The organism is Halostella litorea (assembly GCF_004785955.1).
In the GTDB taxonomy this organism is placed as follows: Archaea; Halobacteriota; Halobacteria; order Halobacteriales; family Natronoarchaeaceae; genus Halostella; species Halostella litorea.
In genome coordinates this window covers 104,375-212,657 of sequence record NZ_SJER01000005.1, presented here as the reverse complement: position 1 = coordinate 212,657, position 108,283 = coordinate 104,375, and the positions used below count along the sequence as shown (strand labels likewise).

The following is a 108,283-nucleotide window of genomic DNA, read 5'->3' as shown; positions in this document are numbered from 1 at the left end:
TCGTTGCGCGTGACGACGCCGTACATGGGCGTCGCTACGGGGTGGCGTCGGTAAGAAGTTCCGTTACGCCGTTCGTTACGGCTCGTCGTACTCGATCTCCTCGGGGGCGTCGCCGCCGGCGAAGAGCTTCACGGCGACCGCGATCAGGACCAGGACGAGCAGGAACTTGACTTTCCTTGACATGCCCTAATGTAGGCGGCGCTGGTATATAGAATTTCTGGGACGAGCTACGCCGCGTCGATGAGGTCCGGGATGCTATCCCGGACGATCGTCTCGCAGTACTCGCACCGAACGCCGTCGGGGAGGACGGCGAACCGGGAGTCGATCGGCTCGTCGTCCGTGCTGATGCAGTTGCGGTTCGGACACGTCAGGACGCCGGTGACCTCCTCGGGGCGTTCGAGGCGGTGCTTGTCGACGACGTCGTAGTCGCGGACGATGTTGATCGTCGCGTCGGGCGCGATGAGCGAGAGGACATCTACCTCGTCCTGGCTCAGTTCGCGGCCCTCGACCTTCACGATGTCCTTGCGGCCGAGGCGGTCGCTGGGGACGTTCATGCCGATGCTGACCTCCTCGCCGCCGCTGCCGTCGATGGCGAGGATGGCGAGGACGTTCAGCGCCTGCCCGCCGGGGATGTGGTCGATGACGGTGCCGTCGCGGATCTTGCTGACGCGGAGTTCGTGCTCGCTCATTCGGAATCACCCAGGAGGAGGTCGAGCAGGGCCATGCGGACCGGCACGCCGTTGTGGGCCTGCTCGAAGTACGTCGCGTGGTCGGTGTCGTCGACGTCGGCGGCGATCTCGTCGACACGCGGGAGCGGGTGCATCACGGTGAGGTCGTCCCTGGCGGCCGCGAGCGTGTCGGCGTCGACCTGGTACTCGCCGGCGATGGCGTGATACTCGTTCTCGTCGGGGAACCGCTCGCGCTGGATCCGGGTGACGTACAGCACGTCGAGGTCCGGCAGGACCGCCTCCAGGTCGGTGTGCTCCCGGACGGTCGCACCGGCCTCGTGGAGGTCGTACCGGACGCTCCGGGGGAGCTGGAGGCTCTCCGGGCTGATGAAATGTTGGTGGGCGTCGAAGTTCGTCAGCGCGTGGGCAAGCGAGTGGACCGTCCGGCCGTACTTCAGGTCGCCCATGATGCCGATGGTGAGGTCGTCGAGCCCGGCGTTCTCGCGGATCGTGTACAGGTCGAGCAGGGTCTGGGTCGGGTGGTGGCCCGCGCCGTCGCCCGCGTTCAGCAGGGGCACGTCGACGTACTCGCCGGTCATCTTCGCCGCGCCCTGGCGCGGGTGGCGGAGCACGAGGGCGTCGGCGTACCCCTCGATGACCCGCACGGTGTCGGCGAGGCTCTCGCCCTTCTTGACGCTGGACGACTCGACCGACCCCATGTCGACGACGTCGCCGCCGAGGCGCTTTATCGCCGCCTCGAAGCTCATCTTCGTCCGGGTGCTCGGCTCGAAAAAGAGGAGGCCCAGCAGTGCCCCGGCGTGTCGGTCCCGAAACGCCCCAGGGTCGGCGTCGATCTCCGCCGCCCGGTCGAGGACGGTCTCGACGTCGGCCCGCGTTAACTGCTTCGCCGTGACGAGATGGTCGTGCCGCATCGCCTAGTGACGCTCGCCGGGACCCCTTGAATCCCTCCATCCGTTCCCCGGGCGACAGGTCGGGGCGAACGTTGATACCGGAAGCCGCGGCGACGGGGGGACGTGATCGCTATCGCCGGCGGGAAGGGCGGCTGTGGGAAGACGACGACCGCGCTCGGCCTCGCCAGGGCGCTCGCCGACGCCGGGCGGCGCGTCCTCGCGGTCGACGCGGACCGGGACATGCCGAACCTGCACGCGCTCGCCGGGGTCCCGGCGGAGCCGACGCTCGCGGACGCGGTCGAGGGGCCGGACGCCACCGCCGCCGCTCACCCGGACCCGACGACGGGGGGCGTCCGGATCTTTCCGGCGTCGCCCGGAGCCGACCTCGATCTCCCGGCCGCACTCTCCGAGTTGCGGGGAGCGGACCGTCACGTGTTGCTCGACTGTCCGGCGGGCGCGGGACCGGACGCCGCCGCGCCGCTCCGGGCGGCCGACGCGACGCTGCTCGTCTCGCTGCCCACGCCGGAGAGCCTGCGCGACGCCGCCAAGACCGCGGCGATGGCGCGCGAACTCGACGCGCCGCCGGCCGGCGCGGTCGTGGTCCGGACGGACGACGTGCCCGACGGCGTCGGAGGGCTGCTCGGCGTCGACCGACCCGTCGCGGTCCCGGACGGCGGCGAGGCACCGCTCCGGTCACGGGCGACGGTCGCCGCGTTCCGCCGGGCGGTTCGGGTCGTCGACCTCGACGGATGAGCGCGGCCCCGGCGGGGTCCTTTTCGCCCTTTTCGGAGAGGCAAAAGGTTATGGGGTCGGCCCCGTATTTTGAGTCGTAGCATGGGGAGCCGGTTGAAGACGGGCATCGACGTCCTCGACAGGAAGCTAAACGGTGGGGTTCCCGAGGGCAACATCGTCGCGCTCACCGCGTCGCCGGCGAGTCAGTCGGAACTGTTGCTGTACGAACTGACCGCCGCGCGGGGGACGCTGTACCTCACCACCCACCGGTCCGACCAGGCGGTCAAGGACGCCATCGACGCGACGAACACGTCGACCGGCAACCCGACCGTCCGCGACGTCGGGGGGAGCGAGCCCCTCGACGAGGCCAACCGCCTCATCCGCGCGCTCCCCGAGGGCGCGAACCTGATCATCGACCCGGTCGACCCGCTCGAACGGCGCGACCGGCCCCGGTTCCGGACGTTTCTCAACGAACTCCAGACACAGATGGTCAACACCGGCTCCATCGCCATCCTTCACTGCCTCGACGGGCACGACGTGCCCCGAAACCGCGACGCGACCGAGCACATGGCCGACGTGGTGTTCGACCTCGACACGCGCGTCGAGGGCACCGACATGGTGAACCGCCTCGCCGTCCCCAAGTTCCGGGGCGGCCAGGCGCTGGGCGAGACGATCAAGCTTGAACTCACCGAGGAAGTGGCGATAGACACCAGCCGCGACATCGCGTAGGGCGGCGGAGTCCCCCCGGTCGGCCTCCCGCTGGCCGGTCGGTGACCGCCGATTCGGTGCCGACACCCGCCGCTCTTCGATGAGTTCCGTCGGTACCGCGAAAATACGTCGCGACCGCGTCGGCGATTACTCCTCGACGTCCTCGAGCTCCTCGACGATCTCGTCGGCGTCGACGTCGGCGTCCTCGAGCGCGTCCTCGATGTCGCCGCCGCCCATGCCGCCGCCCATCATGCCGGGCATCCCGCCCATCATGCCGGGGCCCTCGCCGAGGGTCTCCTGCACGATGATGCGGTCGATGTCGAGCCGGTCGACGACGTCCTGTGCGACCTGCTGTTTCGACATCATCCACTGCTGGTTCATCGCCAGCTGGGGCGTGGACTCGATGTACAGCGTCTCCTTCTCGACGGTCTCGGTCTCGAACTCGGGTTCGGCGTCCTCGTCGGATTCGACCTCGACCTCCTCCTCGACCTCGTCGGTCTCGATCCACATCTCGAGGTCGGCGTCGACGTACATGCCGATCAGGCCCTGGGCCTTCTCGACGCGGTCCTCGACCTCCTCGAGCACCTCGTACTCGTACTCGACGTCCTCGCCGGCGAGCGGGTGGTTGAAGTCGACGCGGGCGCGGCCGCCGATGATCGTCTCGACGTGGCCGTGCTGGCCGTCGACGTCGACGTGCGCGCCGGGGTAGCGGTCGTCCTCGGGGATCTTGTCGGCGCTGACGGTGCGGACCTCCTCCTCGTCGTGCTCGCCGAACGCGTCCTCGGCGGGGACGGTCACGGAGCCGGACGCGCCGACGTCCTCGCCGTAGATGTCCTCCTCGACGTCCTCGAAGATGTGACCCTCGCCGAGCACGACGACGCGGGGCTCGAACGTGGTCTGCTGGTCGTCGACGCCCTCCTCCTCGGCGACCTCGGGGTCGGTCGTGTCGACGAGCTGGCCGCCGTCGGCGGTGCGTGCGGTGTAGTCGAGGCGGACGAAGTCACCCTGCTGGAGTCCTTCCTCCTGCTCGACGTCTTCCTCGCCCTCGGTGGCGTCCGCTTCATCGGCCGTGTCGGCCTCTGGTTCCTCGCTCATACCTTCTACCACTGTCGGTCGCCATTTAAGGACCACGTTTTCCCGCGCGGAGGCCGCTCCCGGCTGAAACGGTCACGCTTATCCGGCGGGTCGGCGTCCGCCCGTGCATGTACGAGGTGGAGGTGAAGGTCCGGGCCGACCACGACGCCGTCCGGGACCGGCTCGGCGATATCGGGGGCGAACGCGTCGGCAGGGTCGTGCAGGAAGACACCTACTACGACGCGCCCCACCGGGACTTCGCGGCGACCGACGAGGCGCTGCGGATCCGCCGGGAGCGGCCGGCCGACGCCGACGACTGCGAGGCGCGGGTCACGTACAAGGGGCCGCTCGTCGACGACGCGTCGAAGACTCGCGAGGAGTTCGAGACGGGCGTCGCTGACGGCGAGACGATGGCCGCCGTCCTCGACGGACTGGGTTTCGACCCGGCGGCGACCGTCCGCAAGGAGCGGGAGCGCTACGCGGTCGGCGACTACGTCGTCACGCTCGACGCGGTCGATGGGCTCGGCGAGTTCGTCGAGGTCGAGACCGAGACCGACGAGGCGGGCGTCGACGCCGCCCGCGAGGGGGCGTTCGACCTGCTCGACCGCCTCGGACTGGACCCGGACGAGGGGATCCGGACGTCCTACCTCGGACTCCTCCTCGGCTGATCTCCCGTCGTTCGCATTACTCAACGGCATTTTCCCGCCGACGGGGGTTTCCGCAAGTTATAGAACCTCCAAACAAGTACGTCCGGCAATGAGCGAGCGGAACATCGCGGTCGAGTCCATCGACCGGCGGGCAGTCGAGGACCAGGAAGTGGAGATCGTCGAGCGGAAGGGCCTCGGGCATCCCGACTCCATCTGCGACGGCATCGCCGAGAGCGTCTCGGGCGCGCTGGCCCGCGAGTACATCGACCGCGTCGGCAAGGTGTTGCACTACAACACCGACGAGACCCAACTGGTCGCCGGCACCGCGGCCCCAGAGTTCGGCGGCGGCGAGGTCATCGACCCGATCTACCTCCTCATCGTCGGCCGCGCGACCAAGGAGTACGAGGGCACGCGCATCCCCGCCGAGACCATCGCGCTCCGGGCCGCCCGCGAGTACCTCTCCGAGAACTTCCCCGAACTCGACGTGGGCACCGACATCATCCTCGACGTGAAACTCGGCGAGGGCAGCGGCGACCTCCAGGAGGTGTTCGGCGAGGAGGGGCGGACCGTGCCGATGGCCAACGACACCTCCTTCGGCGTCGGCCACGCGCCCCTGACCGAGACCGAGCGGATCGTCCTCAACGCCGAGCGGAGCCTCACCGGCGACTACGCCGAGGCCAACCCCGCGGTCGGCCCGGACGTGAAGATCATGGGCAAGCGCCAGGGCGACCACATCGACGTCACCGTCGCCGCGGCCATCGTCGACAGCCACGTCGCGGACCTGGAGGAGTACGACGCGGCGGTCGAGGGGATCCGCGACCACGTCGAGGCGCTCGCGGCCGACTACACCGACCGCGACGTCTCGGTCCACGTCAACACCGCCGACGACTACGAGGACGGCTCCATCTACCTCACGACGACCGGCACCAGCGCCGAGCAGGGCGACGACGGCTCCGTGGGGCGGGGCAACCGCGCCAACGGCCTCATCACGCCGAACCGCTCGATGAGCATGGAGGCGACCAGCGGCAAGAACCCCGTCAACCACATCGGGAAGATCTACAACCTGCTGTCGACCCGGATCGCCGAGAGCGTCGTCGCCGAGGTCGACGGCATCCGCGACCTGCGAGTGCGCCTGCTCAGCCAGATCGGCCGCCCCATCGACCAGCCACACGTCGCCGACGTGGACGTCGTGCCGGAGGACGGCGTCACGGTCGCCGACATCGAGGACGACGTGGCCGCCATCGTCGACGAGGAACTGGCCGCCGTCACGGACGTGACCGAGCGCGTCATCGAGGGCGAACTGTCGACGTTCTGAACGGCGACTCCTCCCTCGGGCCGGTGTGTCCGAACGCGACGGATCGGCCGAGCGGCTACCCGCAAGAGCCGCCAAAGCAGTTATTGTCTCTCCGACAGTTTACCGGGCATGAAGAACTCGGCCCTCGGTACGCGAAGCGATTTTCGGTCCCTGGTGGACCACCTCGGTGACGTCGCGGTCTGGACCGTCTCCGAACCGGGGGAGTTCGACTACATCAGCGCCGGGTTCGAGGACATCTGGGGGATCCCGGCAGCGGAGATCGAGACCGACGTCGACCGCCTGATCGAGACCATCCACCCCGCCGACCGCGACCGGGTCAGGGCGGCCATCCGACAGCCGCCGGAGGACGTCTCCAGGTCGTCGTACGTCGCCCGCATCCTCGACGCCGACGGGGCGATCCGCTGGGTCCAGACGCAGCACGTCCCGATCCGCGACGGCGGGGAACTCGCCGAGATCATCGGCATCTCGACGGACATCACCGACCAGAAGCGACGCGAGCGCGAACTCGAAGCGCTGAACCAGGTCGTCCGCCACGACATCCGGAACGACATGAACATCATCCTCGGGTGGGCGGACGTCCTCGGGGACCACGTCGACGAGGCCGGCGAAGAGCCCCTGTCGAAGATCGTCCGGACCGGCGAACACGTCGTCGAACTCACCGAGGTCGCCCGGGAGTACGGAGAGTCGATCACCGACGACGAGGGGGTCCGCGTCGGGCCGCAGGACCTCCGTGCGACGCTGCGCCACGAACTGGAGCGCCGCCGCGAGATGTACCCCGAGGCGGAGTTCGTGATCACCGGCGAGATCCCCGCGGTCGACGTGATGGCCGACGAGATGCTGTCGTCGGTGTTCAGGAACGTCCTGAACAACGCCGTGTTGCACAACGACCGCGACGAGCCGACCGTCGAGATATCGTTCGAGGACCGGGCGGGGAGCGTGGCCGTCCACGTCGCCGACGACGGCCCCGGAATCCCCGACGCGCGGAAGGACGCGATCTTCGGCAAGTGCGAGAGGGGCCCCGAGAGCCACGGCAGCGGCATCGGGCTCCACCTCGTCGAGTCGCTGCTCACCGAGTACGGCGGGAGCGTTCGCGTCGCCGACAACGAGCCGACCGGGGCGGTCTTCACCGTCGAACTCCGGAAGGCGGACTGACCTCGACTGTCGGCCCGCGCCCGAAGCCTGTTTATCCCCCCACCGTCAACCCGCGGTCATGAAGCCGCCGGGAGCGGACACCGTGGTCGTGCGCCACGGCGACGTCAACCAGAAGAGCGGGAGCGTCCAGCGCGACATGGAGCGACGCCTCGTGGCGAACATCGAGGCGCTCCTGGCCGACCGCGGCGTCGACGCCGACGTGGAGCACCGCTGGACGCGGCCGCTGGTCCACGCCACCCCGGAGACCGTCGAGGCGGCGGCCGACGCCGCGACGGACGCGTTCGGCGTCGTCTCCGCGAGCCCCGCGCTCGTCGTTCCGGCCGAGCGCGACGCCATCACGGATGCGCTCGCCCGGACGGCCCGCGAGCGGTACGACGGCGGGACGTTCGCGGTCGCCGCCCGCCGGGCCGGCGACTCGCTGCCGTTCACGAGCGAGGACGTCGAGGAATTCGGCGGCCGCGCGGTGTGGGAGGCCGTCGCCGACGAGTTCGACCCCGAGGTTGACCTCGACGACCCCGACCTGACGTTCTTCGTGGAGTGTCGCGAGGACGGCGACGCCTTCGTCTTCCTCGAAAAGCGCCCCGGCCCCGGCGGCCTGCCGCTCGGGAGCCAGGCACCGCTCGTGGCGCTGGTGAGCGGCGGCATCGACTCGCCGGTGGCCGCCTACGAGGCGATGAAACGCGGCGCGCCGGTGGTCCCGGTGTACGTCGACCTGGGCGACTACGGCGGCCCCGACCACGAGGCCCGCGCGATGGAGACGGTCCGCACGCTCGCCGACCTCGCGCCGAACTTCGACCTGCGGCCCTACCGGGTGGACGGCGGCGACACCGTTTCCCTGCTCGCCGGGACGATGGAACAGGGCCGGATGCTCGCCTTCCGCCGGTTCCTCTACCGCGTCGGCGAGCGGATCGCCGAGATGGAGGGGGCACACGGGCTCGTCACGGGCGAGGCGATCGGCCAGAAGTCGAGCCAGACCGCGCGGAACTTCGGCGTCACCAGCCGCGCGGCCGACCTCCCCGTCCACCGGCCGCTGCTGACGCTCGACAAGCAGGACATCGTCGAGCGCGCCCGCGAGATCGGCACGTTCCGCGATTCGACCATCCCCGCGGGCTGCAACCGCTTCGCCCCGGACCAGGCCGAGACGAACGCGCGGATCGACCCGCTGCGCCGGGCGGAGCCCGACGACCTGTTCGAGCGGGCCGAGCGGGCGGCAGAACGGGCGGAGCGGGTCGAGCACTGACACCTGCCCGCTCACGCGGTCACGTTCGCCTCCCGATCGTGTACGGGTGGTCGATCCGGAGGTCCCGGTAGGCCAGCACGAGGTGGACCGCCACCGCCACCGACAGGAGGCCGACGTTCCACCACGGCGAGTTGTACCAGATCAGGTCGATCGAGTACGGCCTGTCGAAGAACGGCCAGAACGGGTTCAGCGGGGCGGCGATGTCGGGCGTGGACAGCGTGTCGGCGAAGAGGTGGCTCACCCCGCCGACCAGCAGGCCGGCCGTGGCGAACAGAAACAGGCCGCCGCGGGCCGCCTCGTACCCGCGCGGCCCGAGCAGCGACCGGTCGAGGCGGTCCCGCAGGCCGTACTCCACCGCGATGCCCGTGAGGACTGACGCGGTCACCACGAACACCAGCGTGTGCGTGATGCCGTGGTGGGTCACCGGGGTGAACGACCGCAACACGAGGTCGACGTCGGGGAGCATCGCCGTCACGAGCGCGAAGCCGACGAACGCCAGGCTGACGCGACCGTCCCAAAGTATCCAGGCCGGGGCCGCCCACAGCAGCGCCATCCCGAAGTGTCCCATCACGTCTACCATACCGGACCCGACGACGGTGATCGGGATAACCGACGGGGGTGGCGAGTCGAAATTCACATTACCGGCGGCGGCGGAACTGGGGGTAGTGACCCGCGTCTGTCTCGTCGGCGCCGACGACGTCGACCTGCGCTTCGAACTCCTCTCCCGGGAGACGGCCCGCGAGGCGCTCTCGACGTACGACCTGACGCAGCCGTACGAGAACACGCTCGCGCTCTCGACCGTCTCCGTCGGGGCGGCCGTGTCGCTGCTGAACGACCTGAACTGGTATCTGGTCCGCTACGCCGACGCCGCCCTCGTCCGGGACCCGAGCGTCAGCGAGACGGAGTGGCTCTCCCGCGACCTGGCGGAGGCGGTGCGCAACGACGAGGTGACCCCCGAGGAGACCGACGAGTTCCTCCGGCTGTACGGCGTCGACGGCGGCCGCCTCGTCGAGCCGCTGTTCGTCCGGCGGACCGACGGCGAGGTGCCCGAGTACGACCTCCGGGACGTCGAGGAGACGGTCGCCGTCCGCGTCACCGAGGGGGAGTTCGGCCGATGATCCGAAGCGAGGCGGTCCCCGCCGCCGACTCGCTGTACGCCACCGTCGACGGCCGGCGGATCCGCTTCCTCCGGGCGGGCGACGAGGGGCCGCCGCTCGTCTTCCTCCACGGCGGCGGCGTCGACGACGCCGCGGTGTCGTGGAAGCACGCGGTGCCGTATTTCGCGGAGCGCTACCGGGTGTACGCGCTCGACTGGCCGGGCTACGGCGAGAGCGACCCCTCGGGCACGACGCCGTCGACCGAGCTGTACGCCGAGACGCTGGCGGGGTTCCTCGACGCGGTCGGCCTCGACGCGGCGACGCTCGTCGGCATCTCGATGGGCGGCGCGGCGGCGCTCTCCGTCGCCGTCGACGACCCGGCCCGCGTCGACCGGCTCGTGCTCGTCGACAGCTACGGCCTCGCCGACGCCATCCCGGGCGGGGTCGGATCGTACCTCCTCGCCAATACGCCCTTCGCCAACGCCTTCGGACGGCTGGCGTTCGGCAGCAGCGCGGCCGGCGCACGGACGGCGCTCAGAAACATCGTGTACGACGCCGACGCGGTCGACGACGAGTTCGTCGCGGACGTGCGTGAGCGCCTTCGACGGTCGGACGCCGGCGACGAGTTCCTCGCCTATCTCCGCCACGAGTTCTCGCCGGGCGGCGTCCGCACGAGCTTCGAGTCGGCGCTCCCGGGGCTGAAGCCGCCGACGCTGTTCGTCCACGGCCGCGACGACCCGCTGGTCCCCGTCTCGTGGTCCGAGCGCGCCGCCGACCGGGTGCCCGACGGCGAACTCGCGACGCTGGAGGACTGCGGCCACTGGCCGCCGCGGGAGCGGCCGGAGCGCTTCAACGAGACGCTCGCGTCGTTTCTCGACCGGACCGACGCGGCGTGAGCGGGGGACGGACGGTTATTCGATGTCGAGCGTGTACAGGCGCTTTCGCGCGTCGGAGAAGGAAAAGCGGGACGCGACCACGTCGACCTCTTCGAGGCGGTTCAGCGCGTACCGGACGGTCCGCGGCGGCAGCAGCGTCTCCTCGGCGAGTTGGCTCTGGGTGAGGGTGTCGTTGTACTCCAGGACTTTGGCGACGAGTTTGGCGCTGGGCGGCAGGTCGCGGACGTCGTCCCACGACGCCGCGGCGTCGGCCTCCTCGGCTCGTGCTGGCTCTGATGCGCTCATCGTACAACGCCATAGTGAATACAGGGTAATAATATTTCCTCTTTCAAAATATTACTATTATGAATTAGACGAGCGCGCCGACGTCCTCACCTCGCCGCCCGCAGAGCCGTCGTCTCCGGCGGTTTAAGCCCTCGGATCGCCCCCACCCGCAGGCTTTTATGAGACAACCCCTTATCCCGGGGTGATGACCGACACCGTGGAAGACGTCGACCTCCCCTACGACGAGGAGGACACGTCCCAACAGGAGAAGATCGAGGCGTTACGCGAGCGCCTGGAGGTTCTCGAGACCCAAAACGAGGAGATGCGCGACAAGCTCCTCGACGCGAACGCCGAGAACAACAAGTACCAGCAGAAGCTAGAGCGGCTCACCCACGAGAACAAGAAGCTGAAGCAGTCCCCGCTGTTCGTCGCGACGGTGCAGGAGGTCACCGACGAGGGCGTCATCATCAAACAGCACGGGAACAACCAGGAGGCCCTCACCGAGGTCACCGACGAGATGCGGACCGACATCGAGCCCGACAGCCGGGTCGCGGTCAACAACTCGCTTTCGGTCGTCAAGACGCTCGACGACGAGACCGACGTCCGCGCCCGTGTGATGGAGGTCAGCGAGAGCCCCGACGTCACGTACGCCGACATCGGCGGCCTCGAGGAACAGATGCAGGAGGTCCGCGAGACCGTCGAGATGCCGCTAAACAAGCCCGGTGCATTCGACGAGGTCGGCATCGAGCCGCCCAGCGGCGTCCTGCTGTACGGCCCGCCCGGGACGGGGAAGACGATGCTCGCGAAGGCCGTCGCCAACGAGACCGACGCGACGTTCATCAAGATGGCCGGCTCCGAACTCGTCCACAAGTTCATCGGCGAGGGCGCGAAGCTGGTCCGTGACCTGTTCCAGGTCGCCCGCGACCACGAACCCGCCGTCATCTTCATCGACGAGATAGACGCCATCGCGGCAAAGCGCACGGAGTCGAAGACCTCCGGCGACGCCGAGGTCCAGCGCACGATGATGCAGTTGCTCTCGGAGATGGACGGCTTCGAGGATCGCGGCGAGATCCGCATCATCGCCGCCACCAACCGCTTCGACATGCTCGACCGCGCGATCCTCCGCCCCGGCCGCTTCGACCGCCTCATCGAGGTGCCCAAGCCGGACCACGAGGGCCGCGAGATCATCTTCGAGATCCACACCCGCGACATGAACACGGCCGACGACGTCGACTTCGCCGCGCTCGCCGAGATGGCCGAGGATGCAAGCGGCGCGGACGTGAAGGCGATCTGCACGGAGGCCGGCATGTTCGCCATCCGCGACGACCGTACCGAGATCCGCCAGTCCGACTTCGAGGACGCCTACGAGAAGATCCAGGCGGAGTCCGAGGAGGAGGACGTCTCGAAGACGTTCGCCTGACGCCGGGACTGTCCGATTTTCGGTCCGCCGGATCCCCCGTCGCTCGCGTGGCGGGCGGGAGCCGGCAATCGCGGCTTGGGGCGGTACTGTTTTGCCGTATAAACCCTTGGTAAGATGAGATGACGCTGTCGGAGATCGTTCACGACACCGGGACCAGCGACAAGACGCTACGGATCTGTAACTTCACCGGGGAGCGGGCCGACCTGAACGAGGTCGCGAGCTACTTCTCCTCCCAGGAGGTGGACCTGACGATAGACCGGACCGAGAGCGGCCTGCCGCGGGACGTCGTCGTTCTCGAATCCGACGGCCGGTTCCTGGCCGCCGACCCCCTGCGCGACCTCCGGCAGTACGTCGAGGGGTGGCAGGGCGGCGAGACCCCGAACGTCCGGACGGCGCCGCCGTCGGTCGTCGAGTCGATGACCGAGACGCGCTTCGAGTCCTACGACAAGCGGCGGATGATCCACGCCTCGCGGATCGTGGAATTCCGAGGGTGGAACGTCGGCGAGGGGGAACTCCACGCCGGCTTTCAGGACCTCTCGAAGATCGACTTCCAGCGGAACGTCTACCGGAACCTCGGCCGGAAGGGGCTCGACGTCCACGTGTACGGCGCGGGCGACGGCGACACCGTCGCGTCGGCGAAGGACCTGGGGCTCCGGGTGCACGCCAGCGACGCCGACGAGATAGTCGACCACTGGTGGGTGGCGTACGACGGCGACGGGGACGACGCCGACAAGAGCCTCCTGCTGGCACAGGAGCGGGGCCCGAACGAGTTCTACGGCTTCTGGTCCGACGACCCGGCGGTCGTCGACGACACGATAGCCCGCCTCGAAACGCTCCAGACGTCCGCCGCGACCGTCTGACTCGGCCGTTCAGCCCAGCGCGGTAAACAGGAGGTACGGCAGGCCGAACAGCAGCAGCGTCATGCCGACGAGGATGACGCCGTAGCCGACGCCGGTGCCGAGCGCGGTCCGCCACGCGGGGTGGTCGAAGCCGTCGAGGGGGTTCGTCATACCTCGGCCCTCGTGCTCGCGTGCCATAGTTGTACCGAGAGCGGGCGGCCGACCGTCGAAGGCGCTCTCGCCGCCGTGCGGAGCCGGCACACTCCGGACCGCTTTTACCGTCCGGGCGGCTATCGGGACGTAATGACGCGGATCGTCGTGGTTGACAACCACGGACAGTTCACGCACCTCGAACAGCGCGCGCTGCGGGACATGGGGGTCGACACCGACATGGTCGACAACGACACGCCCGCCGACGAGGTCGACGCCGACGGCGTCGTCCTCTCGGGCGGTCCCGACATGGACGACGTCGGGCGCTGCGCGGAGTACCTGGAACTCGACGTGCCCGTGCTCGGCATCTGTCTCGGCATGCAGTTCATTGCCGAGGAGCTGGGCGGCAGCGTCGGGAGCGGCGAGTACGGCGGCTACGCCGACGTCACCGTCGAGGTGCTCGACGAGGACGACCCGCTCACGGGGTCGCTGGCCCCGGAGACGCGGGTGTGGGCGAGCCACGCCGACGAGGTCACCGAACTCCCCGACGGGTTCGATCTCACCGGCCGGAGCGACGTCTGTGACGTCGAGGCGATGAGCGACACGGACCGGGACCTCTACGGCGTCCAGTGGCACCCCGAGGTCGCCCACACCGAGGAGGGCGAGGAGCTGCTCGAGAACTTCCGGCGGATCTGCGAGGCCTAACTTTACCTTACCGGGCTGCGAACCCGGACTCAATGACAGCGACCCAGGGCGACCTGGCAAGCCTCTCGCGCTTCGTCTTCCGAGCGCCGCGGTGGCCGACGTCGGCGGCGTTCGCGCTGCTGGTCGCGGCGGTCACGGGGCTGGGCGTCTTCGACACCACCTACGTACTGGAGGACGCCTGGCAGGGCCTGTTCTACATCGGTATCCCGACCCTCGCTGCGGGGCTGCTGACCAGCAGCATCGACCGCCGGCTGGGCGGGCAGCTCACGCCGAACCGGTCGTCGCTGCTGGCCCTCGTCTGCGAGGTGTTCGTCGTGGTCACTCTCGTCGGCGCGGGCCTCCTCGCGGCGCTGACGCCGCTCGGGCAGAACTTCGTGTTCGACGCCTTCCTCGCGGCGCTGGCCGGCATCTTCGCGTTCCGCCTGCTCGTCGTGATGGCGGTGTCCCGCCACGGCGTCCTCGTCGCGGCCGTACCCGCGAGCGTGCAGACGGTGGCGGCGGCCGTGCTGCTTTTCGTCTACAGCGGGACGATGCGCTACATCGTCGTCGAGGGCGCGGTGATCGACGCCTTCCTCTCGCGGCAGGAGCAGGCCCCGGCGGCGCTGAACGTCGTGGTGCCCGCCGACTTCGGCGTGTTGGCCGCGGTCTGTGTCGTGTACGGCACCGCGGTGTACGCGTTCGTCCGCATCATCGACCGGCCGTGGCAGCGGAGCCTCGGCGTGAGCGTGCTCGACTTCCTCGGCGGGTTCATCGGCCACATCGCGGATGGCACCCGCGAACTGGAGGACTTCTTCGAGGAGATCGGCGAGGAGGCCGTCGTCCCGGTGACGGTCTGCTCGCTCCGCCGGCCGGACGGCGAGGAGAAGGCCCGCTTCGTCCTGCCGATGATCCACCCCGGGCCGATGGGGGAGATCGGCGGCGGCAACCTCCCCGTCCGCGTCGCCGAGGAGGCCGACGGCCTCGCGTTCCCGCCCCACGCCACCGCCGGCCACGACTTCAACCTCGTCACCGAGCGGGAGGTCGACACCGTGCTGGACGCCGCGGAGCGCGCGGCCGCGGGGCTGGAGTACACCGACCGCGCGACCCGCAGCGTGCGGGTCTCGGAGGGCGACGCCTCGGTGCTGGCCCAGGCGGTCGGCGACGACATGCTCTCGGCGGTGACCTACGCCCCGGGGTACGCCGACGACGTCGCCTACGCGGTCGGCCTCGCCGCCGCCGCGGAGGCTCGCTCCGGCGGCATCGACGACGTGTTGCTCGCCGACGCGCACAACAGCAACAACGGCCTCCAGGGCGAGGACCTGGGCCACGTCACGCCGGGGAGCGAGCGCGCGTTCGACACCCAGACCGCGGCCGGGCGGGCGGGCGACGCGCTCGCGGACGCCGAGCGCCACCCCCTCCGGGTCGGCGTCGCCTGGGACCCGACGGAGTGGGAGCCGACCGACGGGGTCGGTCCGCTGGGCGTCCGGGTCGCCGTCTTCGAGGTCGACGACCAGCGGACGGCGTACGTGCTGGTCGACGGGAACAACATGGAACCCGGCCTCCGTGACCGCCTCGTCGACGGGGTCGAGGGCGTCGACCGGGTCGAGGTGCTGACGACCGACACCCACGTCGTCAATCAGGTCGAGGCGACCAACCAGGTCGGCGAGGCGATAGACGGGGACGCGCTGCTCGCCGTGATAAACGACCTGGTGGAGGAAGCGGTCGCGGACGTCGAACCGGTCGAGGCGGGCGTGGCGAGCGAACGGGCAGCCGTCACCGTGTTCGGCAACGACCGCACGGAGACGCTCGCCAGCACCGCGAACGCGATGGTGTCGATGGGCGGCGGCCTCGCGGCCGCCACGACGCTCACCGCGATGGTCGTCAGCGCCATCGTCTTCCTCCTTTCCTGAGCTACTCGTCGAACAGGTCGTCGACCGCGCCGCGGGCGGCCAGCGCCGCGTCGTCGGCGACGCGTTTCTCGTCGGCCTCGGCGTCCGGCGCGTGGACGTACACGTCCACTTCGAGGACGCCGTCCTCGAACGTCACCGTCACGTCCAGGTCGTCGACCTCGCCGTTGTCGAGCCGCGAAAAAACGACCTCTTCGGCCGCGTCGGCTGCGGTCCGAACGACCTCGTCGTCGGTCGGCATCTACGCGCCGCCGGGGCCGCCCATCGGACCGCCGCCGCCCGCGCCGCCGAGCATCTGCTGGAGCTCGCCCTGCAGCTCCTCGAACTGCTCCTGGACGCGCTCCTCCTGCTTTTCGAGGGTCTCGACGCGGATCTCCAGGCTGTCGACCTTCTCGTCTAAGTCTTCCTGGGCCTCGTCGTAGTCGGTGGCGACGAGCAGTTCGCCGACCTCGCGGTACATCTGCGTGTCCGCGTCGATGTCGTCGAGCTCGTTGAGCGCGTTCTGTGCCTCCGTCAGCTGGCTCTCGGCCTCGTTTTTCTGAACGGCGACCTGCTGGGCCGTCTCCTGCAGGTCCTGTAGCTCCTCGAGTTTCTCCTGGGCTTCCGGCGGTAGATTACCCTGCATACGCGTTGGGTCGTGCCCCGCATTGAAAAACCCCCGCTTTACGGTCGGTCGGCGACGCCGGTCCGATCCGACCGGCAGTCTTAAATCGGATATTTGTCAAAGGGAGCGTACATGTCTGGTGACTTTCTCTCGGGAGGTCCGGCCGGCGACGGTCCACGCGGGTCGTTCCTGCGGGGCGATGGGTCGGATCCCCTCACGGCCACCACTATCTTCGAACTCCTGGCGGACCGACGCCGCAGGGCCGCCCTCTACCGCCTCGCTGACGCCGACGGCCCCGTCCGGTTCGACGCGCTCGTCGAGGCGGTCGTCGACTGGGAGTCGGCCGGGCTCGCGCCGCCACGCGGCCACGAGGAGCGGGTCGCGACCGCGTTACACCACTCACATCTCCCGCAGTTGGCGGACGCGGGGGTCGTCGACTACGACGAGTCCGACGGCGTCGTTCGCTATCGCGGTTCGGAGACGCTGGAGCGCTACCTCGACGCGGCCCGGGACGACGACGCCTGACCCGCGGCGACGCGCTCGGCCACGTCGACCAGCGAGAGCCAGGTGTTTATCCCCGCCCTGAGCGCGACCGGGTCGGCCGCCTCGACGGTGACGGTCACGGTCGCCCCGTCCCGCGACACCGCGGCGGCCGACCGGTCGCCGTCTATCTCCCCCACCTCCTGACGGACGCTGCGCTCGACGGTTCGTGCGCGTGCCGCAGAATCGTAGTCGAACGTGAACGTCGCGTCGTGGACGAACGCGGGCACGCTCAGCGGACGTCGACTTCCTTGACGTCGCGGCTCCGCTCCTTCAGCAGCACCCGGTGCCCGCAGTACGGACACCGGACCCCGCCGTACTCGTCGAGTTCGACGTCGCGCTTACAGCGGGAACACTTGTAGCTCATTCGTCCTCTTCGCCCAGCGCCGCGCGGATCGACCGGGTGACGGTGCGGCCGCCCGGCGTCTGCGGGCGGTAGGTACCGCCGGCGAACTTGTAGCCGCACTTGCCGCACTGCCAGATCCCGGTTCCCTGCCGGTCGACGGCCTCCGCGCCGCAGTCGGGGCAGGCGTGGTCGTCGTTCATGTCCGCCTCGATCTCGGAGACGCGGCGTCGGGAGACGCGACCGTAGCGCGCCCCGAACCGCCCGGCACTGCCGGTGTTTCGTGGTCCGTCTTCGGCCATAGTAACGACACGTAGCCCGAGCGGGCAGATAAACCCTACGAGTCAGGCTCGCGCGACGCTCGCGCGCCCCCGCCCGGCGGTCGTAGCGGGTGCTCTCACTCCTCGACCGGGAACGTTACCATCTCGTGGGCGATGAGCGCGAGCGCGGCGAGGAACCCGCCGATCCACAGCGGGTACTGCGCGGGCGACCCCGTCAGTCCGACCGTCGAATCGAGCGCTCGAACGCCGGCGTGAAGCACCACGCCGGTCACGGCGACGGCCGGGATGGCGGCCAGCACGGCGTCGTAGCGGGTGACCATCGCCTAATTATATCTCATTACCGGTGAAAAGCGTCGGGGGTTCGCCTCGTGTCGCCGTCAAGTCGGCGGGGCCACGACCCGCGGCGCGGTCACTGCAGGTCGGCGTCGCCGAGCGCGTCGTTCAGGTCCTCGCGGACGCGCTCGCCGGTGTCGCGGTCGCCGGCCGTCGTCACGACGCGGTTCTCCTGCACGCTGGATCCGTTGCGGATCAGCAGGCGAACGTTGCCGTTGCCGTCCGCGCGGGTCGCCTTCGCCCGCACGCCCGACTGCGATCCGGTGCCGCCCGCGTCGATGGGGCCGGGGACGATTTTCTTGACGTGGGGGTGCCCGGCGACCGTCTGGACGGCCTTCCGCCCCCCGCGGCCGCCGATGAGCGTCGAGTGGGTGCCGCCGATCTTCTCGGCCGGCGCGGCGTCGACGACCTCCAGCGCCGTCTCGCCCCGGCGGGTGCGGACCGCCTCCACGGGGTCGTCGCCGTCGACGCGGTAGAACTCGTGGTGGAGTTGCTCCCGGGTCGCGCGCAGCACCTCCCGGTGGCCGGCCGCGAACACCTCGTCGGGCCGCTTGCGCCGCACCTCGTCGGCGATCCGGCCGGCGAAGTTCCGCAGTTCGACGACGCCCGTCTCCTCGCCGTCCTCCGGGGTGGTGGTGACCGTCGTCGAGGCGACCACGTCCTCGTCGTCCAGCATCGTCACCGTCGCGCGGTCCCGGGCGATGTCCAGCACGACGGCGTCGGCGTTGGGGGTCCGACAGACCAGGCAGTAGTCGCCCGGTCGCTCCAGCGGGGACCCGCAGTGCCGACAGTCCATGTATCGCCCTAACCGCGCGGTAAATAAAACAGGCGCGCTTCCGCCCCGCCCGCCGGCGGCGACTCCGGCCGGCTCCCCGGCCTCAGGCGGCGACCTCCGTGCCGCAGTTGCGGCAGTACCGCGCGTCCGCCCCGAGGACGACGCCGCAGTCCGGGCAGTTGCGGGGGCTGTCGGCGTCGGTCGGGAGGTCCTCGCCGCAGTTGCTGCAGTACTCGGCGTCCGCGGCGGCGCGGGTGCCGCAGTTCGGACAGGACCGGTCGGACTCCCACAGCACTCGCCGGCTGGAGTCGTTGAGGTACATGTAGCCGGCGTACACGGCGTTGACGACGCCGAACGACCACCACGCGGTCAGCACGGCGATGACGGCGTGGACCCCGAGGCTTCCGTAGCTCCGCTTGACGAGGACGACCCGCTCCGACGACTCGTCCTCGATGGTCCAGCCGGCCCGGAGCGCCTCGTCTACCTCCCGCCGGATCCGTTCGGTTCGCATGGCCGCCCTACCACGTGAGGGGCTAAATGTGTCCGCGTCGGCGCGGGGCGCTGGAACCGCCAGCGGCCGCCGTCAGTCGAACATCCCCGTCGAGAGGTAGCGCTCCCCGCTGTCCCAGAAGACGGTGACGACCAGCGGGCAGTCGTCGTAGCCGGCCGCGTCCCCGCCGTCCGGCTCGACGCCCCCCGCCCCGGCCGGCGCGGGCGGGCAGTCGAGTTCGGGGGCGGCGAGCCGCTCGGCGACGCGCTTCGCGGCGAGGCTGGTCGCGCCGCTGGACTGGCCCACGAGGATGCCCTCCTCGCGGGCGAGGCGGCGACACTCGGCCTCGGCGTCCTCGACGCGGACGGTCTCCACGTCGTCGATCAGGCTCGTGTCGAGGTTTTCGCTGACGAAGCCCGGCCCCATCCCCTGGAAGTCGTCGTCGCCCGACTCCCCGGTCGAGAGGACGGCGTTGCGCGCGGGCTCGACGGCGACGACGTCCATTCCGGGGAACTCCTCGCGGAGCCTGCGGGCGGTGCCCGACAGCGTGCCGCCCGTGCCGACGCCGGCGACCAGCGCGTCCACCTCGCGGTCGCCGACCTGCTCGACTATCTCCTCGCCGGTCGTCCGGTAGTGGGCCTCCGGGTTCGCGGGGTTCTCGAACTGGCCGAGCTGGACCGCGCCGGTCTCGGCGACTAGCTCGTCGGCCCGCTCGCGGGCCCGCTCCATCTCGCCGTCGACGAGTTCCAGGTCCGCCCCGTAGGCCTTCATCAGCCGCCGGCGCTCCTCGGACTTCGAGGCCGGCATCACGATGGTCAGGTCGTACCCCCGCGCGGCGGCGACGAGCGCCAGCCCGATCCCGGTGTTCCCGCTCGTCGGCTCGACCAGCCGGTCGCCCGGCGCTATCGCCCCCTCGCGCTCCGCGGCCCGGATCATCGCCAGCGCCGGCCGGTCCTTGGCCGACCCGCCCGGGTTGAACGACTCGACCTTCGCGGCGACGGTCGCCCCCTCGGGCGACGCCACCTGCACGAGGGGCGAGCCGATCGTGTCCAGAATGCTCCCTTTCATTGCCCCGTCCTAGGCATCTGGGACGTAAACCGTTCCCGGACACCGGCAGGACGTGCCGCCGGCGCGGCCGCCGCCCGGCTGGGGGTGTCGCCCGATTCTGCGGGGAGCGGGGGCGTTAAGCCCCTCGACCCCGTACGACCGCGCATGACTCTCGACACGATGGAGCCCACCCCGACCTGGGACGGGACCGCCTACGAGGACACCGTCGACGTACTGGCCGCCCACGACGACCTGACGTACAAGGTGTGGGGCGGCGACTGGTGCAAGGACTGCCGCGCCGTCCTCCCGGACTTCGCCGCCGCGCTCTCCGCCGCGGGCGTCCCCGAGGACCGGATCGAACACTACCCCGTCGAGCGCGAGGACGGGGAGAAGGTCGGTCCGAAGGTCGAGGAGTACGGCATCGAACTCATCCCGACCATCATCGTCGAGCGCGACGGCGAGGAGGTCGCCCGCTTCGTCGAGGAGGCCGACCGCCCCGCCGCCGTGCTCATCGCCGAACAGCTAGAGGACCTCGAAGCGACGGCCTGAGACGGCCGTCGCCGTTTCTCCGCGGCGTCACTCCGTTTCGCTCGACGGGTCGAGCCGTTCCGCCCACTCCAGCGCCGCGTCCACGTCGGTCTGGGGCGGCGAGCACGTGAACGCACGACAGACGTACAGCGTCGGCTCGTCCCCGTCGCGCGCCCGGTTGGCCCAGATCGGCGGGGCTTCCGCCAGCCCCAGGTCGTCCAGCCACGCCGCCAGCCCGTCGTCGGTCGGCGGCCGCCGCGAGAGCACGCGGTTCGGCACGAACTCCCCGCCGATCCGGTCGCGCCACGCCGCGGGCGTTTCGTCGGCGACGACGGTGAGTTCGAGGCCGCCCGCCTCCAGCCGGTCGGCCGCCATCGCCAGCGAGACGTACTCGACGGGGCTGGCCCGGACCTCGTCGCCGTGGGTGCCGACGACCGCCTCCGCGATGTCCGCGAACGACTCCTCCGGGACGAAGTGGTCCAGCGCCAGCAGCGCGTCGACGGCGACGCCGACGCTCGACGGCGTCGACTGGTCCCGCAGCTCCTGGGGGCGGGTCACCAGCCCCTCGCCGCTCTCGGGCGTGAAGTAAAGCGTCCCGGCCTCGGGGTCCCAGAACTCCTCGCGGATCACCCGGGTCAGGTCCAGCGCGAACCCGAGATGGTCGGGGTCCCCGGTCGCCTCGTACAGCACGAACGCGCCGCGGGCGAGGAAGGCGTAGTCCTCCAGGTAGCCGTCGCCCTTCACGTCGCCCGATTTGTACCGTCGGGCCAGCCGCCCCGCGTCCTCGTCCCAGAGGTGTTCCCGGACGAACGAGAGCGCGTCCGCGGCCCGCGTCGCGTACGCCTCGTCGAGCACGAGACCGGCCTCGGCGAGCGCGCCGATCATCAGGCCGTTCCAGCCCGCGAGCACCTTCTCGTCGCGGCGCGGGCGCGGCCGGTCGGCGCGGGCGTCGAACAGTTCCTCGTCGGCGGCGTCGAGGCGCTCCTCGACGGCGTCGGGCTCCAGGCCGTGCGTCTCGGCCAGTTCCCCGACGCTCGCGTCGGCGGTCAGGACGGTCGTGCCGCCCTCGAAGTTGCCCGCGTCGGTGATCCCGTAGCGGTCACAGACGAGGTCAGCCGTCTCCGCGTCCAGCGCGTCTCGGACCTCCGCGGGGGTCCAGACGTAGAACGCGCCCTCCTCCTGCTCGTCGTCCTTGGCGGCGTGTTCGCGGCCCTCGGGCACTGCGCTCTGGGCGTCGAGCGTGCTGTAGAAGCCGCCCTCGGGGTGGGTCAGTTCGCGCTCGACGAAGGCGAACGTCTCGCGGGCCACGTCGGCGTAGCGCTCGTCGCCGGTCACCTGGTAGCCGGCGAGGTAGACGCGGGGCAGTTCCGCGTTGTCGTACAGCATCTTCTCGAAGTGGGGTACCGTCCACTCGCGGTCGGTCGCGTAGCGGTGGAACCCGCCGCCGACGTGGTCGTACATCCCGCCCTCGGCCATCGCGTCCAGCGTCTCCCGGGCGACTTCCAGATACGTCTCCCGGCCGGTGCGGTCGTACGCCCGGAGCAGCAGGTCGATCCGGCCCGGCTGCGGGAACTTCGGGCCGCCCGAGCCGAAGCCGCCGTGGTCGCGGTCCGACCCCCGGAGGACGGCGTCGGCCGCGTCCGTCAGCAGTTCGCTCCCCGGCGCGTCGCCGCCCGCGCCCGGCGTGGCCTCCAGCCGGTCGGTGGCGGCGTCGGTCCACTGGTCGGCGCGGTTCTCCATCTCCGGGCGGTCCGTCCCGTCCGCCCAGGAGTCGGCGATGTTGCGGAGCAGGTTCCTGAAGCCGGGCGTCCCGCGTTTCTCCTCGGGCGGGAAGTACGTCCCGACGTAGAACGGCTTCCCCTCCGGCGTGAGCCACGCCGACAGCGGCCAGCCACCCCGCCCGCTGACGAGCTGGCACACCGTCTGGTAGATCCGGTCTATGTCCGGGCGCTCCTCGCGGTCGACCTTGATCGGGACGAAGTGCTCGTTGAGCAGTTCCGCGACGCCCTCGTCCTGGAAGCTCTCCTCCTCCATCACGTGACACCAGTGGCAGGCCGAGTAGCCCACGGAGAGGAAGATGGGGACGTCGCGCTCCCGCGCGGCCGCCAGCGCGTCCTCGTCCCAGGGCTGCCAGTTCACCGGGTTGTCGGCGTGCTGGCGCAGATAGGGACTTTCCTCCTCGTCCAGTCGGTTGCGGTCCGTCGGTGCGGTCATGGGCGGTCGTTGTGGCTTCGGCCACCTAAGTGCCGGTATCGCGGCACGGAGGGGTCCGGGCGGGGACCGGCGTCCGCCCGGACGGATCGCATTGATGCCGGTGCCCGTCGTAGCCGGCTCACATGGGGGACCTGATCACCGACGACTTCGCGGAGGAACTGACCGGCGCGTGCCGGGCGGCGGTGGGGGACTCGCTCCGCGCGGTTGTCTACTTCACGCCCGACGACCACGAGGTGGCGTACGTCCGGAGCGACCTGTACGGCGATGACGAGGAACTGCTCCACCGCGTCCAGTCGGAGTTCGTCGAGAGCGAGCGGCTGGGGTTCGACTCGCAGGAGACGTACCGCTCGCTCGCCACGCAGGCGGGGACGGAGCCAGAACTCGGCCAGTACGGCTTCACCATGCGCGTGTTCGACCGGGGGTATCTGAGCCGCGTCATCGTCGACGACCGCGGCGTGTTCATGACGACCGACGGGCTCGACATCGACGGGTTCCGCGAACTGGCGGTGACCCTGCGGAAGCTGTTGGCCGAGCCGGAGTAGCGCACGTTCGTGGATCGTATCGTGCGGTGGAAGAGCAACCTTTACACTTCCGTGCCCACCACCTCCGCGCATGACCGAGACCGTCCTGCTGGTCGGCGGCGGCGGCCGCGAGCACGCCATCGCCCGCGCGCTGGCCGAGTCGGACTGTGACCTGTACGCCTGCGCCGGCAACCGGAACCCGGGGATCGCGCGGATCGCCGCCGGGTTCGAGGCCCTGGAGACGACCGACGCGGACGCCGTCGTCGACTACGCCGATCGCGTCGACGCGACGCTCGCGGTGGTCGGCCCGGAGACGCCGCTGGCCGCCGGCGTCGTCGACGCACTGGAGGACGCCGGTGTGTACGCATTCGGCCCGAAGCGGGCCGAGGCCCGCATCGAGACGGACAAGCGGTTCCAGCGGGAGTTCATGGCGGACAACGACATCCCCGGCTGCCCGGACTTCGCGACGTTTTCCGACCCCGAGGAAGCGGCCGCGTACATCGACGACTACGACGGCGACCTCGCGGTGAAGCCGACGGGGCTGACCGGCGGCAAGGGCGTCCGCGTCACGGGCGACCAGATCACGAAGGACGAGGCCAAGGAGTACGTCCGCGGGAGCGACTACGACGAGTTCGTGCTGGAGGAACGCCTCGTCGGCGAGGAGTTCACCGTGCAGGCGTTCGTCGCCAACGGCGACGTGCGCGTCACGCCGGCCGTGCAGGACCACAAGCGCGCCTATGAGGACGACGAGGGGCCGAACACCGGCGGCATGGGCAGTTACAGCGACGCAATCCCGCAGTTGCCGTTCATGAACGAGACCGACTACCGCGAGGCGGTCCGGATCATCGAGGCCGTGGTCGACGCGCTCGACGGCTACCGCGGCGTCCTCTACGGCCAGTTCATGCTCGGCGCGGACGGGCCGAAGGTCGTCGAGTTCAACGCCCGCTTCGGCGACCCCGAGGCGATGAACACGCTCCCCGTCCTCGAAACCGACTTCCTCGACGTGCTGACCGCGGCCCGCGACGGCGACCCCCTGCCCGAACTCGACTTCGCCGAGCGGGCGACCGTCTGCAAGTACGCCGTCCCCGCGGGCTACCCGACCGACCCCGAGGCGGGCGCGCCGGTGACCGTCGACGAGGCGAGCGTCGCCGACGTGGACGCCCCCGGCGAGGCGCTGCTGTTCTACGCCTCGGTCGACGCCCGCGACGACGGCGTGTACACCACGACCTCACGGTCCTTTGCGGTCGTGGGGCTGGGCGACGACATCGCCGCGGCCGAGGAGACCGCGGAGGCGGCGCTCGCGCTCGCCGGCGAGGAGGGCCTGCGCGTCCGCCACGACATCGGCAAGCCCGACCTCGTCCAGTCGCGGATCGACCACGTGGACGAACTGCGCGGGAACTGAGCGCGCCCCGCGCCGGGAGCGTTTATTAGCTCCCGCCCCGAACGCCGTGCCGTGACAGACGACGACCCGCCGGCCGACGGCTCCCGCCACGACCGCGTCGCCGCCCACCCCACGCCGGGCGCGGCCAACTCCCTCCGGCACTGGCCCGACGCCAAACACCCCCTGCGGGTCGCGCTGAACTACGTCGTCATCGTCCTCGCCCGCGTCTCCCCGAGCCTCCGCCTGAAGTGCTGGCTCCTGCGGCGGATCGGCGTCACGCTGGGCGCGGGCGTCTCGTGGGGGCTGGAGTCGACGCCGGACGTGTTCTGGCCGGAACTGATCACCGTCGAGGACCACGCCATCGTCGGCTACGACGCGACGCTCCTGTGCCACGAGTTCCTGCAGGACGAGTACCGCACCGGCGAGGTGGTCGTCGGCGAGCGGGCGATGATCGGCGCGGGCGCGGTCGTCCTGCCCGGCGTCCGGATCGGCGAGGGCGCGAGCGTCGCCGCGAACTCGCTGGTCACGGAGGACGTGCCGCCGGGCGAGACGGTCGCCGGCGTCCCAGCGCGTCCGATGTCGGCCGACTCGTAGCACTGCGGCCACGGTCCGGCGTCCCCCGTTCTCCGGCGCGACACCCCCGGAGCGACGGCCGAACTCCCACGTCGGGCCGGCACGCGGGGGACGTATCTACCAAACCATTAATGTCGGTCTGCGATCAGCCACACGCCATGGAAACCGGCCGCGAGCGCATGCACACCGGGTCCGAGGTTCTGTACGGCCGGGCGGTCCGGATCCCGCTGCCGGACGCCGAGGCCGAACGGTCCCTCCACGAGAACATGATGCGGATCGCGGCCGCCGGCGAGCGAAAGAGCGAATTGCTCGACGACCCGAACGTCCCGCTGACGGAGGTGTACGAGGACGAACTGGACGACATGCGCCGGAGCTTCGAACACCGCCTGCGACAGGTCGCCGGCGAGGACTACTACGACGTCGCGACCGCCTACATCGACGGCGACCGGGACGACTGGGTCGGGGCGCTCGCGGCGTACTATCTGGAGTGTTACTACCGCTTGCAGGAGCGCTACACCGTCGGGGAGGACGTCTTCTGTCTGGTGATCCTGCGCTATCCCGACTGTTTCACCGTGAACCTGACCTTCCTCGACGGCGACGTCGGCCCGGAGGGGGTTCGATACGAGTCCTCGAAGCACGGCGGGGCGGAACTCGACGACGCCGCTCGGGAACAGTACTACGCGGACTGCCAGTACTCCCAGCACGAGGCCGCGGCGTACGTCCGCGGGAACGTCGACCACATCAGGGAGGCGTTCCCGGACCCGGATACGACGCCGTTCGAGCGGCGTCGATACGGGGGGTTCGTCCACATCACCGGGCGGTCGGGACCGACGTTCGCCGAGGTACTCGACTCCGTCGACCCGGACCCGGACCGGTTCGACGACGACGCCGCGACGCCCGGCCTCGTCCCGGCGGGCCCCGAGTTCGAGCGCGTGAAGCGGGACCTCGTCGCCGACGGCGAGGTCGTGGTCTGACCGGGCCCGTTGCCGGGCGTACGGCCGCTCCGGTCACTTCGCGGCAAGCGAACTCGCGCCGGCGCTCGCGCTACTCCCGCATCCGGACGATCCCGTTTTCCAGCACGCGGCTGTTCGGGACGATGAACTCCTCCTCGTCGTTCTCGATGTGGGTGACGAACACGTCGACCTCCTGGACGATCCCCTCGTGGTCGCCGATCCGCACGTCGTCGCCGATGCTGTACGGCTGGTTGAGGAGGAGGTAGACCCCGGCCGCGCCCGAGGCGAGGAAGTCCTTGAACGCGAGGCCGCCGAGAAAGACCAGGGCGAAGGCGTACACCGCGAGCAGAACGATGAGCGCGTCGGTGTTGACGCCGATCTGGTCCAGCGCGACCAGCGACGCGATGTAGAGGACGCTGTACTTGATCACCCGCGGCAGGATCCCCACCTCGGGGAGCTTGACCCCGCGGAGCCGCTCGCTGGCCATCAGTTCGGCCTTGTCGGCGACGACGAAGCCGACGACGAGCACGAGCGCGGCGACGAACAGTCGGGGGACGAACTCGGTGACCCGGAGCCAGAACCGCTCGGCGCTGAACAGCTGGGCGATGTGGACGGCCGTCAGCAGGGCGACGCCGTACACGAACCACGAGGAGAGCCGCGCGACGATGGTGACCGTCGACGTGCCGAGGCTCCGGGCGGTCCGCTCGAACGGCGTCCCCTCGACCGCGTCCGGGACGCCGGCGGCCGTCAGCAGCCGCTTGTTGAGCTTCCCGACGACGTAGCCGAGCAGGATCCCCACCGCGAGCACCGCCGCGGCCAGCGCCGCCGGCTGCCCGGTGACGAGGCTCCACTCGACCATCAGTAATCCTCCGGGTCCAGTTCGAGCACCAGTTCGCCCGCCTTGAACGCCCGCACGAGCCCGTCGCTCTCGCTCAACACGATGGCCGTGGCGTTCGTGTCCCGGGTGACCGCGCCCGCCGCCATGTGTCGGGTGCCCAGCCCCTTCGGGATGTCGACGCCCTCGGCGGACGGTTCGAGGTAGCGGTACGCCGACACGATCTTCCCGGAGTCGCTGATGACGAACGCGCCGTCGAGCCGGGAGAACTCCTTCAGCATCACGTTGACGATGGGGTCGCCGACGTGGACGTGGGACTTCTCGAAGGGGTTGTACGAGAGCGGCCGGGACTTGTTCATCACCTTCCCGGCGTCGCCGACGACGAACAGCGCGCCGACGGGCTTGCCCTTCTGGCCCTTCTTCCCCAGTTCGATCACCAGTTCGAGCACCGCCCGGATGACGTCGGGGTCGGCCCGGGAGTCCGAGAACAGGCCGTAGATCCCCGACTCCATGGACTCGTCGACGCGGACCCGGCTGACGGTGTCTATCCCGTCGCCGAACATCTCGACGGCGCAGGCGAGGACGTCCCCGTCCCCGATGTACCCCTCGTCGACCGCCCCCTCGATCCCGAAGCGTATCCGGTCGGCGACGTCGTCGAACTTCAGCGGGAGTTCGACGAACTCGTCGGCCCCGACGTCGTTCTCCCCGGCGACGACGATTATCGGGTCCTCGGCGTCGGCGGCCACGCCCTCGTAGTAGGAGCCGCTGGGCGAGAACAACAGGATCGCGTCGACGTCGGGCACCAGCTCCGCGAACAACTCGCTTGCCTCCGCCATTGATAAACGCAACTCATCCCCTACGAAAAAGGTTTGCGTCGCCCCCTGGCGGCGTGAGCGGCGGACGGTCGGCTCAGCCCAGGTCGGCGGTGACGGTCGTGTCGACGAGTCGGCCGAGCGGCGCTTCGACCTCGTAGCCGGGCGTCTCGACGCGGATCGGCGAGTCGCGGTCGACGTCGACGAAGCGCAGCGTCATGCTGTACCCGCCGTCGTCGCCGATGGTCGTTGCCTCCCGCTGGCCCGAGGGCTCGTGGCGCGCCCACGCCGTCTCGCCCGCGAAGCCCGGGTCGGCCCGCCCGCGGACGACGTGTCCGTACGGCGAGACCGACAGGTCGGTGCCGGCCATGGGGTAGTCCTGTGCGTGCCACTCCCAGAACCCCTCGTCGATGACGTACACGTTCTCGTAGCCGGCGTCGATGAGCGACGCCGCGCGGATCGACGAGAGGTGGTGCGGGCACCCACAGTAGCAGACGATCCGGTCGTCCTGGGGCCACTCGACGACGGGGTCGCCGTCGCTGCCGCCCCGCCCCGCCGGGCTGAGCACCGCGCCGAACACGTGGGAGGTGTCGTACTGCTCCCGGCCGCGGGCGTCGGCTATGCGGGCCTCGCCGCGGCGGTACCAGTAGTGGACCGCGTCCGCGGGCGCGAGCGGCACCTCGACGCCGTCCTGGGTCACCGTCTCGAACGCGGACGTGTCGATCTCCCGCTGGTCGGGGACCTCGTCGAACTCAGGGGGGTAGCCGTCGGCCGAATCTCCGTCCGGCGGGAACTCGCCGTTGGTCTCGTACTCGGCCGACGCCGTGGTTTCGAGGTCGGTCGACGACCCGTCGCCGTCGGTCGCCCCGTCGGATCCGTCGCCGCCCCCGTTCCCGAGGCACCCGGCCAGCGCGCCCGCCGCCGCGACGCCCGCGAGGTACGTTCGTCGTTTCATCGTGTCGAGTGTTGTGGCGTGTCGGTTATCACGTTTCGCCTTCCGGCCGCGGCGTCGGGAGCGCGCGGTGTCGCCGCGGCGGCACGAGGAAGTTGCCCCGGTGCTTGACGAAGATGTACTCCAGGATGCCGTTGTTCACCCGCTGTTTCACGGCGGGGCTGTCGATGTCGCTCCCGTTCATCGCCTCGCGCACCCGCTCGAACTGCGCGAGGTCGCGCTGGAGCGACGGGAAGTGGAGGCTCGCCACGTCGTCGTCGGTCGACTCGAAGTGGCGGCGCAACAGGAGGACGTTCCCGTCCTCGTCGCGGTTCGCCCGGGCGGCCTTCTGCGCGTGGCCCACCCGGCCGTGCTCCCGCGCGTCGTCCGCCACCCGGTCCATGATCTCGTCGGTGACCCCGCTGTGGTCGCCGAGGTTGTGGCCGGCCCCCTCGACCATCCCCTCCTCGGCGTGGGTGGGGCTGAACATCTCCATCACGCGCTCCTCGAAGTCCTGCTCGACGTACCAGTCCTCCAGCCGCTGGCGGATGTTCGCGACGTGTTTGGTCGTCCCGCCGGCGAACGGCCCCTCGCCTATGGTCACGTAGTCCTCGCTGGCCTGGTTGCCGGCGAAGCCGGCGACGAAGCCCATGAACAGCGGCGACTCCTCGGGCACCGGGTCGCCGTCGGGGACGCCGTTGACGTCCTGGCGCTCGGCGGGCATGCCGTCGCCGATGAAGCCCGTCCGGCGGTCGTCGACCGTCATCGCGTCGGTCAGGGGCGTCTCCACCGCGATCCCGTTGGCCTCGACGTTGCCCCGGAGCGCCTCGTCGGCCTCCAGCACCACGTCGGCGCGGTCGCTCGCCAGGTGGATGAGCGCGTCCTGCTCGTCCAGGTCGGGGTCCTCGAACGAGGAGAGCGAGCGGGGGGCCGGGAGGTTCACGCTCGGCGGAAGCGACTCGTCGAACCGGTCGAAGTACGCCGGCGAGTAGCCGATCGAGTGGATCAGCCCCTCGTTGGAGCGTTCGTACGCGCGGTCGAGCGTCGCCAGGGCCGACTCGACGGTCTCCCGGGCGCTCCCGTCCGGCGGCCCGGACCCGTCGAGGGTCAGGTACAGCAGGACCTGGTGGCGGGGGAGGACGGTGTTGCCGTAGTCGTCGGTCGGCACGAGGTCGTTCCAGCCGTGCTGGCGGTCGGGCAGCGACGCCGGGTCGTCGACGCCGTCCGGAACCGGGCCGCCGGTCGTCGGCGTCGAACTGCCGTCCGCCGGGTCGCCGTCGCCGCCGAGGTCGAGGCAGGCGCTCAGCGCGCTCACCCCGCCGGCGGCGACGGCCGCCTTCAGGAACTCGCGCCGCGACTCGTCTGGGAGGGGCGTCATCGATCCCCCGTTGGGACCCCCCCGAAATGGGGGTTCTGGTGTGGCTCTCGAACGCTCATCGCTCCGCCCGTCGGCGCGCCGCCAGCAGCGCGCCGGCGGCGACCGCCGCCAGCGTCCCGACGACGCCGACCGCGGGCATGCTCGTGTCCCCGTCGCCCGATCCGTCCGCGGTCGTCCCGCCGGTCGTGGACCCGGCGGCGTCGGTCGTGCCGGGGTCCGGCGTCGCCGTGTTCACCCCCACGTCGAGGCCGCCGCCGTCGCCGGCCTCGCCCAGCGTCGCGGACACCCGCGATTGGACCGGCGACCCGCCGACGCGAACCGGGTCGTCGCTCGCCAGGTCGAACGCGCCGTCGCCGTCGTCGCGGTGGACGGTCACCCACAGCGACACGCGGGTGTCGTTGCCGGGGAGCGCTTCCCGGTCGACCGGGACGCTCACGTTGTTGTGGCTGCCGGCCGCCAGCGGCGCGCTCCCGACGACTTCGGCGGGGTCGCCCGTCTCGTCGTCGGCCCGCCTGACGACGAGGTGGCCGTCATCGGCGAGCCGCGCCGTCGGCACCGTCAGCGAGTCGTCGACCGTGCGGCCCGTCAGCGACATCGCGACGACGTTGACCGACCCGTCGCCGGCCCGGACCGGGAACTCGTCGGCCGCGAGGGTGCCGAGGCTGTACAGCGGCCCGTCGGTCTCGGGGTCGAACTCGTCGCCCGCCTCCGCGTCGTCGTGGAGCACGGCCACGAGCGACTCGTTGTCCGACGCCGACTCCCACCAGGCGTCGGCCACTTCGACCGGCACGTCGCGGTGATACCCCGACTCCAGGGCGACGTGTCCGACGACCGCGCCGGGGTCGCCGCCGTCGCTCTCGTGGATCACGAGGTAGCCCCGCTCCAGCAGGAACAGCTGCTCGACGACGACGCTGCCGTCCCCGGACACCTGCGCCCTGGCCGTGAGGTGGTTGCCGTGGCCGCCCGCCGGGACGGCCGCGACCCCGACCAGCGGGAGCACCAGGGCGACCGCGAGCAGCGCCGCCGCGGCGCGACGCCCCCGGCTCATAGCTCCAGTTCGACGGTCGGCGTGCCGAGAAACGCCGTCTCGTACCCCTGGTGGCGGGCGACCTGCGGCGGCACCTCGACGGCCAGTTCCAGCGTGTCGCCGGACTCGACGCCGTCGACCAGCGCGCCGTAGTGGTAGTCGAGTTCGGGGTCGAGGGTGCGTTCGAACGCGCCGTCGTACGTCGCCTCGCCGTCGCGCCGTATCGTCCCGGTGAGCGACATCTCGGGCACCAGCAGGCCGTTGTACCGCGTCCGGGCCGAGGCGGCGACGTACGTCCCGTCGCCGAACCGGTCGTCGGACAGCGTCGTGACGACGTACCGGACCCCGTCGGCGGTCGCCTCCCCGCGGACCGTCCCCGGCAGGGACTCCGGCGACGCGGCCCGCCCGAGCGGCACCCCGTCCATCTCCATCGGCTCGACCGCGCCGGCCTCGCCCGCGGCGTCTATCTCCTGTGTGGTCAACTGCTCGCGCGTCGCGTCGTCCAGTTCGAACGAAACCGTCGCCGTCGCCGGGTCCGCGAACCGGCCCTCGAACGACCCGGTGCGCCGGGTCGACAGCCCGCCGACGCTGACGCCGACGTCGTACGTCCCGTTCCCCTCGAGCGTGAAGTTCGCGCCGTAGTGAAACCCCATCCGCTGGGAGAACATCGGGTAGATGACCTCCTCGGAGACGAGTTCGCCGTCACGCGTTATCTCGACGGAGAGGCCCGTGTCGGGGAGGACCGTCCCCGTCTCGGGGTCCCATACTGTCGCCATCAGGTGGGCCGTGTGGTCGTCGCGTCGCGGCTGCGCCGACCGCTCGGTCCCCGTCACCGTCCAGAACTGGTGGGGGAACGTGTAGAAGACGCCGAACCGGTAGTCGCCGGCCGACGCCGTCCCGGCCATGATCATGTTCTCGACGAACGGCTGGACGTAGATACCGTCCGCGTCGCCCGAACCGTCGGCGGTCGTCGTCGCCGTCGACCCGTCGGTCGCGTCGGTCGTGTCGTCGTCCGATCCGTCGGCACCGTCGAGGCAACCGGCGAGGAGGGTGGTCGATGCGCCCGCAGCGAGGAACCTTCGGCGGTTCATTCACCCCCTCTTTGGCTCGGACCGACAAAAGTTCACAGGCCGTCCCGGCGGCCGCCCCGTGCCCGGATCCGCCGTGATCGCAGGCCTCCGTGACGACCCGATACCATCTTTCAGCACGTTTATAGTTAATGCGTCCCGGAGATCGCGGCGCTCTCGACGCGGGCCGCCGTCGTGCGCTACTGTTATGAATCGTGGCTGAAATATATTGTATATGGATACGAGACGTCTCACCGCGGCGGTCGTCCTCAGTGCGACGGGCGTGGGGCTGGGAGCGATAGCCGCCCGACAGCTGCTTCAGGGGGTCTCCGGGCTCCCCGGCATCGTCGTCACCGGCGCGACGCTGCTGCTGGGCGTCGCGTTCACGGTGGCCGGCCCCGCGGCGTACCGAACCGGCGTCAGCTCGCGCCACCTGCTCCGTATCGCCGGCTGGAACACGCTCGGGGTCGTCGTCACGACCGCGGTGTTGCTCCTGGTGTACCTGTTTCAGGTGGCGACCGGCGCTACGCCGTCCGCGCCGCTGCTGTCCGGGGCGCTCATCGTGGGCGTGAGCGCGTTCGCGCACGTCCTCATCGGCTTCAACGACGTCCGGCGGATCCGGGCGCGAACCGTCGCCAGACAGCGCAAGAAGGCGGGCGTGATACACCGGTTCGTCCGCCACAACCTGAAACACGTCGCCCAGATGCTGCTGGGCTACGGGGAGCAACTCACCGCCACCGACGGGGGTGGGGCGAACCACACCATCGGCGAGCAACTGCTCGATATCGGCACCGACCTCGGCGAGACCCAGGAACAGATCCAGCTCTTCGAGGAGATGATCGGGACCGACGGCGACCGGACGGCGGTCGAACTGACCGAGGTCATCGACAAGCACCGGGCGGCGCTGGAAGAGCAGTACCCCGAGGCGTCCGTCGAGACCGCGCTCCCCGAGTCGCTGCCCGCGCTGGCCGGCGAGCGTATCGACCCGGCGTTCGGGGAACTGCTCGAGAACGCGTTCGAACACGGCGGCGACCCGCCGACGGTCCGGATCACGGGGGAACGCGACGGCGACCGGATCGACGTCGAGATCCTGGACGCCGGCGACGGCTTCCCGGACCACGAACTGGCGCTCATCAACGGGGACAAGTCCGAGACGCAGCTCCGACACAGCAGCGGCCTCGGGCTCTGGCTCGCGACCTGGATAACGGAGACGTACGGCGGCTCCCTCAGGCTGGCCAACAGGGAGAACGGCGGCGGCCGGGTCTCGATCCAGCTCCCGGCGGCCCCGTAGGGGCGTCCCGGAACGCCCGCGTCAGCAACTCCGGCCGCCGTGACGCGCCGGCTACGGTAAGATCCGAGACTGGTTTCCTTCCGTACATTTATATCGTTCGGTCGCCAAATGGGGTGTATGACTCATTCGAGACGCACGTTTCTACAGGCGAGTGGAGCGGCCGCGCTCCTCGGCCTGTCGGGCTGTACGGGGATGCTCGACGGCGACGACGGGCTCGGCAGCGACGGCCCGCCGGGCTACACCTCCTGGATGTATGACCCGCGGGACCTGCTGGGCGTCGAGACGCGGGGGTACGCCACGTTCGACATCGAGAGCGTCCTCGCACAGCGCGACTCGCTGCCGTCGGACCCCTTCGAGGGGCTGGAACAGGCGAACGAGGAGATCGACGAGGTCGACCTGGAGGAGTTCTCCCGGATGACGGCCGTCGGCGGGAGCACGCTCGACGCCGACAACCCGGAGGCCGGCGGCTCGGTCGTCCTCGAAGGCTCGTTCGACGTCGAGACGATCACCGACGAGATCGCCTCGTCGGGCGACAGCAGCCAGTATCAGACCGGCTCCTACGAGGGGTACGAACTGTACTACGGCGAGCAGGAAAACGAGTTCCAGGGGACGACGAACTCCTTCGCGTTCGCCATCAACGAGGAGCAGGTCGTCGTCGGCGGGTCCAACTCCGACGCCATGAGCGGCCGGGACGCCGTCGAGACGATGATCGACACCAACAACGGCAACCAGACCCGCTACTACAACGGGAGCGACTACGCCGAACGCCTCGTCAACGAGTTCAGCGGCACGACGATGTCGATGGGCGTCGAGTTCGACCTCGGCACGCTCATCCGCGACCAGATCCAGAACGACAGCGTCCGCCTCGTGTTGAGCGGCCTCGGCGCGGCCGGCATGGCCGCCACGATCAACGGCGAGACCGCGACCAACGAGATCCTGCTCGTGTACGAGGAGGACGCCGAGGTGCCCGAGGACACCGCCCGTGACCTGCTCGACCAGGCCCGCAACTCGCAGCCAGAGGCGTTCGAGCAGTTCGAGGACGTCAGCATCTCCAGCGGCGACCGCACGCTCCGGCTCACCACGGAGGTCGATACCCAGCGGCTCTGGGAGGAGAGCGGCCTCGGCCCGACCGGCGTCGCCGACGCCGCCACCGCGAGCGGCTCGGCCTCCACCCCGCCCCAGGCTTCGTTCGGGACCGAGTGGGAGGACTACGACGAGGACCGCAAGGAGGTGACGATCACCCACCGGGGCGGCGCGTCGATCCCCGCCGAACGCCTCTCGCTGGAAGGCGACGTCCTGGGCCAGTCCTCGTGGACCAACACCAGTAACGGGGACGTCGTCGCCGGAAGCACCATCCAAGCGCTCGTCGAGGCCGGCGGCTACGTCGCCGTCGTCTGGACGAGCCCGGACGGCTCCACGTCGGCACAGCTCGGCGGGTCGTCGGCTCCGAACTGACGCGGCTCTCCTTCTCGTCGGCGGGTCTTTTGTACGTATTCCTCTCACGGAGTTGTCCGAGACGAGAGTGTGTGGGACCGGATTCGAACCGGAGCAAGACGGTCGCCCACTTCGTTCGCGCTGCGTCTTGCGGGGTTCAAATCGGCCGACGGTTCTCACGGCTCACGGAGTCGTTCGCCGTGAGAATGCGCGGGACCGGATTTGAACCGGCGGACCCCTACGGGACAGCGTCCTAAGCGCGCGAGTGCCTGTGGCACTCGCACCGCCTCGTTCCCGGCAAAAACTACTCCGTTTTCGCCTGTCTACCGGCACAAATGGCCGCCTTGTATATAAAACCCCGACCGGGACAGCGTTAAGCGCGAGTCACGCTACCCGACTAATTCTCAGTCTTTGGGGCCGGTCATGTCCTCACCGATAAGGCCGGGTAAGTGGGCTGTCTTTGCACACCCGCGCCAGCAAGGGAAAACAGAATTGGGTTTATTTTGCGTCAGTGGCCTTCCGCATAGGAACCTCGAAGCCGTCACGATAACAGGGCCAACAGGGAAGTTCAACTCCGTCATTCCAGTTGGCACAGTCACAGTCGTCCGGTCGCTCCCGACCCTTATCGCTGTCCTCAGTGTCTCGCAAAACCTCGCAGTCTTCGCCAGCTTCGATAACGCCGCCATCCGTCGCGGCTATCCGCGGTGTTCCAGTGACTTGGTCCCCGAGTTGAGGGTCAATAGCATCGGGGTCAGTCCAAGCAGGGACCGCCCACTGTCCTGTAGCAAAACGAACGCGGCGTTCGTGTTTGCACATCTCGCCATCTTCGAGGTTATACTGTTTATCGGGACAGGTACAGCGTCCCTCTATGCCGTCCACAGAATAGCTGTTACCGCTTTCAGATACTACCTCGTAGATGTCTCCTCCCTGTGGAAGAACCGTCATATACTCTGTCAAGGCGCGCACGTCTCGTTTCTCAAGTTCGGTACGTTCGTCCGTGACGGAAGATTCACCTTCCGCCGTGTTGTAGTCGGTCATGGCCTTTCGGACTCCAATTGAAGGCCACCGTCCGGCGCTCCAACGCCGGGCGTTTTCTGAACCGCAACGCCCCCAGGGACACTGACCTTCGTATTTCTACCTTAGACGGTATCATAATAAAACCACCGGAAAGACACTAACACGCACACAAACAACAGTTAGTAACTTCTAAGGTAAAGAGTTAAAGTACCGGAGTTACATCACCAGGGCATGGGAAAGGACACAACACCCGGACGAAAGCCGCGAGTGACCGATGATGAGATTCTGCAACTGTTTCGGGAGACAGACGACCCCGTCCTCTCGACTGCTGAAGTGACCGAACAACTGCCCATCAAACGGAGTGCTACCTATAAGCGGTTATCTGCTCTCCGTGATGATGGACAGTTGACCGACAAGGACATAGGTGGTCGGAATACAATCTGGTGGATACCGGGCAACTAAGTTACTTTACGGCCTTTCTGTGATATTACCGCCTAAGATTCGAAAACGGGGGCCATGAACGGCTCTCTACCCGTGAAATAATAGCGTCCAGAAACGGGGGAGGTTGTTACACCAGGACACCTCCCTCCATGTATCTTTAGTAGCCATCCGCGCACAACACAGGGTGGATTTCGCCAGATTTTCGCGGGAATCAGCCCGGAACAGTATCAGGTAGGAATGAAAGCGATAAGGGCCAGTGTGTTGCTGTTGTCGGTACTAAAATTCCGCAATCAGCAATGATAGTCTGCGGGCCAGAGACGGGTTTTCCTCCCGCTTTAATTACTCTTCTACTCTCTACCGGCCTTATCGACTCTGTCCCTGACGAGTTCTTCAGCATCGCTGAGAACAGTCCGACCTACGAGGATACGGGAACGGTGTTGCACAATACCAGGGGAGCGCAGTATCTCGCTTCGCAACTGGCACACCTACCAGTTGGTGACTTCTACGCGAAGGGACAGCCCGACCCACCGCAGGCATTGTTTGAAGGTGCGGCGCTTGCGTGGGCCAGCGCGCGCGACTGGTTCCGGGCCGGTCGGGGTGTGCCCGCGTAGCGGAGCGGGGGGAGATGACTATGTGCTACGAAGCAGAAAACCACCACTTTACCGACCCACCGGCTTGCCTGTTCCCCGGCCTACCAGCAGGTTGGTAACTGGGATGTACATATCACGGAGTAGAGAGACGGCTGATAGCCGGGAGGTTGGTTTCTGTGGTGTAGCGCATAGTCATCTCGGCATTGCTCTACCGTTAATCTTCGTCGGGCCACTCACCCTCGGTAATGTACTCTACCTCTTCATCGGACAGTACGTCTTTGTCCTGAAGGATACCGACAAGCTACCCGAACGATTCACTTAGATATTCTGTACCAGATTCCTGGTCATCGCTCATTGCGGTAGGTTCGTTCCAAGTAAGAACACATGAACGTTGGGAGGTGTGCAAACACAAATAAGGGTGGGTCGCGGGCCGTCAGTTTCGAAATTCGGTGTAAGGTAACGGTTGGTTGGGAAATCAATAGTTTGCAGGTCAAGATGTACGTCGCGCTCGGAAATTTCGCTCTGCAACAGCAATCGGGACTGTTTTACGTTGGGTGTTGCGCCAGTCGGAGTATTACTGTATCCTGACCGGGTTCTTCTCCAGTTGACGTTATGGACTACCACCATTTATGAGGCCTAAGAGTAAGATTCTCTAATATGTCGGCTACCGAAGACAGTATAACTGACCTTATGGCGGAATATCTACGGGACAATGGGATTGATGCCCGTACCCAGATTTCCATCTCTGGACCATCAACCCGCTCTCAACCGGATTTACAAATATCCAATGGAGGGACGTTCGTTGGAGAGAGTAAGTGGGAAGACAACAAGTGGAAAGGCTTTGGCGAAGCCCGTGATTACAGCCAACTAGCGGGAATTGAGGGGTCATTTTTAATCTCTTACCCCAATGAATTAAAGGACGAAGGTGCTCAGTCGCGGCTGGGAGAAAACAAAACTGAATCCATCCTTGGCGGTCATAAATATGAAGTTGCGTTCCTACGCCGTGGGGAAGAGACAGATATGGATACCCTGTCTCTGGAGGAAATCCCTGTCTGGATTAACTCTAATATAGGCCAGCATAAGACACCCGAGGCAGACCCTGAGCAGGTTGTGGACGTTCTTCGACAGGCCGCCTATACGCTTAATAAAGAACTCGAGACTGCCCCGGAAGAGAATCTGTTTCGAAACGTACTGGGGGCCGAACCTGACGAGAAAGAGGAACAAGAAGCGGCTCGGGAAGCGGCGGGGTTTCTGCTGGTTAATCAGATTACGTTCTATAGAGTTCTGAGTGCCAACAAGCCATACCCAGATATTGACATCGACAACCTGACTTCGCCGTCTGATTTGGTTGATTACTTCGATAGGGTACTCGAAGATGACTACACCCCAGTTTACAGTTTTCGAATAGCCGAGGAACTTCCTCCTGACTCGCTCACCATCCTCAAAGATGCAATCAAATCAATCTATGCGCTAAGTCCTGAGAGAATCAATCACGACGTGCTTGGCAAGGTCTTCCACGAACTTATTCCAGTCTCGGCTCGAAAGAAGGTCGCGGCTTACTATACTAAAAGTAAGCCCGCAGAAATTCTCGCAGAACTCGCAATAGACAGTTCTGACGAGACTGTTTTGGAGCCAGCCTGCGGGAGCGGCACGCTTCTCGCCGCATCGTATATGAGGAAACGGGGACTGATGGACAACTTTACTGAAGAAGACCATCGCCGCTTCGTTGAACATGACCTAACTGGCATCGACGTGATGCCGTTTGCCGCCCACCTCTCGTGTATCCATCTCGCCCTTCAAGCACCGGTCTACGAGACAGATGAGGTCAACATTGGTATTGAAGACAGCACCACGCTCAATCCCGGCGACACAATTGACCAACTTTCTTTTGTCCTTCCAGAATCGAGCCGTCAGCGGGGTCTTGGAGACTTTGCTGGTGGAAGTTCGTCCGACACATCAGACGAACAAATTGAGGCAGGAAGTATCGCTATGGACGCTCAAGCGGGGCGAGAAATGGAACTCAAACTGGTGGACACGGTTATAATGAATCCTCCGTACTCTCGGCAGGAATCTATCGCCCGCTTCTCTGATGGTTATAAGAGCGACCTAAGTAACAGATTCTCCCGTCGCGACAGCAAGGGCCAACTTCATGGGAAGATGAGTTTCTGTTCCTACTTTATGTTCCTCGCAGACAAATTTCTCAAGAGTGGCGGGACCCTTGCCGCTGTCCTCCCGGCCTCAATTCTCACGAAATCGTCCGATTCCGGTGTCCGTGAGATGCTACTTCAGGAATACAATATCCAGTATATTATCGCCCGACATGACGAAATCAACCTATCAGAAGATACAGATATGCGTGAAATTCTATTGGTGGCCGAGAAAGGAACACAAGAGTCGCCAGTTACCGATTATGTGTACCTCGATAGTCTGGACGTAGACCCCGAAGAAATCCGTTCAGTAGACACCCGGTTGACTTCGCCATCCGACGGCGGTATGACCGAGGAGAGTGGTCATAATTTCACTCTCCGAAAGTTCCCACAAGACACGCTCACACCGAATAATCTCTTCTCACCTCTTTCAATCGAGAACCACGGCCTGTTTAATATATGGTACGAAATCACGGACTCAGATAAAATCACCACTATAGACGAGAAAGGGCTAGACTTCTCTCGTGGCGGGAGTAGTACCCCTTGGCAGAGTGGTGCAATTATTGACCCATCGAGTTTCAAACAACCATCTGACCATTGGGTTACTGCGGAAGTAGATGAAGATACGTTAACAGCAAAGCATCGCAAAATGGAAAAACAATAAATATACCCCTTCATTCTATGGAAAACTACTTTTTGAGGTATGCTGAGAAGAATAAACTTGATGTAAGCAACTTAAATGAATTTACAATTATTGATAATGGATTTAATGGATATAATAACTTTATTACGTGGGCGGATGGTGATGATATGCCTGATGGATGGAAGAAACATATCAAAGGAACTCAGTCATCTCTCGGTCTGCACTACAGAATTAATCTAACTGCACCTGGAACGCGGCATCTCGCGTACTATACTGACCCAAAAAGAGTCTTCCACCGTATGTGGTGTGTGGATAACCTATCTGATAGGGAAGCCAAACTATCTTCTATTTGGTTTGATAGTTCCTTCCACCTCATACAAATGTTATCATCACGACTCCCCGGCGGTGGCGGCTGGACAAGTTATCAGGGCTACTTGGTCTCTGAGTTCAACCTAATTGAACCGGGTAAACTCGATGAAGAGGAGGAAAACGCACTACTTGAAGTGTTCGAGGAGGTCTCAAACGTTGAGTTTCCTGCGTTAATTGAACAAATCACGAGGAACATAGATAACAACCTCCTATCCGAAGAAGAGGAGAACGCACTTGAGAAAGAGTACCCGGCCGCATACGAGAAGATTGGTGACGGATTCGAACCGAGGAGAAAAATTGACCGCAAAATTCTGTCCGTTCTTGGTATCTCCGAAAACCACCAGGATGAATTACTGAAACAGTTGTATCCGCTATTAGTTAACGAATTAGTAACGTTAAAACAGATGATGTAGGATTTTTTTTTTGATACGAGAGTGATGTAGTCGAGTTGGCGGTTTAGCCCATGTTATCCAATGCATCACGTCGGTCTTCGACAGGCACGTTATCGTACTTGAGTGTGGTCTTCACCGACTCATGTCGTAATTGTGCCTGAGTAGCGGCAAGGTCTCGCTCTTTTGTCATGTGAGTCCCAACCGAATGACGGATTGCATACCACGACATCTGCCGGTTCTTGTAACTGATTTCAGCGCGGTCACACAAATCTTTGAGTATCCGGCTCAGTTCGTTAGAACCATAGCGGTTGCCGTGACGTGTAAGCCAGAGTTTGTCGGTGTCTTCGTATCTTGGGTGGTCCGCTCTCTCATTTATCCACTGTGCCAAGGCGGTTGCTGTCCCGTCGGTAATACCCACCGTCCAGTTCCCCTCGTTCTTGGCTGAATCCTCTCTCGGGATGCGTAGCAGACCGTTCTCGGGTTCACACCACCCTACCCGAGCGTCACCAACTTCCACCGGGCGAAGGCCGGCATCGAGACTCGTCCAGACGAGAGACGTGAATTTCCAACTGTTTGGGTCGGCTTCGAGAAGGTCGCTGTCAATCCCGTAGTTGGGAGTGCCGTCTTTCCCAAGTGCAGCTTGCCGAATCTTCCGACGTTCCGGCTTCGTCAAGTAGTCGCGCGGGCCGTTATTACCTCCGCCAGACTGGAAGTTCCAGCTAAACTCCCACTCATCTCGGCTGTACTTGTGTTGAAGCCACTTCGAGTATCGCCCGAGCGCTCCGAGCGTTTTCCCCTTCGTGGATTCAGTAACGTCTCGGAACGCGACTTTCTCCATGTAGGCTTTAGCATCATCTTCGTCAGGGGGTGTTTTGTAGCCGCCACGGTTATCCCACACCCACTTATCGAAGCGTGCAGTCCGGTTTGCTGTGTTACTGACCGTATAGGGGGAGTACCCCTTCGCCTTCTCTGGGTTCTTGCCCATTCGAAGCAGGTACGTTAGGAACGGTTTGCGGTATTCGTAGTAGTCCACGACGGCCTTATCGTTTAGAAACTCGCGTTGGTCCTTCCGGACTATTGTAATCGTTCTATTCGGCTCCATCATATCCGAATCAAAACCGTCACAGCGTTTCAGCGTATTTGGTTTTTCGAGGCTCATTGGTGGTCCTGACAGACCGAAAACGGGAGGTAGAAAGTGCGCGGGACCGGATTTGAACCGGCGGACTCCTACGAGACAGCGTCCTAAGCGCTGCGCCGTTTCCTGGCTTGGCTACCCGCGCTCGGTCCCACGTACCCCCGTCCCCGAAAAATACCTGTCGTTCCGAACCGGAGGCTTAAGACCGAACCCGCCGTACGGCGGGCCATGTACCGAGCGCGGGACCGGGTGGACAACGAGGAGCACATCGAGGACCTCCACGCGGTCGCGGACCGACTCGACCTGGGTGCGGAGGCGCGGTCGACGGCGACGGACCTGTTCCTGACGGCCATCGGCGAGGACGGCGGGGAGAAACGGACGGTGCTGGCGGCCAGCCTCTACGCCGGGTCGCTCATCGCCGGCGAGGAGCGGTCGCAGGGGGCCGTCGCGTCGGCGGCCGACGTCTCGCGGCTGAGCATTCAACAGCGCTGGAAGTCGGTGCTGGAGACCGCCGGACTGGAGCCGCCCGGGTGGTGAGCGTCAGTCGCGGCGCTCGCGCCCGTCGCGCTCGGGCGTGAGGTTGCCGTGTTTGTCTATCTCGCCGCGGACGATGCGGGTGCTGGAGATGACGTCGCCGTCCGCCGCGCGCTCGTAGTCGACCACCTCGATCGAGAGCGGTTCGAACCCGCGCTCGCGGCGGATCTCGTTGATCCGCTCGGCCCCGTCGGCCGTCTCGGGGGAGACGACGAGGTAGTCGAACGGCTCCTCGGAGGCGATGCCGGTCGGCTTCTCCAGCCGGCGGATCTCGTACTCGCGGTCGTACCGCTCCGCGAACTCGTCTAACTCCGCCGCCAGGTCGGCCTTCCGTTCGGAAAACGGCCTGACGTACCGGTCCTCCGTGCGGGTCTTCGGCGCGAGTTCGTCACTGGTGAGACCGACGGTTACGTCCCCCAGTTCGAACGCGCGGTCGAACAGGGACCGGTGCCCGTCGTGCACCGGGTCGAACGTCCCACCCAGCGCTACCTTCATACCCACCCAAAGCGGTGCCCGGTGCTTAAAAGAGTCGGGTTACGATTCGGCTCCGTCCGGTTCGGCGTCCTCGTCGGCGTCGCCGTCCTCGACGGTGATCGTCACCGGGTCGGCATCGTCGTCGACGCCGTTCCCGGCGCCGTCGAGGTGGTCGTCGAGGTTGAACACGGTGTTGAGTTCGCTCTGGACCTGCTCGACGACGCCGGAGACGAGTTCGCTCGGCGCGATGGCGGTGTACTCGTAGGGGTTGTTCCCCGCGCCCTCGCTCTGGCGCTTCCGGCGCGTGACGGTCTCCTCGTCGTGGAGTTCGGCCAGCGCCTCCCGGACGGTGCTCGGGTACAGGCCGGTCCCCTCGGCTATCTCCTCGCTCGTGCTCCCGGGGTTCTGCCGGAGGTAGACGAAGATCCGCGCCCGCGTCTCCGTGTCCAGCACCCAGGAGAGCAGGTCGACGATCCCCTGGTCGAACCCCTCGACGGCGCGGTCCCTCGTCGTCTCGCGGTCGGCGGTCGCGTCGCCGTCCGCCCCGCTCTCGCCCGTCGCTACGTCCTCGACGTCCGTGTGTTCGCTCTCGTCGGACATTGTCCTTTCGTGAAGGACGAAATACCCGGGCGGTGAAAAGCGTTGCTCACCCGGCGTCCCCGATCACCAGCGACTCGCGCAGCGCCGCCGGCCCCTCGGTCTCGCGGAGGCGGCGCTGCCGGGCCGCGCCGCTCTCGGCGTCGTAGAGGTCCCGTATCCCGTCGACGCCGAGGCGGTCGGCCTCGCGGTCGACGACCTCGCCGAGGGAAACCGTGCCGTCGCCGTCGCGGGTGACGAACGCGGCGTCGTGGCCGTGGCGGATCGCGCGCCACTTGTTCTCGTCCAGCAGTTCGCGGCGCAGTCGTCCGTCCGGCCCGTCGCGGGCCTCGCCGTCCTCGTAGCGCGCCGCCAGGTCGAGCACGAGTTCGCGGACGTACTCGGCGAACGCGAGCACGCGGTCCGGGTCGGCCTGCCCGTCGGGCGTCCGGACCTCCACGGTGCCGTGGGCGGTGTGGGGCCGGACCTCGTACCACAGTTCGCCGCGGTCCTCGATCGACCCGGTCTCGATCATCCGCTGTTCGAACTCCCGGTAGGCGGCGAAGTCCTCGAACGCGGTCGGCATGCCGGTGTTCGGCAGCCCCTCGAATATCTTCGCCCGGGCCGACTGGAGGCCCGTGTCGAACCCGTTCCAGTACGGCGAGTTGGCCGACAGCGCGAGCAGCGGCGGCAGGTACCAGCGGACCTCGTTTGCGATCCACGTCGCCTTGTCCGCGTCGTCGACGCCGACGTGGACGTGCAGCCCCGCGGTCGTGTTGCGGTGCTGTGGGTACTGGATGCGGTCGAGCTGGGACCGGTAGCGTGGCTTCTCGGCGTGTTCCAGCTCGCGCCACTTCGCGGCGGGGTGGAGCCCCGCGGCGGCGATCCGGTAGCCGTGGCGCTCGGCGTGCTCGACGAGCGCGTCGCGGACGGCGACCAGCGACTCCGCGGCCTCGTCGGGCGACTCGATGACCGGCGTCTGGGTCTCGATGACGCACTTGAACAGCTCGTGGTCGAGCCGGTCCGCCAGTATCTCGGGCGGGTCGTACCGGTACACCAGGTCGTCGGTCCCGGACGTAGGGCGACCGTCCTCGTCGACGACGTAGAACTCCTCCTCTATCCCAAGCGTCCCAAGCTCGTCGAACGTCTCGGCGTCGCCCTGGTCCATCGCACGGGCGTTCGGAACCCGCGAATAAATAGGGAACGGAGTCGGCAGGGTAGCTGTGACGGGGTCTGCGTGCGGCCTTCGGCGGTCACGCACCGTCGCCGCCGTGGGCGTCGCCCTCGCTCCGCCGCCGTCGCTTTAAGTGCGTCTCGCGATAACGGGTCATAGTGAAGGAGTTCTGCGGGGTCTCGACCGGCGAGCGCTGGCTTCGTCGAACGACCGCGGAAGGTGGTTCGCCCGCGGTCCTTTAAGTGCTTCTCGTCACAAGGGTTCGTAGTGAGGAGGACGCGGACGGTCCCCGGTTTCGTTTTCGCGTACGTTGACTCGCTAGTCGCCGGTCAGGCCACAGGTTTGTATAGCTCCGCGAACGAAGGGTGGACGTGATGATGAGCGGCCGCCCCTCGACGGGACCTCCCACGGACCGCGACAGACAGACGTCACGGCCGCGCCGCGACGTGAGCGCCGGCCCCGGCGACGGCGCGCTCTCGCGCGTCGACGCGGTCAAGGACGAGCGGTTCCGCCGCTGGGACGTGGTCTCCCCGAGCGCGACCCTGATCGGGCGCGGGGACGGGGGCAGCGGGGACGTGAGCGAGAACCTCCGCCGGCTCCACGACGAGCAACACCCCGCGATGCAGGGCCACAGCGCGCGCATGCACCGCCTGGAGAAGGCGCGCATCACCCAGGCGTTCTGCAACACGCTGTCGCTGACGGCCTGGGAGCGCGACCGCGCGCTCGGGATCATGACCGAACTCGACCTGACGGCGTTCGGGAGCCAACGGGCCATCGGCAAGGTTGCGCTGGTCGTCATCCGCCACGTCGTCGACGAGGAGCGCCAGCGTCGCCTCGGCCTCCACGACGACGAGTGGGTGAGCGAGCGCTCGCCCGACGAACTGGAGTCGCTGTACGACCGCTTCGAGTCGATCACGGACGACCCCGAGTACGAGAAGCTGCTCGACGCGCAGGGCCTCGACACGATCGGCGTCAACCGGCTCCACCGGACGCTCCGGGACCAGCTCGACGAGCAGGATCTCCACGGGGCGGTTCTCGGGCGGTCGCCGTACCGGGACCCGAGCCACCCGGCGATCCGGGACGAGGCGAGCGATGCGGCCGGCGACGCCGACGGCCCGGCCGGCGTGGCGGGCGACGCCCGGCCCGAGGAGTAGTCCCTTACCGCGGCCGCGCGACCACGGCGAGGTGGTCGTCGTGGAACGGCTCCAGCCGCGCCGTCTCCAGTATCTCGTACGTCTTCTCTAGCTCGGCGACCACCGCGTCGAACACGTCGGCCGGTTCGCCGGTCACGTCCTCGCTCCGGGCCTTGACAGCGGCGACGAGGCGGCCGTCGTCCGCGAGGAACCGACGGTTCTCCGACGCAACGCGGGCCTGGCCGCGGGTCGCGACGTCCTGCACGATGGCGTCGAGCCCGCTCTCGACGACGTGGGCGTACGTCTCCGGCTTGCGGGCGTCCTTCAGGAGCGGGAACAGGCGGTCCCGCGCCCGCGCGACGTCGAGCAGGTCGCGGGCGGGCCGCGCGGCGAACTCGACGGCGTAGGTCGGGCCGGCGAAGTCCGCGACGTGGCTGACCGTCGTCCCGCTGGCTGCCCCGAGGTACAGCACCGCGTCGCCGCCGGCCAGCCCCACGTCCATCCCCTCCTCCAGCATCGCGCCGAGCTTCGAGCGCCGGGCGTCCCAGAGCCGCCAGTCGCCGTCCGTCGGCTCGCCGTAGACGGGCGGTCCGCGGGTGGCGAGCCGCTCTTCGCCGTCGAACGCGCGCCGCTCGACGCCGTCGGGGAGCGTCATTCGCCGTCACCCCGGGCCCGGATGGTCCGGATGCGTTCGTCCAGTTGCTCGTCCAGTTCCGGCTTGCGCTCGCCGGAGTAGTGGTCGACGCGGGCGGCGATGGTCAGCTTCCCGGCCAGCGCCCGCGAGGCCGACCCGCGCTCGTCGGGCGCGGTGCCGCGGACGTACTCGTGGGTGTAGATGATCCCGTGTTTCGGCGAACTGGCCCGGCCGCGGAGGTGGGCGAACAGCGCGTCCTCCGCGCCGAGCACCTGCACGGTGCCGCTCGGCATCTTCGCCAGCGACTCCAGCCCGCCGGCGAGGGCGATCAGCCGCGCCGCCAGCACCGGGCCGCCCAGCGCCGCGAGGTTCGGCGCGACGACGCCGGCCTGTCGCTCGACGTACTCCCGGAGCGCGTCGCGCTCGTCTATCAGCCCGGCGACGCGCTCGGCGAGCCCGACCACGCGCCGCTCGGCGGGGCCGTCCGGCTCCCGCTCGACGAGGGCGAGCGCGCCGTCGACGCCGGCTTCGGCGTCCTCGAACAGCGTGCCGGCCCACTCCGCGACGCGCTCGGCGAGCTCGTTCGCCGTCCGCTCGCAGTCGTCCATCGCGCGGACCGCGTGGGCGAGCTGCCTGTCGTCGGCGCGCTCGGCCGTCTCGACCGCCGCCGCGGTCGCCGAGAGCGTCGCGTCTCGGAGGCGGTCGTAGTACTCGGCCTCGTCGGCGGCGACGCCCGCCTCGACGGCCAGGGCCGGCCAGTCGTCGGGCGTCGCCGCGCTTCCGTTTTCGATGGCGTCGCGGGCGGCCTCCGGGTCGCCGGGGTCCACGTCGCGAAACCAGCCGGCGTCCGTAGATCCGTCAGTCATGCCCGACTGTTGACCCCGGCCCTGTATATTCGTCACCCTTCTCGTGCCGGGAGCGACAGCCGCTCCAAACTCGAACCCGAAGCTCTGACCGATCCGAAACCCCGCTCCGGCTCTTCTCGCCTCCAGCCGGGGACGGCTACCGTTTCACAGCACCGCGCCGGACTGCAACAGCCAGATCAGCACGGTGAGCGTCACGGTGCCCAGCAGCGTCGTGACGAGGACGGCCGTGCTGACGTAGTCGGCGGCCGAGAGGCCGTCGGCGTCGCCGCCGAACTCGACGGTGAGCATCAGCGGCGTCACCGCGGCGGGCATCGCACACTCGAGGACGAACACCCGGCCGATCGAGCCGTCGAGCCCGACGGCGAGCGCCACCCCGAGCGCGACGACCGGCGCGACGAACAGCTTGAGCGCGACCGCCGGCGAGACGCGCCGCGTGGGCGTCCCGGAGGACGTGTTGGCGAGCTGGATGCCGAGCAACAGCAACATTACGGGGATCGCCGAGTCGCCGGTCAGTTTGAGCGTCTCCATCGCCGGCGTCCCGGCCGCGGGAACGACGCCGGCGGCCCGGGCCGCGACGGCCGCGACGACCGCGTAGATGAGCGGGAGCTTGAACACCTTCAGCGCCGCCTCCCGGGTCGACCCGACCCCGTTTCGGGAGGCGACGTACACCCCCAGCGTGTACATCAGGACGGACTGGGCGGCGATGAAAAGCACCGCGGTGCTCCGGCCGATGGCCCCGAACGCGAACGCCGACAGCGGGATGCCGAAGTTGCCCGCGTTCGGGAAGCTGCTGGTGAGCACCAGCGACCCGAGCGTCGGCCGACCTTCGCCGCTCGCGCGGCCCAACCCCTCCGCGGCGGCCATCATCAGGACGGTGAAGGCACCGACCGCGACGAACAGCGTCGCCGCGGTGCCGCCGGCGATGGGCGTCGTCGCGAGGCTGTGAAACACCAGGGCGGGCGAGAGGACGTACAGGGAGACGACCGCGAGCGGGTCGACGTCGACGTCGCGGACCGTGCCGAGCGCGTAGCCGACGCCGGCGACGGACAGCACCGGGAGAATGGAGGACGTCAGCGCCGAGAGCAGCGACATATCTCACCGCCGACGCGGCCGCCTGACAAAGGTTTCGAATGCCTACAGCAGGTCGCCGAGCCGCGAAAGCACGCCGTTTTCCTCCCGCTCCCAGGTGCGTTCGACCACCTCGCCCGGGAGCTTGACGTGGCCGACCGCCGAGTCGCCGCCGCGCTCGACGACGACGGCGACCAGGTTGCCGACCGCCTCGGCCTCGACGCGCCCGTAGCCGACGCAGTCCGTCTCGGGGTCCTCGGCCGACCAGAGCGCCTCGTCCAGCCCGTACACCGGCGGCTCGACGTGGGTGACCTGCGCACGCGCCCGCAGAGCGTCCGGGTCGACGTCGGTCGTCATACCCCCCATTACGGCCCCGGCGGCACAAAGCGCTTGGCCGACTCAGGCGTCCCGGCGGAGCCGCCGCAGCCGCGGCCGGTCGAAGTCGTACGCGCCGTCGTCGTCCCGCGTGACGAGCCCGTCGGACCGGAGTTCGGTGAGGAGGCTCCGGACCGATTCGAGCGGGGCGTCGACGCGCGGTTCGATTGCGCGGGGGCGGAGCGGGCCGTCGCTCGCCAGAACGGTCAGCACGTCCCAGGCGTAGTCGGCGTTGCACAGCGACTCCCGCCGTGCGAGGGCGATGCGCCGGCTGACGGGGTCCGACCGGAGCAGCGCCATGTCGTCGTCCGCGCCCGCGGCTGCGCCGTCCCGACCGGCCCCGGCGTCGGTCCCGGCAGCGCCGCCGTTCGCACGGGTTCCGGTCGCGTCGCTCGACGCCGCCGGCCCGGAGTCCGCCGCCTCGGCGTCCCCGGCCGCTCCGGCGCGCGTCGCACCGGCGTCGGCGGTCGCCCCGGCGGGTTCGGCGTCGCTCGGGGCGTCGTCGCCCCACTGGGTCGACGCCACGTCGCGGTAGTGCTCCAGTTTCACCTCCTTCTGTGCCAGCGCCGTCTCCAGTTCCTCGACGCGCTCCTCTAAGGCCGCCACCTCGGCGTTCTCCGCGCGGGCGGCGAGGCGCTCGTTCTCCGCCCGGAGCCGCTCGGCCTCGGCCTCCAGTTCCTCGATCCGGTCGCGGGCCGCCTCCAGTTCGGCTTCGAGTTCCTGGACCCGCTCGCGCTCCCGTTCCGCCGCCTCGTCCGTCGGGAGGGTGGTCTGTTCCGTCTCGGCGGGTTCCACGTCGCCGTGGCGGAGGGCGTTCGCCATCTTCCGGGCGGCGGCGGAGACGTCGCGGGCCGACTCCAGTTCGCTTTTCAGCTCTGCGATGCGCTCCTCCCGGCGCTCGACTTTCGACTCCAGTTCCGCGACGCGGTCGCGTTGCTGTTCCTGCTGTTCGGTGATGTCCTGTAAGTCCTCGACGAGCGTGTCGCTGACCGACTTCAGTTCAGGGCGCTCGAAGTCGTCCAGCCCGGGCGTCGCGCCGGCGTCGAACGTCCGCTTGCGCCGGAACTGGATGCGGCGCACGTCGGCCTCGGTCCAGTCGGTCTGGAGGAACGCCTCGCCGTCGCCGAGGTCCGATACCTTCTCGCCGTACTCCCGGTCGACGATGCGGCCGACGACCTTCGTGTCGTTCTCCCAGGTGAGCCGGTGCCAGACCAGCCAGTTCGCCTGCGTGATGAAGTCCTTCTTCACGTCGGCCGGGCGCTGGCTGATGCCGAGGATGCCGAGGCCGTGCTTGCGGCCGCGCTTGCCGATCTTGATCAGCATCTTCCCGGTCTCGCCGAGGCCGCCGCCCTCCGGGATGTACTCGTGGACCTCCTCGACGACCAGCAGGAACGGCTTCTTCAGCTTCTTCTCCTTGGTGAACAGGTGCCGGGCCGTCTCCCGGATGAGTTCGTCGGCCTCGTCCTCGTCGAGGTAGCCCGACACGTCGAGGATCACCGGGACGTTCTCCTCTAGGGCCATCGCCGCGACCTTCTCGGCGTGCTCGGCGGCGACCTGGATGTCACACTCCTCGTCCGCGCCCGCGTGCAGCAGTTCGTACTCCTCCTTGAGGCCGTAGTACTCGCCGTCCGTGTCGACGATCAGCAGCGGGTAGCCCGCTTCGAGCAGTTCCTCGCCGACCACGCTCGCGGTGTTGGACTTGCCGCTGCCCGACTTCCCCGTGACGAACCCGCGGCCGGTGAGCAACTGGACCACGGGAAGCTCGACCGGGCCGTCGGCCGCCTCCCCGTCGGTCGCCCGGAGTTCGCCGACGGTGACGTGTTGGGTGTCGCTCATTCGCTCGTGGGAGGGCTCTCCCCCCAGCGTAATGAACCCCCGGACTCCCGGCATCGAGCGCCACATCCGCCCGGCAGGAAACTATTATATACGCGGGTCGTCACAGTTGGAACTGCAATGGCGAAAGGTACGGTCGATTTCTTCAACGACACTGGCGGTTACGGCTTCATCGACACAGAGGACGCGGACGAGGACGTGTTCTTCCACATGGAAGACGTCGGCGGTCCCGACCTGGAGGAGGGTCAGGAGGTCGAGTTCGAGATAGAGCAGGCCGACAAGGGCCCCCGGGCGAAGAACCTGGAGCGCCTGTAGGCCGCAGCCGCAGGGTATCGGCGATAGAACACAGTATTTCTACACCGGGTAGCGACGGCACCGCGGTGACGGTCACAGGTCGATCCAGTCGCTCGACACGCCGGACTCGCGGAGGTGCCAGCGGTGCTCCGCCCCGCCACCGTCCGCCCTGACCTCGACGACGGCGTCGAACAGCGGTTCGAGCAGGTTGACGGCGTCGGCGTCACGGGCGACCGGCAGGTGGAAGTGTCCCAGCCCGTCGGCCTCCCTGACCCGGGCCGAGAGCATGTGGAGCAGGCGGAACACGTTCTCCGAGGCGTAGCCGTTCAGCAGCGGCCGGAGCGAGTCGACGCAGACCCGTAGCTCCCCCGGCGCTAATCCGCCGCGTTCGGCCTCGAACTCGTCGACGACCGCGACGAACTCCCGGCAGAGCACCGAGAGCATGCGCGCGTCGACGGCGGTCGCCCCGGCGGGCAGGTTGCCGTCGCCGTCGTGCTGGACGAGCGCCCGCGTTCCCACGCCGACGGCCTCGGGCAGGCGCTCGCGGGCGCCGTCCGCGTCGGTGAAGACGAACAGTCGGCACCGGTCGTCGTCCGCGTCATCCCCAAGCAGGCGGCTGCACGCACGGCGGTCGGCCCGCCGCAGCGCGTCGCCGACGAGCAGGACGTTACAGCCGTCCCGCTTCAGCGCTGCGAGCGACTGGGAGAACTCCGTCCCCTCGGACGGGCCGCCGCCGTACTCTCGTCGCATTCTTTCGGGAACACGGGTTGAGGATACAATAAGTATTGCGGCCCGGGCGGTTCGGGCTTCGCCGGTCGTGACCGTTTTTGTCCGTCCGCTCGAAGGGCCGGGTATGAGCGACGCAACGCCGGACGACGAGTTTGCCCGCGCCGCCGGGGACCTCGCCGATTCGCTGCGGGAACTGCGCGGGGACGTGGAGCCGCGGCGCGGCCCCCTGGGGCTGCCGCGACCGCCGCGGCCCGACGAACTCCTGCGCTTCGCCGACGAGGCCGCCATCCCGGCGCTCGTCGCCGTGCTGGAGGCGAACGTCCGCGCGCTCGAAGCGCTCCAGCGGGCGATCCGGCTGGCGCGACGGGGCGAGGACGCGCGACAGCAGGGAGGCGAGGCCCGGGACCGCGCCGCCGACCTGAGCCGCGCCACCCTCCAGCGGGTCGACAGCGCCCTGGAGGAGTTCCAGCGCGCCGTCGAATCGGGCGGGCTGCCGGACGACTCGCCGGCCGCGCCGGTGCTTGAGGACGCCCGCGAACTCCGCCGGGAGATCGACCGCCGACTCCGCGACGCGACCGCCGAGGAGCGCACGCTCGACGAGTTCGAGGACGAGGATTCCGGGAAGGGCGTGAACGTCGACGTGGACGCGGAACTCGACTCGCTGCGCGACCAGTATCGGGAGGACGGCGACGAGGACGAGGGCGGGGACGGGAACGGTGGCGGCGGTGCGGGCGACACTTAGACCGGATCGAACTATTCCGATCCGCGCAGCGACGATAAAACGCCGCTTAGACCGGATCGAAGCGGAACCCGTCCCACGCCTGGCTCTCCCGCTCCCGGATACCGGCGTCGGGGTTGCGGAGTTCATCGACGTGGACGGGTTCGACCGCGTCGCCGGTTTCGACCTCGTCGGTGGTCACCTGGCCGAGCGCGCGGACGGAAGCGTCCGCCACGTCGAACTCGACGATAGCGAGCGTGTTCGGCTCGCGGACGCCGGGCGGCGTCGCGGTGCTTTTCGTCCAGGTGACGACCTCGCCGGTTTCGTCCGAGAGGTCGACCGTTTCGGTCTGTTCCTCGCCACACTCCGGACAGACGGTGTGGCCCGGGTACGTGACGTGGCCGTTCGGACATCGGTGTGCGTCGAAGCTCATGGTTCCTCCAGGATGGTGGTGGTCACGCAGTTGCCGAAGCCGCCGACGTTGCACGCGAGGCCGACCTCCGCGTCGACCTGCCGCGGGCCGGCGTCGCCGGTGACCTGTTTGTGTATCTCGTACGCCTGTGCGACGCCGCTCGCGCCGAGCGGGTGGCCCTTCGACTTCAGGCCGCCCGAGGTGTTGATCGGCAGTTCGCCGTCGCGCTCGGTGCGGCCGTCCTCGACCGCCTGCCACGCCTCGCCGGGCTCCGCGAAGCCGAGCCCCTCCATCTGGAGGAACTCGAGGATGGTGAACATGTCGTGCAGCTCCGCCACGTCCACGTCGTCCGGGCCGAGCCCGGCCATCTCGTAGGCCTGCTCGCCGCTCTCGACGACGCCGCCCATCGTCGTCGGGTCGTCGCGCTCGTGGACGACGTGGGTGTCCGTCGCGCCGGCGATGCCGGTGATCACGGAGTAGTCGTCGACGTACTGCTCGGCCTCCGACTCGGGGCAGAGCAGAAGTGCGGCGCTCCCGTCCGTGATGGGGCAGAAGTCGTACAGCCGGAGCGGGTCGGCGACGATGGGCGAGTCGAGCACCGTCTCCAGGTCCACCTCCTTCCGGAACTGGGCGTGGGGGTTGTCGACGCCGTTCGCGTGGTTCTTGACGGCGACCTTCCCGAGGCTCTCGCGGGGGGCGTCGTACTTCTCCAGGTAGTGCCGCGCGGTCAGCCCCGCGAAGCTCGGGAGCGTGACGCCGTGCTTGTACTCGACGGGGTGGGTCAGCGACGCGATCACGTCGGTCGCCTCCGGCGTCGTCCGGTGGGTCATCTTCTCGCCGCCGACGAGCATCGTGAGGTCGCTGGCCCCGCTGGCGACGGACTGCCAGGCGGCGTAGGTGCCCGCGCCGCCGCTCGAACTCGTCTGGTCGACGCGCTGCGTGTACGCCGGCATCGCACCGAGGTCGTGGGCGAGCGCGTTCGGGACGCCGGTCTGGCCCTCGAACTCCCCGCTCGCCATGTTCGACACGTACAGGTGGTCCAGGTCGTCGCCGGAGACCCCGGCGTCGTCCAGGCAGGCTTCGCCCGCCTCCGCGAGCAGCTCGCGGACCCAGGCGTCGCGCTGCCCGAACTGGGTCATCGACGCGCCGATGATCGCTACGCGTTCCATACGAACCCTGTCATGGTGGACCGGTTTATAATTCGGTGATGGGGCGCGCGGCGGCGGCGGGACCGACGACTGACGTCCGGCCGGGAGGCGGTTCCATCCGCCGACCCGGGGAAGGGCAGGCTGTCCGCGATCACAGCATCCGCGAGCGAGTGAGCGGCGCGAACGAGCGAGCGGTCCGAGGAACCATCGAGGGGCGGCGATGCCGCCCCGAGGTGGTGACGCTGTGATTTTGGTCGAGCTTTTGCCGAGTCAAGCGAAACGCGGCGCGATAGCGCCGTGTTTCGCGCTACGCAGCGCAAAAGCTCGCGTTACAGATCCATCCCGCCGTTGATGTCCAGCACCTCGCCGGTGATGTACGAGGAGTGTTCGCTGGCGAGGAAACGCACCGTGCAGGCGATGTCCTCGATCTCGGCGAAGCGGCCCAGCGGGATCTCCGCGAGGATCTGCTCTTGCACCTTGTCGGGGACGGTTTCGAGCATGTCCGTGCGGGTAAAGCCCGGCGCGACGCAGTTGGCGGTCGAGCCGCCGTCGGCGAGTTCCAGCGCCATCGTGCGGGTGAAGCCGAAGAGCCCGGACTTGGCGGTGGCGTAGTTGGCCTGCCCGAAGTTGCCCTGCTTGCCGACGATGCTGGAGATGTTGATCAGTCGGCCCTCGTCGGCGTTCCAGATGTCGTCGTAGAACGCCTGCGTGCAGTTGAACGTCCCGCCGAGGTTGACGTTCATCACCTGGTCCCACTCCTCGCGGGTCATCTTCGTGAAACGGGTGTCCTTCGTGATCCCGGCGTTGTTGACGAGCACGTCGACGGGGCCGAAGGCGTCGTGGACCAGGTCCCGCATCGCGTCGACCTCGTCGCGGTCGGTCACGTCGGCCTGCGCGGCGATGGCGTCACCGCCGGCGTCCTCGATGGCGTCGACGGCATCCAGCGCCGACGACTCCGACGAGCGGTAGTTGACGACGACGTTCGCACCTTCGCTGCCCAGGTGTTCCGCGATGCCGCGGCCGATGCCTCGCCCCGATCCCGTGATCAGACAGGTGCGGTCGTCCATGTTCATGGTTGGTTCCGGAACGGACGCGGGTCGGTCCGCCGGCTACCCGTTCCGGATCTGGTTGCACTTTCAACTAGTCACGGCATAAGGATTCCCCCGGCGGGGGCGGTGGCCGGGTCACCGGAGCGGCCCGCCCTAGCTGTCGTCGACTATCGACCGCGCCTGCGCGATCCAGTCCTCCAGAGCGCTGACGGGCACGTCGGCGTCGTCCGCGAGGTCCTCGGCGGTCGCGGCCGCGAGGTCGGCGACGCTGTCGACGCCGGCGCTCCGGAGGCGGTCTGCGTACGACGGGCCGACCCCGTCGATGTCCTCCAGGTCGCGGTCGGCGGTCGCGTCGGAGTCGTCCGGCTCCGTGTCCTCGGATGAGTCGGCGTTTGCGGCCGCCTCATCGTCGGAATCAGAATCCTCGGCGTCGGAATCGTCGACGTCGGAGCGCTCCTCGAACCACTCGCAGACGTCCGGCCACAGCTCCGCGTGGGAACTGGAGGAGACGGACATCCCGATGTGGCCCGTCGAGGCCTCCATCGTCGTCACGTCGTCGCTCGGGACGACGTCGTTGAACGGCTTGGACGCCTCTGGCGGGATGAGGTGGTCGTACTCCGCGACGATCTGGAGGATCGGCATCTCCAGGTTCCCGATGTCGACGTGCTTCCCGCCGAGTTCGAGTTCGTTCTCGTACAGCTTATTCTTCTGGTAGATGTCCCGGAGGAACTCGACGTACGTCTCGCCGGCCACGTCGATGCCGTCGCCGAGCCACTCCTCCATGCGGGCGAAGTTCTCGACGAAGTCCTCGTCCTCCATGTTCTCGTAGAAGCGGACGTACTTCGTCACGCCGTTGGCGACGGGGTCCATCAGCGCGAAGCCGACGTCTAGGAACTCCGCGGGGACGTTGTCGAACGTCTCCGTGACCTTCTCGGGGTCGTAGTACGCCTCGTCGCCCCACAGTTCGAGGACGCCGCCGCCCCCGGTGAAGCAGAGCCCGGCCGCCATCAGCCCGAGGTTCCGGACCTTCTCGGGATGGAGCGCCGAGTACATGACGCTCATCGTGCCGCCCATGCAGTAGCCGAGCACGTTGATGCTGTCCAGCCCGGAACGTTCGCGCACCACGTCGACGCAGTTGTCGATGTAGCGGTTGACGTAGTCGTCGAGCGTGAGCGAGGCGTCCAGCTTCGAGGGCTCGCCCCAGTCGATGAGGTACACGTCGAACCCGTTGTCCAGCAGCGTCTGGACGACCGAGCGGTCCGGCTGGAGGTCGAGGATGTACGGCCGGTTTATCAGCGCGTACACGATGAGGATCGGCACGTCGTGTTGCTCCTCGGTCCGGGACTCGTAGTGGTAGAGCTGGAGCTTGTTCTCCTCGTAGACGACCTCCTTCGGGGTCTGGCCGACCTCCACGTCGGCGATCGTCTCGCCGGCGTCGGGCGCGGCACCGGCCTTCTCGACTATCTCCGCCGCGTTCTCCCAGGTGCGACGCTGGAGGTCGATCGCGTCGGCGAAGGGGTTCATTCTTCGAGTTCCTCGATGATCCGGTCCAGCTTCCCCTCGACGGCGTGCTGGCGGCGCTCCAGTTCGACGAGCCGCTCGCCGATCTCGACGACGTCACCCTCGGTGGCGAAGCCCAGGTCGTGCAGCGTCGACTCGGCGACCTCGTCGGCCTGCTGGCGGAGGTCGAGCGCCTCGCTCACCGACTCGCCGGTGGCGGCGGCGAAGGCCGTCGTGCTCATCGCCTCCTTGAACGCCTCGTTGGCGGTGTTGAGCCAGATGTCGCGGAACTCCTCGACCTCGACTTCCTCGCCTTGCGCGGCGTCGTTGACGCGGTCGACCATCCGCTGGGCGGCGTCCATCCACGCCTCGTAGGCGCGGGCGTAGCCCTTGACGCCCTCGGACATCTCGTCGTCGTCGACGCTCGCCTCCATCGTCTCGGTCCAGGACTCGACGAACTCGGCCTGGGCCTCGACGTTCTGTTCGAAGGCGTCCATGAACTGCTGGTTCATCTGTTCGACGAACTGGTTCCAGCCCTCGGCGGTCGCGCTCGGTGTGTGTGAATCCGTCATTGTGGAAAGAATGGGTTCGTGACCTGAAAAAGGTAGCCTCAGTTCGCCGCGGCGTCGAACTCGTCGGCGGCGCTCTCGACGGTCCCCTCGACCTGCTCGTGGGCGTCGAGGAAGCTGTCGAACGCGGTGTCGACGGCGTCGACGTAGTTGTCGGCGTACTCGTCGAAGGCGGCGACGTTCTCGTCGATGACCTCGTCGAGCGCCTCCCAGGCGTCGGCCTGGAACTCGTCGGCGCTCTCGAAGCCGTCGTCGACGGCCTCGCGGAGCTCCGAGAAGTCCGCGGCGTCCTCGGGCAGGGTGCTCTCGAGGGCGTCGAGGTAGGCGTGGGCGGCCTCCTGGCTCATCTCGGCGGTCTGGGCCTGCATGGTCTTGACCGTCTCGACGCTCTCGGCGAGCGTCTCGACGGCGGCCTTCTGGGCCGACAGGGCGTCGTGGGTGGCCTTCTGGGTCTGTTCGACGGCGGTGCGCTGGAACTCGAATGCGGTCGTGATGGGGTTGGTGGTGTCACTCATCGGAATCACTTCTGTTGCGTTTCACGGGGACGACGACGGTCTGCACGATGTCGCCCTCCTGGATGTCGAGGGCCTCGCGCTCCGCGTCGGGGATGCTGATGCGGCCGCCGCTTTGCACGCGGGTCTTGAACGTCGCGGTGCCCATGCTCATGGGACCGAGCTTGGACAGCTCGTCCATCCCCCCGGCGTTGGCCGAGAGGAACTGCTCGAACAGTTCCTGCTGGGACTCGACGGCGTCCTCGCTGGCCGCCTGAAGCTGGCGTGCGAAATCCGCTGGCGTCCACGGCATCCCACCGCGGTCGTCGTCCTCCGTCATCGATACAGTATACCACCCCGGAACGGATAAGTGTTCCGCTGAATACCATCTGCTACCATTCAATGACATAGGAAGGATCGGAAGGCCCGGACGCGACCCGGTCGAACCGCGGAGCGGCCGCCGGTTCCGGGCCGGACCGGCGGGCAAGTACCCGCTACGGGGGTGAACAGCCAAAGAAGTCATAGGGGTCTACCGCCAAAGCCGAGTGTTCATGAGTGAGCACTCGCGGGAGACGGCGACGCCGATGTCGGCAATGACGAACGCGTGGGCGCGGATGACGGGGTCGTTCATCAGGAGCGCGACGGCGGCAAACAGCGCGGCGCTGTCGGCGTTCGACGGCGAGGTCGAGTCGGCCGACGCCGGCGACGGGGAGGTCAACCGACGCGAGCCGTCGATCCCCTCGCTGGACTACGAGGAGGACGACTGGACCTTCGAGCGCTCCGTCGAGCGCTCCGAGGAGATAGCGGTCGGGGACTCGGTGCGCTTCTCGAAGACGGTCGACGACGGGGACGTCCGCGACTTCGCGCGGGCCAGCGGCGACACCAACCGCCTCCACCTGGACGAGGCGTTCGCCGAGACCACGCGCTTCGGCGGCCGGATCGCCCACGGGACGCTCGTCTCGGGGCTGATCAGCGCGGCGCTGGCGCGGCTCCCGGGGCTGACGATCTACCTGTCCCAGGACCTGGAGTTCGCCGCGCCGGTGTCGGTCGGCGACCGCGTCACCGCGACGGTCGAGGTCACCGAGGACCTGGGCGACGACCAGTTCCGCCTCTCGACGGAGGTCACGGACGAGGACGCCGACCGCGTCGTCGTCGAGGGCGAGGCGGTGGTGCTGATCGACGACCTGCCCGGCGAGTGACCGGCGTGACGGCCGGCGAGTCGGGCGATTTTCCCGGTTCGGGCGGGACAGCGCGGGATAGGCAGTTATTTTAGGCTCGCCTAAATAGGTCCGGGCACCGAACAATGAGCGGCGACATCTGCGTTATCGTTCCGACCATCCGCGAGTACGGGTGTATGCGGTCGTACTTCGACAACGCCCGCGAGCACGGCTTCGACCTGGACCGGCTCCACGTCGTGCTGGTGACCGAGGACTTCTGTGACACCGACGAGATGCGCGCGATGCTCGACGAGGAGGGCGTCTCCGGCGAGGTATTCGACGGGAGCCGCCGCGAGGAGTGGTACGAGGCCCGCGGCGTGAGCGAGTACGCCCACGTCGTGCCGGCCGCGAGCCACGCCGAAACGAGCTTCGGCCTGCTGTACATGTGGGCCGGCGACTTCGACTACGGCGTCTTCATCGACGACGACACGCTCCCCCACGAGGAGTACGACTTCTTCGGCCGCCACATGGCGAACCTGGCGTTCGCGGGCGAGGTGGAGTCCGTCGCCTCCGACGAGAACTGGGTGAACGTCCTCTACCAGAACGCCGAGGAACACGGCCTCTACCCGCGCGGCTACCCCTACTCCGCGATGGGCGAGACGGTCGAAACCGACACCGCCGAGGTGGCGGCCGGCGACGTCGTCGCCTCGCAGGGGCTCTGGACGAACGTGCCCGACCTCGACGCCGTCCGTATCCTGATGGACGGCGACCTGCAGGGGCAGGCCCAGACGCGGACGAGCGCCGACGACTACGACGGCGACTTCGTCGCCGAGCGGGGCAACTACCTCACCGTCTGCTCGATGAACCTCGCGTTCCGCCGCGAGGTGATCCCCGCGTTCTACCAGTGCCCGATGGACGAGAACCCGTGGGACGTCGGCCGGTTCGACGACATCTGGAGCGGCGTGTTCCTCAAGCGCGCCTGCGACGTGCTCGGCAAGCGCATCTACAACGGTGCGCCGCTGTGCGAGCACAACAAGGCCCCGCGCTCGACGTTCGACGACCTGCACAACGAGGTGCCCGGCCTCGAACTGAACGAGCACCTCTGGCGCGTCGTCGACGAGGTTGGCGGCGACGCGGACTCCTACGCCGGCGTCTTCGAGGCGATGGCGACCGCGCTCGCCGAGGGCGACTGGTCGGCCTACGAGAACGGCGAGTTCTTCGCCCACGTCGGGGAGTACATGCACGACTGGCTGGCCTGTCTCGACGAACTCGACGGCGTCGCGACCCGGCCACAGGTGGCCGCCGCGGACGACTGATATCGGCAGGTATAAGTGTTTTAGGCAGGCCTAAATCAAGGTATGAGCGAAGACGACGGATCCCCCTCGACTCGGCGACGCTTTCTCGCGGCGACGGGTGCCGCTGGCATCGCTTCTACTGCCGGCTGTAGCGCGGTGCTGGACGCGTTCTCGGGCGACGAGGACGACGGCGGCGGCGACGGCCCGGGCCTGATCGGCTCCGGCCGGGAGGGGCGGGACCCGCCCGGCGGCACGCCCATGGCGGAGATGCCCGACCTGAGCGGGACCCTCTCGCTGTACTCCGGGCGCGGCGAACCGCTCGTCGGCGAACTCGTCAGCTACATCGAGAACCTCTACGACGACTTCGAGATCGAGCCCCGGTACAACAGCTCCACGGACCTGGTCAACCAGCTCAGCGAGGAGGGCGAGGCCAGCCCGGCCGACGTGTTCTTCTCCGTCAACTCCGGGGCGCTCGGCGTCCTCGCCGACGAGGGGCTCGCGGCGACGCTGCCCGACGAGGTGGCCACGATGGTCGACTCGGCCTACCGCGACGACGACAACGAGTGGGTCGGCACCTCCGGCCGCGCGCGGACCATCCCGTACAACACGAACCAGTTCTCCGAGGACGACATCCCAAGCGACATCGGCGCCTTCCCCGACGCCGACCGGTTCGAGGACGTGATGGGGTGGGCCCCCTCGTACGGCTCGTTCCAGGCGTTCGTCACGGCGATGCGGATCCTCGAGGGCGAGGACGCCACGCAGTCGTGGCTGGAGGGGATGCTCGACCAGGGGATCGAGCCGTACTCCGACGAGTTCACGGTCGCGCGCCGCATCGCCGACGGCGAACTCGGCGCGGGCTTTACGAACCACTACTACATCCAGCGTGTCGTCGACAACCGCGACGACCCGCCGATCGCCACGGCGTTTACCGAGGGCGACGCCGGCGCGATCTTCAACGTCGCCGGAGCAGCGGTCGTGAGCGCGAGCGACCAGCAGGACCTGGCCGCCAACTTCGTGCGCCACCTGCTCTCGGCCGAGGCCCAGGAGTACTTCGCGACTACGACCTTCGAGTACCCGCTCATTCCGGAGGTCGAACCCGTCGGGGAGCTCCCGACGGTCGACGAACTCGACTCGCCGGACCTGGACCTGACCAAGCTCTCCGACATCGGCCCGACGCTCGAACTGATGCGAGACGCCGGAATCGACGTCTAACGCCGCCATGGCGGTCGACCAGGGGACCACCGCGACCGACGACGCCACCGACGCGGACGGCGGTTCCTACCCCGTCGGGCTCACCCTGCTCAGCGGCGCGGTCGCCGCGGCGTCGGTGCTGCCGCTGTACTGGCTCGTCGAGACGGCGTTTCGCTCCGGCGTCGCCGAACCGCTCGCGCTGCTCGTCGAACCAGCCTCCGTACAGATCCTGATCAACAGCGTCATCCTCGTCGCCTGCGTCACCGGCGCGTCGATACTCATCTCGGTGCCGCTGGCGTACCTGACCGTCCGGACGGACCTGCCGGGGCGGCGGTTCTGGACCGTCGCGGTGATGCTGCCGCTCGTCATCCCGAGCTACATCGGCGCGTTCGCGTTCGTCTCGGTGTTTTCCCCCCAGGGGGAGGTGCAGTCGCTGCTCGCGCCGCTGGGCGTCGACTCGCTGCCCGGCATCTACGGGCTGTGGGGGACGGTGCTGGTGCTGACGCTGTACACCTACCCCTACGTGTACATCACGACCCGGGCGTCGCTGAAGACGCTCGATACGAGCCTCGTCGACGCCGCCCGGACGCTTCGGCACACCCGCTGGGAGGCGTTCAAGCGGGTCGTGGTCCCGCAGATCCGGCCGGCCGTCGCCGCCGGGTCGCTGCTCACCGCGCTGTACACCCTCTCGGACTTCGGTACGCCCCAGATCATGCGCTACTCCGTGTTCACCCGGATCATCTACACGCGGTGGGCCGACAGCGCCGAGTTCGCCGCGACGCTGTCGCTCCAGTTGCTCGCGGTCACCGTGCTCATCCTCGCCGTCGAGTCCCGGCTCCGGGGCGACGACACGCTCCACGGCTCGGGCGGCGGCGGCCACACGGCGACCCGCGTCCGCCTGGGCCGCTGGCGCTGGCCCGCCGTCCTCGCGCCGGCGCTGGTCGTCGGGTTCGCGCTGGTCGTGCCGATCGGTACGCTCTGTCTCTGGCTTGTGCGGGGCGGCGCGACCGGGAGCGGCGTCCCGTTCGAACTGGAGTACGTGGCCCACTCCGTCGACGTGTCGCTGGCGGCGGCGCTCGTGGCGACGGTGCTCGGCCTGCCGGTCGCGTACCTGTCGGCCCGGCACGACACGGGCCTCGGCGACCTGTTCGAGCGCGTCACGTACGTCGGCTACGCCGTGCCCGGCGTCGTGATGGGGCTGGCACTCGTGTTCGTCGGGATCAACGTGGTGCCCGACCTCTACCTGACGCTCCCGCTGCTCATCTTCGCGTACGTCGTCCGCTTTCTCCCGCAGTCCGTCGGGTCCACGCGGGCCTCCTTCCTCCAGATCAACCCGGCGCTTCCGGAGGCCGCCCGGACGCTGGGCCGCAGTTCCGTCGGCGCGTTCCGCGCGGTGACGCTGCCGCTTGCCGCGCCCGGCCTGCTCGGGGGCGCGGCGCTCGTGTTCCTGACGACGATGAAGGAACTGCCGGCGACGCTGATGCTGCGACCGCAAGGTTACAAAACCCTGGTCACCTACATCTGGCAGATGCAGGAGGACGGCTACTACGGCGACGCCGCCGTGCCGGCGCTGGTGCTCGTCGCTATCTCGGCGGCTTCGATCCTCGTCATCATCTCCCAGGAGGGGTACGATGTCAAATAGCACGCTCACCGACGCGGCGACGGAGACGGACCCGACGGCCGACGACGCGCCGGCGGGCGAGACGGTGCTCGAACTCGACGGCGTCAGCAAGACGTACGGAAACGAGCGCGTGATCGACGACCTCTCGCTGTCCGTCGCGGACGGGGAGATACTGACGCTGCTCGGCCCGTCGGGCTGTGGCAAGACGACGACGCTCCGCCTCATCGCCGGGCTGGAGCGGCCGGACGGCGGCGTCGTGTCGCTGGACGGCTCGCCCGTCGCCGGCGACGGCGAGTTCGTCGCGCCCGAGCGCCGCGGCGTCGGCGTCGTGTTCCAGGAGTTCGCGCTGTTTCCCCACATGACCGCCGAGGAGAACATCGCGTTCGGCCTGAAGGAGCGCCCGGAGGCCGAGCGCGAGGCCCGCGTCGACGAAATGCTGGACCTCGTGGGGCTGGACGCCCACCGCGAGAGCCGCCCCGACGAACTGTCGGGCGGCCAGCAACAGCGGGTCGCGCTCGCTCGCTCGCTCGCGCCTGAGCCGGAGATGCTGCTGCTCGACGAGCCCTTCTCCAACCTCGACGTGGACCTGCGCGTCGAGATGCGCGAGGAGGTCCGGTCGATCCTGAAGGAGGCCGGCGTCACGGCCATCTCCGTCACCCACGACCAGGAGGAGGCGCTGTCGATCAGCGACCGCGTGGCCGTGATGAACGACGGCCGGATCGAGCAGGTCGACCGCCCGGAGCAGGTGTTCCAGCACCCCGAGTCGCGGTTCGTCGCGGGCTTTCTCGGCCACGCGAGCTTCCTCTCGGGCTTTCTCTCCGGCGACACTGTCGAGACGGGGCTAGGCCCGCTCGACCGCGACCGCATCCACGGGCTGACCGCCGAGTACGACGGCACGAAACTGGACGTGCTGGTCCGGCCCGACGACCTGTCGGCGGCGCCCGTCGACGGGGGCGGCGACGGCGAGGTGGTCCACCGCCGCTACCTCGGGCCGACCGTCCTCTACCGCGTCGTACTCGACAACGGCGACGTGCTGGAGTGCATGCACAACCACACCGACCAGGTGACAAACGGGACGCGCGTGTCGGTGTCGCTCGACGCCGACCACGACCTGGCCTGGTTCCCCGCCACGCAGCGCTGATGGCCGACGGTCCCCGCGTCGGCGGTGCCCTCGACGGGGTCCGCGACCTGGAACTCCGCGAGCGCCTGCGGCCAGCCCACGCCGCCGCGCTCGTGGCCGCCGCCGCGGGCGTCGTCGTCTTCGTCCTCGCGACGGACCTGTTCCCCTACCACTCCAGCAACCACGACGAGGCGGTGTACCTCCAGCAGGCCGAGATGCTGCTCGCCGGGCAGTTGCACCTCCGCCCGGCGGTGCCCGACGCCGTCCGTCCGTGGTTCTTCGTCGACGACGGCGGCAGCCTCTACCCCAAGTACACGCCGGTGACCGCGGCCATCTACGCCGCCGCAAAGACGCTCACCGGCGAGTTCCGCGTCGCGCTGGCCGCCGTGGCCGCGGGCAACGCCGCGCTCTGTTACGCCGTGACCGCCGCGGCGTTCGACCGACGGACCGGCGTCGTCGCGGCCGTCGCGCTCGTCGGCGCGCCGCTCTTTCTGCTGTCGTCGTCGGTGTTTCTCTCCTACGCCCCGACGGCCCTGCTCACCTGGGCGTTCGCGCTGGCGTACGTCCGGGCGGTCCGCCGCGGCAGCCGTCGCTACGCGGCCGCCGCGGGCGTCGCCGTCGGCCTCGCGTTCTTCTCGCGGCCCTACACCGCCGTGCTGTTCGCCTCGCCGTTTATCGCCCACTCGCTCCTGACGCTGGCGCGGGCGTACCGACGCCGGCGCGTCGGGGGGACCGACCGCTCCTTCCGGGAGTGGACCGCGCTGTACGCCGTCGTCTGCGCCGGCGGGCTGGCGTTCGTCGCCGCGACGCTCGCGTACAACGCCGCCGTGACGGGGTCGCCGCTCACCTTCCCCTACGAGGCGTTCGCGCCCCGCGACGGCCTCGGATTCGGCTATCGCCGAATCTTGACTCACGACCTGCAGTACACGCCCGCCGTCGCACTGCGCGCCAACGCCTGGGTGCTGTGGTACTTCGCGACGCGCTGGTTCGTCGCCGGCCCCGTCGGGACGCTGCTCGCGGCCGCCGGCGTCGCCCGCCTGCTGGTCGGGCTGTACCGGGGCGACCGCGCCGGCGCTGGCCCGGCGACCGACGACGGCCCGCTCCCCGACCGCGAACTCCGCGCCGTCCTCGCGGGGCTGTTCGTCACCGTCTGCGTCGGCAACGTGTTCTTCTGGGGGAACTACAACGTCCTGTCGACGTTCGCCGACCCGACCGACGGCCTGATCTCGCAGTTCGGCCCGTTCTACCACTTCGACCTGCTGCTCCCGCTGTCGGCGTTCGCCGCGAGCGCCGTCGTGGCGGGGTACGACCGGCTGCACGCGATCGCGTCCGACCGCCTCTCGGCGCGCGGTGTTCGCGTCGCCTTGCTGGTCGCGCTGGTCGTCACGCTTCCGGTCGTCGGCGTCGCCGAGCGGAGCGTCGTCGAGCCGCCGGTCGAGCGCAACGCGGCCTACACCGAGAAGTACGAGCGGGCGTACGCTCCGTTCGAGGACCGCGAGTTCGAGCGCGCGGTCGTGTTCGTGCCCGACCCCTACGGCGACTGGCTCAACCACCCGTTCCAGCCGCTCCGGAACGACCCCGGCTTCGACGGGCCGGCCGTGTACGCGCTGGACCGCGACGCCGCCGGCGACTTCGCCGTCCTCGACGCGTACCCCGAGCGCACGCCGTACCGGTACACCTACCAGGGCGAGTGGACGGCGGACCCGACCGAGCGGGTCGCGCCGAAGCTCGTCCGCCTCGACGTCCGCGAGGCGGCCGCCTTCGACGCCGAGACGCGCGTGGGCGTCATCCGGAACGCCGAGTCGGCGACGGTGCGGGTCGCCGCCGAGGAGCGAGCTATCGAGTACGCCGTCGAGCGCGACGACCCGGGCGACGAACTCGCCGTCTCGTGGGAGCTGACCCCGCGGGGCGTCCGCGCCGTCGGGGAGAACCTGACGCGGGTGTCCGGCGACCGCGCGTACGTGCCGGTGAACGGGACCGCCGACGTGGCGGTGTCGGTGACGATGGTCCAGCGCGGCGGCGCGTCGGTCACCTACCGCGAGGACGCGAGCGTCAGGACGAGCGAGGGGCGCGTCGCGGTGGTGTGGCCACCCGAGCGCTCGGTCTGCAACCTGGTCCTCGACTGCGCGCGTGAGGGGACGTACCTCCCGGACCGCCCCGAAACCAGGGTCTCCGGGACGTGGATCAACAGTACGCTGACCGCGCGGGAGTGAGAAGTACGGCCGGGACTGGCCCGCGCCCGCCGCTACCGGAACCGCTCCTCCAGACAGACCTTGACGATGGACTTGGCGATGGCCGCGCCGCCGGAGAACGGGTCGAGTTTCGTCTGCCCTTTGCGCTCGCGGTAGGCGATCGGCTCCTCGATCACGTCGTAGCCCCGCAGCAGCGGCCGGATCAGCAGTTCGGCCGAGAGGCCGGTGTTCTCGGTCCACTCGATCGACTCGACCACCTCGCGGCGGTACGCCCGCATCCCGGTCGTCGTGTCGTGGACGCGCCGGCCCATCAGGAGGCTGGCGAGCAGCGCGAACGCCTGGTTGCCCCGCCGGTTGAGGTCCGGCATCGCGTCGGCCCCGTGGTAGAGCCGGTCGCCGCTGACCACGTCGTACCCCTCGTTGATCCGCTCCAAGAACTCCGGAAGCTGTTCCATCGGGTAGGTGTCGTCGCAGTCCGTCGTCACGACCACGGGGCGGTCCGGCGTCAGGATCGCCTCGCGCACGGCGACGCCGTACCCCTGCGGGGCCTGACGGACGACCCGTGCCCCGTGCTCCTCGGCTATCTCGGGCGTCTCGTCGGTGGAACTGTCCACGCAGACGACCTCCGCCCGGCCGTCGGTCACGTCGTCGATGTCCGACAGCACGGTGCCGATCGCCTCGGCCTCGTTGTACGTCCCCATCACGACGCTCACGTCGTCGAACGTGTACTCGCCGTCGGCGTCGCTCGCGTCGGTCGACCCGTCCCCTCCGCCGGGCGATTCGATCCCTCCGTCCGCCGCGTCGTCGGTGGCGTCCGCGCTCATTACCCGGCGTTCCCGTCGGGACCACTTGAGTTTTTAGGTTCGCCAAAACCGTGTGGTAGGGAGTCCCCATCCACGTCGACCCCGCCGCGGCGGGCCCGAGCCGGGGGCAACGGCTATGGCGGCCGCGTCGCTTGGCCACGGTATGACGGACTTCCGACGGCTCGCGGCGGCGACTGGACTCGTCGCCCCGGTTCTCGCGGTCGGGTCGTTCACCCTGGCGACGACGCTCTCGCCGACGTTCACCTGGAGCGGGGCCGCCCTCTCGGACATGGGCCGGCCGAGCGAGCCGACGTACTGGCTGTTCAACGGCGGGCTGGTCGCCGCCGGCGTCGTGGGGCTGCCGTTCACGTACGCGCTCTCGAGTGCGGCCCGGAACGCGGTCCACCGCGCGGGGGTCGCGGCGTTCGCCGTCGCCGTCGCCTGCATGGGACTTGTCGGCGTCTTCCACCTGCCGCGGGCGGGCCACGCCGCGGTCGCTATCGGGCACTATCTGTTCGCCACGGTCACGCTGGTCGTCTGGGGCGCGGGCGACGTGCTCGCCGGCGACCGACGGCTGGGGGTCGGGACGGTCGGCCTCGGCGTCGGCCACGTGGCGATGTGGGTCGGCTGGGGCGTGACGCTCGCGCCGGCGTTCTTCGCGGCCGCCGAGGCGGCCGGGGCGGCGATCTTCGCGGGGTGGATCCTCGGGACGGCGCGCCGCGTGCTCGCTACTCGACCGACGCCAGCGCGGTGAAGCGGTTCACGTCCGCGTCCGTGCCGACGACGACCACCTCGTCGTCGGCGTGGAACCGGTAGGACGGGTCGAGGTCCGTCGTCACCTCGCCGTCGCGCTCGACGGCGACGACGGTACAGCCCGTCCGCTCGCGGACGTTCGCGCCGCCCAGCGACTGCCCCGCGAGCGCCGGGACCCGCGTCCGGACGCACTCTATCTGGGTGTCCAGGGAGACCACGTCCTCGTCGAGCACCGTCGAGGCGAGCATCCGGCCGCTGACGGTCGTCAACGCCAGCACGTAGTCGGCGCCCGCGCGCTGGAGCTTCGGCACGCTCTCGGCGTCGTTGGCCCGGCAGACGATCTCCACCTCCGGGGCGAGTTCCGCGACGACGAGGGTCGCGAACGTCGTCTCCGTGTCGGTCCCGAGCGCGAGGACGACGGTGTCGGCCTCCGGGACGCCGGCCTCGCGGAGCGTCGGCTCCGTGGTCGCGTCGCCGACCACGTCGACCGACGGCCCCTCGCGGATGTCGACGACGGTCGCCCCCACGTCGGCGGCCGCCAGCGCGTCGACGACCGCCGTCCCGACCTCCCCCGCCCCGAGGACGACCACGTCGGACCGCGAGGGGTGGCGCTTCCGGGAGAGCGTGAGCCCGCGGAGCCCGCGTAAGTCCGACTCCCGCCCCGCGGCCACCAGCACGGTCCCCTCCGCCAGCGTGAACGAGGGCGGCGGCGGGCTCCGGAACTCGCCGCCGTCCCAGACCCCGACGACGTTCGCGCCGGTCCGCTCGCGGATGCCGCTGTCGACGAGGCGCTCGCCGGCGACGTCGCTGTCGGCCCGGACGGTGAGCTCCGCTATCTCGAAGTCGTCCGAGACGGCGTCGCCGACGTCGGAGCCGGCCGCGGCGGTGATCTTGTCCGCGAGGCTCTCGCCGAGGATGCGCTCCGGCGAGAGGACCGACCCGGCGCCGGCGTAGCGGTGGTAGTCGGCGTTGGCGACGTCCTCGACGAGGCTGACGACCTGCACGTCCGGGTCGACCTCAAGCGCCGAAAGCACGATGGTCGCGTTCCGCTCGTCGTCGGCGTCGGCCACGACCGCAGTCGCCTCGCCGACGCAGGCCCGCTCCAGCGTCGCCGTCGACTCGGGGTCGCCGGCGATCACCGACAGCCCGTCCTCGTGGAGGTCCGCGGCGACGTCGGGGTCGGACTCGACGACGACGTACGGCTCCCCGCGGGTCTCCAGTTCGTCGACGAGCGCCGCGCCGTGGGCCGTGTACTCACAGAGGACGACGTGGTCCGAGAGGCCCTCGACCGACCGGGGCGCGCGCGTCTCCAGGGCCTCCTCGAACAGCGGGAACACGAACACCGGCAGCGCCATGAAGATGAGGAAGACGCCGGTCAGGTCCATCAGGATGACGAAGACGTTCATCAGCGGCGACGACCACGGCGCGTCGGAGCCGTAGCCGGTCGTCGTGAACGTCTCGACGACGACCTGCAGCGAGCGGAGGAAGGGCCGCGGCTCCCCCTCGACGTACACCATGCCCGTGTGGTAGGCGACGGCGTAGACGACGATGACGCCGGCCAGCGAGAGGAGGTACAGTCCGGTCCGCCGTCGCCACTTGCTCATTCGCCCGCGGGTTCCGAGGACTGGCACAAAAGCGTTCCGTCACCCCGCGTCGGTCCCCGGTTCCCGGACCGGTCGGGCCGGTCACGCGCACTCACGGCGGGGTGCAGGCGGTCAAAAGGTTGAAATTCGGACCCGCCATATGGACTGGCATGCACAAAGACGAGCTACTCGAACTGCACGAGCAGATGGTGACGATCATGGAGAACGTCGCCGAGCGGGAGGAGGTCGACCCCGACCTCTTCGACCCGTACTACCAGCTCGACGTCGACCCCTCCCACGTCCACAAGTCCAAGAGCGAGCACAAACACGCCGTGTTCGTGCTGGGCAACGCGCTCGCGACGGCGATGAGCGAGGACGAGTTCTCCAGCGCCGGCCGGATCGGCAAGCGCATGGAGGAGCTCGCGGACGACGCCGAACAGCGAATCTGAGGGGGCCGACCGCCGGATAACGTCAGCGTGCGGTCACGACCGGCGGCGGAAAGTATTTGGGGCGCTTGTGGCTTTGCGTACGTATGAATGCGCGCACGGAGGAACGGATCGGCGACTGGCGCACCCGGACGGTCGCCGCCGGGTACGAGGGGTTACGCGACCTCGCCGACGACGGGTTTTCCGGTGCGGTCCGCGCGCGGGGCACGACGCTGTTCATGCTCAACGGGCGGATCGTGGGGGTGTTCGAGGGGGCCATCGAGGACTTCGAGACCGCCGACGCGACCGCACACGTCGCCCCGGACCCGTCGCTCCCGCTCCTCTTTACCATGCTCGAGAAGGGCGGAGACCAGCGAGCCAAGTACTACACCGAGGACACGCCGATAGACGAGGCCGACGGGACGCTGTCGTCCGGCTCGTTCACCGGCTACATCGAACTCAGCGAGAACGTCCTCAGCGGCGACTACTACGTCGCGTACTACGGCGGCAAGTCGATGAGCTGTGCGTTCGTCGGCAACCGCGAGGAACTGATCACCGGCGACGAGGCGTTCAAGCGCGCGAGCGACGAGGTGGGCATCTACGAGGTCCGGGACGTCGACATCGAGGTCACGGACGTCCCCGAACCCGACGAGCCGGATGAGCCGGCCGGCGCGGGCGCGGCGGCCGGAGCCGAAGCGGGGACGGGGCTGGCGAACGGCGGAACCGAAGCCGACACCGGCTCCGCAGGCGCGGGCGACCCGACGACGGCCGCCGGAACGGGGGACGCGACCGCCGAGCCGACGGACCCAACCCCGCCGAGCGATCCGTCGCCGGCACGGAGCGACGCGGCCGACGCGACGGACGAGCCGACGGCCACCGAAGCCGCCCGGACGCCCGCTGACCCGACGCCGGCCGATTCGGCACCCGCCGACACCACGGACCCGCGGGCCAGCGAGCCGACGACGACCGACGCCACCGACCCGCAGGCGGCCGACACCGCCGACGCCACGGAGCCACAGCCAACCGACGCCGCCGATCCGACGGCCGGTGTGGAGGCTACCGGGACGACGCCGGAGCGGTCCACGGACCCCTCGCCCGGGGAGCGGAGCGCGCGTTCGGAACCGCGCGACCCGGCGACCGACCGGGAGTCAACGCCGGCCGACGACCCGGCCGGCGAGCCGGAGCCCAAAGAACGGTCGCCGACGGGCGGACCGGCGGAACCGGCCCGCGACGCCGGGCCGGCGGGAGTGGGAACCGACCCCGAGCCCGACCCGAGCGGCGTTGACCCCGCGCATCCGACCGAGTCGGGGGCGGTGAACGTCGACGACGCGGTCACGGGCGGCGACAAGCCGGAGCGGTCCGAGGCGTCCACCGCGGAGGCCGCCGACGCGCCGGCGGCCGCGGACGGTGCGGCCGCGACCCGTACGGATACGGTCGAGCCGTCGGACGGAGCCGCCGAGCCCGACCCCGGTCTCGCCGTCGAGGAACGGACGGCCGCGGACGCGGCGGCCGATGCGGCGGACGCCGCGGCGCGCACGACCGAGACAGCGACGGAGTCGTCGGAGGACTCGACCGGGCCGGCGGACGGCGGAAGCTGGGACGCCGACCTCGGAACCGGCGGTGCGGACGCCGACGCCGGGGCAAGTGGGACCGACGCACCCGAACCCACCGTCACCGAGGAGCGCGAGTGGCAGGAGGCCCGCACCATCCCGGCGCTCGACCCGGACCGGACGAGCACGGGCGACGACGGGGCGGCCGAGCAGTCGCGGGCGGACGACAGGGGACGAAGCGCCGACTCGGCGCGCGCGAGCGGAACGTCCCGGACGCCCGACGCCGGAGGGACGCGGCGCGAGGCCAGTGAATCGCCCGCGGACACCGGGAGCCACGCCGGGCGCGACGAGGCGCTGAAACAGGAGGTGCTCGAACGCGAGGACAAGATAGACCAGCTCCAGCAGGCCGTGACGAACCTGCGGAGCGAGCGCGAGGAACTGCGCGAGGAGCGCGACGAGCTACGGGCGGAAAACGAGTCGCTCACCGAGCGCGTGACCGAACTGGAGGCCGAGATACAGCGCCTCGAAGGCGAGGTCGACCGGCTGGAGGGCGAACTGACCGAGGCCAAGCGGGCGGCGGGCGGCGCGCCGGACGCCGACCGCCGGATCGGCGCGGCGGAGGCCCTGCAGGGGACGAACCTGTTCGTCCGCTACGCGTCGAAAGGCGACGCGACGCTGGAGGACGCCCACGCGGGCAACGCCGACGCCGAGGAGGTCAACGCGAACCTCCGGCTCGAACACCACACCCAGTTCGACAGCGGGAACGTCGCCGTCGACGGCCAGGCGTTCGACGAGTTCCTCACGGGGACCCTGGAGTTCGACTTCGTCGACTGGGTCGTCGGGGAACTCATCTACGAGATCCGCGACACGGGCCACGCCGGCTCGCTGGAGGACCTGTACGACGCCATCGCAGAGATCGACCGGGCGGAGCTGAAGGGGTCGGTGAGCCTCGTCTACCAGGAGAACGGCGACGAGGTGCGCGAACAGAAGCAGTTCGACGTCGTCCTGCGCGACCGGATGGGCAACCCCCTGATCGTCGCGGACCTCAACGACTCGCGCGAGCCGGTCACCCAGAGCGGGATGGCGTCGCTGGAGAACAGCGCCTCCCGCGTCAAGGAGACCAACGGCCGCCTCAGCGCGGCGTTCGTCGTCACGTCCTCGTTCTTCGAGCCCGGCGCGCTGGAGACCGCCGCGGAGGCGACCAGCGGGAGCTTCCTCAGCCGGGACTCGAAGAAGAGTTTCGTGAAATTATCCAGAAAGGACGGCTACCACCTGTGTCTCGTGGAGGCCCGCGGCACGGACTTCCACATCAACGTCCCGGAGCTCTAGCTCTCGATCTCGGCGCTCTCCTCGATCTTCATCTCGTCCAGCTTGCCGACGATGTCGTCCAGCTTCTCGTCTAGGTCCTCGACGAACTCGTCGGTGCGCTCGGTCTTGATGGCGCCCTGGCTGGAGGGCTCGATGAGGTTCTCCTCCTCGAGGACCCGGAGGGAGTACCGGACCTTGTGGTGCGGGTAGCCCGTCTCGTTGGACATCTTGACGATCCCGATGGGCTCGTTCTCGATGACCATCTTCAGAACCTGGAGGTGTCGTTCGAGCATATCGACTTCCTTCTCAAGTCGGTCTATCATGGCACTTGTTAACTTGTCTTTGGGGGGTTTTAAAAGTTATCACGCCGGCACGGTACAACGGGGCTCAAAATTGCTCGTGCGACGGGTTAACACTTTGGGTCGGCGCGAGAGGGTTGCCCCCGGGCGTAGCCTTACGGGGTCGGGCCGCCTTCGTCCGATATGGACCGACGCAGGCTCGGATCGACCGGCTGGGACGTGACGGAGGTCGGACTGGGAACGTGGGAGGTCGGCAGCGACTGGGGCGACGTCTCGGACGAGGCCGGCCGCGAGGCGATACGCACGGCCCTGGACGCCGGGATCAACTTCCTCGACACCGCCGACGTGTACGGCGACGGCCGGAGCGAGCGGATCATCCGCGAGGTGCTGGAGGAGTACGACCCCGACGAGCGCGTGTACGTCGCGACGAAGGCCGGGCGACGGCTGGACCCGCACGACGCCGAGCGCTACGACGAGGCGAACATCCGGCGGTTCGTCGACCGGAGCCGCGACAACCTCGGCGTCGACTCGCTGGACCTCGTCCAGTTGCACTGCCCGCCGACCGACGCGTACTACCAGCCCGAGACGTTCGACGCGCTGGCGACGCTCTCCGACGAGGGGCGGATCGACCACTACGGCGTTTCCGTCGAGCGCGTCGAGGAGGGGCTGAAGGCGATCGAGTACCCGGGCGTCGAGACGGTGCAGATCATCTTCAACCCGTTCCGCCAGCGCCCCGCGGAACTGTTCCTCGACCGCGCGGCGGCACTCGACGTGGGCGTCATCGTCCGCGTCCCGCTGGCCTCGGGCCTGCTGACCGGGAAGCTCTCCCGGGACGCGGAGTTCCCGGAGAACGACCACCGCAACTTCAACCGCGACGGCGAGGCGTTCGACGTGGGCGAGACGTTCGCCGGCGTCCCCTTCGAGACGGGGCTGGACGCCGTCGACGAACTCCGGCCCGCCGTGCCCGAGTCGGCGACGATGGCGCAGTTCGCGCTCCGCTGGATCCTCGACCACGACGCCGTCTCGACCGTCATCCCGGGGTCGACGAGCCCCGAGCACATCCGCGACAACGTGGCCGCGGCCGACCTGGATCCGCTGTCGGCGGACCGCCACGAGACGGTCGAACGCGTCTACGACGAGCACGTTCGCGAACACGTCCACCACCGATGGTGACCCGCCTCGCGGTCGAGGCCCGCGGTACTCGGCTCGCCCCGCCTGCAGGCCACAGGGCCACCCGCCCGGCGACGTAGGCACGGCGATGCAACCACGGCGGCGGATTTTCGGCTGGAAAAAACACGAACGTGCATTCTTTCCGGCGTCACGGGTGCCGTTATCGTAATCGGTTTATCGGGGAAGGGAGAATCGCACGGTGTTATGACCGTTACCATCGTCGGCGCCCAACTGGGCGACGAGGGGAAAGGCGGCGTCGTCGACCTCTACGGCGACGCCGCCGACGTCGTCGCGCGGTATCAGGGCGGCGACAACGCCGGCCACACCGTCGTCGAGGACGGCACCGAGTACAAGCTTTCGCTGGTGCCAAGCGGCGCGGTGCGTGGCAAGGTGGGGGTGCTCGGCAACGGCTGTGTCGTCAACCCCCGGACGCTGTTCGAGGAGATCGAGGCGCTCCGCGAGCGCGGCCTCGACCCCGACGTGCGGGTCGCCCGCCGCGCCCACGTCATCATGCCGTACCACCGCGTCCTCGACGGCATCGAGGAGGAGGTAAAGAGCGAGAGCGACCAGGAGGTCGGCACGACCGGCCGCGGCATCGGCCCGACGTACGAGGACAAGGCCGGCCGCCGCGGGGTCCGGATCGGCGACCTGCTCGACCCCGACACCCTCCGCGAGCGCCTGGAGTACGTCGTCCCGCAGAAGCGCGCGGTCGTCGAGGACGTGTACGGCCTCGACGTGGCCGACCTGGAGGACCCGGAGGCGTTCGACGTCGACGCGGTGTTCGAGGAGTACCGCGAGTACGGACAACGGCTGGCCGAGCAGGGGATGCCGGTCGAGTCGGGCGCGTTCCTCGCGGACGCCCGGGACGACGGACAGACGGTGATGCTGGAGGGCGCACAGGGGACGCTCATCGACATCGACCACGGCAACTACCCGTACGTCACCTCCTCGAACCCGACGGCCGGCGGGGCCGCGACGGGGACCGGGCTCAGCCCCGGCGTGATCGGCGACGGCGAAGTGATCGGCATCGTGAAAGGCTACCTCTCGCGGGTCGGGAGCGGCCCGATGCCGACCGAACTCGGCGGCGTCGAGGGCGACACGCCGGGCTACGACGAGCAGGGCGCGGGCGAGAACGAGGAGACCGCGACCTACATCCGCGAGGAGGGCGGGGAGTACGGCACCGTCACCGGCCGCCCGCGCCGCGTCGGATGGCTCGACATGCCGATGCTCCGGCACGCGACCCGGGCCAGCGGCTTCACCGGCCTCGCGGTCAACCACGTCGACGTGCTGGCCGGACTGGACGAGGTGAGGGTCGCACACACGTACGACCTCGACGGCGAGACCCGCGAGAGCGTCCCCGCGACGACCGAGGAGTGGGGCCGCTGCGAGCCGAACTACCGGACGTTCGACGGCTGGGCGGACGCCGACTGGAGCGCCGTCGCCGACGAGGGGTACGAGGCGCTCCCGGCGAACGCGCGTGCGTACCTGGAGTACGTCAGCGACGAACTCGACACGCCGATCTACGCGGTGGGCGTCGGGCCGGGCCGCGATGACACCGTCGTCGTCGAACGGCCGCTGTAGCTGCGTTACTCGTCCAGGATAGCCGCCTTCAGGTCAGCAACCTCGCCGAGCACGACCTCCCGCTGTTCCTCGGGCACGTCGAACGCCGCCAGGCTCGCGTCCAGGTGTTCGGCGGTCCGGGCGAAGTCCTCCTCGGTCAGGTCGAGGCCGGCGTGGGCCGTGCGCATGTCCTCGCCGGTGTAGTCGACCGGGCCGCCCGTGACGGCCGAGAGGAACTTCGTCTGGTGGTCCCGGAGTTCGTCCATGTCGGTGTCGTCGAAGTAGCCGACGAGTTGCTCGTCGTCGAGCACGCGGTCGTAGAACTCGTCGACGACGGCGCTTATCGCGTCCCGTCCGCCCAGATCCTCGTACAGCGTGGAGTCGTCGCCCATATGAATTCGGTCCCATTGGAGACGGGAATAAGTTGCGGCGGGGCCGCCGCGACCCGGCACGCTTTTCCTCGGGGGGGCCGTTGTATCGCGCATCAGGTGAGTTCGTCGTGAAGGAAACCCTCATGGACATACTCTGTTGCCCGATGGACAAACACGACCTCGAACTGGAAGACGAGACGCGGGAGGACGGCGAGATCGTCTCGGGAGTGCTCGTCTGCACGGAATGCGGCGAGACGTACCCGATCGAGGACGGCATCCCGAACCTCCTGCCGCCGGACATGCGGGACGAAGCGCCGGCCTGAGTCGGGCCGACGCACGTCAGAGCCGGATATCCCCGGCGCGGGGTCGGCGCGTACCCGGTGACGACGGATCGTATGAAAGCTTTTCCTGCCGCGCTGTGTGCTTCGAGCCGTGCCCCCGACGCTAGCGGTTCACGTGAGCGACGACGGCCTGCACTCGGTGCGAGCGGAGCCGCCGTCGTTCGAGGCCGCGGGGGCGTTCGACGTCGAACTCGTCAACCACGGCCGCGCGGTCCACGTCCACCTCAACCTGGTCGAGGGGCTGGAGCGCGGGGCCGAACTGGAGGCGACGAACCACTTCGTCGACACGGACGCCATCCGGCAGGTGGGGGTCGACGTCGTCGACGACGCGCTCCCCGCGAGCGGCAAGCTGAAGGTCGTCACCGGGTACGGCGCGGAGACCACGTACGTCGACGTCACCGTGACGGAGCCGCCCGACGCCCCCCGGACCGGCACCGGCGAACTCGGCTCGGAGGGGTCGGTCGCGGTCGACGAGACGCTGGCCGAGCCGTCCCCCGTGGAGCAGCCGGACGACCCGGGGGCGTCGTCGGTGCCGACGGCGCTGTCGGCCCGGGAGAACGCGCCGGTCGCCGCGCTGGCCGGCGTCGCCGTCCTCGTCGCGGCGGCCGCGGCCACGCTCGTCGACGGCGTCGTGGCGGCGCTGGGCGTCGCCATCGTACTGGCGGGCGTCGCGGCGGCCGGCGTGTTGCTGGCCCGCGAGTGACGTCGGCCGCGGCGGTCACTCCTCGGTCGGGACGCCGCAGAGCCGCCCCTCCTCGTCGAACAGCTTCTCCCGCAGGTAGCGCGCCCGATAGCGGTTCGCGCCCTCGTACACGTCGGCCTCGCGGACCTCGTCGACGCGCCCGTCGGCGACGGCGTCGACGATGTCCTCCAGTTGCTCCTTCTCGCTCGGCGTGAGGTCGAACTCGTAGGTGCGGGACTCCTCGCGTTCGAGTTTCGTCCACTTGCGCGCGGCCGCGACCACGAGCGAGCAGGGCTCGCGGCAGGGGAACTCGCCCTCGCCGCGCTCGGCGTCGAGTTCGTGGTCCTCGTCGTAGTCCCACTCGCGGCGCTTGAGACACTGCGAGTCGACACAGCAGGTCGCGGCGATGCGGTCGACGGCCTCCGGCTCCAGTTCGTCGACGATGTCGTAGATCCCCGTCTGTCGCTCGGCGGTGTCGCGCCAGTGGGACACGTCGAGTTCCCCCTCCCGCTCGCGGTGCCAGTTCTCGACCGTCGCGGGGTAGACGAAGCCGAGCGCCTCGACGAGGGCCGCGGCGTCGAGGTCCGGGAACGCCCAGCCGGTGCGCAGCGACGGCGCGGTCTTCAGCGGGCGATACCGCTCCCGCTCGTCGAACTTCACGATCTCCCGGGCGTCGAGCGGGTCGTGAAACGCGTCGAGCCCGTCGACCGCCTCGCCCGCGTCGGCCTCGTGGCGGAGGTCATAGCGGCGGTGGCCGTCGTCGCCCAGCGAGACCGTGATTCGGAGTTGGCCCCACGCGCGTGCGACGCCGTCCGCGAGCGCCTCGTACCGCGCCGGAACGTCGCGTTCGTCGGCCCCCTCCAGCCAGCGCAGGAACGCCCGCCGCGCGGCGTGTGTCGGTGCCGCGTGCGCCCAGAAGTCCCAGTTCGTGACGTGTGCCGGCACCTCCCGGGCGGCGTCGTCGAACGCCGCGGCCGTGAGCCCCGTCCACTCCCGGCCGGGGACGGCGAGCCGGTAGCCGTCGCCGTCGCGCTGGGCTTCCAGCCCGTCGAACTCGACCCCCTCCTCGGCCGCCTCGCGGAGCGCCTCGACCTGGTCGGGTTGCATACGTACATCGTGGGTCACCGCCGGCATAAGCCCGGCCATTCCCCGCCAGGCCGCCGGATCCGCACGATCCGAACGAACGGTGTATTTAAATTTTTCTTCGGGTTTCCGACGCGGAAACGGCGCTGTCCGGTTTATGGGGGTGCCGCGACACCGTGGAAACGCAATGGTCCCTGACTCCCTTCGGTCCTCCCTCCCCACCCTGTTGCTCGTCGGGATGATCGCGCTCAGCGGCTGTCTGGGCGCGGTCGCCCCCGGCGACTCACCCACGGAGACCGACACCGACGACCCGACGACTGAACTGCCGAACGACCGAGCCGCCACGGATACGACGACCGACCGGGGCGACGCCGCGGAACCGCCCACGGACGAGGAACTGACGGAGCAGTTCCGGAACCGGCTGTCCAGCCTCGAAAGCATCGCGATGACCACCGAACGGACCGTCGTCCTCGACGGCAACGAGACGACGGCCGAATCCCGGACGTGGGCGCGCCTCGACACCGGCGAGACCCGCGTCGAAACGATCTCGTCCGAGGTGGCCGCCGGCGACGTCACGCTCGTCAACGAGAGCGGCCTGCTCCGCTACGACAGCAGCGAAGGGACGGTCACGGTGTACAACCGTAGCGAGCCGACCCAGGGGACGTTCGGCACCCTGTTCGGCAACCTCGAAAACACGACGGTCGAGTACGAGGCGACCGAGCAGGTCGACGGCGAGAAGGCCTACCGCGTCTCGATCACGCCGGCGAACTCCGCCGGGACGGATATCGACGTGACCGGGTGGCTCGACGCCGAGACGTACTTCCCGACCCGGATCGAGAGCGCCGCGGAGGTCGGCGAGAACGACGTCACGACCACGGTGAACTACGAGAACGTGACGCTGAACCCGGACCTCCCGGACTCGACGTTCACGTTCGAGAACCTCCCGGACGACGTCGAGTTCAGGCAGTACGAGACGCCCGACACCGCGACCTATGACTCCCGCGAAGCGCTGACGGCCGCGTCGAACCTCACGGTGCCCGACCCGGACGTCCCGGAGGGGTACGAGTTCGACTCCGGCCGGACCTTCGCCGGCGACAACGAGCGGGTGTTCGTCACCTACACGAACGGAACCGACGAGTTCGGCGTCACCAAGGTCGACACCACCTACGAGTCGCCCGGCGCGGGCGGCGAGAACGTCTCCGTGGGCGACCATCGGGGCGTCTACGACGAGGCCGGCAACACCGGGTCGGTGAGCTGGACGTGCGACGGCCAGACCTACTCGGTGTACGGCCCGTTCGACGAGGACCGCCTCGTCGAGATAGCGTCGTCGATGGAGTGTGACTGAGCGCGGCAACGCGTCCCGAACCACCCTGTCATCCCCTGCCGTCCTCCCCCGCTGACGCCTCAGGCGCTCCCGACACCCGCCGTCCTGCGGTCCCGCTGACGCCTCCCTTCCTCCCGCCCGACTCACTCGCCGCCCGCCCGGTCCGCCGGAACCCCATTCGTCGCCGTTCATCTCGCTCCTTTCACCGCCGGCCGACCATGGTTGAGCGCCGTGATGCAAGGATTTTTGCCCGGCTCCCGCTTCTTGTCGAACGATGCCGCTCATCGAGTCCCCCCTCCAGCGTGCAGCCGTCGGCGTCCTCGCGGTGTTTCTCGTCTCCGCCGGGATGTTCGCCGCGTTCGGCGGCGACACCGGCGCGTCGGAACCGGAACCGATCGGCGAGAACGCCTCTGCCGCGTACGCCGGGATAGACGGCGTCTCGGCGACGGTGGTCAGCGAGGTGGAGGGGCCGAACACGTCCTCCCGGACCGAGATGGTCGTCAAGGAGCGGCCGGGGACCCAGTACGTCTACCAGCGGACGCTGGAGGGGAGCGCGAACGGCACCGAGATATACTCCAACGGCTCGGTGATGTGGATCTACGACCGCGGGGCCGGGACGGCGACGCGACAGACGCTGCCCGACAACGCTGGGAACACCACGACCACGGGCGAACGGCTGGACGATATCTTCGCCCGCATCAACGAGCAACGCGGCGTGGCGGACGGCGACGGCGGCGAGCGCGGCGTCTCCCCGCTACCGGTCGTCGCCTCGCCCGCGACGTCGACGGGACCGGTCGAGCGACCGCCGTCCAACGCCACCGACTACGACGTCACCTACCTCGGCACCGACGCGGTCGACGGCCGCGAGACTCACGTCGTCCGGATCAACGGCACGCTTTCGGGGGGTAACGTCAGCACGAGTTCGATGACGAACGTGAGCCAGACGGTGTGGATCGACGCGAAGCGGTTCTACCCGCTGAAGTACCACCAGTCGTTCACGCTGAACGGCGACCCCTACGAGGTGCGGATGACCTACGAGAACGTCACGTTCGACCCCGGCTTCGACGACTCGGCGTTCGAGTTCGACCCGCCGGAGAACGTCACCGTCGAGCGGCAGACGCTGCCCGAGACGACGACGTACGACTCCCGCGGGGCGCTCGCGGCGGCCGCGGAGATGCGGGTTCCGGACCCGGACCCGCCGGCGGGGTTCTCCGCCGACGGGTACCGCAGGACGGTCGGCGAGTACCGGTCCGTGTCCCTCGAGTACACCAACGGGACCGGGGAGATATCGGTGACGAAGACGAACCGGACGCCGGGGAGCCACGCCGACGACGCCGAGCGCGTCGAGGTCGACGGCCGGACGGTGTGGTACTCCGAGTTCGGGGCGACGCGGACCGTCTCTTGGGAGTGTGGCGGCCACCGGTACAGCGTGTTCGGGCAGGACGTCGACCGCTCCGACGTGCTGGACGTGGCCGCGACCGTCGACTGTGGGGGCGACGGTCAGCCCCGGAGCGACAGCGAGTAGGCGATGAAGGCCACGCCGAGCAGTTGGAGCAGGCGCACGAGCAGGGTGAACCCCGGCCGGTAGTCGCCGGGGACGACCCCGCCCCGCAGCAGCAGGGAGCCGACGAACGCCGAGACGAACGTCACGCCGAGCAGGATGATCAGGCCGAGCGAGAGGTACTGCATCGGCCTGCTCCGGTGGCGGCGGTAGCCGCGGTACGCCTGATAGGCGACGTACAGTCCGACGGCCGTCGAGGCGGCCGAGACGGCCAGGATGGCCCACTCGATGGGTGTGGTTGCGATGGTCATGGTCAGAGGTTCTCCCACATGTAGGTGAGGCGGTCCGCGGCGTCGTCCGCGTCGAGCGACGCCGTGCGGTCGGTCCGCTCCACGCTGGTTTCGTACTCCCCGTCGTCCAGTTCGATCGAGACCGAGGCCAGCGTCGCCGTGTACACCTTGTGGTGGCCGCCGTCCGGCTTCACGCGGGTCCGCTCCTCGACGAGGTCGTGTTCCTTGAGCCGTTCGATGCGCCGGTATACGGTCGGAAGCGACGCGTCACACCGGTCGCTCAGCGTTTTCGCGGACATTGGTTCGGTGCTGGCCTCCGCGAGGATCGACCTGGCGTACTCGTCGCTGAGCACGTCGAGGACGCCGTCGAGCTCCCGATCCTCGCTCACGTCCCCCCGATCGGAGGGGGCCGGTTTAAAAGCCCTGCGTGACTTCCGAGCGAGAAAAACGTCGCCGCTCCGGTCGGTCCGAGCGCCCGCGTCGCCTCAGTCGTCGGCGGGCGTCCCGACGCCGCCGGTCAGTTCCCGGACCCGCTCGACCGCGTCGCCCACGTCCGCGCCGGCCTCCTCGGCGCGCTCCAGCACGACGTCGGCCATCAGGTCCTCGGTGCCGACCGCCCCGGAGTACCAGATCCGGTGGCCGTCGACCTCGGTGGGCGTCTCCCACCCTTCGCGGTAGTCGTCGGTCATCCCCATGTCCTCCGGGATGTCCTCCTGGGTGTGGTAGCCGTCCGCGATGAACAGCGGGACGACCACGACGTCGTCGCTCTCGAAGTAGTCGGTGACGTCGTCGACCTCCGGCTCCTCGTCCATGAACAGCGCCTGCACCTCGTCGAAGCGGCCGCGCTCGCCGATGCGGTCGGCGTGGTACTCGATGGCCTTCGCGCTGTTCTCGTTGCGCTCGGTGCCGTGGCCGACGACCGCGAGGCCGAAGCCGTCGCCCACGTCCGGGTCGCCGGTGACGCTCTCGGCGCGCTGGACGATGACGTCGCTCATCGCGTCGTGCGTGCCGACGGGGCCGCAGTAGTGGACCTCCTTGTCCACGTCGTCGGGCGTCGCGTCGCGGGGCTCCCAGCCGGGGTCGGGGTCGTCGAGGCCGACCTCGTCGTCGACCCGGAGCTCCCGCGGGATCACGTCCTCGGTGAAGTATCCCTCGCTGACGAACAGCGGGACGACGTACACCTCGTCGCTCTCGACGGTGCGCAGCACCTCGCGGAAGTGGGGTTCCTCCTTCCAGAAGCCGGTCCGTACCTCGTCGAACGCGCCCGTCTCGCGGACGGTGTCGGCGTGCCGGTACGTCGGGGAACTGGAGTCCGGGTTCAGGTGGGAGCCGTGTGCCACGATGACCAGCGCTTGCATGGGAACATGGAGGGGTTTCGCGGACTTAGGGACTTCGCTCCCGGCGGCGCGGGCGGGTGTCGGCGAGGCCGGGCGAAGGGCCCGCGCGCACGGCGGGTTTTTTGCTCCCGGCGCACGCTCGTCGGGACATGTCACTCGCCGAACGAACGCGGGGGGCGGTCGCCGAGCGCCCGTTCCTCGTCGACGCGCTCCGGGCGGGCGTCTGCAACTACACCGCCACCGCCCGCTTCCTCGACGTGGACGGCGACGAGGACGCCGTCGCGACCGCGCTCCGCCGGTACGCCGCCGACCTGCCCGCCTACGAGACGGCCGGCCGGGACGCCCGCGTGACGATGGAGAGCGGGCTCGGGCGGGTCGACGACCCTGCCGACGCGCTGCTCGTCGCGGGCGGGACCGCGCTCGCGCCGGGAGAGGGGTTGCTCACCGGCGTGCTGGCGGTGGGCGACGTCGACGCGGCGACGCTGGCCGCCGTCCTGCGTCGGCTGGAAAGCGCGGACGTGTCGGTTGAGGCCGCGGCGACGGCCGGCGACGCGCTCGTCGTGGCCGTCCCGCGCCGGGCGGGGGCGGACGCCGTCCGGACGATGGAGGACGCGCTGACCGCGGTCCCGGTCCCGTCGGCGGAAGGCGGCAGCGGCCGGCGGTAAGGTCGCGTTACTCCCGACGGGTCACCCTCCGCCCGATGGGAACTCCTTGACCTCCGCCGGGAGGTCGTCCCAGGCCACCGTCCCGGCGTCGATCACGTTCTCCGGCGCGAGCGCGTCGGCGCGGAGCACCGACGCGGCGAGCCCGGTCGGCGGCGTCAGGTCGGCCTGACTGCCGCCCGTCGCGCCGTCGGCGGTGGCGTTGCCCGTCGTCGCGTTGCCAGCCGTCGCGTTCCCCGCCGCGTCGCCGGCTGTCACGTTCCCGGTCGTTCCCGGGGCCGCGGTGTCGTTTCCGGCCGTGGCGTTGCCGTCGGCCGCGTTCCCAGCGCCGGGCTCGGGGCCCTCGACGCCGGCCGTGAACGCCGGCTCCGGCACCGGCTCGGCGCCCGGGCCGCTCGCCTCCCCGGCGACGACGCGCATCGCCATGCCGAGGAACTCGTGGGGGCCGCAGTAGAGGTCGTACACGCCCGGCTCGTCGAACGTGTACAGCCAGTACGCCCCCTCGGCGAACAGCGGCGACGAGATGGGCGGTACGCCCTCCGGCACCCGCCGGGTCCGGCCGAACCCGGGGTGGTACGCCATCGCGTTGTGGGACGGCGAGACCATCGAGAACCGGACGGTGTCGCCCGGCTCCACGAACAGCCCCGTCGGGGTGAAGAAGAACTCGGGGTTCGGGCGGTCCTCGCGGGGCTCGGTGCGCGCCTCGACGACGTGGTCCGGTTCGACGGGCGGTTCGACGTCGTCGGAGAGCGCCGGGAAGCCGAACGCCGGATGAACGTCGCCGTCCTGACCGCCGGCGGTTCCGTTCCCGTCGCCCGATTCCGTCCCGTCCTGTCCGTCCCCCGTCTCCGTGCCGTCCTGTGCCGTCGCGACGCCGCCGATCCCGGCGACCGCGCCGGTCGCGGCCGCGTACCGCAGGAGGTCGCGTCGCGACGCGCCGCTCGTCGACGTCGGGTCGTTCCGTGTCATCGCCCGCAACTCGGGGGGAGCCGAGGATAAACCCGGACGACGGTTGCCGCCAGTTCGGCACGGAAGTAAGCGGGTACGCCGTCACAACGTTGGGTTACCGCCGACCGGCGGCGCGCGTTCCGACGATTTCAAAGGGTGCGGGCGGGTAGTGGTCGACAATGACCCTTCGCGTGACGAACACGCTCACGGGCGAGAAGGAGCCGTTCGAGCCGCAGGACCCCGACTCCGTGCTGCTCTACCTCTGTGGCCTGACGACCTCCGACCCCGCCCACCTCGGCCACGCGCGGGCGTGGGTGCACACCGACGTCATCCACCGCTGGCTCGAACACGAGGGGTACGGCGTCCGTCACGTCGAGAACTTCACCGACGTGAACGAGAAGATAGTCGCCCGCGTCGGCGAGGACGGCGACGGCGAGGCCGACGTGGCCGAGAGCTACGTCGCCGACACCCTGCGCGACATGCGCTCGCTGAACCTGAAGCGCGCAACGGTGTACCCCCGCGTCTCCGAGCACGTGCCGGAGATAATCGAGATGGTCGAGACGCTGGTCGAGAAGGGGTACGCCTACGAGGCCGACGGCTCGGTGTACTTCGACGTGACCGAGTTCCCCGACTACGGGAAGCTCTCGAACCAGGAGCTAGAGGAGATGGAGGCCCAGGGCGCGGACGGCACCCGCGGCGAGAAGCGTAACCCCGCCGACTTCGCGCTGTGGAAGGCCGGCGGAGTCGACGCCGACGAGATAGCCGAACACCAACACGGCGGGGCCGACCCGGCCGAGGAGGCGGCCGCGACCGCCGAGACGTGGGACTCGCCGTGGGGCGAGGGCCGCCCCGGCTGGCACATCGAGTGCTCGGCGATGTCGACGACCCACCTCGACGACACGATCGACGTCCACGTCGCCGGGCAGGACCTCGTCTTCCCCCACAACGAGAACGAGGTCGCCCAGAGCGAGGCCGCCACCGGCCAGCAGTTCGCCCGGTACTGGGTCCACGTCCGCCTGCTGGAGACGGCCGGCGAGAAGATGTCGTCGTCGCTGCGGAACTTCGCGACCGTCGAGAACCTCGTCGCGGAGGAGGGCGCGAACGTCGTCCGGGCGTTCCTGCTGTCGACGGCGTACCACAACCGCGCGACGTTCTCCGAGGACACGCTGAGCGAGGCCCGCGACCGCTGGGAGCGGCTGGACCGCGCCTACGACCGCGCCGTCGAGGCCGTCGACGGCGTCGACGCCCGCACGAAAGTCGAGGACGCGGACCTCCGCGATGCGGTCGACGCCGCCCGCGCGGACGCGACGGCGGCGATGAACGACGACTTCAACACCCGCGGGGCGCTGGCCGCCCTGACCGACCTGGCGGGCGCGGTCAACCGCCACGTCGACGAGCGCGACGCCTACGACTACCGCGCGCTCCGGCGGGCCGTCGAGGCGTTCGACGAGTTCGGCGGCGACGTGCTCGGGCTGACGTTCGGCGACGCGACCGCCGACGGCGACGCGCGCCTCGCCGAGGAGGCGATCGAACTCGTGCTCGACCTCCGCGAGCGGGAGCGCGAGGCCGGCAACTACGAGCGCGCCGACGAACTCCGCGACGAACTGGAAGCGCTCGGGATTACCGTCGAGGACTCCGACGACGGCCCGACGTTCCGGCGCTGACGCGCCCGACGCGCGGCGGCCGGCGGGGACCGCGAGCCACGAAGCTTTTATTCCGAGGGGCGAAACCGGCGGGCATGACGCTGTCACGACGCGCGTTCGGCGGGCTGGTGAGTGGGGGGATCGTCGCGGGGTCGGGCTGTCTCGGCTTCATCCTGGGCAACGAGGCCCAGGAGTTCTCGGCGTCCCCGGCGACGGCCGGCGACGCCAGCCTCGACGAGACGGGATACGAGCAGGCGAACGACGAGGAGACGAGCAAACAGGAAGTGTCGCGGACGTTCTCCGCGGCCGGCCAGGAGCGCGAGGTCGTCGCGACGAACTACATGAGCGAGTACGAGCGCAGCGTCTCGTTCCTCGGCATGGAGCAGCAGGCGGCGGTGTTCGTCGCGTTCTCGACCCCGAAGGTCGACCTCTTCGGGAAGACGTTCAACCCCATCGACGACATGTCGAACCGGGAGCTGATCCAGCAGGTCCAGGGCAGGTACGAGGGGATGGAGGTCGGGCAGGAGGAGGGGACGACCCAGATCGACACGCTCGGCGAGACGGTCGAACTGTCGAAGTTCCCGGGCCAGGCGGACCTCGACGGCACCTCCGTCGACGTGTACATCCACATCGGGCAGGTCAGCCACGACGGCGACTTCGTGGTCCCGATCGCCGTCTACCCCCAGGAGATCGACGACCGGGAGGAGCAAAACGTCGTTTCGCTCGTCGAAGGTCTGGAGCACTGAGTCCCGGCGTCCCCGAACCGGTCTACGAGACCTCCCCCTCCGCGTCGTACGTTTCGTACTCGCCGGAGGCGACCACGTCACGGCAGTGCGCCGCGGCGTCGTACACGTCGCGGAACGAGGTGTACAGCGGCGACGGGCACGTCCGGACGACGTTCGGCGGCCGGTAGTCGACCACGACGCCGCGGTCGCGCAGGGCCGCGCTGATCCGTTCGGCCTCGTCGTGTTCCAGCGCGACGTGGCCGCCGCGGCGGTCCGGGTCCCGGGGCGTGCCGACGGCGTAGCCGTAGTCGGCGAGTTCGTCGTCGACCAGTTCGATCAGGTACTCGGTGAGTTCGACCGATTTCTCCCGCACCGCGTCGATCCCCGCGTCGTGGAGCACCTCCAGCGACCCCTCCAGCGGCGCGGCCGAGAGCATCGGCACCGTCCCCGTCTGCCACGCGCCCGCGGAGTCGGCCGGGGTGTAGGTCATGTTCATCTCGAACTGCGTCTCCTTCTCGTGGCCCCACCACCCGGCCAGCGCCGGCGTCTCGCCGAAGTGGCGCTCGTTCACGTAGAGGCCGGCGATGGCGCCCGGCCCGGCGTTGAGGTACTTGTAGCTACACCACGTCGCGAAGTCGACGCCGTGAGCGGAGAGGTCGTGCGGGACGACGCCGACGGAGTGTGCGAGGTCGAACCCCGCCAGCAGGCCGCGCTCGTGGGCCGCGGCGGTGATCCGCTCCACGTCGAGCAACTGGCCGCTCCGGTACAGCACGCTCGGGAGGAACACGACGCCGGCGTCGTCGCGCTCGTCCATCGCGGCGACCACGTCCTCGGCCGCTATCGTCCGGCCGTCGCGGCTCTCAACCACGACGAGTTTCTCCTCCGGGTCGAGGCCGCGCTGGCGCAACTGGGCGCGGACCGCGTAGTGGTCCGTCGGGAAGTCGAGTTCGTCGACGACCACCGCGTCGCCGTCGGCCCGGTCGAGGAACGTCCCCACGAGGTTGTGGACGTTGACCGTCGTCGAGTTGGCGATCACCACCTCGTCCCCGTCCGCGCCCAGCAGCGGCGCGAGGCGGTCGCCGAGGCGCTCGGCGTAGCGGAACCACGGCGGCTCGCCCTCGGTCCACCCCTCGATGCCCATCTCGCGCCACTCCTCGACCACGCGGTCCAGCGTCCGCTCGGCGTCAGTCGACAGCGGCCCGAGCGAGTTGCCGTCCATGTACAGCCCGTCGTCGGGGACGTGAAACCGGTCCGCGAACTCGGCGAGCGGGTCGGCCTCGTCGCGGCGCTCGGCGACCGCGGCGTCGGCGTCGAGTTCATCCATGCCCGTCACAGCGGGCGCGCGGGGCAAGTACCTTTGTCCCGCGGCGGGAAGGGCCGGCAGGAATGCGCACGGAACTCGATGACGAGGTCGCGGTGGTCGTCGAGCGCATCGAGCGGGAGGGGATCCCGGAGTGGCACGCGCTGTCGGTCGAGTCGGCGCGCCGGATCGAGGACGAGGTGTTCGGCGGCGCGGACCCGCCGCCGGTCGACCTCGTCCGCGACATGGCCATCGACGGGCCGGGCGGCGACCTGCCGCTCCGGGTCTACCGCCCCGACGTCGAGACGCCCGTGCCGGTCGTCGTCTTCTACCACGGCGGCGGGTGGACGCTCGGGACGCTGGACTCGTCGGACGACATCTGCCGGCGGTTTGCCCGCCGAACTGGCGCGGTCGTCGTCGCCGTCGACTACCGCCTCGCGCCGGAGCACCCGTTCCCGGCGGCGATAGACGACGCGTACGCGACGCTCCAGTGGGTCGCCGAGCACGCGGGCGCGGTCGGCGGCGACCCCGAGCGCCTCGCGGTCGCCGGCACGAGCGCGGGCGGCAATCTCGCCGCGGCGACGGCGCTTCGGGCACGGGCCGTGGGTGGCCCCGACCTCGCGGCGCAGGCGCTGTGCTACCCGATGGTCGACGACGCCGCGGCCGACGGCGGCGACGTCGGCGGGTCCTACGCGGAGAACGCCGACGGCCCGCTTCTGACGCGGCGCGACGTGGCGTGGTTCTGGAACCAGTACCTGCGGAGCGACGTCGACCGGGCGAACCCGTACGCGGTGCCGGCCCGCGCGACCGACCTCGCCGGCCTCCCGCCCGCGACGGTCGTCACCTGCGGCCACGACCCGCTGCACGACGAGGGGGCCGACTACGCCGCGGCGCTGGCCGAGGAAGGCGTCGAGGTGGACCACCTGCACTACCCGTCGGTCCCCCACGGCGTCCTGAGCCTCGCGGACGACGCGGCCGTCGCCGACGAGGCGTTCGACGACGTCGCGGCGTCGCTCCGGGCGCGGCTCTGACGCCGGGGTTTTTGGTCCCCTCCGACGACGGGTGAGGCATGGCGACGCCCGACGTTCTCGCGGACGAGCCCCGCGCCATCGACACGCACGCCCACCAGCCGACCGAGGAGTTCCTCCACGACGCCGGCGGGCAGATGATGCGCGACGCCGCCGACCGCTTCGGCACGGACTTGGAGACCCACGGCTATGACGAGATGATCGCGGAGTACCGCGACGCCGGCGTCGGCCGCGCGGTCCTGCTGGGCTGGGACGCCGAGACCAACACCGGCAACCCGCCGGTTCCCAACGACTACGTCGCGGAGGTGCGCGACGAGTACGACGACTTCTTCGTCGGCTTCGCCTCCGTCGACCCGCTCAAGGACGACTGCGTGGCCGAGGCCCGGCGCGCGGTCGAGGATCTGGACCTCTCGGGGTTCAAGTTCCAGCAGATCGCACAGGGGTTCGACCCGAGCGACCCCGAACACGAGGAACTGTTCGCCACCATCGAGGAACTCGGCGTACCGGTCGTGTTCCACGGCGGCAACTCCACGCTCGGCGCGTGCAGCCCCGGCGGGCGCGGCCTCAAGATCAAGTACGGGAACCCGATGCTGATAGACGACGTGGCCGCGGAGCATCCCGACCTGCAGATCCTGATCGCCCACCCCGCGTTCCCGTGGGAGAAAGAGCAACTGGCCATCTGCCAGCAGAAGGGCAACGTGTACATGGATCTCTCGGGCTGGATGCCCAACTACATCGACGAGCAGGTGCTCCACTACGCGAAGACGCTGCTGTCGGACAAGGTGATGTTCGGCACGGACTACCCGATGCTCGACCCGGAGCCGTGGCTGTCGCAGTTCGCCGACCTCGAGTTCCCCGAGGACATCCAGCGGAAGCTCCTCTGGGAGAACGCGGAACGCTTCCTCGACCTCTAGAACGCGTAGCCGTCGTCGTCGTCGCCGATGGAACGCTCGTCGGTCGCCATCATCTCCTCCTCGAAGCCGACCTCGCCGCGCTCCTCGGTCTCCGCGACGGTCTGGTGTTCCTTGATGCCGAGCGACAGCAGCTCCTCTATCGCCTCCTCGCGGTTGACGAACTCCCCCTGGTCGACCATCTGATCGAGCTGGACCTCGACGTCGTCCGGTAGCGTCACTTCGATGCGGGGCATCGACCGGGGCTATTTCCCCAACGGGTATGAACCCTTTGGCGGCCGTTCCGACCGGACGGGGATCATACACGTTTAATTTCCCGGTTCGCATACGCGGCGGTATGGACGTGGAGTCATTCTTCGAGGAGATGCCCTTCGCCGACCTGCTCGGGGTCGAAGTGACCGCCGTCGACGACGGTCACGCGGAGGGACGGATCGAGATGCGCGAGGACCTGTCGTGGAACGCCGACCGACAGATGGCCCACGGCGGCGTGACGTTCACGCTCGCCGACACCGTCGGCGGGGCCGCCCTCGTCTCGCTGGTCGACCAGCCCGTGCCGACGATCGACATGCGGATCGACTACCTGGAGGCCGGCACCGGCGACCTGCGCGCGGAGGCGGACGTGGTGCGTTGCGGGAGCGACGTTGGCGTCGTCGACGTGGACGTGTTCGCGGCCGACGGCACCGCCGTCGCCGACGCTCGCGGCGTGTACAAGACGGGGTAGTCGGGCGGGAACCGCGTCGGCGGGCGTCGCTATCGATCGACGGGCACCGCGACCGTCGAGTGGAGCCACGCGTCCCCGTTGTCGGCGTCGTACACGACGAACCGGTCGTCGTCGGTCTCGTAGGCACGGTATCTGTCGTCGGTTCCGTCGGCGGGGGGTTGGTGGTCGGCTGCCATTCGCTACCTGTCCCTGGGCGCGCTTCGGTACATAAGGCTGTTTCCGCGACAGGCCGACCTGTTCACGTGCCGAACCGCGAAAAACTCCGGGCGCGGGTCGTGCCCTCCGGACGAGAGGACACACCGAAGCCAGGGCAGGGATTTGAACCCTGGGAGTCTCGATTACAAGTCGAGTGCTTGAACCGCCCAAGCTCCCCTGGCGCTACGGCGTAGTTATCGGTCGCCCTTTGAGTGAGTATCGCTTTTGTCCGGCAGCGCCTTCTCCATGACGACGCGGCGGTCGCCGTAGCCCGCCCGGCGGTAGAACCGTCGGGCCGCCTCGTTTTCGGCGAGCACTTCGAGCGTGACCGCGTCCGCTCCGTCCTCGGCAAGCGCCCGCTCGGCGGCCGCGAGCAACTCGCTGCCGACGCCGGCGTTCCGGTCGTCCCGGCGGACGAACAGGTTGGTGACTGACCCCCGCGTCAGGTCCAGTTCGTACGTCCCGGCGTCCATCTCGTACGTGACGAAGCCCACGATGTCGCCGTCCCGGCGGGCGATCCGGGCGTTCCCCGTGACGACGCTTCTGGCGATGGTTTCGCGGACCGGCGTCCGGTTGCCCTCGGCGAGGAGGCGGGAGCCGTGTCGGCGCTGCTCGTCGGCCAACCGGACCCACAGGTCGACCAGGGCAGCGAGGTCGTCGGTCGTCGGGGTATCGATCTGCATCGTTGCTAGCTGCTGTGCTCCGGAATCCCGGCCGCTCGGGCATAGGTGTTTTCCTCAACTAGATGCCGATGAAATCCGGCAATCGTTTACCAAAATCCGCCCTCCGGCGTGACGAACGGTCAAGGAAAAGTTATTATGAGTTGAGTGCGGGAAGGTGTTGTGTGGAGTGTTGCCAATGGGTGTATCTGAAACGTATTCACGTGGGCGGCGGGTTGTCGTAGAGCAACCGTTCGCCATCGTTGTCGGTCTCGTTGCCGTCTGGATGGCGTGGTTTCTCATCGAGGGGCTGATCGCCGGTCGAGTGGCGTTCAGCGACGTCGGCGGTTACGTCTGGGACGGGCTGATGCGCGGCCTGGTCGTCGGACTCGCCGGCGTCGGACTCTCGATGACGTACAGCATTCTCAACTTCGCGAACTTCTCGCACGGGGACTACCTCACGAGCGGGGCGTTCGCCGGCTGGGCGACGACGTATCTCGTCGCCGGCTACGGGAACGCCAACATCGGTTCCCTTCTGCTGGTCGGCGCGGGCGGGTCGGTGTTCGGTGGCGCGATCGGTGCCGGCATCGTCACGTCGCCGCTTGCGGTGATTCTCGGGATGATCGTTGCCGGACTGTCGACTATCGCTCTCTCGCTGCTCGTCGACCGGTACGTGTACAAGCCGATCCGTGACGAGGACGGGATCGCCTTGCTCATCACGAGCGTCGGTGTCGCCTTCGCGCTCCGGTACCTGATCCAGTTCGTCTTCGGTCCGGGCGTTCGGGGCACGACCGACGCCGGGGGTCAGCCGGAGTGGAGCCTGGTGTTCATCGACGGGACGGTGTTCGTCCACGCACACGACCTCACGCTGCTGGTCGTGGCCGGGTCGCTGATGCTCGGGGTTCACCTCCTGCTCCAGCGGACCAAACTCGGCAAGGCGATGCGCGCGATGTCTGACAACGAGGATCTCGCTCGCGTCACCGGGATCCCGACCGAGCGGGTCATCCGCTCGACGTGGATCATCGGCGGCGGACTCACCGGTATCGCGGGCTACATGTTCGTCCTCTGGAAGGGGACGCTCGGCTTCAACGACGGCTGGCTGCTTCTCCTGCTCGTGTTCGCCGCCGTCATCCTCGGCGGCATCGGGTCGATATACGGCGCGATCGCCGGCGGGATCATCATCGGGCTGACGGCGTCGATGTCCGTGATCTGGATCCCCTCGGCGTTCGGCCGGGCGGCGGCGTTCCTCGTGATGATAACCATCCTGCTGTTCAAACCGCAGGGGATCTTCAGCGGGAGGTCGACAGCATGAGCGACGACGCCTCCTCCGCCGGCGTCGGCGACCGCCTCTTTGGCTTCCTCAACCGGGACCCCGGACTCGTGCTGGGCGTCCTCGGGGCCATCTACCTGGTGTACATCCTCTCGGGCGTGGTCTTCGGGTTCTCGCTGCGCGGGCAGTTGAACACCGTCGCCAACCTCACGTTCTACATCGGCGTGTTCGGCATGCTCGCGCTCGCGTTGAACCTGCACTGGGGATACACCGGGCTGTTCAACATCGGCATCGTCGGGTTCATGGCGATCGGCGTCTACGTGACCGCTATCGTCTCCAAGCCGCCGGCGGCACAGGGCGGCGCTGCCCAGGTCGGCGGCTTCGGGCTGCCGCTGGGCGTCGGCGTCGTCGCCGGCGTGGTCGTCGCGGCGCTGTTCGGCCTCCTGGTCGGACTGCCAGCGCTTCGCTTGCGGGCGGACTACCTCGCTATCGTCACGATCGCGTTCTCCGAGATCATCCGGTTCACGCTGATGTCCCGGACGTTCCAGACGTACACGGTCCCGGATACGATCGACCTGTGGCTGTTCACGCTCGACCCGGCGGCGGACACGATCGGGCTGGGCGGCGGCGGCGGGCTCATACTCAACTACACGCCACCGTTGGAGGCGATACTGAGCGCGCTGTTCCTCTGGGACCCGTATCTCGGCTTCGTCGATTTCGTCCAGCAGAACTTCATCGCCAACAACCCCAAGCCGGTCGTCGACAGCCTCACGTACGGGCTGATCCTGCTGCTGGTGTGTGCCCTGTTCTACTGGCTGCTCACCCGGACCGGCTCGTCGCCGTTCGGCCGCGTCCTCAAGGCGATCCGCGAGGACGAGGACGTCGCCAACTCGCTGGGGAAGAACACGAACCGCTTCAAGCTGAAGTCGTTCGTGTTCGGCTGTGCGCTGATGGCCTTCGGCGGCATCCTCTGGTACGCCGGCCGCGGGAGCATCACGCCCCCGTCGTTCCGGCCGAACATCACGTTCTACATCTGGATCGCGCTGATAATCGGCGGTCCCGGCTCCAACACCGGGAGCTTCCTCGGCGGTGCCGTCTTCGCGGCGGCGCTGTACGAGGGGCCGCGTCTCATCAAGAACCTCATCGAGGCGGCGGTCGGCAGCCTCGAAGGACCGGGGAGCTTCGGCCAGGCGATGGCCGCCATGGGGTCGTTCGACCCGTGGCCGCTGCTCGCGTACACGCTCAACAGTATCAGCCAGCTCCGGCTCGTCATCATGGGGCTGGTCCTGATCTGGCTGATGCACAACCGGCCGGACGGGATGCTCGGGCACCGCAAGGAGACCGCGTCGAGCATCGACCTCTCGCGGCCCGAGGGCGTCGGCGGCGACGCGGACGCCGCGGCGACCGACGGAGGTGAACAACAATGAGCGGCACCACCGACACGACCGGCGAAACGGACATCACGGGGGGCGGCGTCGAGACGGAGTCCGACGTCCCCCTCAAGGTCGAGGGACTGCGCAAGACGTTCGGCGGCATCACCGCCGTCGACGACGTCAGCTTCGGGGTCGAGAAGGGGACCCTCACCGGCCTCATCGGCCCCAACGGCGCGGGGAAGTCGACGACGTTCAACCTCATCACGGGGATGCACGACCCCGACAGCGGCGCGGTCCGGTTCAACGGCGAGGACATCACCGGACTCGCACCCCACGAGATCGCCAACCGCGGGCTCGCACGCACCTTCCAGATCGCCCGCGAACTGGAGGAGATGACGGTGCTGGAGAACATGATGCTCGCGCCCAAGGGGCAGATCGGCGAGGCGCTGTGGCGCTCGATCACCCCCGGGGTTCGCGACAACGTCCAGCGCCAGGAGACCGAACAGCTAGAGCGGGTGTGGGAGGTGCTCGACTTCTTCGAGATCGACCACCTCGCCGACGAGTACGCGGGCAACCTCTCGGGCGGCCAGCGGAAGCTGCTGGAGATGGCCCGCGCGCTGCTGACGGACCCGGACGTGCTCCTGCTCGACGAGCCGTTCGCGGGCGTCAACCCCTCCCTGGAGAACCGACTGCTCGACCACATCCACGAGCTCCGGGCGGAGGGCTACACGTTCCTCATCGTCGAACACGACATGGACCTGATCATGGAGAACTGCGAACGGGTGATCGTGATGCACCAGGGCCGGGTGCTCAAGGACGGCACGCCCGCCGAGGTCAAGGCGAGCGACGACGTCATCGAGGCGTATCTCGGTGGTGAAGTATGAGCCTGCTCGAAGTCCGCAACTTGGACGCCGGCTACGGCGACCTCCAGATCCTCACGGACGTCGACCTGGACGTCGCAGACGGCGAGTACGTCACCATCGTCGGCCCCAACGGCGCGGGGAAGTCGACGGTGATGAAGTCCGTGTTCGGGCTGACGACCCACATGGCCGGGACCGTCACCTTCGCGACCGAGGACATCACCGGCATCGAGCCGGAGGACGTCATCCACAAGGGGATGGGCTACGTCCCCCAGAGCGACAACGTGTTCGCGGAGTTGACCGTCGAGGAGAACCTGGAGATGGGCGCGTACATCTTGGACGAGGTGCCCGAGGACGCGCTCCGCGAGGTGTACGACCGGTTCCCCATCCTCGAGGAGCGCAAGGGCCAGAAGGCCGGCACGATGAGCGGCGGCCAGCAGCAGATGCTGGCGATGGGCCGGGCGCTGATGCTCGACCCCGACCTGCTCCTGCTCGACGAGCCGAGCGCCGGCCTCGCGCCGGACCTGGTCGACGAGATGTTCGACAAGATAGACGAGATCAACGACGACGGGACGGCGATCCTCATGGTCGAGCAAAACGCCAAGGAGGCGCTGCGCCGCTGTGACCGCGGCTACGTGCTCGCCAACGGGCAGAACCGGTTCGAGGACGAAGGGACGGTGCTGCTGAACGACGAGGAGGTCAGACAGCAGTTCCTCGGCGGCTGACGCCCGGCGGTCTTTCCTTTTCGCGGTTCGACGGCTCGTAGCACACCGCATTGAGCCGCCCGTATGGCACGTGGATCGTCACGGCGTGCCCGCCGACGCCGTCGCTGGCGACGTAGCGGTCAAAAAACGAGTGGGTTCGGCCGCGTCCCGACTATCCGCTCGACAGCGCCGAGTCGATGACGTTGGTGTACGAGGACTCGCCGATGTTGAAGCTGATCTGGTCGTACACCTCGCCGTCGAACGTGTCCTCGAACACGTTGCTGAAGCGGTTCGAGAGCTGCTGGCCGTAGTCGTTGTTGACGTACAGCGTCGCGGCGGACTCCGCCCCGAGCCGCTCGGAGGCGACCTGGGCCATCACGCGGCCCTGCAGCTGGTCGCTCGGCGCGGTCCGGAAGATGAAGTCGTCGTCGTCGAGGTTCGTCACCGACAGCGCGGTGCTGGACGGCGAGCAGCCGACGACCTCGTTCGGGATGAGCGACTCCTGGCACACCGGGACGTTCACGCCGGAGGACGCGGTGCCGTTGACGCCGGGCACGCCGCCGCTGATGAGCGACCCCGCGCCGCTGACACCCTGGTCCGGCGAGGTGTTGGTGTCCTCGAACTGGACGTTCACTTCGAGGTCCAGGTCGGAGTTGTTCACCTGCATCGCCGGGATCTCGGAGGCGTTGATCATCGGGCCGCCGGTCGACGCCAGGTCACCGGTCTCGGGGAGCAACACGCCCAGTTCGATGGTGCGGCCCGTGCCGCCGGGCGACTCGTCGGCCGAGGGACCGGCCCCATCGGGGTTCTCGCCCTCGAAGTTCTGGGTCTCCTGGACGTCGACCGAGTCGGCGTCCTGTCCCGCGAACTCCCAGATCTGGTAGGCCGCGGAGGCGGGGTCGCCGTTCTGGTCGAAGTTCACGGCGCTGGACGCGCCCTGGTAGTTGACGTTCTCGCCGTTGGCGGCCGCCTCGACCGCGGAGACGAACTCCTCGGGGCCGTAGGTGTCGCCCTCGGGGTTGGCCATCCGGCGCATCTGGTCGCGGACCGCCGGGCCGCTGTTCTCGCCGGCCGCGGCGTTGGCGAGGATGAGGATCGCACTGGAGTCGTAGGACTGCGACGTGAACACGCCGGGGGACTCGCCGTACTCGTCCTCGTAGAGCGAGGTGAACGCTTCCTGGTTCGGGCCGCCGGCCGCCGGGGCCGTGCCGGTGACGTTGCTCATCTCGTTGCCGACCTGCCCCGGCAGCGCCGGGTCCTGCAGGCCGTCCGGGATGAGGATGTCCTCGGAACCGTCGGACGCACTGTAGTAGTCACGGAACAACTGGATCCCGCTTTCGGGGTAACCGATGACGGTCAGCAGGTCGGGGCCGCTGCCGCCCCCGTCGCCGCCGTCATCGCTTCCGATACAGCCGGCGACGCCGACCGTTCCAGCAACTCCGACACCCTTTAACACGTCACGCCGTCTCATGCGGTATGACATGTGTACCCGTATAGGGTCATCTGTTATAAGTATATCCCTACGTCGTTCAACGATCCGGGAGATAAATGATCATAGTTGGCGTATTTCGCGTATCGATTAAAACTCCAAATCTCTGGATCCAGCCCGTGAGGACCGGTCTGACGCCCTTCGACGGGGGTCGTCGGCCGCGACGCGGCGCGCGCGAACCCGCCGTGGCCGCGGGGTATCGGCGACGCGGCGGGCGCGCACGGGGCGGCCGCGCCGGGTCGGGTTAGACTTCCCGACACTCGGCGCAGACGAGCTGGCCGTTGAACTCCCGGAGCGTGTCGGCGAGCGCGCCACAGGCCTCACAGACGCCCTGATCGGAGTAGCCGCCGTTCGGTTCCGCCCGGACCCGGTCGTCGCGCTGGGCCCCCTCGACCGTGGCGGCCGCGACCGGGTCCGCGTCGTGGGGCGCGGCCGGGGCAGACTCGGGCGCGGAGCCAGTAGCGGCGGCCGCGATGACGTCGCGCTCGCTCAGCACGCCCACGACTTCGCCGTCGTCGGTCACGACCAGCCGCCGGACCCGCTCGCTCGACATCTTCCCGGTCGCAGTCTGAAGGCTCTCGTCGGCGGCGACGGTGAGAACCGGCTCCGACATCACCGAGGCGACGGTCGTCTCCGCGGGGTCCGCCTCGTCGGCGACGACACCGAGCACGTCCCACTCGGTCAGCATCCCGACCGGGTCGCTGCCGCGGAGCACGACGACGCTGCCGGCCTCCTCCTCGCGCATCAGCCGCACCGCCCCGAGGACCGTGTCGGACTCGCTGACGCCGACGTACTCCCTGGTCATCACGTCTCTGATCGTCACGCTTTCCATGTGCGAAACGTTGCCACGGCGTGTCTAAAATCTACCCCCGCTATCTTTAAGCGAACACGCGTCGAAGTACCGAGATCGGACAACCCTCCGGCGGTTAGTGCGCGACGGCGTCGGCGCTCGGCGGCGCGAGATCGGTCGAAAACGGGGCCGCGTTACGCGGGCTTGTGCTCGGGGTCCTCGCCCTGCGGGTGGTACTCCCAGAAGCCGCCCTCGCGCATCGCGCGGCCGACGCCCTTGTGGAACGAGACGATGTCCTCGAACTCGTCCTCGCGGACGTGTTCGAACACGTCGGCGACGCTGACGATGCGGCGGTGGTTGAGCCGGAGCGGCTCGTCGCCATGTTCCGCGACGAACTCGTCGACGTCGAGCGGGAAGCCCTCGTCCTCGTCCAGTTTCTTGGCGAGGATCGCCATCCCGTACTTCCGCATCCCTTCGCTGCCCTCGTCGCCGTCGGGGTCGTGGGGCCAGTCCATGCGGGGACCTGCGGACGGGCGGCGCAAAAGGATTTCCATACCGTCGATCCCACAGGGGTCTGGCCCCACACGGCGTTTGCTCTCGCTATGTACCGGGATCGCCCACCGGTACCGGCGCTCACCGGCACTCGGCGAGAGCGAACGCTCTCAGTCGTCCGAGGCGGCGGTCCGGCCGAGGACCTCCTCGCGGTGTTCGTCGAGCAGCGGCGCGCGGTCGCCGGGCTCCGGCGGCGTCCCGGTCATCTTGATCGGCGTGCCGGCGACGGTGACGCGCCGGTCGGCGCCGGGCTGGTCGACCTCGACCAGCATCTCCCGCTCGCGGAGGTGCGGGTCGTCGAAGATGTCCGCGGTGTTTTGCACCGGCGCGACGGGCAGTCCGTCGAGCGCGGCGACGGCCTCGTCGGTCGTCCGGTCGGCGGTCCACGCGGCGATGGTCTCCCGGAGCGACTCGCGGTTCCGCAGGCGGCTCCCCGGGTCGGGGTAGTCGGCCGCCAGGTCCGGGCGGTCCATCGCCTCGCACAGCGCCGTCCAGTGGTTGTTCCCGAACGCCGCGACGACGACGTGGCCGTCCCTGGTCTCGAAGGCGTCGTAGGGAAACAGCGTCGGGTGGGAGTTCCCCCGTCGCGTCGGCGGGTCGCCGGTGTAGGAGTGCTGGTACACCGTCCGCTCGCACAGCGAGACGATGGCGTCGTACATGCCGGTGTCGACGAACTGCCCCTCGCCGGTTCGCTCGCGGTGGTGGACCGCCGCGAGGATCCCCACGGCGTTCAGCGCGGCGGTGAACAGGTCGCCGATCCCGGGGCCGACCTTCGTCGGCGGGCCGTCGGCCTGCCCGGTGATCTCCATGACGCCGCCCAGCGCCTGCGCGACGAGATCGAACGAGGGCTGGCCCTGCCGGTCGGTCGCGCCGGTTCGCGGGTCGCCGAAGCCCCGGATCGCGCTGTACACCAGTTCGGGGTTGCGCTCCCGGAGCGTCTCGTAGCCCAGGTCGAACGACTCCATCGTGCCGGCGCGGTAGTTCTCGACGACGACGTCGGCGCGCTCGACGAGGTCGAGGAACGCCTCGCGGTCGCGCCCGTCCCCGAGGTCGAGTTCGAGGCTCCGCTTGCCGCGGTTGACGCTCTGGAAGTACCCGCCGTACGCCTCGGCCTCCGGGTCCTCGGCGAACGGCGGGTTCGACCGGATGAGGTCGCCGCCGGGCCGTTCGACCTTTACCACGTCCGCGCCCATGTCCGCGAGCAGCATCGTACAGTACGGGCCGGCGAGCACCTGCGTCAGGTCGAGCACGCGCAGGTCGTCGAGGGCTCCCATGCGACTCCCTGGGTCGACCCGGCGGAAAAACCTTGGCTATAGTTCGTGATGAATGTGGTTAGTGCCCACATACATGTGAAAAGACCATTAAGGAGTATTATCATGAAAGACCATTAGGTTTAATGCCCCGGTCCGGGTCCGTGGTGGTACCGATGGCCCAGACAGTCATCCTCGGCGTTATCGGGTCCGATGCCCACGTCGTGGGCATCACGATCCTCGAACAGACGTTCGAAGCGGCCGGCTTCGACGTCGTCAACCTCGGCGTCCAGACCTCCCAGGAGGAGTTCGCGAGCGCAGCCGCGTCCCACGACGCCGAGGCCGTACTGGTCTCCTCGCTGTACGGCCACGCCGAGCAGGACTGCCAGGGGTTCCACGAGACGCTCGCCGGGCACGAGACCGACGCGGTCACCTACATCGGCGGCAACCTCGCGGTCGGGCAAAACGACTTCGCCGAGACCCGCGAGCGGTTCCGCCGGCTCGGCTTCGACCGCGTCTTCGACTCCGAGACCGACCCCGAGGAGGCAGTCGCCGCCCTCCGACAGGACCTCGGGATCCACAGCACGGAGCCGGACGAACGGGTTCGGGCGTAGCGACGCATGATACGCGACGAACGCCTTCCCCCCGAGGAGTTGCGACGCATCGACGAGTCCGTCCGGGGCGACTGGCCCACCGGCGAGGACGTCGACTTCGACGAGGCGGTGGCGTACCACGAGTCGCTTCCCGACGGCAAGCGGTTCGCCCGCGTGCTGGAGACGGCGGACCGACCGCTGCTTCAGCCCCGGGCCGGCGTCCCGCGGCTGGACGACCAGATCGACCTGCTCCGCCACCTGGAACGCGACGGCCTCGCGGACCTGCTGCCGACGACCATCGACTCGTACACGCGCGACAACGAGTACGCGAAGGCCCGCGAGGGCCTCGCGGAGTCCCGCGAGACCGGCGAGGACGCGCTCAACGGCTTCCCGGCCGTCAACCACGGCGTCGACGGCTGCCGGACGCTGATCGAGGCGCTCGACCGGCCGATAGAGGTCCGCCACGGGACGCCCGACGCGCGCCTGCTGGCGGCGGTCACGTTCGCCGGCGGGTTCCAGAGCTTCGAGGGCGGGCCGATATCCTACAACATCCCCTACACGAAGGAGGACGACCTCGAAACGACGATCGAACACTGGCAGTACGTCGACCGCCTCGCCGGCGCGTACACCGACCGCGGCGTCCGGATCAACCGCGAGCCGTTCGGGCCGCTGACCGGGACGCTCGTCCCGCCCTGCATCGCCATCGCGGTGATGGTCGTGGAGGGGCTGCTCGCGGCCACGCAGGGCGTCCGCTCGCTGACGCTCGGCTACGGGCAGGTCGGCAACGTCGTGCAGGACGTGGCCGCCCTGCGCGCGCTCCGGAGCCTCGGCGAGGAGTACCTCCCCGACGCGGTGACGGTGACGACCGTCTTCCACGAGTGGATGGGCGGGTTCCCGCCGGACGAGGCCCGCGCGAACGGCGTCATCGGCCTCGGCGGCGCGACCGCCGCCCTCGCGCGACCCGACAAGGTGATCACGAAGTCCCCCCAGGAGTTCCGGGGCGTCCCGACGAAGGAGGCAAACGCCGCGGGACTCCGCACCACGAGACAGCTCATCGACATGCTCATCGAGCAGGACATCGACATCGACGGCATCGCCGAGGAACGGGAGTTGATCGAACGCGCCACCCGCGACCTGCTGGACGCCGTGTATCGACGCGGCGACGGCGACGTGGCCCGCGGCGTCGTCCGCACGTTCGAATCGGGCGCCCTCGACGTCCCGTTCGCGCCCAGCGACAGCGCGGCGGGCGACGTGTTGCCCGCCCGCGACGACGACGGCCGCGTCCGGATCTTCACGTTCGCGGATCTCGCCGTCCGGGACGAGATCAAGGAGGTCCATGGCGCCCGCCTTGACGACCGGGCGCGCACCGAGGGCCGCGACCGCTCGTTCACGATGGTCGCCGACGACGTGGACGCGATAAGCGACGGCAAACTCATCGGCCGCCCCGGAGGTGGGACGGATGCGGATTGAGCGCGTCCGGGCGGTCCCCGCCGTCTCCGGCTTCTTCTTCGACGACCAGCGGGCGATCACCCGCGGCGCGACCCGGGACGGGTTCACCTACGAGGGCGACCCCGTCACGCCCGGGTTCGACCGGATCCGGGAGGCGGGCGAGGCGCTGACGGTGGACCTGGAACTGTCGGACGGCACGGTCGTCTCCGGCGACTGCGCCGCCGTCCAGTACTCCGGGGCCGGCGGCCGGGACCCGCTGTTCCGCGCCGAGCGGTACGCCGACGTCGTCGAGGGGCCGGTCGCCGACGCCCTGCGGGGCCGCGAGGCGGCCGAGTTCGCACGGAACGCCGCGGTCGTGGCGGACCTCCCGCCGGCCGAGAGCGACGGCGACCGCCTCCACACGGCGGTCCGCTACGGCGTCTCGCAGGCGCTGCTCGCCGCGGCCGCCCGGGCGCGCCGGACGACCCGAACCGACGTGCTGGCCGCTGCGCTCGACGCGACGCCCGCCGACCGGCCGGTCCCGGTGTTCGGCCAGTCGGGCGACGCGCGCCGGGAGAACGCCGAGAAGATGCTGGTCAAGGGCGTCCCGGTGCTCCCACACGGCCTGTTCAACAGCGCCGGGAAGGTCGGCGAGGACGGCGAGGGCCTCGTCGACTACCTCGACTGGCTCTCGACCCGGGCGGGCGAACTCGGCCCCGAGGGCTACTCGCCGCGGTTCCACGTCGACGTGTACGGGACGCTCGGGGACGTGTTCGGGCCGCCGTACGACCGCGCCGAGGTGGCCGACTACTTCGCCGACCTGCGCGCCGCGGCCGCGCCCTACCCCCTGCAGGTCGAGGGGCCGATGGACGCGGGCGGCCGGGCCGAGCAGATCCACGCGATGGCGGAACTGCGCGACGGCCTCGCGGCCGCCGGCGTCGGCGTGGACGTCGTCGCCGACGAGTGGTGCAACACGCTCGCCGACGTGCGGGCGTTCGTCGACGCGGGCGCGGCCGACGTGGTGCAGGTGAAGACGCCGGACCTGGGCGGCGTACAGCGGTCGGGCGAGGCCGTCCGGTACTGCGAGGGCACCGACGCGCGCGCCTACCTCGGCGGCACGTGCAACGAGACGGTCACCTCGGCCCGGGCCTGCGCGCACGTCGCGCTCGCCACCGACGCCGCGCAGGTCCTCGCGAAGCCCGGCATGGGGTTCGACGAGGGGTACATGGTCGTCACCAACGAGATGCGCCGGGCGCTGGCGCGGCGCGGCCGCGACCCCCCGGAGGTGGCCGCGGATGACTGACTGGACCGACCCGGCAACGTTCGCCGCGGCCCTCGACCGCGCGGAGACCCTGGAGAAGGGCAACCACTTCGAGGCGTTCGCGGAGGGCGACCGGATCGCCCACGACGCCGGGATCCGCCTCACCCGCCACGGCAACGACGAGTGGATGAGCCGGACGCTCAACCACGACCCCGCGTACTGGCGGACCGACGCCGCGCGGGAGCGCGGGTTCGACGAGCCGCCGGTCCACCCCGACTACCTCGTCGCCTGCACCATGGGGCCGAGCGTCGAGGACCTGAGCGAGAAGGGCGGCTACTTCCTCGGCCGCGACGACGTGACCGTCCACGACCCCGCGGTGTACCCGGGGACGGAACTCCGCGTGGAGTCGACCGTCCGGTCGACCCGCGAATCGAGTTCCCGCCCGGCGTACGGCATCGTCACGTGGGAAACGCGGGGGGTCGACGCCGAGTCCGGCGAGACGCTGCTCTCCTACGAGCGCACGAACATGGTGCCGCGCCACGAGCCGCTGGCGACCGACGGCGGCGGGGCCGACGGGGGCGGAACCGACGACGAGTCCGGGGACGGCGACGACCCGCCCGCGCTCCCCGACGACCTTATCGCGCCCGACGGGCCGGCGTTCGACGACTTCCGGCGGGCGCTCGACGCGGCGGCCGACCGCGACGCCGCCGTCGCCTACCGCCACGAGCGCGGGCGGACGATGGACGCGGAACTCGTCTCCGGGCTCCCGCTGGCGACGCTCAACACCGCGGGACAGCACCACGACGCCAACCGGATGGCCGACTCGCCGTCCGGGGGCATCGTCGCCTACGGCGACGTGACCCGTTCCGTCGCGCTCGCCCACGCGCGGTCCGACGAGCGGACCCACCGCGAACTCGGCTACGGCGACGAGCGGTTCCACACGTTCGTCGCGCCGGGCGACACGGTGTACGGGTTCACGCGCGTCCTCGACGCCGACCCGTCCGACGGGCCGCCCGGGGGCGGCCGGGTCCGCTTCCAGCACGTCGCCTTTAACCAGCGCGAGGAGCCGGTGTACTCCGGCACGCGAACCGCGCTCGTCCGCTAGCCACCCAGACCGACCCCAGACACCTACGATGACACGACTCTGCCGCACGTTCCAGACCGCACCGGCCGCCGTCCCGAAGGAGAACTCGGCGAAGTACCTCGACTCCGCGCTGTCCGCCGAGGGGTTCGAGGCCCCCGACTGGCTGGTCCCCGACCTGGAGGACGGAACCGCGCCGGACCGCAAGGAGGAGGCCCTGGAGAACGCCGTCGACCGGCTCTCCGGCGGCACCGACTTCGCCGGCGAGGTCTGGCCCCGCGTGCAGTGGGGCTACGACAGTCAGCGCGACCGGGAGCGGGGCCGCGAGGAGATCCGAACGCTCGTTCGCGAGGCCGGCGACGCCCTCGACGGCGTCGTCGTCCCGAAGGTCGGCCGCGTCGCCGACGTCGAGCGCGCGGCCGAGGCCGTCGCGGAGGCCGAGCGGGCGTCCGGCCGCCCGGACGGGTCGGTCGCACTGGCCGTCATCGTCGAGACGGCGCGGGCGAAGTCCGACCTCCGCGAGATCGCACGGTTCGGTGCGGACTCGCGGCTGACCGGCCTCGTGTTCGGGCCGGTCGACTACACCGCCGAACTGGGCGGCCGCGCTATCGACGGCGCGCGCCCGGCGTGGGACGGCCTGCTCGCGGACCTCTCGAACGAGGCCAGCGCGAACGACCTCGTCGCGGTCGGCGGCCCGTTCGACGACCTGTTCCGGGAGCGCGCGGGGGTCCGCTTCTACAACGGCGACGCCTACGCCGATCAGGTCGAGCGCGAGGCGAAACTCGGGCTCGACGGGAGCTGGTCGCTGTACCCGAAACAGACCGCGCAGGCCAACCGGATCCACATGCCGACCGCGGAGGAACTCCGGCGCGACGTGGGGAAGATAGAGCGGTTCGAGGCGGCGAAGTCCGAGGGAACCGGGGCGGTCACGCTGGATGGGCAGATGGTCGACGAGGCGACGTTCAGGAACTTCGCGAACACCGTCCGGACCGTCCGTAGGATAGACGCCGCGCGGCCGGAACAGACCGCGGCGGCCTACGACGCGGACCTGCTGGAGCGCGCGCTGGCGCTCGACCCGTCGTGGTAGCGCGGCCCCGTCAGGACTCCCCGACGAGGTCGTCCACGTCCTCCAGTTCCTCGTGGTCGTCGACGGCCGCCTGCAGGTCGTCGTACAGCGAGTCTGCGAGGACGGTGAGCATCTCGAAGCGGTCGCTGTCGGCGAGTCCCTCCTCGGATTTCTCCTCGCGGAGCACGTCGATCTTCGACCGCAGGCGCAGGTACTCGTTGACCTGCGCGTCGTAGCTCGCCCGGAGCAACTGGCGGTCGACGACGGCGTTTAGCTCCTCCTCGTCGGTCGGCTTCACGATGTAGTCGTCGAACGCCATGTCGACGGCGTCCATCGTCGGCTCCAGGGCGGTCACGAGCACCACCTGACAGCCGTACCCGGCCTCGCGGATCCCCTCCAGCACGTCGTCGCCGGACATCTCCGGCATCTGGCGGTCGAGCAACACGACGTCGACGCTCTCGTCAACCGCATCGAGCGCCTCCTCGCCGCCGTACGCGCGCCGCACCTCGAACGACGGTTCGAGGTACTTCGCGTAGAGGTCCGTCACCTTCGGCTCGTCGTCCGCGACCACGACCGTCGCGTCCTCGCCAGCAGCGTTCCGACCGGGGGCCATTTCGTCCGGACGTTCGCTATGGGCGGCAATGAGGGTTCTGGTCCGGGAGGCCGGGGCGTTCGTCGCTGGCGGCCCGCCGGCACGGACTGGGCTACGGGTGGTACCGTTCGCGGTGGACCACCTGCCCCTCGCCGTCGGCCGTCAGGGTCACCACGACTTCGTCGCCGTCGGGGTCGACGCCGACCGTGGCGTGTTCGAGCGCCGACGGGGAGTCGGTCGACGCCTCGCCGCCCGCGACGGTCGACTCGGCGGCGAGCCGGTCGCCCTCGGCGTTGCCGGTGAACTCGACCCTGGCGGTCGCGTCGTAGAGGTCCGTCTCCGGGTCGTCGTCGAACGTGACCCCGTCGACCACGCGCTCGGACGGGGGGTACCCCTCGCGGTGGACCGGCCGGGACTCGCCGTCGACCGTCGCGGAGACGAGCACGGCGTCGCCCGCCGGGTCGAGGTAGACGGAGAGGTAACTCACTGGGTCGGGCGTGTCGGTCGACGTCCCGGAGAACCTGTTTTCCGCCTCCACGGAGACGCTGTCGGCGACCGGCGAATCGACGAGGTACACCCGCGCGCTGTCCTCCTCGGTGTTGAACGTGACGCGGTCGACGACCCGCGCCTCCAGTTCCGACGAGCCAGTCCCGCCGTCGCTCCCCTCGCCGGCTTCGATCCCCTGGGCGAGCACGACCCACTCGCCGTCGGACGCGACGGTCACCGACCGGAACTCGGTCGTCTCGCCGTCACCGTAGGTGACCGTCGCGTCGACCACCGCGGCCCGCCCGCCGTCGAGGACGTCGGCGACCGTGTCGCGCTCCACCTCGGACATCCGCATCAGCGGGGCGGACATGACCGCGTCGACCGTCGCCTCCGCGTCCTCCGCGACCTCGGTCTCGACGCTCTCGATTTCGCGGTCGGTCAACAGCCACTCGTCGGCGTCCTCGTCGAGGTTGTCCGGGTGGAACGGGTGGACCCTGTGGAAGTACGTCGCAACGGTCTCGGAGTCGTCGGCCTCCGCGCTGGCCTCGACGTACCCGCGGACCGTATCCTCGGGACTGCCGCTCACGCTCTCTTGGCCGTCCTGTTCGTCGGTCGTCGTCGCTTCGGTGTCCGTGTCGTCGCTGCCGCCGGACTCGTTGTCGGCGTCCGTACTGTCGTCACCGTCGTCCGAAGAACCGGTACAGCCGGCGAGCGCGGCCACGCCGACCATGGAGAGACCACTCGCAAACCGTCGTCGCGTCAAGCGGGGAACCATTGCACTCCCACGTTCGCCACCCTCCCCCTTAACCCGGGCAGCGGTGTCACTCCCGGCGCAACGCTGGGAAAGGTATTTACGCTACCGCGGGTCCGCCGCGGACGCGTCGCTCATCATATGAACGCTCGGAACGGACGCGGTGGGGCTGGGATTTGAACCACGCCCGGACGGTCGCCTCGCTTCCTCGGCGCTGCGACCGGTCTACTTCGAACCCCAGGTTGCGTTCGCCCGCGGCGCGAGGGTGCGCCGCGGTCTCACGGTGGGGCTGGGATTTGAACCCAGGAGTCCTCTCGGACACCTGCTCTCAAGGCAGGCGCAATAGGCCGCTCTGCCACCCCACCTCGCCCCCGTCTACGGCGGGGCGGGTTTAAGAACTGTCGGAACGGCACCCGCCCGACGGCGTGACTACAGCGACTCCTGTACTCTCCACAAAGCACCTTATACCGGCTGTCGTACCGCCGTGTATGTCCCCGACCTCCCGACGCACGGCGCTCCGGCTCGGCGGCGCGTCCCTCGCGGCGGCGCTGGCCGGCTGTATCGGCAACGCGGCACCCGGATCGGACGGCTCCGATGACCCCAGCGACACCGACGAGCCGCCGGAACTAGTCAACAGCGAGGTACAGCAAGCGCCGTCCGTCGGCCGGATCGGCTGGGACGGCGGCGAGACGACCGCGGACCTCGTCGTCATCGACAGCCGGGAGCGGGCCGACGCGGCGCTCGGGAGTGGTCTCTCCGACCCAGCCCGACGCTTCGTCGGCAACACCGATTTCGGGTCGTCGACGCTGCTGCTCGTGACCGCGGCGGCACCGAACGGCTGTTACCGCGAACTGACGGTGAACGAGGTCGCGCTCGCCGACGGCGCGGTGACGGCCGACGCTCAGGCGGCCACCGAGGGCGACGAGAACACGATGTGCACGCAGGCGATCACCTACCCGAGCGCGCTGATCCGTGCGACGTTCGACGGCGACCCCGTCACCGAGGCCCGCGTCGCGGTGACCGACGGCTGGGGCGAGACGACCGAACTGTCGGCGACGGCCCAGGACCCGCTCGCGCCGGACCTCGAATCGCTGCCCGGACACGTCCGGCCGGACGGCGAACCCGAGACGGTCCCCGCGGCGCTGTCCTGCGAGAACGACGACTTCGCGCGGCACGGCACCGGGTTCGAGGAGGGCGAACTGTCGTGGGGCGAGGCGACCGACGACCGCGGCGAGCCGACGTTCGCGCTCCGCGTCGACGAACTCGCGGCCGACCCCGGCGACGAGGTGGTCGTCACGCTGACCAACGTCAGCGAGGCGGAGCGACACACCGGCAATCGCTACAAGTACAACCTGCAGGTCAGGACCGAGGCGGGCTGGCAGGACGTCCGGGGGTCGCCCGACGGGAGCCCGCTCGAGTACACCGACGAGGCGGTCAGCCACGCGCCCGGGGAGGGGTTCGAGTGGCGGCTGCCGATGAGCGCGGACGGCGTGGTCGAGGGCCACGTCAACGAGCGTAGCCTGGCGGTCTGTCCCGGCCTCCCCGCCGGGCGCTACCGGTTCGCCTTCTGGGAGCCGGCCGTCGCCGTCGCGTTCGACCTGCGCTAGTCGCGGACC

The 108,283-nt window shown here is 69.1% G+C and carries 119 protein-coding genes and 4 tRNA genes (2 of these 123 cut by a window edge); 58 read left to right on the top strand and 65 right to left on the bottom strand.

Annotation, left to right across the window (positions count from 1 at the left end; genetic code table 11):
- From EYW40_RS15960 to pyrB, 3 genes are all read right to left on the bottom strand, one after another.
- Window positions 1-26, bottom strand: partial view of a hypothetical protein gene (locus EYW40_RS15960; RefSeq protein ID WP_135822651.1) — the start only. Its footprint begins 799 nt before the window's first position; the window shows 26 of its 825 coding nt (coding positions 1-26); the start codon lies at window positions 24-26; the stop codon falls past the left edge of the window.
- A gap of 201 nt (window positions 27-227) precedes the next feature.
- Window positions 228-689 carry an aspartate carbamoyltransferase regulatory subunit gene (gene pyrI, locus EYW40_RS15955; RefSeq protein WP_135822650.1) on the bottom strand — a complete coding sequence of 154 codons (462 nt, stop codon included), beginning with the start codon at window positions 687-689 and terminating at the stop codon, window positions 228-230.
- A complete protein-coding gene (pyrB, locus tag EYW40_RS15950) occupies window positions 686-1,600 on the bottom strand; it encodes an aspartate carbamoyltransferase (RefSeq protein ID WP_135822649.1) in 915 nt (304 codons plus the stop codon). The genes pyrI and pyrB overlap by 4 nt, the downstream gene beginning before the upstream one ends.
- A gap of 102 nt (window positions 1,601-1,702) precedes the next feature.
- Here pyrB and EYW40_RS15945 point away from each other — a divergent pair, with 102 nt between their 5' ends.
- Together EYW40_RS15945 and EYW40_RS15940 are read left to right on the top strand one after the other, a co-directional pair.
- Entirely contained in the window at window positions 1,703-2,332 is a 630-nt protein-coding gene (locus EYW40_RS15945; protein ID WP_135822648.1) for a MinD/ParA family ATP-binding protein, read from the top strand.
- 81 nt (window positions 2,333-2,413) lie between these two features.
- On the top strand, window positions 2,414-3,040 hold the full coding sequence (locus EYW40_RS15940; protein ID WP_135822647.1) for an RAD55 family ATPase: 627 nt from the start codon (window positions 2,414-2,416) through the stop codon (window positions 3,038-3,040).
- 126 nt (window positions 3,041-3,166) lie between these two features.
- Here the strand turns inward: EYW40_RS15940 and EYW40_RS15935 are convergent, their stop codons facing one another.
- Window positions 3,167-4,114, bottom strand: a complete 948-nt coding sequence (locus tag EYW40_RS15935) for an FKBP-type peptidyl-prolyl cis-trans isomerase (protein ID WP_135822646.1) — start codon at window positions 4,112-4,114, stop codon at window positions 3,167-3,169.
- Between the two features lie 107 nt (window positions 4,115-4,221).
- On the opposite strand from EYW40_RS15935, the gene cyaB reads away from it, so the two are divergent.
- From cyaB to EYW40_RS15915, 4 genes are all read left to right on the top strand, one after another.
- The gene (gene cyaB, locus EYW40_RS15930; RefSeq protein WP_135822645.1) at window positions 4,222-4,761 is read left to right on the top strand and encodes a class IV adenylate cyclase; all 540 of its coding nucleotides are present in this window, start codon (window positions 4,222-4,224) and stop codon (window positions 4,759-4,761) included.
- 88 nt (window positions 4,762-4,849) lie between these two features.
- Window positions 4,850-6,055: a methionine adenosyltransferase gene (locus EYW40_RS15925; protein WP_135822644.1), complete on the top strand. Its 1,206-nt coding sequence runs from the start codon at window positions 4,850-4,852 to the stop codon at window positions 6,053-6,055.
- A gap of 108 nt (window positions 6,056-6,163) precedes the next feature.
- Complete coding sequence (locus EYW40_RS15920; protein ID WP_135822643.1) at window positions 6,164-7,207, top strand: ATP-binding protein; 1,044 nt, start codon at window positions 6,164-6,166, stop codon at window positions 7,205-7,207.
- 58 nt (window positions 7,208-7,265) lie between these two features.
- Window positions 7,266-8,447 carry a tRNA sulfurtransferase gene (locus EYW40_RS15915; RefSeq protein ID WP_135822642.1) on the top strand — a complete coding sequence of 394 codons (1,182 nt, stop codon included), beginning with the start codon at window positions 7,266-7,268 and terminating at the stop codon, window positions 8,445-8,447.
- Between the two features lie 19 nt (window positions 8,448-8,466).
- On the opposite strand, the gene EYW40_RS15910 is transcribed toward EYW40_RS15915, so the two are convergent.
- Window positions 8,467-9,027, bottom strand: a complete 561-nt coding sequence (locus EYW40_RS15910; RefSeq protein ID WP_135822641.1) for a metal-dependent hydrolase — start codon at window positions 9,025-9,027, stop codon at window positions 8,467-8,469.
- Window positions 9,028-9,112: 85 nt separating this feature from the next.
- Here EYW40_RS15910 and EYW40_RS15905 point away from each other — a divergent pair, with 85 nt between their 5' ends.
- Window positions 9,113-9,565 carry a DUF5804 family protein gene (locus EYW40_RS15905; protein ID WP_135822640.1) on the top strand — a complete coding sequence of 151 codons (453 nt, stop codon included), beginning with the start codon at window positions 9,113-9,115 and terminating at the stop codon, window positions 9,563-9,565.
- Entirely contained in the window at window positions 9,562-10,440 is an 879-nt protein-coding gene (locus EYW40_RS15900) for an alpha/beta fold hydrolase (protein ID WP_135822639.1), read from the top strand. Before EYW40_RS15905 ends, EYW40_RS15900 begins: the two co-directional genes overlap by 4 nt.
- A gap of 15 nt (window positions 10,441-10,455) precedes the next feature.
- Here EYW40_RS15900 and EYW40_RS15895 read toward each other — a convergent pair whose 3' ends face one another.
- A complete protein-coding gene (locus tag EYW40_RS15895) occupies window positions 10,456-10,725 on the bottom strand; it encodes a MarR family transcriptional regulator (protein ID WP_135822638.1) in 270 nt (89 codons plus the stop codon).
- A gap of 184 nt (window positions 10,726-10,909) precedes the next feature.
- On the opposite strand from EYW40_RS15895, the gene pan1 reads away from it, so the two are divergent.
- Both pan1 and EYW40_RS15885 read left to right on the top strand, forming a co-directional pair.
- Window positions 10,910-12,124, top strand: coding sequence for a proteasome-activating nucleotidase Pan1 (pan1, locus tag EYW40_RS15890; protein WP_135822637.1), 1,215 nt, complete (start codon window positions 10,910-10,912; stop codon window positions 12,122-12,124).
- 119 nt (window positions 12,125-12,243) lie between these two features.
- Window positions 12,244-12,984, top strand: coding sequence for a DICT sensory domain-containing protein (locus EYW40_RS15885; RefSeq protein WP_135822636.1), 741 nt, complete (start codon window positions 12,244-12,246; stop codon window positions 12,982-12,984).
- Window positions 12,985-12,993: 9 nt separating this feature from the next.
- Here EYW40_RS15885 and EYW40_RS20075 read toward each other — a convergent pair whose 3' ends face one another.
- A complete protein-coding gene (locus EYW40_RS20075; protein WP_202614570.1) occupies window positions 12,994-13,134 on the bottom strand; it encodes a hypothetical protein in 141 nt (46 codons plus the stop codon).
- A gap of 132 nt (window positions 13,135-13,266) precedes the next feature.
- Between EYW40_RS20075 and EYW40_RS15880 the strand changes: the two genes are divergently transcribed.
- Both EYW40_RS15880 and EYW40_RS15875 read left to right on the top strand, forming a co-directional pair.
- Window positions 13,267-13,818: a GMP synthase subunit A gene (locus EYW40_RS15880; RefSeq protein WP_135822635.1), complete on the top strand. Its 552-nt coding sequence runs from the start codon at window positions 13,267-13,269 to the stop codon at window positions 13,816-13,818.
- A gap of 32 nt (window positions 13,819-13,850) precedes the next feature.
- Window positions 13,851-15,707, top strand: coding sequence for a DUF2070 family protein (locus EYW40_RS15875; RefSeq protein WP_135822634.1), 1,857 nt, complete (start codon window positions 13,851-13,853; stop codon window positions 15,705-15,707).
- Between the two features lies 1 nt (window position 15,708).
- Here EYW40_RS15875 and EYW40_RS15870 read toward each other — a convergent pair whose 3' ends face one another.
- Both EYW40_RS15870 and EYW40_RS15865 read right to left on the bottom strand, forming a co-directional pair.
- A complete protein-coding gene (locus EYW40_RS15870) occupies window positions 15,709-15,945 on the bottom strand; it encodes a DUF3194 domain-containing protein (RefSeq protein WP_135822633.1) in 237 nt (78 codons plus the stop codon).
- Window positions 15,946-16,329 carry a prefoldin subunit beta gene (locus tag EYW40_RS15865; protein ID WP_135822632.1) on the bottom strand — a complete coding sequence of 128 codons (384 nt, stop codon included), beginning with the start codon at window positions 16,327-16,329 and terminating at the stop codon, window positions 15,946-15,948.
- Window positions 16,330-16,440: 111 nt separating this feature from the next.
- On the opposite strand from EYW40_RS15865, the gene EYW40_RS15860 reads away from it, so the two are divergent.
- Complete coding sequence (locus tag EYW40_RS15860) at window positions 16,441-16,833, top strand: DUF7344 domain-containing protein (RefSeq protein ID WP_135822631.1); 393 nt, start codon at window positions 16,441-16,443, stop codon at window positions 16,831-16,833.
- On the opposite strand, the gene EYW40_RS15855 is transcribed toward EYW40_RS15860, so the two are convergent.
- From EYW40_RS15855 to EYW40_RS15825, 7 genes are all read right to left on the bottom strand, one after another.
- Entirely contained in the window at window positions 16,800-17,078 is a 279-nt protein-coding gene (locus EYW40_RS15855; RefSeq protein ID WP_135822630.1) for a KEOPS complex subunit Pcc1, read from the bottom strand. The two genes, EYW40_RS15860 and EYW40_RS15855, sit on opposite strands and share 34 nt — an antisense overlap.
- Before the next feature lie 2 nt (window positions 17,079-17,080).
- The gene (locus tag EYW40_RS15850; RefSeq protein ID WP_121817820.1) at window positions 17,081-17,215 is read right to left on the bottom strand and encodes a DNA-directed RNA polymerase subunit P; all 135 of its coding nucleotides are present in this window, start codon (window positions 17,213-17,215) and stop codon (window positions 17,081-17,083) included.
- Complete coding sequence (locus tag EYW40_RS15845) at window positions 17,212-17,493, bottom strand: 50S ribosomal protein L37ae (RefSeq protein WP_135822629.1); 282 nt, start codon at window positions 17,491-17,493, stop codon at window positions 17,212-17,214. Before EYW40_RS15845 ends, EYW40_RS15850 begins: the two co-directional genes overlap by 4 nt.
- 95 nt (window positions 17,494-17,588) lie before the next feature.
- Complete coding sequence (locus EYW40_RS15840) at window positions 17,589-17,792, bottom strand: hypothetical protein (RefSeq protein WP_135822628.1); 204 nt, start codon at window positions 17,790-17,792, stop codon at window positions 17,589-17,591.
- A gap of 89 nt (window positions 17,793-17,881) precedes the next feature.
- Window positions 17,882-18,601, bottom strand: a complete 720-nt coding sequence (locus EYW40_RS15835) for a DUF2103 domain-containing protein (protein ID WP_135822627.1) — start codon at window positions 18,599-18,601, stop codon at window positions 17,882-17,884.
- 82 nt (window positions 18,602-18,683) lie between these two features.
- Window positions 18,684-19,091 carry a zinc ribbon domain-containing protein gene (locus EYW40_RS15830; RefSeq protein ID WP_135822626.1) on the bottom strand — a complete coding sequence of 136 codons (408 nt, stop codon included), beginning with the start codon at window positions 19,089-19,091 and terminating at the stop codon, window positions 18,684-18,686.
- A gap of 72 nt (window positions 19,092-19,163) precedes the next feature.
- Window positions 19,164-20,138, bottom strand: coding sequence for a PLP-dependent cysteine synthase family protein (locus tag EYW40_RS15825; protein ID WP_135822625.1), 975 nt, complete (start codon window positions 20,136-20,138; stop codon window positions 19,164-19,166).
- 144 nt (window positions 20,139-20,282) lie between these two features.
- Between EYW40_RS15825 and EYW40_RS15820 the strand changes: the two genes are divergently transcribed.
- The gene (locus EYW40_RS15820) at window positions 20,283-20,666 is read left to right on the top strand and encodes a thioredoxin family protein (RefSeq protein ID WP_135822624.1); all 384 of its coding nucleotides are present in this window, start codon (window positions 20,283-20,285) and stop codon (window positions 20,664-20,666) included.
- A gap of 27 nt (window positions 20,667-20,693) precedes the next feature.
- Here EYW40_RS15820 and EYW40_RS15815 read toward each other — a convergent pair whose 3' ends face one another.
- A complete protein-coding gene (locus tag EYW40_RS15815; RefSeq protein WP_135822623.1) occupies window positions 20,694-22,859 on the bottom strand; it encodes a thioredoxin domain-containing protein in 2,166 nt (721 codons plus the stop codon).
- Between the two features lie 122 nt (window positions 22,860-22,981).
- Here EYW40_RS15815 and EYW40_RS15810 point away from each other — a divergent pair, with 122 nt between their 5' ends.
- From EYW40_RS15810 to EYW40_RS20205, 4 genes are all read left to right on the top strand, one after another.
- On the top strand, window positions 22,982-23,401 hold the full coding sequence (locus tag EYW40_RS15810) for a DUF7522 family protein (protein WP_135822622.1): 420 nt from the start codon (window positions 22,982-22,984) through the stop codon (window positions 23,399-23,401).
- A gap of 70 nt (window positions 23,402-23,471) precedes the next feature.
- Window positions 23,472-24,782, top strand: coding sequence for a phosphoribosylamine--glycine ligase (gene purD / locus EYW40_RS15805; protein WP_135822621.1), 1,311 nt, complete (start codon window positions 23,472-23,474; stop codon window positions 24,780-24,782).
- Between the two features lie 51 nt (window positions 24,783-24,833).
- The gene (locus EYW40_RS15800) at window positions 24,834-25,355 is read left to right on the top strand and encodes an acyltransferase (protein WP_135822620.1); all 522 of its coding nucleotides are present in this window, start codon (window positions 24,834-24,836) and stop codon (window positions 25,353-25,355) included.
- A gap of 137 nt (window positions 25,356-25,492) precedes the next feature.
- Window positions 25,493-26,308, top strand: coding sequence for a hypothetical protein (locus EYW40_RS20205; protein ID WP_135822619.1), 816 nt, complete (start codon window positions 25,493-25,495; stop codon window positions 26,306-26,308).
- Window positions 26,309-26,378: 70 nt separating this feature from the next.
- Here the strand turns inward: EYW40_RS20205 and EYW40_RS15790 are convergent, their stop codons facing one another.
- The 6 genes from EYW40_RS15790 to EYW40_RS15765 form a co-directional block, all read right to left on the bottom strand.
- On the bottom strand, window positions 26,379-27,146 hold the full coding sequence (locus EYW40_RS15790) for a mechanosensitive ion channel family protein (RefSeq protein WP_135822618.1): 768 nt from the start codon (window positions 27,144-27,146) through the stop codon (window positions 26,379-26,381).
- Window positions 27,146-27,958, bottom strand: coding sequence for a diadenylate cyclase DacZ (dacZ, locus tag EYW40_RS15785; RefSeq protein WP_135822617.1), 813 nt, complete (start codon window positions 27,956-27,958; stop codon window positions 27,146-27,148). The genes EYW40_RS15790 and dacZ overlap by 1 nt, the downstream gene beginning before the upstream one ends.
- 73 nt (window positions 27,959-28,031) lie before the next feature.
- Window positions 28,032-28,889: a rhodanese-like domain-containing protein gene (locus EYW40_RS15780; RefSeq protein WP_135822616.1), complete on the bottom strand. Its 858-nt coding sequence runs from the start codon at window positions 28,887-28,889 to the stop codon at window positions 28,032-28,034.
- Between the two features lie 28 nt (window positions 28,890-28,917).
- The gene (locus EYW40_RS15775) at window positions 28,918-30,243 is read right to left on the bottom strand and encodes a DUF7405 family protein (RefSeq protein WP_135822615.1); all 1,326 of its coding nucleotides are present in this window, start codon (window positions 30,241-30,243) and stop codon (window positions 28,918-28,920) included.
- A 55-nt stretch (window positions 30,244-30,298) separates the two neighbouring features.
- Window positions 30,299-31,291 (bottom strand): DUF7282 domain-containing protein, encoded by a 993-nt coding sequence (locus EYW40_RS15770; RefSeq protein ID WP_135822614.1) that lies wholly within the window; start codon window positions 31,289-31,291, stop codon window positions 30,299-30,301.
- Window positions 31,288-32,361 (bottom strand): DUF7350 domain-containing protein, encoded by a 1,074-nt coding sequence (locus EYW40_RS15765; protein WP_135822613.1) that lies wholly within the window; start codon window positions 32,359-32,361, stop codon window positions 31,288-31,290. The genes EYW40_RS15770 and EYW40_RS15765 overlap by 4 nt, the downstream gene beginning before the upstream one ends.
- Before the next feature lie 211 nt (window positions 32,362-32,572).
- Between EYW40_RS15765 and EYW40_RS15760 the strand changes: the two genes are divergently transcribed.
- The gene (locus EYW40_RS15760) at window positions 32,573-33,628 is read left to right on the top strand and encodes a sensor histidine kinase (RefSeq protein WP_135822612.1); all 1,056 of its coding nucleotides are present in this window, start codon (window positions 32,573-32,575) and stop codon (window positions 33,626-33,628) included.
- Between the two features lie 117 nt (window positions 33,629-33,745).
- On the top strand, window positions 33,746-35,083 hold the full coding sequence (locus EYW40_RS15755; protein WP_135822611.1) for a twin-arginine translocation signal domain-containing protein: 1,338 nt from the start codon (window positions 33,746-33,748) through the stop codon (window positions 35,081-35,083).
- Window positions 35,084-35,269: 186 nt separating this feature from the next.
- Here the strand turns inward: EYW40_RS15755 and EYW40_RS15750 are convergent.
- Together EYW40_RS15750 and EYW40_RS20065 are read right to left on the bottom strand one after the other, a co-directional pair.
- Window positions 35,270-35,346: transfer RNA gene (locus tag EYW40_RS15750), tRNA-Leu, on the bottom strand.
- 214 nt (window positions 35,347-35,560) lie between these two features.
- On the bottom strand, window positions 35,561-36,100 hold the full coding sequence (locus EYW40_RS20065; RefSeq protein ID WP_202614569.1) for a hypothetical protein: 540 nt from the start codon (window positions 36,098-36,100) through the stop codon (window positions 35,561-35,563).
- A 210-nt stretch (window positions 36,101-36,310) separates the two neighbouring features.
- Here EYW40_RS20065 and EYW40_RS15740 point away from each other — a divergent pair, with 210 nt between their 5' ends.
- From EYW40_RS15740 to EYW40_RS15730, 3 genes are all read left to right on the top strand, one after another.
- Window positions 36,311-36,541, top strand: coding sequence for a hypothetical protein (locus tag EYW40_RS15740; protein WP_135822610.1), 231 nt, complete (start codon window positions 36,311-36,313; stop codon window positions 36,539-36,541).
- Window positions 36,542-37,767: 1,226 nt separating this feature from the next.
- Window positions 37,768-39,921 (top strand): HsdM family class I SAM-dependent methyltransferase, encoded by a 2,154-nt coding sequence (locus tag EYW40_RS15735; RefSeq protein ID WP_135822609.1) that lies wholly within the window; start codon window positions 37,768-37,770, stop codon window positions 39,919-39,921.
- A 17-nt stretch (window positions 39,922-39,938) separates the two neighbouring features.
- Complete coding sequence (locus EYW40_RS15730; RefSeq protein ID WP_135822608.1) at window positions 39,939-40,682, top strand: hypothetical protein; 744 nt, start codon at window positions 39,939-39,941, stop codon at window positions 40,680-40,682.
- A 43-nt stretch (window positions 40,683-40,725) separates the two neighbouring features.
- On the opposite strand, the gene EYW40_RS15725 is transcribed toward EYW40_RS15730, so the two are convergent.
- Window positions 40,726-41,820, bottom strand: coding sequence for a tyrosine-type recombinase/integrase (locus EYW40_RS15725; protein WP_202614568.1), 1,095 nt, complete (start codon window positions 41,818-41,820; stop codon window positions 40,726-40,728).
- A gap of 37 nt (window positions 41,821-41,857) precedes the next feature.
- A tRNA-Leu gene (locus EYW40_RS15720) sits at window positions 41,858-41,941 on the bottom strand.
- An 83-nt stretch (window positions 41,942-42,024) separates the two neighbouring features.
- Here EYW40_RS15720 and EYW40_RS15715 point away from each other — a divergent pair.
- A complete protein-coding gene (locus tag EYW40_RS15715; RefSeq protein WP_135822607.1) occupies window positions 42,025-42,333 on the top strand; it encodes a transcription initiation factor IIB family protein in 309 nt (102 codons plus the stop codon).
- 3 nt (window positions 42,334-42,336) lie between these two features.
- On the opposite strand, the gene EYW40_RS15710 is transcribed toward EYW40_RS15715, so the two are convergent.
- From EYW40_RS15710 to EYW40_RS15700, 3 genes are read right to left on the bottom strand one after another with little or no spacing between them, the layout of a single operon-like run.
- A complete protein-coding gene (locus EYW40_RS15710) occupies window positions 42,337-42,825 on the bottom strand; it encodes a phosphopantetheine adenylyltransferase (protein ID WP_135822606.1) in 489 nt (162 codons plus the stop codon).
- 39 nt (window positions 42,826-42,864) lie between these two features.
- On the bottom strand, window positions 42,865-43,404 hold the full coding sequence (locus tag EYW40_RS15705) for a winged helix-turn-helix transcriptional regulator (RefSeq protein WP_135822605.1): 540 nt from the start codon (window positions 43,402-43,404) through the stop codon (window positions 42,865-42,867).
- Window positions 43,405-43,450: 46 nt separating this feature from the next.
- Window positions 43,451-44,548: a glutamate--cysteine ligase gene (locus EYW40_RS15700; protein ID WP_135822604.1), complete on the bottom strand. Its 1,098-nt coding sequence runs from the start codon at window positions 44,546-44,548 to the stop codon at window positions 43,451-43,453.
- Window positions 44,549-44,928: 380 nt separating this feature from the next.
- Between EYW40_RS15700 and EYW40_RS15695 the strand changes: the two genes are divergently transcribed.
- The gene (locus EYW40_RS15695; protein WP_135822603.1) at window positions 44,929-45,708 is read left to right on the top strand and encodes a DNA-directed RNA polymerase subunit epsilon; all 780 of its coding nucleotides are present in this window, start codon (window positions 44,929-44,931) and stop codon (window positions 45,706-45,708) included.
- Between the two features lie 4 nt (window positions 45,709-45,712).
- Here EYW40_RS15695 and EYW40_RS15690 read toward each other — a convergent pair whose 3' ends face one another.
- The 5 genes from EYW40_RS15690 to EYW40_RS15670 all read right to left on the bottom strand — a co-directional run bounded on the left by EYW40_RS15690 (window position 45,713) and on the right by EYW40_RS15670 (window position 50,466).
- Complete coding sequence (locus tag EYW40_RS15690) at window positions 45,713-46,342, bottom strand: fibrillarin-like rRNA/tRNA 2'-O-methyltransferase (RefSeq protein WP_135822602.1); 630 nt, start codon at window positions 46,340-46,342, stop codon at window positions 45,713-45,715.
- Window positions 46,339-47,187 (bottom strand): NOP5/NOP56 family protein, encoded by an 849-nt coding sequence (locus tag EYW40_RS15685; RefSeq protein WP_135822601.1) that lies wholly within the window; start codon window positions 47,185-47,187, stop codon window positions 46,339-46,341. Before EYW40_RS15685 ends, EYW40_RS15690 begins: the two co-directional genes overlap by 4 nt.
- Before the next feature lie 144 nt (window positions 47,188-47,331).
- Window positions 47,332-48,279, bottom strand: coding sequence for an AEC family transporter (locus EYW40_RS15680; RefSeq protein ID WP_135822600.1), 948 nt, complete (start codon window positions 48,277-48,279; stop codon window positions 47,332-47,334).
- A gap of 42 nt (window positions 48,280-48,321) precedes the next feature.
- Window positions 48,322-48,612 (bottom strand): hypothetical protein, encoded by a 291-nt coding sequence (locus tag EYW40_RS15675; RefSeq protein WP_135822599.1) that lies wholly within the window; start codon window positions 48,610-48,612, stop codon window positions 48,322-48,324.
- A 42-nt stretch (window positions 48,613-48,654) separates the two neighbouring features.
- A complete protein-coding gene (locus tag EYW40_RS15670) occupies window positions 48,655-50,466 on the bottom strand; it encodes an ATP-binding protein (RefSeq protein ID WP_135822598.1) in 1,812 nt (603 codons plus the stop codon).
- 117 nt (window positions 50,467-50,583) lie between these two features.
- On the opposite strand from EYW40_RS15670, the gene EYW40_RS15665 reads away from it, so the two are divergent.
- Window positions 50,584-50,778, top strand: a complete 195-nt coding sequence (locus EYW40_RS15665) for a cold-shock protein (protein WP_135822597.1) — start codon at window positions 50,584-50,586, stop codon at window positions 50,776-50,778.
- A gap of 72 nt (window positions 50,779-50,850) precedes the next feature.
- On the opposite strand, the gene EYW40_RS15660 is transcribed toward EYW40_RS15665, so the two are convergent.
- Window positions 50,851-51,507 carry a DUF7504 family protein gene (locus EYW40_RS15660; RefSeq protein WP_135822596.1) on the bottom strand — a complete coding sequence of 219 codons (657 nt, stop codon included), beginning with the start codon at window positions 51,505-51,507 and terminating at the stop codon, window positions 50,851-50,853.
- 103 nt (window positions 51,508-51,610) lie between these two features.
- Between EYW40_RS15660 and EYW40_RS15655 the strand changes: the two genes are divergently transcribed.
- Window positions 51,611-52,228 (top strand): DUF7547 family protein, encoded by a 618-nt coding sequence (locus EYW40_RS15655; protein WP_135822595.1) that lies wholly within the window; start codon window positions 51,611-51,613, stop codon window positions 52,226-52,228.
- A 46-nt stretch (window positions 52,229-52,274) separates the two neighbouring features.
- On the opposite strand, the gene EYW40_RS15650 is transcribed toward EYW40_RS15655, so the two are convergent.
- The 7 genes from EYW40_RS15650 to EYW40_RS15620 form a co-directional block, all read right to left on the bottom strand.
- Window positions 52,275-52,637, bottom strand: coding sequence for a Zn-ribbon domain-containing OB-fold protein (locus tag EYW40_RS15650; protein ID WP_135822594.1), 363 nt, complete (start codon window positions 52,635-52,637; stop codon window positions 52,275-52,277).
- Complete coding sequence (locus EYW40_RS15645) at window positions 52,634-53,785, bottom strand: thiolase family protein (protein ID WP_135822593.1); 1,152 nt, start codon at window positions 53,783-53,785, stop codon at window positions 52,634-52,636. Before EYW40_RS15645 ends, EYW40_RS15650 begins: the two co-directional genes overlap by 4 nt.
- 308 nt (window positions 53,786-54,093) lie before the next feature.
- Window positions 54,094-54,837, bottom strand: a complete 744-nt coding sequence (locus EYW40_RS15640; RefSeq protein ID WP_135822592.1) for a beta-ketoacyl-ACP reductase — start codon at window positions 54,835-54,837, stop codon at window positions 54,094-54,096.
- 129 nt (window positions 54,838-54,966) lie between these two features.
- On the bottom strand, window positions 54,967-56,337 hold the full coding sequence (gene phaC / locus EYW40_RS15635; RefSeq protein WP_135822591.1) for a class III poly(R)-hydroxyalkanoic acid synthase subunit PhaC: 1,371 nt from the start codon (window positions 56,335-56,337) through the stop codon (window positions 54,967-54,969).
- Window positions 56,334-56,885 (bottom strand): poly(R)-hydroxyalkanoic acid synthase subunit PhaE, encoded by a 552-nt coding sequence (locus EYW40_RS15630; RefSeq protein ID WP_135822590.1) that lies wholly within the window; start codon window positions 56,883-56,885, stop codon window positions 56,334-56,336. Before EYW40_RS15630 ends, phaC begins: the two co-directional genes overlap by 4 nt.
- 38 nt (window positions 56,886-56,923) lie before the next feature.
- Complete coding sequence (locus EYW40_RS15625) at window positions 56,924-57,397, bottom strand: hypothetical protein (protein ID WP_135822589.1); 474 nt, start codon at window positions 57,395-57,397, stop codon at window positions 56,924-56,926.
- Entirely contained in the window at window positions 57,390-57,713 is a 324-nt protein-coding gene (locus EYW40_RS15620) for an AbrB/MazE/SpoVT family DNA-binding domain-containing protein (RefSeq protein ID WP_135822588.1), read from the bottom strand. The genes EYW40_RS15625 and EYW40_RS15620 overlap by 8 nt, the downstream gene beginning before the upstream one ends.
- A gap of 211 nt (window positions 57,714-57,924) precedes the next feature.
- Here EYW40_RS15620 and EYW40_RS15615 point away from each other — a divergent pair, with 211 nt between their 5' ends.
- The 6 genes from EYW40_RS15615 (at window position 57,925) to EYW40_RS15590 (ending at window position 65,970) form a co-directional block, all read left to right on the top strand.
- Complete coding sequence (locus EYW40_RS15615; RefSeq protein ID WP_135822587.1) at window positions 57,925-58,572, top strand: MaoC family dehydratase; 648 nt, start codon at window positions 57,925-57,927, stop codon at window positions 58,570-58,572.
- Between the two features lie 104 nt (window positions 58,573-58,676).
- On the top strand, window positions 58,677-59,846 hold the full coding sequence (locus EYW40_RS15610; RefSeq protein ID WP_135822586.1) for an alpha-1 4-glucan-protein synthase: 1,170 nt from the start codon (window positions 58,677-58,679) through the stop codon (window positions 59,844-59,846).
- Window positions 59,847-59,888: 42 nt separating this feature from the next.
- Window positions 59,889-61,037, top strand: a complete 1,149-nt coding sequence (locus EYW40_RS15605; protein WP_135822585.1) for an extracellular solute-binding protein — start codon at window positions 59,889-59,891, stop codon at window positions 61,035-61,037.
- Between the two features lie 7 nt (window positions 61,038-61,044).
- Window positions 61,045-62,658 (top strand): ABC transporter permease, encoded by a 1,614-nt coding sequence (locus EYW40_RS15600; protein WP_135822584.1) that lies wholly within the window; start codon window positions 61,045-61,047, stop codon window positions 62,656-62,658.
- Window positions 62,648-63,778, top strand: coding sequence for an ABC transporter ATP-binding protein (locus EYW40_RS15595; protein ID WP_135822583.1), 1,131 nt, complete (start codon window positions 62,648-62,650; stop codon window positions 63,776-63,778). The genes EYW40_RS15600 and EYW40_RS15595 overlap by 11 nt, the downstream gene beginning before the upstream one ends.
- Window positions 63,778-65,970: a DUF7846 domain-containing protein gene (locus tag EYW40_RS15590; RefSeq protein WP_135822582.1), complete on the top strand. Its 2,193-nt coding sequence runs from the start codon at window positions 63,778-63,780 to the stop codon at window positions 65,968-65,970. Before EYW40_RS15595 ends, EYW40_RS15590 begins: the two co-directional genes overlap by 1 nt.
- 32 nt (window positions 65,971-66,002) lie before the next feature.
- Here the strand turns inward: EYW40_RS15590 and EYW40_RS15585 are convergent, their stop codons facing one another.
- The gene (locus tag EYW40_RS15585) at window positions 66,003-66,650 is read right to left on the bottom strand and encodes a dolichyl-phosphate hexose transferase (protein ID WP_237560625.1); all 648 of its coding nucleotides are present in this window, start codon (window positions 66,648-66,650) and stop codon (window positions 66,003-66,005) included.
- Between the two features lie 265 nt (window positions 66,651-66,915).
- Here EYW40_RS15585 and EYW40_RS15580 point away from each other — a divergent pair, with 265 nt between their 5' ends.
- Window positions 66,916-67,506, top strand: a complete 591-nt coding sequence (locus EYW40_RS15580; protein ID WP_161973227.1) for a DUF998 domain-containing protein — start codon at window positions 66,916-66,918, stop codon at window positions 67,504-67,506.
- Here the strand turns inward: EYW40_RS15580 and EYW40_RS15575 are convergent.
- Entirely contained in the window at window positions 67,481-69,109 is a 1,629-nt protein-coding gene (locus EYW40_RS15575; protein ID WP_135822579.1) for a potassium channel family protein, read from the bottom strand. The genes EYW40_RS15580 and EYW40_RS15575 overlap by 26 nt on opposite strands.
- 149 nt (window positions 69,110-69,258) lie before the next feature.
- Between EYW40_RS15575 and EYW40_RS15570 the strand changes: the two genes are divergently transcribed.
- Both EYW40_RS15570 and EYW40_RS15565 read left to right on the top strand, forming a co-directional pair.
- Window positions 69,259-69,537, top strand: coding sequence for a UPF0058 family protein (locus EYW40_RS15570; protein WP_135822578.1), 279 nt, complete (start codon window positions 69,259-69,261; stop codon window positions 69,535-69,537).
- 83 nt (window positions 69,538-69,620) lie between these two features.
- Window positions 69,621-72,392 (top strand): DUF7527 domain-containing protein, encoded by a 2,772-nt coding sequence (locus tag EYW40_RS15565; RefSeq protein ID WP_135822577.1) that lies wholly within the window; start codon window positions 69,621-69,623, stop codon window positions 72,390-72,392.
- Here EYW40_RS15565 and EYW40_RS15560 read toward each other — a convergent pair.
- Entirely contained in the window at window positions 72,389-72,694 is a 306-nt protein-coding gene (locus tag EYW40_RS15560) for a hypothetical protein (protein ID WP_121821552.1), read from the bottom strand. The two genes, EYW40_RS15565 and EYW40_RS15560, sit on opposite strands and share 4 nt — an antisense overlap.
- A 159-nt stretch (window positions 72,695-72,853) precedes the next feature.
- Here EYW40_RS15560 and EYW40_RS15555 point away from each other — a divergent pair, with 159 nt between their 5' ends.
- Window positions 72,854-73,843: an aldo/keto reductase gene (locus EYW40_RS15555; RefSeq protein WP_135822576.1), complete on the top strand. Its 990-nt coding sequence runs from the start codon at window positions 72,854-72,856 to the stop codon at window positions 73,841-73,843.
- 201 nt (window positions 73,844-74,044) lie between these two features.
- The gene (locus EYW40_RS15550) at window positions 74,045-75,421 is read left to right on the top strand and encodes an adenylosuccinate synthase (protein WP_135822575.1); all 1,377 of its coding nucleotides are present in this window, start codon (window positions 74,045-74,047) and stop codon (window positions 75,419-75,421) included.
- Between the two features lie 5 nt (window positions 75,422-75,426).
- On the opposite strand, the gene EYW40_RS15545 is transcribed toward EYW40_RS15550, so the two are convergent.
- Window positions 75,427-75,792 (bottom strand): group I truncated hemoglobin, encoded by a 366-nt coding sequence (locus EYW40_RS15545; protein WP_135822574.1) that lies wholly within the window; start codon window positions 75,790-75,792, stop codon window positions 75,427-75,429.
- A 107-nt stretch (window positions 75,793-75,899) separates the two neighbouring features.
- Between EYW40_RS15545 and EYW40_RS15540 the strand changes: the two genes are divergently transcribed.
- A complete protein-coding gene (locus EYW40_RS15540) occupies window positions 75,900-76,094 on the top strand; it encodes a methytransferase partner Trm112 (protein WP_135822573.1) in 195 nt (64 codons plus the stop codon).
- Between the two features lie 109 nt (window positions 76,095-76,203).
- The gene (locus tag EYW40_RS15535; RefSeq protein WP_135822572.1) at window positions 76,204-76,815 is read left to right on the top strand and encodes a DUF7524 family protein; all 612 of its coding nucleotides are present in this window, start codon (window positions 76,204-76,206) and stop codon (window positions 76,813-76,815) included.
- 15 nt (window positions 76,816-76,830) lie between these two features.
- Here the strand turns inward: EYW40_RS15535 and EYW40_RS15530 are convergent, their stop codons facing one another.
- Window positions 76,831-77,901, bottom strand: coding sequence for a DR2241 family protein (locus EYW40_RS15530; protein WP_135822571.1), 1,071 nt, complete (start codon window positions 77,899-77,901; stop codon window positions 76,831-76,833).
- A gap of 163 nt (window positions 77,902-78,064) precedes the next feature.
- On the opposite strand from EYW40_RS15530, the gene EYW40_RS15525 reads away from it, so the two are divergent.
- Window positions 78,065-79,222: a DUF4367 domain-containing protein gene (locus EYW40_RS15525; RefSeq protein WP_161973226.1), complete on the top strand. Its 1,158-nt coding sequence runs from the start codon at window positions 78,065-78,067 to the stop codon at window positions 79,220-79,222.
- A 253-nt stretch (window positions 79,223-79,475) separates the two neighbouring features.
- A complete protein-coding gene (locus EYW40_RS15520; protein ID WP_135822569.1) occupies window positions 79,476-80,726 on the top strand; it encodes a LolA family protein in 1,251 nt (416 codons plus the stop codon).
- On the opposite strand, the gene EYW40_RS15515 is transcribed toward EYW40_RS15520, so the two are convergent.
- The 3 genes from EYW40_RS15515 to EYW40_RS15505 form a co-directional block, all read right to left on the bottom strand.
- Window positions 80,702-81,013 (bottom strand): DUF7521 family protein, encoded by a 312-nt coding sequence (locus EYW40_RS15515; protein WP_135822568.1) that lies wholly within the window; start codon window positions 81,011-81,013, stop codon window positions 80,702-80,704. The two genes, EYW40_RS15520 and EYW40_RS15515, sit on opposite strands and share 25 nt — an antisense overlap.
- A gap of 2 nt (window positions 81,014-81,015) precedes the next feature.
- A complete protein-coding gene (locus EYW40_RS15510) occupies window positions 81,016-81,381 on the bottom strand; it encodes an ArsR/SmtB family transcription factor (RefSeq protein ID WP_135822567.1) in 366 nt (121 codons plus the stop codon).
- A 96-nt stretch (window positions 81,382-81,477) separates the two neighbouring features.
- Window positions 81,478-82,350: a CbiX/SirB N-terminal domain-containing protein gene (locus tag EYW40_RS15505; RefSeq protein WP_135822566.1), complete on the bottom strand. Its 873-nt coding sequence runs from the start codon at window positions 82,348-82,350 to the stop codon at window positions 81,478-81,480.
- A gap of 128 nt (window positions 82,351-82,478) precedes the next feature.
- On the opposite strand from EYW40_RS15505, the gene EYW40_RS15500 reads away from it, so the two are divergent.
- Window positions 82,479-82,994 (top strand): DUF7523 family protein, encoded by a 516-nt coding sequence (locus EYW40_RS15500; protein ID WP_135822565.1) that lies wholly within the window; start codon window positions 82,479-82,481, stop codon window positions 82,992-82,994.
- A gap of 21 nt (window positions 82,995-83,015) precedes the next feature.
- Here EYW40_RS15500 and EYW40_RS15495 read toward each other — a convergent pair whose 3' ends face one another.
- Window positions 83,016-83,960 carry a cupredoxin domain-containing protein gene (locus EYW40_RS15495; RefSeq protein WP_135822783.1) on the bottom strand — a complete coding sequence of 315 codons (945 nt, stop codon included), beginning with the start codon at window positions 83,958-83,960 and terminating at the stop codon, window positions 83,016-83,018.
- Between the two features lie 158 nt (window positions 83,961-84,118).
- On the opposite strand from EYW40_RS15495, the gene cysS reads away from it, so the two are divergent.
- The gene (cysS, locus tag EYW40_RS15490) at window positions 84,119-85,603 is read left to right on the top strand and encodes a cysteine--tRNA ligase (protein WP_135822564.1); all 1,485 of its coding nucleotides are present in this window, start codon (window positions 84,119-84,121) and stop codon (window positions 85,601-85,603) included.
- Window positions 85,604-85,677: 74 nt separating this feature from the next.
- Complete coding sequence (locus EYW40_RS15485; RefSeq protein ID WP_135822563.1) at window positions 85,678-86,328, top strand: DUF6517 family protein; 651 nt, start codon at window positions 85,678-85,680, stop codon at window positions 86,326-86,328.
- Window positions 86,329-86,350: 22 nt separating this feature from the next.
- Here the strand turns inward: EYW40_RS15485 and kynU are convergent, their stop codons facing one another.
- Window positions 86,351-87,631 (bottom strand): kynureninase, encoded by a 1,281-nt coding sequence (gene kynU, locus EYW40_RS15480; RefSeq protein WP_135822562.1) that lies wholly within the window; start codon window positions 87,629-87,631, stop codon window positions 86,351-86,353.
- Between the two features lie 62 nt (window positions 87,632-87,693).
- On the opposite strand from kynU, the gene EYW40_RS15475 reads away from it, so the two are divergent.
- Together EYW40_RS15475 and EYW40_RS15470 are read left to right on the top strand one after the other, a co-directional pair.
- Window positions 87,694-88,638: an alpha/beta hydrolase gene (locus EYW40_RS15475; protein WP_135822561.1), complete on the top strand. Its 945-nt coding sequence runs from the start codon at window positions 87,694-87,696 to the stop codon at window positions 88,636-88,638.
- A 38-nt stretch (window positions 88,639-88,676) separates the two neighbouring features.
- Window positions 88,677-89,549: an amidohydrolase family protein gene (locus EYW40_RS15470; protein ID WP_135822560.1), complete on the top strand. Its 873-nt coding sequence runs from the start codon at window positions 88,677-88,679 to the stop codon at window positions 89,547-89,549.
- Here the strand turns inward: EYW40_RS15470 and EYW40_RS15465 are convergent.
- On the bottom strand, window positions 89,546-89,782 hold the full coding sequence (locus tag EYW40_RS15465; RefSeq protein WP_135822559.1) for a CopG family ribbon-helix-helix protein: 237 nt from the start codon (window positions 89,780-89,782) through the stop codon (window positions 89,546-89,548). The two genes, EYW40_RS15470 and EYW40_RS15465, sit on opposite strands and share 4 nt — an antisense overlap.
- A 101-nt stretch (window positions 89,783-89,883) precedes the next feature.
- On the opposite strand from EYW40_RS15465, the gene EYW40_RS15460 reads away from it, so the two are divergent.
- A complete protein-coding gene (locus tag EYW40_RS15460; RefSeq protein WP_135822558.1) occupies window positions 89,884-90,267 on the top strand; it encodes a PaaI family thioesterase in 384 nt (127 codons plus the stop codon).
- Window positions 90,268-90,296: 29 nt separating this feature from the next.
- Here the strand turns inward: EYW40_RS15460 and EYW40_RS20060 are convergent, their stop codons facing one another.
- The 3 genes from EYW40_RS20060 to EYW40_RS15450 form a co-directional block, all read right to left on the bottom strand.
- Window positions 90,297-90,443, bottom strand: coding sequence for a DUF7331 family protein (locus EYW40_RS20060; protein WP_202614567.1), 147 nt, complete (start codon window positions 90,441-90,443; stop codon window positions 90,297-90,299).
- A 127-nt stretch (window positions 90,444-90,570) separates the two neighbouring features.
- A tRNA-Thr gene (locus EYW40_RS15455) sits at window positions 90,571-90,644 on the bottom strand.
- A gap of 12 nt (window positions 90,645-90,656) precedes the next feature.
- Window positions 90,657-91,145, bottom strand: coding sequence for a GNAT family N-acetyltransferase (locus tag EYW40_RS15450; protein ID WP_135822557.1), 489 nt, complete (start codon window positions 91,143-91,145; stop codon window positions 90,657-90,659).
- 343 nt (window positions 91,146-91,488) lie between these two features.
- Between EYW40_RS15450 and EYW40_RS15445 the strand changes: the two genes are divergently transcribed.
- From EYW40_RS15445 to EYW40_RS15430, 4 genes are read left to right on the top strand one after another with little or no spacing between them, the layout of a single operon-like run.
- A complete protein-coding gene (locus EYW40_RS15445) occupies window positions 91,489-92,433 on the top strand; it encodes a branched-chain amino acid ABC transporter permease (RefSeq protein WP_375137160.1) in 945 nt (314 codons plus the stop codon).
- The gene (locus EYW40_RS15440; RefSeq protein ID WP_135822555.1) at window positions 92,430-93,818 is read left to right on the top strand and encodes a branched-chain amino acid ABC transporter permease; all 1,389 of its coding nucleotides are present in this window, start codon (window positions 92,430-92,432) and stop codon (window positions 93,816-93,818) included. Before EYW40_RS15445 ends, EYW40_RS15440 begins: the two co-directional genes overlap by 4 nt.
- On the top strand, window positions 93,815-94,648 hold the full coding sequence (locus EYW40_RS15435) for an ABC transporter ATP-binding protein (protein WP_135822554.1): 834 nt from the start codon (window positions 93,815-93,817) through the stop codon (window positions 94,646-94,648). Before EYW40_RS15440 ends, EYW40_RS15435 begins: the two co-directional genes overlap by 4 nt.
- Window positions 94,645-95,349 (top strand): ABC transporter ATP-binding protein, encoded by a 705-nt coding sequence (locus EYW40_RS15430; protein WP_135822553.1) that lies wholly within the window; start codon window positions 94,645-94,647, stop codon window positions 95,347-95,349. Before EYW40_RS15435 ends, EYW40_RS15430 begins: the two co-directional genes overlap by 4 nt.
- 151 nt (window positions 95,350-95,500) lie before the next feature.
- Here EYW40_RS15430 and EYW40_RS15425 read toward each other — a convergent pair whose 3' ends face one another.
- From EYW40_RS15425 to mct, 4 genes are all read right to left on the bottom strand, one after another.
- Complete coding sequence (locus EYW40_RS15425; protein ID WP_135822552.1) at window positions 95,501-96,811, bottom strand: ABC transporter substrate-binding protein; 1,311 nt, start codon at window positions 96,809-96,811, stop codon at window positions 95,501-95,503.
- Between the two features lie 250 nt (window positions 96,812-97,061).
- Window positions 97,062-97,649: a CBS domain-containing protein gene (locus EYW40_RS15420; protein ID WP_135822551.1), complete on the bottom strand. Its 588-nt coding sequence runs from the start codon at window positions 97,647-97,649 to the stop codon at window positions 97,062-97,064.
- A gap of 152 nt (window positions 97,650-97,801) precedes the next feature.
- Window positions 97,802-98,122 (bottom strand): DUF5785 family protein, encoded by a 321-nt coding sequence (locus EYW40_RS15415; protein ID WP_135822550.1) that lies wholly within the window; start codon window positions 98,120-98,122, stop codon window positions 97,802-97,804.
- 147 nt (window positions 98,123-98,269) lie between these two features.
- On the bottom strand, window positions 98,270-99,433 hold the full coding sequence (gene mct, locus EYW40_RS15410; RefSeq protein ID WP_135822549.1) for a succinyl-CoA:mesaconate CoA-transferase: 1,164 nt from the start codon (window positions 99,431-99,433) through the stop codon (window positions 98,270-98,272).
- Window positions 99,434-99,585: 152 nt separating this feature from the next.
- On the opposite strand from mct, the gene glmS reads away from it, so the two are divergent.
- Genes glmS through citE form a run of 5 tightly spaced genes read left to right on the top strand, consistent with a single transcriptional unit; the run spans window position 99,586 to window position 104,859 of the window.
- Entirely contained in the window at window positions 99,586-100,023 is a 438-nt protein-coding gene (gene glmS / locus EYW40_RS15405) for a methylaspartate mutase subunit S (protein WP_135822548.1), read from the top strand.
- 6 nt (window positions 100,024-100,029) lie between these two features.
- Window positions 100,030-101,472, top strand: coding sequence for a methylaspartate mutase subunit E (locus EYW40_RS15400; protein WP_135822547.1), 1,443 nt, complete (start codon window positions 100,030-100,032; stop codon window positions 101,470-101,472).
- Window positions 101,462-102,733 (top strand): methylaspartate ammonia-lyase, encoded by a 1,272-nt coding sequence (locus tag EYW40_RS15395; protein ID WP_135822546.1) that lies wholly within the window; start codon window positions 101,462-101,464, stop codon window positions 102,731-102,733. Before EYW40_RS15400 ends, EYW40_RS15395 begins: the two co-directional genes overlap by 11 nt.
- The gene (gene mch / locus EYW40_RS15390) at window positions 102,726-103,796 is read left to right on the top strand and encodes a 2-methylfumaryl-CoA hydratase (protein WP_135822545.1); all 1,071 of its coding nucleotides are present in this window, start codon (window positions 102,726-102,728) and stop codon (window positions 103,794-103,796) included. Before EYW40_RS15395 ends, mch begins: the two co-directional genes overlap by 8 nt.
- Before the next feature lie 28 nt (window positions 103,797-103,824).
- Window positions 103,825-104,859 (top strand): L-malyl-CoA/beta-methylmalyl-CoA lyase, encoded by a 1,035-nt coding sequence (gene citE / locus EYW40_RS15385; protein WP_135822544.1) that lies wholly within the window; start codon window positions 103,825-103,827, stop codon window positions 104,857-104,859.
- Between the two features lie 10 nt (window positions 104,860-104,869).
- Here the strand turns inward: citE and EYW40_RS15380 are convergent, their stop codons facing one another.
- The 3 genes from EYW40_RS15380 to EYW40_RS15370 all read right to left on the bottom strand — a co-directional run bounded on the left by EYW40_RS15380 (window position 104,870) and on the right by EYW40_RS15370 (window position 107,032).
- A complete protein-coding gene (locus EYW40_RS15380) occupies window positions 104,870-105,451 on the bottom strand; it encodes a response regulator (protein ID WP_135822543.1) in 582 nt (193 codons plus the stop codon).
- Window positions 105,452-105,542: 91 nt separating this feature from the next.
- Window positions 105,543-106,646, bottom strand: a complete 1,104-nt coding sequence (locus EYW40_RS15375) for a hypothetical protein (RefSeq protein WP_135822542.1) — start codon at window positions 106,644-106,646, stop codon at window positions 105,543-105,545.
- Window positions 106,647-106,948: 302 nt separating this feature from the next.
- Window positions 106,949-107,032 (bottom strand) — tRNA-Ser (locus EYW40_RS15370).
- Between the two features lie 123 nt (window positions 107,033-107,155).
- Between EYW40_RS15370 and EYW40_RS15365 the strand changes: the two genes are divergently transcribed.
- Entirely contained in the window at window positions 107,156-108,274 is a 1,119-nt protein-coding gene (locus EYW40_RS15365) for a hypothetical protein (protein ID WP_135822541.1), read from the top strand.
- Here EYW40_RS15365 and EYW40_RS15360 read toward each other — a convergent pair.
- On the bottom strand, window positions 108,271-108,283 hold the final stretch of the coding sequence (locus EYW40_RS15360) for a hypothetical protein (RefSeq protein WP_135822540.1). The gene runs 737 nt beyond the window's last position; the window shows 13 of its 750 coding nt (coding positions 738-750); its start codon lies off the right edge, out of view; the stop codon is at window positions 108,271-108,273. The two genes, EYW40_RS15365 and EYW40_RS15360, sit on opposite strands and share 4 nt — an antisense overlap.

Coding starts and splice junctions, on each gene's coding strand:
- EYW40_RS15435 (WP_135822554.1), top strand. CDS start 93,815: ATGAGCGGCACCACCGACACGACCGGCGAAACGGACATCACGGGGGGC.
- dacZ (WP_135822617.1), bottom strand. CDS start 27,958: ATGGCGGAGGCAAGCGAGTTGTTCGCGGAGCTGGTGCCCGACGTCGAC.
- pyrB (WP_135822649.1), bottom strand. CDS start 1,600: ATGCGGCACGACCATCTCGTCACGGCGAAGCAGTTAACGCGGGCCGAC.
- EYW40_RS15460 (WP_135822558.1), top strand. CDS start 89,884: ATGGACGTGGAGTCATTCTTCGAGGAGATGCCCTTCGCCGACCTGCTC.
- EYW40_RS20060 (WP_202614567.1), bottom strand. CDS start 90,443: ATGGCAGCCGACCACCAACCCCCCGCCGACGGAACCGACGACAGATAC.
- EYW40_RS15810 (WP_135822622.1), top strand. CDS start 22,982: ATGGGGGACCTGATCACCGACGACTTCGCGGAGGAACTGACCGGCGCG.
- EYW40_RS15575 (WP_135822579.1), bottom strand. CDS start 69,109: ATGAGCAAGTGGCGACGGCGGACCGGACTGTACCTCCTCTCGCTGGCC.
- EYW40_RS20075 (WP_202614570.1), bottom strand. CDS start 13,134: ATGACGAACCCCCTCGACGGCTTCGACCACCCCGCGTGGCGGACCGCG.
- EYW40_RS15865 (WP_135822632.1), bottom strand. CDS start 16,329: ATGCAGGGTAATCTACCGCCGGAAGCCCAGGAGAAACTCGAGGAGCTA.
- EYW40_RS15775 (WP_135822615.1), bottom strand. CDS start 30,243: ATGACGCCCCTCCCAGACGAGTCGCGGCGCGAGTTCCTGAAGGCGGCC.
- EYW40_RS15870 (WP_135822633.1), bottom strand. CDS start 15,945: ATGCCGACCGACGACGAGGTCGTTCGGACCGCAGCCGACGCGGCCGAA.
- EYW40_RS15760 (WP_135822612.1), top strand. CDS start 32,573: ATGGATACGAGACGTCTCACCGCGGCGGTCGTCCTCAGTGCGACGGGC.
- EYW40_RS15850 (WP_121817820.1), bottom strand. CDS start 17,215: ATGAGCTACAAGTGTTCCCGCTGTAAGCGCGACGTCGAACTCGACGAG.
- EYW40_RS15520 (WP_135822569.1), top strand. CDS start 79,476: ATGCCGCTCATCGAGTCCCCCCTCCAGCGTGCAGCCGTCGGCGTCCTC.
- EYW40_RS15840 (WP_135822628.1), bottom strand. CDS start 17,792: ATGGTCACCCGCTACGACGCCGTGCTGGCCGCCATCCCGGCCGTCGCC.
- EYW40_RS15445 (WP_375137160.1), top strand. CDS start 91,489: ATGCGCGGCCTGGTCGTCGGACTCGCCGGCGTCGGACTCTCGATGACG.
- EYW40_RS15925 (WP_135822644.1), top strand. CDS start 4,850: ATGAGCGAGCGGAACATCGCGGTCGAGTCCATCGACCGGCGGGCAGTC.
- EYW40_RS15450 (WP_135822557.1), bottom strand. CDS start 91,145: ATGCAGATCGATACCCCGACGACCGACGACCTCGCTGCCCTGGTCGAC.
- EYW40_RS15570 (WP_135822578.1), top strand. CDS start 69,259: ATGCACAAAGACGAGCTACTCGAACTGCACGAGCAGATGGTGACGATC.
- EYW40_RS15420 (WP_135822551.1), bottom strand. CDS start 97,649: ATGGAAAGCGTGACGATCAGAGACGTGATGACCAGGGAGTACGTCGGC.
- EYW40_RS15740 (WP_135822610.1), top strand. CDS start 36,311: ATGGGAAAGGACACAACACCCGGACGAAAGCCGCGAGTGACCGATGAT.
- EYW40_RS15935 (WP_135822646.1), bottom strand. CDS start 4,114: ATGAGCGAGGAACCAGAGGCCGACACGGCCGATGAAGCGGACGCCACC.
- EYW40_RS15375 (WP_135822542.1), bottom strand. CDS start 106,646: ATGGTCGGCGTGGCCGCGCTCGCCGGCTGTACCGGTTCTTCGGACGAC.
- EYW40_RS15895 (WP_135822638.1), bottom strand. CDS start 10,725: ATGAGCGCATCAGAGCCAGCACGAGCCGAGGAGGCCGACGCCGCGGCG.
- kynU (WP_135822562.1), bottom strand. CDS start 87,631: ATGGATGAACTCGACGCCGACGCCGCGGTCGCCGAGCGCCGCGACGAG.
- EYW40_RS15625 (WP_135822589.1), bottom strand. CDS start 57,397: ATGAGTGACACCACCAACCCCATCACGACCGCATTCGAGTTCCAGCGC.
- EYW40_RS15845 (WP_135822629.1), bottom strand. CDS start 17,493: ATGGCCGAAGACGGACCACGAAACACCGGCAGTGCCGGGCGGTTCGGG.
- EYW40_RS15885 (WP_135822636.1), top strand. CDS start 12,244: ATGACGCTGTCGGAGATCGTTCACGACACCGGGACCAGCGACAAGACG.
- pan1 (WP_135822637.1), top strand. CDS start 10,910: ATGACCGACACCGTGGAAGACGTCGACCTCCCCTACGACGAGGAGGAC.
- EYW40_RS15440 (WP_135822555.1), top strand. CDS start 92,430: ATGAGCGACGACGCCTCCTCCGCCGGCGTCGGCGACCGCCTCTTTGGC.
- EYW40_RS15815 (WP_135822623.1), bottom strand. CDS start 22,859: ATGACCGCACCGACGGACCGCAACCGACTGGACGAGGAGGAAAGTCCC.
- EYW40_RS15780 (WP_135822616.1), bottom strand. CDS start 28,889: ATGAAACGACGAACGTACCTCGCGGGCGTCGCGGCGGCGGGCGCGCTG.
- EYW40_RS15860 (WP_135822631.1), top strand. CDS start 16,441: ATGTCTGGTGACTTTCTCTCGGGAGGTCCGGCCGGCGACGGTCCACGC.
- mct (WP_135822549.1), bottom strand. CDS start 99,433: ATGGGAGCCCTCGACGACCTGCGCGTGCTCGACCTGACGCAGGTGCTC.
- EYW40_RS15380 (WP_135822543.1), bottom strand. CDS start 105,451: ATGGCCCCCGGTCGGAACGCTGCTGGCGAGGACGCGACGGTCGTGGTC.
- EYW40_RS20205 (WP_135822619.1), top strand. CDS start 25,493: ATGGAAACCGGCCGCGAGCGCATGCACACCGGGTCCGAGGTTCTGTAC.
- EYW40_RS15550 (WP_135822575.1), top strand. CDS start 74,045: ATGACCGTTACCATCGTCGGCGCCCAACTGGGCGACGAGGGGAAAGGC.
- EYW40_RS15910 (WP_135822641.1), bottom strand. CDS start 9,027: ATGGTAGACGTGATGGGACACTTCGGGATGGCGCTGCTGTGGGCGGCC.
- EYW40_RS15700 (WP_135822604.1), bottom strand. CDS start 44,548: ATGGACCAGGGCGACGCCGAGACGTTCGACGAGCTTGGGACGCTTGGG.
- EYW40_RS15650 (WP_135822594.1), bottom strand. CDS start 52,637: ATGAGCTTCGACGCACACCGATGTCCGAACGGCCACGTCACGTACCCG.
- EYW40_RS15585 (WP_237560625.1), bottom strand. CDS start 66,650: ATGGGGACGTACAACGAGGCCGAGGCGATCGGCACCGTGCTGTCGGAC.
- EYW40_RS15705 (WP_135822605.1), bottom strand. CDS start 43,404: ATGTCCGACGAGAGCGAACACACGGACGTCGAGGACGTAGCGACGGGC.
- EYW40_RS15920 (WP_135822643.1), top strand. CDS start 6,164: ATGAAGAACTCGGCCCTCGGTACGCGAAGCGATTTTCGGTCCCTGGTG.
- EYW40_RS15560 (WP_121821552.1), bottom strand. CDS start 72,694: ATGATAGACCGACTTGAGAAGGAAGTCGATATGCTCGAACGACACCTC.
- purD (WP_135822621.1), top strand. CDS start 23,472: ATGACCGAGACCGTCCTGCTGGTCGGCGGCGGCGGCCGCGAGCACGCC.
- EYW40_RS15590 (WP_135822582.1), top strand. CDS start 63,778: ATGGCCGACGGTCCCCGCGTCGGCGGTGCCCTCGACGGGGTCCGCGAC.
- mch (WP_135822545.1), top strand. CDS start 102,726: ATGACTGACTGGACCGACCCGGCAACGTTCGCCGCGGCCCTCGACCGC.
- phaC (WP_135822591.1), bottom strand. CDS start 56,337: ATGAACCCCTTCGCCGACGCGATCGACCTCCAGCGTCGCACCTGGGAG.
- citE (WP_135822544.1), top strand. CDS start 103,825: ATGACACGACTCTGCCGCACGTTCCAGACCGCACCGGCCGCCGTCCCG.
- EYW40_RS15470 (WP_135822560.1), top strand. CDS start 88,677: ATGGCGACGCCCGACGTTCTCGCGGACGAGCCCCGCGCCATCGACACG.
- EYW40_RS15495 (WP_135822783.1), bottom strand. CDS start 83,960: ATGACACGGAACGACCCGACGTCGACGAGCGGCGCGTCGCGACGCGAC.
- EYW40_RS15820 (WP_135822624.1), top strand. CDS start 20,283: ATGACTCTCGACACGATGGAGCCCACCCCGACCTGGGACGGGACCGCC.
- EYW40_RS15525 (WP_161973226.1), top strand. CDS start 78,065: ATGGTCCCTGACTCCCTTCGGTCCTCCCTCCCCACCCTGTTGCTCGTC.
- EYW40_RS15725 (WP_202614568.1), bottom strand. CDS start 41,820: ATGAGCCTCGAAAAACCAAATACGCTGAAACGCTGTGACGGTTTTGAT.
- EYW40_RS15665 (WP_135822597.1), top strand. CDS start 50,584: ATGGCGAAAGGTACGGTCGATTTCTTCAACGACACTGGCGGTTACGGC.
- EYW40_RS15670 (WP_135822598.1), bottom strand. CDS start 50,466: ATGAGCGACACCCAACACGTCACCGTCGGCGAACTCCGGGCGACCGAC.
- EYW40_RS15690 (WP_135822602.1), bottom strand. CDS start 46,342: ATGACGCTCCCCGACGGCGTCGAGCGGCGCGCGTTCGACGGCGAAGAG.
- EYW40_RS20065 (WP_202614569.1), bottom strand. CDS start 36,100: ATGACCGACTACAACACGGCGGAAGGTGAATCTTCCGTCACGGACGAA.
- EYW40_RS15555 (WP_135822576.1), top strand. CDS start 72,854: ATGGACCGACGCAGGCTCGGATCGACCGGCTGGGACGTGACGGAGGTC.
- EYW40_RS15600 (WP_135822584.1), top strand. CDS start 61,045: ATGGCGGTCGACCAGGGGACCACCGCGACCGACGACGCCACCGACGCG.
- EYW40_RS15485 (WP_135822563.1), top strand. CDS start 85,678: ATGACGCTGTCACGACGCGCGTTCGGCGGGCTGGTGAGTGGGGGGATC.
- EYW40_RS15755 (WP_135822611.1), top strand. CDS start 33,746: ATGACTCATTCGAGACGCACGTTTCTACAGGCGAGTGGAGCGGCCGCG.
- EYW40_RS15475 (WP_135822561.1), top strand. CDS start 87,694: ATGCGCACGGAACTCGATGACGAGGTCGCGGTGGTCGTCGAGCGCATC.
- EYW40_RS15770 (WP_135822614.1), bottom strand. CDS start 31,291: ATGAGCCGGGGGCGTCGCGCCGCGGCGGCGCTGCTCGCGGTCGCCCTG.
- EYW40_RS15715 (WP_135822607.1), top strand. CDS start 42,025: ATGTACCGAGCGCGGGACCGGGTGGACAACGAGGAGCACATCGAGGAC.
- EYW40_RS15655 (WP_135822595.1), top strand. CDS start 51,611: ATGAGCGACGCAACGCCGGACGACGAGTTTGCCCGCGCCGCCGGGGAC.
- EYW40_RS15685 (WP_135822601.1), bottom strand. CDS start 47,187: ATGACTGACGGATCTACGGACGCCGGCTGGTTTCGCGACGTGGACCCC.
- EYW40_RS15430 (WP_135822553.1), top strand. CDS start 94,645: ATGAGCCTGCTCGAAGTCCGCAACTTGGACGCCGGCTACGGCGACCTC.
- EYW40_RS15500 (WP_135822565.1), top strand. CDS start 82,479: ATGTCACTCGCCGAACGAACGCGGGGGGCGGTCGCCGAGCGCCCGTTC.
- EYW40_RS15565 (WP_135822577.1), top strand. CDS start 69,621: ATGAATGCGCGCACGGAGGAACGGATCGGCGACTGGCGCACCCGGACG.
- pyrI (WP_135822650.1), bottom strand. CDS start 689: ATGAGCGAGCACGAACTCCGCGTCAGCAAGATCCGCGACGGCACCGTC.
- EYW40_RS15630 (WP_135822590.1), bottom strand. CDS start 56,885: ATGACGGATTCACACACACCGAGCGCGACCGCCGAGGGCTGGAACCAG.
- EYW40_RS15530 (WP_135822571.1), bottom strand. CDS start 77,901: ATGCAACCCGACCAGGTCGAGGCGCTCCGCGAGGCGGCCGAGGAGGGG.
- EYW40_RS15940 (WP_135822647.1), top strand. CDS start 2,414: ATGGGGAGCCGGTTGAAGACGGGCATCGACGTCCTCGACAGGAAGCTA.
- EYW40_RS15790 (WP_135822618.1), bottom strand. CDS start 27,146: ATGGTCGAGTGGAGCCTCGTCACCGGGCAGCCGGCGGCGCTGGCCGCG.
- EYW40_RS15465 (WP_135822559.1), bottom strand. CDS start 89,782: ATGCCCCGCATCGAAGTGACGCTACCGGACGACGTCGAGGTCCAGCTC.
- EYW40_RS15645 (WP_135822593.1), bottom strand. CDS start 53,785: ATGGAACGCGTAGCGATCATCGGCGCGTCGATGACCCAGTTCGGGCAG.
- EYW40_RS15675 (WP_135822599.1), bottom strand. CDS start 48,612: ATGACGACCGACGTCGACCCGGACGCTCTGCGGGCGCGTGCGCAGGTC.
- EYW40_RS15365 (WP_135822541.1), top strand. CDS start 107,156: ATGTCCCCGACCTCCCGACGCACGGCGCTCCGGCTCGGCGGCGCGTCC.
- EYW40_RS15695 (WP_135822603.1), top strand. CDS start 44,929: ATGATGAGCGGCCGCCCCTCGACGGGACCTCCCACGGACCGCGACAGA.
- EYW40_RS15765 (WP_135822613.1), bottom strand. CDS start 32,361: ATGAACCGCCGAAGGTTCCTCGCTGCGGGCGCATCGACCACCCTCCTC.
- EYW40_RS15640 (WP_135822592.1), bottom strand. CDS start 54,837: ATGAACATGGACGACCGCACCTGTCTGATCACGGGATCGGGGCGAGGC.
- EYW40_RS15425 (WP_135822552.1), bottom strand. CDS start 96,811: ATGTCATACCGCATGAGACGGCGTGACGTGTTAAAGGGTGTCGGAGTT.
- EYW40_RS15835 (WP_135822627.1), bottom strand. CDS start 18,601: ATGGACTGTCGGCACTGCGGGTCCCCGCTGGAGCGACCGGGCGACTAC.
- EYW40_RS15395 (WP_135822546.1), top strand. CDS start 101,462: ATGCGGATTGAGCGCGTCCGGGCGGTCCCCGCCGTCTCCGGCTTCTTC.
- EYW40_RS15595 (WP_135822583.1), top strand. CDS start 62,648: ATGTCAAATAGCACGCTCACCGACGCGGCGACGGAGACGGACCCGACG.
- EYW40_RS15710 (WP_135822606.1), bottom strand. CDS start 42,825: ATGAAGGTAGCGCTGGGTGGGACGTTCGACCCGGTGCACGACGGGCAC.
- EYW40_RS15605 (WP_135822585.1), top strand. CDS start 59,889: ATGAGCGAAGACGACGGATCCCCCTCGACTCGGCGACGCTTTCTCGCG.
- EYW40_RS15900 (WP_135822639.1), top strand. CDS start 9,562: ATGATCCGAAGCGAGGCGGTCCCCGCCGCCGACTCGCTGTACGCCACC.
- EYW40_RS15610 (WP_135822586.1), top strand. CDS start 58,677: ATGAGCGGCGACATCTGCGTTATCGTTCCGACCATCCGCGAGTACGGG.
- EYW40_RS15580 (WP_161973227.1), top strand. CDS start 66,916: ATGACGGACTTCCGACGGCTCGCGGCGGCGACTGGACTCGTCGCCCCG.
- cysS (WP_135822564.1), top strand. CDS start 84,119: ATGACCCTTCGCGTGACGAACACGCTCACGGGCGAGAAGGAGCCGTTC.
- EYW40_RS15730 (WP_135822608.1), top strand. CDS start 39,939: ATGGAAAACTACTTTTTGAGGTATGCTGAGAAGAATAAACTTGATGTA.
- EYW40_RS15915 (WP_135822642.1), top strand. CDS start 7,266: ATGAAGCCGCCGGGAGCGGACACCGTGGTCGTGCGCCACGGCGACGTC.
- EYW40_RS15620 (WP_135822588.1), bottom strand. CDS start 57,713: ATGACGGAGGACGACGACCGCGGTGGGATGCCGTGGACGCCAGCGGAT.
- EYW40_RS15415 (WP_135822550.1), bottom strand. CDS start 98,122: ATGGACTGGCCCCACGACCCCGACGGCGACGAGGGCAGCGAAGGGATG.
- EYW40_RS15505 (WP_135822566.1), bottom strand. CDS start 82,350: ATGCAAGCGCTGGTCATCGTGGCACACGGCTCCCACCTGAACCCGGAC.
- EYW40_RS15615 (WP_135822587.1), top strand. CDS start 57,925: ATGAGTGAGCACTCGCGGGAGACGGCGACGCCGATGTCGGCAATGACG.
- EYW40_RS15830 (WP_135822626.1), bottom strand. CDS start 19,091: ATGCGAACCGAACGGATCCGGCGGGAGGTAGACGAGGCGCTCCGGGCC.
- EYW40_RS15875 (WP_135822634.1), top strand. CDS start 13,851: ATGACAGCGACCCAGGGCGACCTGGCAAGCCTCTCGCGCTTCGTCTTC.
- EYW40_RS15680 (WP_135822600.1), bottom strand. CDS start 48,279: ATGTCGCTGCTCTCGGCGCTGACGTCCTCCATTCTCCCGGTGCTGTCC.
- EYW40_RS15660 (WP_135822596.1), bottom strand. CDS start 51,507: ATGCGACGAGAGTACGGCGGCGGCCCGTCCGAGGGGACGGAGTTCTCC.
- glmS (WP_135822548.1), top strand. CDS start 99,586: ATGGCCCAGACAGTCATCCTCGGCGTTATCGGGTCCGATGCCCACGTC.
- EYW40_RS15825 (WP_135822625.1), bottom strand. CDS start 20,138: ATGAAAGGGAGCATTCTGGACACGATCGGCTCGCCCCTCGTGCAGGTG.
- EYW40_RS15880 (WP_135822635.1), top strand. CDS start 13,267: ATGACGCGGATCGTCGTGGTTGACAACCACGGACAGTTCACGCACCTC.
- EYW40_RS15545 (WP_135822574.1), bottom strand. CDS start 75,792: ATGGGCGACGACTCCACGCTGTACGAGGATCTGGGCGGACGGGACGCG.
- EYW40_RS15515 (WP_135822568.1), bottom strand. CDS start 81,013: ATGACCATCGCAACCACACCCATCGAGTGGGCCATCCTGGCCGTCTCG.
- cyaB (WP_135822645.1), top strand. CDS start 4,222: ATGTACGAGGTGGAGGTGAAGGTCCGGGCCGACCACGACGCCGTCCGG.
- EYW40_RS15400 (WP_135822547.1), top strand. CDS start 100,030: ATGATACGCGACGAACGCCTTCCCCCCGAGGAGTTGCGACGCATCGAC.
- EYW40_RS15735 (WP_135822609.1), top strand. CDS start 37,768: ATGTCGGCTACCGAAGACAGTATAACTGACCTTATGGCGGAATATCTA.